The organism is Streptomyces sp. NPDC004610, from assembly GCF_040609715.1.
In the GTDB taxonomy this organism is placed as follows: Bacteria; Actinomycetota; Actinomycetes; order Streptomycetales; family Streptomycetaceae; genus Streptomyces.
In genome coordinates this window covers 57,672-173,014 of sequence record NZ_JBEXLA010000015.1, presented here as the reverse complement: position 1 = coordinate 173,014, position 115,343 = coordinate 57,672, and the positions used below count along the sequence as shown (strand labels likewise).

At 73.3% G+C, this 115,343-nt stretch carries 93 protein-coding genes and 1 pseudogene (2 of these 94 cut by a window edge); 45 read left to right on the top strand and 49 right to left on the bottom strand.

Features of this window, described 5'->3' with window-relative positions; all coding sequences use genetic code 11:
• On the top strand, positions 1–324 hold the end of the coding sequence (locus tag ABZX40_RS19110; RefSeq protein WP_355739812.1) for a hypothetical protein. 495 nt of this gene lie to the left of the window's left edge; 324 of the gene's 819 nt are visible here — the last part of the coding sequence; its start codon lies beyond the left edge, outside the window; it ends in the stop codon at positions 322–324.
• Positions 325–354: 30 nt separating this feature from the next.
• On the opposite strand, the gene ABZX40_RS19105 is transcribed toward ABZX40_RS19110, so the two are convergent.
• Complete coding sequence (locus tag ABZX40_RS19105; protein ID WP_355739815.1) at positions 355–1,161, bottom strand: GntR family transcriptional regulator; 807 nt, start codon at positions 1,159–1,161, stop codon at positions 355–357.
• 155 nt (positions 1,162–1,316) lie between these two features.
• Between ABZX40_RS19105 and ABZX40_RS19100 the strand changes: the two genes are divergently transcribed.
• The gene (locus tag ABZX40_RS19100; protein WP_355739817.1) at positions 1,317–2,156 is read left to right on the top strand and encodes a (2Fe-2S)-binding protein; all 840 of its coding nucleotides are present in this window, start codon (positions 1,317–1,319) and stop codon (positions 2,154–2,156) included.
• A gap of 329 nt (positions 2,157–2,485) precedes the next feature.
• The gene (locus ABZX40_RS19095) at positions 2,486–3,535 is read left to right on the top strand and encodes a DUF2637 domain-containing protein (protein ID WP_355739820.1); all 1,050 of its coding nucleotides are present in this window, start codon (positions 2,486–2,488) and stop codon (positions 3,533–3,535) included.
• 115 nt (positions 3,536–3,650) lie between these two features.
• Here ABZX40_RS19095 and ABZX40_RS19090 read toward each other — a convergent pair whose 3' ends face one another.
• Entirely contained in the window at positions 3,651–4,127 is a 477-nt protein-coding gene (locus ABZX40_RS19090) for an ATP-binding protein (protein ID WP_355739823.1), read from the bottom strand.
• A gap of 512 nt (positions 4,128–4,639) precedes the next feature.
• Positions 4,640–5,272, bottom strand: a complete 633-nt coding sequence (locus ABZX40_RS19085; RefSeq protein WP_355739826.1) for a hypothetical protein — start codon at positions 5,270–5,272, stop codon at positions 4,640–4,642.
• 283 nt (positions 5,273–5,555) lie between these two features.
• Here ABZX40_RS19085 and ABZX40_RS19080 point away from each other — a divergent pair, with 283 nt between their 5' ends.
• On the top strand, positions 5,556–6,887 hold the full coding sequence (locus ABZX40_RS19080; protein WP_355739828.1) for a helix-turn-helix transcriptional regulator: 1,332 nt from the start codon (positions 5,556–5,558) through the stop codon (positions 6,885–6,887).
• 15 nt (positions 6,888–6,902) lie between these two features.
• Here ABZX40_RS19080 and ABZX40_RS19075 read toward each other — a convergent pair whose 3' ends face one another.
• A complete protein-coding gene (locus ABZX40_RS19075) occupies positions 6,903–8,645 on the bottom strand; it encodes a pyruvate dehydrogenase (RefSeq protein WP_355739831.1) in 1,743 nt (580 codons plus the stop codon).
• A 126-nt stretch (positions 8,646–8,771) separates the two neighbouring features.
• A complete protein-coding gene (locus ABZX40_RS19070; protein ID WP_355739833.1) occupies positions 8,772–10,874 on the bottom strand; it encodes a protein phosphatase 2C domain-containing protein in 2,103 nt (700 codons plus the stop codon).
• A 326-nt stretch (positions 10,875–11,200) separates the two neighbouring features.
• Between ABZX40_RS19070 and ABZX40_RS19065 the strand changes: the two genes are divergently transcribed.
• Together ABZX40_RS19065 and ABZX40_RS19060 are read left to right on the top strand one after the other, a co-directional pair.
• Complete coding sequence (locus tag ABZX40_RS19065; RefSeq protein ID WP_355739835.1) at positions 11,201–12,184, top strand: helix-turn-helix transcriptional regulator; 984 nt, start codon at positions 11,201–11,203, stop codon at positions 12,182–12,184.
• Positions 12,185–12,253: 69 nt separating this feature from the next.
• Complete coding sequence (locus ABZX40_RS19060) at positions 12,254–12,736, top strand: DUF456 domain-containing protein (protein ID WP_355739838.1); 483 nt, start codon at positions 12,254–12,256, stop codon at positions 12,734–12,736.
• An 18-nt stretch (positions 12,737–12,754) separates the two neighbouring features.
• Here the strand turns inward: ABZX40_RS19060 and ABZX40_RS19055 are convergent, their stop codons facing one another.
• The 6 genes from ABZX40_RS19055 to ABZX40_RS19030 all read right to left on the bottom strand — a co-directional run bounded on the left by ABZX40_RS19055 (position 12,755) and on the right by ABZX40_RS19030 (position 20,373).
• A complete protein-coding gene (locus tag ABZX40_RS19055; protein WP_355739840.1) occupies positions 12,755–13,282 on the bottom strand; it encodes a methylated-DNA--[protein]-cysteine S-methyltransferase in 528 nt (175 codons plus the stop codon).
• A 2-nt stretch (positions 13,283–13,284) separates the two neighbouring features.
• On the bottom strand, positions 13,285–14,664 hold the full coding sequence (locus ABZX40_RS19050) for an AlkA N-terminal domain-containing protein (protein ID WP_355739843.1): 1,380 nt from the start codon (positions 14,662–14,664) through the stop codon (positions 13,285–13,287).
• Between the two features lie 576 nt (positions 14,665–15,240).
• On the bottom strand, positions 15,241–16,356 hold the full coding sequence (gene rsgA, locus ABZX40_RS19045) for a ribosome small subunit-dependent GTPase A (RefSeq protein WP_355739846.1): 1,116 nt from the start codon (positions 16,354–16,356) through the stop codon (positions 15,241–15,243).
• A gap of 296 nt (positions 16,357–16,652) precedes the next feature.
• A complete protein-coding gene (locus tag ABZX40_RS19040; RefSeq protein ID WP_355739849.1) occupies positions 16,653–18,212 on the bottom strand; it encodes a cellulose-binding domain-containing protein in 1,560 nt (519 codons plus the stop codon).
• Positions 18,213–18,377: 165 nt separating this feature from the next.
• The gene (locus ABZX40_RS19035; RefSeq protein WP_355739851.1) at positions 18,378–18,986 is read right to left on the bottom strand and encodes a hypothetical protein; all 609 of its coding nucleotides are present in this window, start codon (positions 18,984–18,986) and stop codon (positions 18,378–18,380) included.
• Positions 18,987–19,053: 67 nt separating this feature from the next.
• A complete protein-coding gene (locus ABZX40_RS19030; protein ID WP_355739854.1) occupies positions 19,054–20,373 on the bottom strand; it encodes a radical SAM protein in 1,320 nt (439 codons plus the stop codon).
• A 121-nt stretch (positions 20,374–20,494) separates the two neighbouring features.
• Between ABZX40_RS19030 and ABZX40_RS19025 the strand changes: the two genes are divergently transcribed.
• The 4 genes from ABZX40_RS19025 to ABZX40_RS19010 all read left to right on the top strand — a co-directional run bounded on the left by ABZX40_RS19025 (position 20,495) and on the right by ABZX40_RS19010 (position 26,875).
• On the top strand, positions 20,495–21,025 hold the full coding sequence (locus tag ABZX40_RS19025) for a TetR/AcrR family transcriptional regulator (protein ID WP_355739857.1): 531 nt from the start codon (positions 20,495–20,497) through the stop codon (positions 21,023–21,025).
• A gap of 236 nt (positions 21,026–21,261) precedes the next feature.
• Positions 21,262–22,521 carry an FAD-binding protein gene (locus ABZX40_RS19020; protein WP_355739860.1) on the top strand — a complete coding sequence of 420 codons (1,260 nt, stop codon included), beginning with the start codon at positions 21,262–21,264 and terminating at the stop codon, positions 22,519–22,521.
• A gap of 412 nt (positions 22,522–22,933) precedes the next feature.
• A complete protein-coding gene (locus tag ABZX40_RS19015) occupies positions 22,934–25,813 on the top strand; it encodes a glycoside hydrolase family 2 TIM barrel-domain containing protein (RefSeq protein WP_355739862.1) in 2,880 nt (959 codons plus the stop codon).
• A 243-nt stretch (positions 25,814–26,056) separates the two neighbouring features.
• On the top strand, positions 26,057–26,875 hold the full coding sequence (locus ABZX40_RS19010) for a helix-turn-helix transcriptional regulator (protein WP_355739865.1): 819 nt from the start codon (positions 26,057–26,059) through the stop codon (positions 26,873–26,875).
• 9 nt (positions 26,876–26,884) lie between these two features.
• Here ABZX40_RS19010 and ABZX40_RS19005 read toward each other — a convergent pair whose 3' ends face one another.
• Positions 26,885–27,400, bottom strand: a complete 516-nt coding sequence (locus ABZX40_RS19005) for a hypothetical protein (protein ID WP_355740090.1) — start codon at positions 27,398–27,400, stop codon at positions 26,885–26,887.
• A gap of 5 nt (positions 27,401–27,405) precedes the next feature.
• Entirely contained in the window at positions 27,406–29,133 is a 1,728-nt protein-coding gene (locus ABZX40_RS19000; protein WP_355739868.1) for a PHP domain-containing protein, read from the bottom strand.
• A gap of 278 nt (positions 29,134–29,411) precedes the next feature.
• Here ABZX40_RS19000 and mmuM point away from each other — a divergent pair, with 278 nt between their 5' ends.
• On the top strand, positions 29,412–30,344 hold the full coding sequence (gene mmuM, locus ABZX40_RS18995) for a homocysteine S-methyltransferase (RefSeq protein WP_355739871.1): 933 nt from the start codon (positions 29,412–29,414) through the stop codon (positions 30,342–30,344).
• Here the strand turns inward: mmuM and ABZX40_RS18990 are convergent.
• The gene (locus tag ABZX40_RS18990) at positions 30,328–31,968 is read right to left on the bottom strand and encodes a carboxylesterase family protein (RefSeq protein WP_355739874.1); all 1,641 of its coding nucleotides are present in this window, start codon (positions 31,966–31,968) and stop codon (positions 30,328–30,330) included. The genes mmuM and ABZX40_RS18990 overlap by 17 nt on opposite strands.
• A 382-nt stretch (positions 31,969–32,350) precedes the next feature.
• On the opposite strand from ABZX40_RS18990, the gene ABZX40_RS18985 reads away from it, so the two are divergent.
• Positions 32,351–33,166 carry an SAM-dependent methyltransferase gene (locus ABZX40_RS18985; RefSeq protein WP_355739876.1) on the top strand — a complete coding sequence of 272 codons (816 nt, stop codon included), beginning with the start codon at positions 32,351–32,353 and terminating at the stop codon, positions 33,164–33,166.
• A gap of 24 nt (positions 33,167–33,190) precedes the next feature.
• Here the strand turns inward: ABZX40_RS18985 and ABZX40_RS18980 are convergent, their stop codons facing one another.
• The 5 genes from ABZX40_RS18980 to ABZX40_RS18960 all read right to left on the bottom strand — a co-directional run bounded on the left by ABZX40_RS18980 (position 33,191) and on the right by ABZX40_RS18960 (position 42,127).
• A complete protein-coding gene (locus tag ABZX40_RS18980; protein ID WP_355739879.1) occupies positions 33,191–34,645 on the bottom strand; it encodes an adenylosuccinate lyase family protein in 1,455 nt (484 codons plus the stop codon).
• Positions 34,642–36,750: an FAD/NAD(P)-binding protein gene (locus tag ABZX40_RS18975; RefSeq protein WP_355739882.1), complete on the bottom strand. Its 2,109-nt coding sequence runs from the start codon at positions 36,748–36,750 to the stop codon at positions 34,642–34,644. The genes ABZX40_RS18980 and ABZX40_RS18975 overlap by 4 nt, the downstream gene beginning before the upstream one ends.
• 296 nt (positions 36,751–37,046) lie before the next feature.
• Complete coding sequence (locus tag ABZX40_RS18970) at positions 37,047–38,087, bottom strand: methyltransferase (protein WP_355739885.1); 1,041 nt, start codon at positions 38,085–38,087, stop codon at positions 37,047–37,049.
• A 127-nt stretch (positions 38,088–38,214) separates the two neighbouring features.
• On the bottom strand, positions 38,215–41,205 hold the full coding sequence (locus tag ABZX40_RS18965) for an AAA family ATPase (protein WP_355739888.1): 2,991 nt from the start codon (positions 41,203–41,205) through the stop codon (positions 38,215–38,217).
• Between the two features lie 181 nt (positions 41,206–41,386).
• Positions 41,387–42,127 (bottom strand): 3-oxoacyl-ACP reductase family protein, encoded by a 741-nt coding sequence (locus tag ABZX40_RS18960; protein WP_355739891.1) that lies wholly within the window; start codon positions 42,125–42,127, stop codon positions 41,387–41,389.
• Between the two features lie 110 nt (positions 42,128–42,237).
• Here ABZX40_RS18960 and ABZX40_RS18955 point away from each other — a divergent pair, with 110 nt between their 5' ends.
• Positions 42,238–42,861, top strand: coding sequence for a TetR/AcrR family transcriptional regulator (locus ABZX40_RS18955; RefSeq protein WP_355739894.1), 624 nt, complete (start codon positions 42,238–42,240; stop codon positions 42,859–42,861).
• Positions 42,862–42,868: 7 nt separating this feature from the next.
• On the opposite strand, the gene ABZX40_RS18950 is transcribed toward ABZX40_RS18955, so the two are convergent.
• Entirely contained in the window at positions 42,869–43,606 is a 738-nt protein-coding gene (locus ABZX40_RS18950; protein ID WP_355739896.1) for a class I SAM-dependent methyltransferase, read from the bottom strand.
• A gap of 183 nt (positions 43,607–43,789) precedes the next feature.
• Here ABZX40_RS18950 and ABZX40_RS18945 point away from each other — a divergent pair, with 183 nt between their 5' ends.
• Positions 43,790–44,212: a VOC family protein gene (locus ABZX40_RS18945; protein WP_355739899.1), complete on the top strand. Its 423-nt coding sequence runs from the start codon at positions 43,790–43,792 to the stop codon at positions 44,210–44,212.
• Here ABZX40_RS18945 and ABZX40_RS18940 read toward each other — a convergent pair.
• Both ABZX40_RS18940 and ABZX40_RS18935 read right to left on the bottom strand, forming a co-directional pair.
• Positions 44,209–44,895 (bottom strand): helix-turn-helix transcriptional regulator, encoded by a 687-nt coding sequence (locus ABZX40_RS18940; RefSeq protein WP_355739901.1) that lies wholly within the window; start codon positions 44,893–44,895, stop codon positions 44,209–44,211. The genes ABZX40_RS18945 and ABZX40_RS18940 overlap by 4 nt on opposite strands.
• 10 nt (positions 44,896–44,905) lie before the next feature.
• Positions 44,906–45,841 (bottom strand): AraC family transcriptional regulator, encoded by a 936-nt coding sequence (locus tag ABZX40_RS18935; RefSeq protein WP_355739903.1) that lies wholly within the window; start codon positions 45,839–45,841, stop codon positions 44,906–44,908.
• An 82-nt stretch (positions 45,842–45,923) separates the two neighbouring features.
• Between ABZX40_RS18935 and ABZX40_RS18930 the strand changes: the two genes are divergently transcribed.
• Positions 45,924–46,811: an NmrA family transcriptional regulator gene (locus ABZX40_RS18930; RefSeq protein ID WP_355739906.1), complete on the top strand. Its 888-nt coding sequence runs from the start codon at positions 45,924–45,926 to the stop codon at positions 46,809–46,811.
• Positions 46,812–46,824: 13 nt separating this feature from the next.
• On the opposite strand, the gene ABZX40_RS18925 is transcribed toward ABZX40_RS18930, so the two are convergent.
• Entirely contained in the window at positions 46,825–48,060 is a 1,236-nt protein-coding gene (locus ABZX40_RS18925) for a YihY/virulence factor BrkB family protein (protein WP_355740092.1), read from the bottom strand.
• Positions 48,061–48,245: 185 nt separating this feature from the next.
• Between ABZX40_RS18925 and ABZX40_RS18920 the strand changes: the two genes are divergently transcribed.
• From ABZX40_RS18920 to ABZX40_RS18850, 15 genes are all read left to right on the top strand, one after another.
• A complete protein-coding gene (locus ABZX40_RS18920; RefSeq protein ID WP_355739908.1) occupies positions 48,246–49,889 on the top strand; it encodes an acyl-CoA dehydrogenase family protein in 1,644 nt (547 codons plus the stop codon).
• Between the two features lie 347 nt (positions 49,890–50,236).
• Positions 50,237–51,541 carry a GAF domain-containing protein gene (locus ABZX40_RS18915; protein WP_355739911.1) on the top strand — a complete coding sequence of 435 codons (1,305 nt, stop codon included), beginning with the start codon at positions 50,237–50,239 and terminating at the stop codon, positions 51,539–51,541.
• 85 nt (positions 51,542–51,626) lie between these two features.
• Entirely contained in the window at positions 51,627–52,907 is a 1,281-nt protein-coding gene (locus ABZX40_RS18910) for a hypothetical protein (RefSeq protein ID WP_355739913.1), read from the top strand.
• Positions 52,908–52,973: 66 nt separating this feature from the next.
• On the top strand, positions 52,974–53,546 hold the full coding sequence (locus ABZX40_RS18905) for a GNAT family N-acetyltransferase (protein ID WP_355739915.1): 573 nt from the start codon (positions 52,974–52,976) through the stop codon (positions 53,544–53,546).
• Positions 53,547–53,673: 127 nt separating this feature from the next.
• Complete coding sequence (locus tag ABZX40_RS18900; RefSeq protein ID WP_309500612.1) at positions 53,674–53,757, top strand: putative leader peptide; 84 nt, start codon at positions 53,674–53,676, stop codon at positions 53,755–53,757.
• Positions 53,758–53,884: 127 nt separating this feature from the next.
• On the top strand, positions 53,885–55,582 hold the full coding sequence (locus ABZX40_RS18895; protein WP_355739918.1) for a nitrite/sulfite reductase: 1,698 nt from the start codon (positions 53,885–53,887) through the stop codon (positions 55,580–55,582).
• A gap of 85 nt (positions 55,583–55,667) precedes the next feature.
• On the top strand, positions 55,668–55,847 hold the full coding sequence (locus ABZX40_RS18890) for a hypothetical protein (RefSeq protein ID WP_355739920.1): 180 nt from the start codon (positions 55,668–55,670) through the stop codon (positions 55,845–55,847).
• A complete protein-coding gene (locus ABZX40_RS18885) occupies positions 55,844–56,554 on the top strand; it encodes a phosphoadenylyl-sulfate reductase (protein WP_355739923.1) in 711 nt (236 codons plus the stop codon). Before ABZX40_RS18890 ends, ABZX40_RS18885 begins: the two co-directional genes overlap by 4 nt.
• 53 nt (positions 56,555–56,607) lie before the next feature.
• Complete coding sequence (gene cysC / locus ABZX40_RS18880; RefSeq protein WP_355739925.1) at positions 56,608–57,144, top strand: adenylyl-sulfate kinase; 537 nt, start codon at positions 56,608–56,610, stop codon at positions 57,142–57,144.
• Positions 57,141–58,076, top strand: coding sequence for a sulfate adenylyltransferase subunit CysD (cysD, locus tag ABZX40_RS18875; protein ID WP_355739928.1), 936 nt, complete (start codon positions 57,141–57,143; stop codon positions 58,074–58,076). The genes cysC and cysD overlap by 4 nt, the downstream gene beginning before the upstream one ends.
• Positions 58,077–58,078: 2 nt before the next feature.
• On the top strand, positions 58,079–59,425 hold the full coding sequence (locus ABZX40_RS18870; RefSeq protein ID WP_355739931.1) for a GTP-binding protein: 1,347 nt from the start codon (positions 58,079–58,081) through the stop codon (positions 59,423–59,425).
• Positions 59,426–59,718: 293 nt separating this feature from the next.
• Positions 59,719–60,825, top strand: coding sequence for an aliphatic sulfonate ABC transporter substrate-binding protein (locus ABZX40_RS18865; RefSeq protein ID WP_355739934.1), 1,107 nt, complete (start codon positions 59,719–59,721; stop codon positions 60,823–60,825).
• Positions 60,826–60,855: 30 nt separating this feature from the next.
• Entirely contained in the window at positions 60,856–61,647 is a 792-nt protein-coding gene (locus ABZX40_RS18860) for an ABC transporter ATP-binding protein (protein WP_355739937.1), read from the top strand.
• On the top strand, positions 61,634–62,536 hold the full coding sequence (locus ABZX40_RS18855) for an ABC transporter permease (RefSeq protein WP_355739940.1): 903 nt from the start codon (positions 61,634–61,636) through the stop codon (positions 62,534–62,536). Before ABZX40_RS18860 ends, ABZX40_RS18855 begins: the two co-directional genes overlap by 14 nt.
• Before the next feature lie 5 nt (positions 62,537–62,541).
• A complete protein-coding gene (locus tag ABZX40_RS18850) occupies positions 62,542–63,303 on the top strand; it encodes a sirohydrochlorin chelatase (RefSeq protein ID WP_355739943.1) in 762 nt (253 codons plus the stop codon).
• Positions 63,304–63,393: 90 nt separating this feature from the next.
• Here ABZX40_RS18850 and ABZX40_RS18845 read toward each other — a convergent pair whose 3' ends face one another.
• Positions 63,394–63,954 carry a DUF1697 domain-containing protein gene (locus tag ABZX40_RS18845; protein WP_355739946.1) on the bottom strand — a complete coding sequence of 187 codons (561 nt, stop codon included), beginning with the start codon at positions 63,952–63,954 and terminating at the stop codon, positions 63,394–63,396.
• A gap of 371 nt (positions 63,955–64,325) precedes the next feature.
• Between ABZX40_RS18845 and ABZX40_RS18840 the strand changes: the two genes are divergently transcribed.
• Positions 64,326–66,575 (top strand): MMPL family transporter, encoded by a 2,250-nt coding sequence (locus tag ABZX40_RS18840; protein WP_355739949.1) that lies wholly within the window; start codon positions 64,326–64,328, stop codon positions 66,573–66,575.
• 249 nt (positions 66,576–66,824) lie between these two features.
• Here the strand turns inward: ABZX40_RS18840 and mgt are convergent.
• The 5 genes and pseudogenes from mgt to ABZX40_RS18815 all read right to left on the bottom strand — a co-directional run bounded on the left by mgt (position 66,825) and on the right by ABZX40_RS18815 (position 72,708).
• Positions 66,825–68,088 (bottom strand): annotated as a pseudogene (gene mgt, locus ABZX40_RS18835) (macrolide-inactivating glycosyltransferase).
• A 93-nt stretch (positions 68,089–68,181) separates the two neighbouring features.
• Entirely contained in the window at positions 68,182–68,964 is a 783-nt protein-coding gene (gene erm, locus ABZX40_RS18830; protein WP_355739952.1) for an ErmE/ErmH/ErmO/ErmR family 23S rRNA (adenine(2058)-N(6))-methyltransferase, read from the bottom strand.
• Positions 68,965–69,620: 656 nt separating this feature from the next.
• Positions 69,621–70,931: an extracellular solute-binding protein gene (locus ABZX40_RS18825; protein WP_355739955.1), complete on the bottom strand. Its 1,311-nt coding sequence runs from the start codon at positions 70,929–70,931 to the stop codon at positions 69,621–69,623.
• A complete protein-coding gene (locus ABZX40_RS18820; RefSeq protein WP_355739958.1) occupies positions 70,931–71,776 on the bottom strand; it encodes a carbohydrate ABC transporter permease in 846 nt (281 codons plus the stop codon). Before ABZX40_RS18820 ends, ABZX40_RS18825 begins: the two co-directional genes overlap by 1 nt.
• Complete coding sequence (locus tag ABZX40_RS18815; RefSeq protein WP_355739961.1) at positions 71,773–72,708, bottom strand: sugar ABC transporter permease; 936 nt, start codon at positions 72,706–72,708, stop codon at positions 71,773–71,775. The genes ABZX40_RS18820 and ABZX40_RS18815 overlap by 4 nt, the downstream gene beginning before the upstream one ends.
• A 188-nt stretch (positions 72,709–72,896) precedes the next feature.
• Between ABZX40_RS18815 and ABZX40_RS18810 the strand changes: the two genes are divergently transcribed.
• Complete coding sequence (locus tag ABZX40_RS18810; protein WP_355739964.1) at positions 72,897–73,760, top strand: aminoglycoside phosphotransferase family protein; 864 nt, start codon at positions 72,897–72,899, stop codon at positions 73,758–73,760.
• Positions 73,761–73,852: 92 nt separating this feature from the next.
• On the opposite strand, the gene ABZX40_RS18805 is transcribed toward ABZX40_RS18810, so the two are convergent.
• The 5 genes from ABZX40_RS18805 to ABZX40_RS18785 all read right to left on the bottom strand — a co-directional run bounded on the left by ABZX40_RS18805 (position 73,853) and on the right by ABZX40_RS18785 (position 78,984).
• Positions 73,853–74,215, bottom strand: a complete 363-nt coding sequence (locus tag ABZX40_RS18805) for a hypothetical protein (RefSeq protein WP_355739967.1) — start codon at positions 74,213–74,215, stop codon at positions 73,853–73,855.
• A 236-nt stretch (positions 74,216–74,451) separates the two neighbouring features.
• A complete protein-coding gene (locus ABZX40_RS18800) occupies positions 74,452–75,174 on the bottom strand; it encodes a 3'-5' exonuclease (protein ID WP_355739969.1) in 723 nt (240 codons plus the stop codon).
• A 156-nt stretch (positions 75,175–75,330) separates the two neighbouring features.
• Positions 75,331–76,578 (bottom strand): SAV2148 family HEPN domain-containing protein, encoded by a 1,248-nt coding sequence (locus ABZX40_RS18795; RefSeq protein WP_355740094.1) that lies wholly within the window; start codon positions 76,576–76,578, stop codon positions 75,331–75,333.
• 103 nt (positions 76,579–76,681) lie between these two features.
• A complete protein-coding gene (locus tag ABZX40_RS18790; RefSeq protein ID WP_355739971.1) occupies positions 76,682–77,992 on the bottom strand; it encodes a copper amine oxidase in 1,311 nt (436 codons plus the stop codon).
• A gap of 125 nt (positions 77,993–78,117) precedes the next feature.
• Entirely contained in the window at positions 78,118–78,984 is an 867-nt protein-coding gene (locus ABZX40_RS18785) for a Tat pathway signal sequence domain protein (RefSeq protein WP_355739973.1), read from the bottom strand.
• 228 nt (positions 78,985–79,212) lie between these two features.
• Here ABZX40_RS18785 and glgX point away from each other — a divergent pair, with 228 nt between their 5' ends.
• Complete coding sequence (glgX, locus tag ABZX40_RS18780; RefSeq protein ID WP_355739975.1) at positions 79,213–81,327, top strand: glycogen debranching protein GlgX; 2,115 nt, start codon at positions 79,213–79,215, stop codon at positions 81,325–81,327.
• A gap of 256 nt (positions 81,328–81,583) precedes the next feature.
• Here the strand turns inward: glgX and ABZX40_RS18775 are convergent, their stop codons facing one another.
• Both ABZX40_RS18775 and ABZX40_RS18770 read right to left on the bottom strand, forming a co-directional pair.
• Entirely contained in the window at positions 81,584–82,783 is a 1,200-nt protein-coding gene (locus ABZX40_RS18775; RefSeq protein WP_355739977.1) for a HAMP domain-containing sensor histidine kinase, read from the bottom strand.
• Positions 82,764–83,417, bottom strand: coding sequence for a response regulator transcription factor (locus ABZX40_RS18770; protein WP_355739979.1), 654 nt, complete (start codon positions 83,415–83,417; stop codon positions 82,764–82,766). Before ABZX40_RS18770 ends, ABZX40_RS18775 begins: the two co-directional genes overlap by 20 nt.
• A gap of 122 nt (positions 83,418–83,539) precedes the next feature.
• On the opposite strand from ABZX40_RS18770, the gene ABZX40_RS18765 reads away from it, so the two are divergent.
• From ABZX40_RS18765 to ABZX40_RS18750, 4 genes are read left to right on the top strand one after another with little or no spacing between them, the layout of a single operon-like run.
• Positions 83,540–84,142: a hypothetical protein gene (locus ABZX40_RS18765; protein WP_355739981.1), complete on the top strand. Its 603-nt coding sequence runs from the start codon at positions 83,540–83,542 to the stop codon at positions 84,140–84,142.
• Complete coding sequence (locus ABZX40_RS18760) at positions 84,139–85,272, top strand: peptidoglycan-binding domain-containing protein (protein WP_355739983.1); 1,134 nt, start codon at positions 84,139–84,141, stop codon at positions 85,270–85,272. The genes ABZX40_RS18765 and ABZX40_RS18760 overlap by 4 nt, the downstream gene beginning before the upstream one ends.
• Positions 85,269–86,039: an ABC transporter ATP-binding protein gene (locus ABZX40_RS18755; RefSeq protein ID WP_355739985.1), complete on the top strand. Its 771-nt coding sequence runs from the start codon at positions 85,269–85,271 to the stop codon at positions 86,037–86,039. Before ABZX40_RS18760 ends, ABZX40_RS18755 begins: the two co-directional genes overlap by 4 nt.
• On the top strand, positions 86,036–87,265 hold the full coding sequence (locus ABZX40_RS18750; protein WP_355739987.1) for an ABC transporter permease: 1,230 nt from the start codon (positions 86,036–86,038) through the stop codon (positions 87,263–87,265). The genes ABZX40_RS18755 and ABZX40_RS18750 overlap by 4 nt, the downstream gene beginning before the upstream one ends.
• Before the next feature lie 207 nt (positions 87,266–87,472).
• On the opposite strand, the gene ABZX40_RS18745 is transcribed toward ABZX40_RS18750, so the two are convergent.
• Positions 87,473–88,540 carry a ParB N-terminal domain-containing protein gene (locus ABZX40_RS18745; protein WP_355739989.1) on the bottom strand — a complete coding sequence of 356 codons (1,068 nt, stop codon included), beginning with the start codon at positions 88,538–88,540 and terminating at the stop codon, positions 87,473–87,475.
• Between the two features lie 798 nt (positions 88,541–89,338).
• Between ABZX40_RS18745 and treY the strand changes: the two genes are divergently transcribed.
• Both treY and ABZX40_RS18735 read left to right on the top strand, forming a co-directional pair.
• On the top strand, positions 89,339–91,690 hold the full coding sequence (treY, locus tag ABZX40_RS18740) for a malto-oligosyltrehalose synthase (protein ID WP_355739991.1): 2,352 nt from the start codon (positions 89,339–89,341) through the stop codon (positions 91,688–91,690).
• Between the two features lie 157 nt (positions 91,691–91,847).
• Positions 91,848–93,098, top strand: a complete 1,251-nt coding sequence (locus ABZX40_RS18735) for a M14 family zinc carboxypeptidase (RefSeq protein WP_355739993.1) — start codon at positions 91,848–91,850, stop codon at positions 93,096–93,098.
• 34 nt (positions 93,099–93,132) lie between these two features.
• Here ABZX40_RS18735 and ABZX40_RS18730 read toward each other — a convergent pair whose 3' ends face one another.
• From ABZX40_RS18730 to ABZX40_RS18720, 3 genes are all read right to left on the bottom strand, one after another.
• Positions 93,133–93,570, bottom strand: coding sequence for an SSI family serine proteinase inhibitor (locus ABZX40_RS18730; protein ID WP_355739994.1), 438 nt, complete (start codon positions 93,568–93,570; stop codon positions 93,133–93,135).
• Positions 93,567–94,937 carry a M14 family zinc carboxypeptidase gene (locus tag ABZX40_RS18725; protein WP_355739995.1) on the bottom strand — a complete coding sequence of 457 codons (1,371 nt, stop codon included), beginning with the start codon at positions 94,935–94,937 and terminating at the stop codon, positions 93,567–93,569. Before ABZX40_RS18725 ends, ABZX40_RS18730 begins: the two co-directional genes overlap by 4 nt.
• Before the next feature lie 398 nt (positions 94,938–95,335).
• Positions 95,336–95,887 (bottom strand): FHA domain-containing protein, encoded by a 552-nt coding sequence (locus ABZX40_RS18720; RefSeq protein ID WP_355739996.1) that lies wholly within the window; start codon positions 95,885–95,887, stop codon positions 95,336–95,338.
• A 196-nt stretch (positions 95,888–96,083) separates the two neighbouring features.
• Here ABZX40_RS18720 and treZ point away from each other — a divergent pair, with 196 nt between their 5' ends.
• Positions 96,084–97,829 carry a malto-oligosyltrehalose trehalohydrolase gene (gene treZ / locus ABZX40_RS18715; RefSeq protein WP_355739998.1) on the top strand — a complete coding sequence of 582 codons (1,746 nt, stop codon included), beginning with the start codon at positions 96,084–96,086 and terminating at the stop codon, positions 97,827–97,829.
• Positions 97,830–97,899: 70 nt separating this feature from the next.
• Here the strand turns inward: treZ and ABZX40_RS18710 are convergent, their stop codons facing one another.
• The 3 genes from ABZX40_RS18710 to ABZX40_RS18700 form a co-directional block, all read right to left on the bottom strand.
• Entirely contained in the window at positions 97,900–98,841 is a 942-nt protein-coding gene (locus ABZX40_RS18710; protein ID WP_355740000.1) for an aminoglycoside phosphotransferase family protein, read from the bottom strand.
• 36 nt (positions 98,842–98,877) lie between these two features.
• Entirely contained in the window at positions 98,878–100,005 is a 1,128-nt protein-coding gene (locus ABZX40_RS18705; protein WP_355740002.1) for an aminopeptidase P family protein, read from the bottom strand.
• Between the two features lie 1,319 nt (positions 100,006–101,324).
• Complete coding sequence (locus ABZX40_RS18700; RefSeq protein WP_355740004.1) at positions 101,325–101,897, bottom strand: PDZ domain-containing protein; 573 nt, start codon at positions 101,895–101,897, stop codon at positions 101,325–101,327.
• Positions 101,898–102,286: 389 nt separating this feature from the next.
• On the opposite strand from ABZX40_RS18700, the gene ABZX40_RS18695 reads away from it, so the two are divergent.
• Positions 102,287–103,870: a hypothetical protein gene (locus tag ABZX40_RS18695; protein ID WP_355740005.1), complete on the top strand. Its 1,584-nt coding sequence runs from the start codon at positions 102,287–102,289 to the stop codon at positions 103,868–103,870.
• On the opposite strand, the gene cyc2 is transcribed toward ABZX40_RS18695, so the two are convergent.
• Positions 103,863–106,124 carry a germacradienol/geosmin synthase Cyc2 gene (cyc2, locus tag ABZX40_RS18690; protein ID WP_355740007.1) on the bottom strand — a complete coding sequence of 754 codons (2,262 nt, stop codon included), beginning with the start codon at positions 106,122–106,124 and terminating at the stop codon, positions 103,863–103,865. The two genes, ABZX40_RS18695 and cyc2, sit on opposite strands and share 8 nt — an antisense overlap.
• 206 nt (positions 106,125–106,330) lie before the next feature.
• Positions 106,331–107,287 (bottom strand): ABC transporter substrate-binding protein, encoded by a 957-nt coding sequence (locus ABZX40_RS18685; protein WP_355740009.1) that lies wholly within the window; start codon positions 107,285–107,287, stop codon positions 106,331–106,333.
• 488 nt (positions 107,288–107,775) lie between these two features.
• Here ABZX40_RS18685 and ABZX40_RS18680 point away from each other — a divergent pair, with 488 nt between their 5' ends.
• From ABZX40_RS18680 to ABZX40_RS18665, 4 genes are all read left to right on the top strand, one after another.
• A complete protein-coding gene (locus ABZX40_RS18680; RefSeq protein ID WP_355740011.1) occupies positions 107,776–110,349 on the top strand; it encodes an ATP-binding protein in 2,574 nt (857 codons plus the stop codon).
• Positions 110,346–110,822 carry a roadblock/LC7 domain-containing protein gene (locus ABZX40_RS18675; protein ID WP_355740013.1) on the top strand — a complete coding sequence of 159 codons (477 nt, stop codon included), beginning with the start codon at positions 110,346–110,348 and terminating at the stop codon, positions 110,820–110,822. Before ABZX40_RS18680 ends, ABZX40_RS18675 begins: the two co-directional genes overlap by 4 nt.
• 68 nt (positions 110,823–110,890) lie before the next feature.
• On the top strand, positions 110,891–111,313 hold the full coding sequence (locus ABZX40_RS18670) for a DUF742 domain-containing protein (RefSeq protein ID WP_355740015.1): 423 nt from the start codon (positions 110,891–110,893) through the stop codon (positions 111,311–111,313).
• A complete protein-coding gene (locus tag ABZX40_RS18665) occupies positions 111,300–111,899 on the top strand; it encodes an ATP/GTP-binding protein (protein ID WP_355740017.1) in 600 nt (199 codons plus the stop codon). Before ABZX40_RS18670 ends, ABZX40_RS18665 begins: the two co-directional genes overlap by 14 nt.
• 58 nt (positions 111,900–111,957) lie before the next feature.
• Here the strand turns inward: ABZX40_RS18665 and ABZX40_RS18660 are convergent, their stop codons facing one another.
• The 4 genes from ABZX40_RS18660 to ABZX40_RS18645 all read right to left on the bottom strand — a co-directional run.
• Positions 111,958–112,632 carry an ABC transporter permease gene (locus ABZX40_RS18660; RefSeq protein WP_355740019.1) on the bottom strand — a complete coding sequence of 225 codons (675 nt, stop codon included), beginning with the start codon at positions 112,630–112,632 and terminating at the stop codon, positions 111,958–111,960.
• Positions 112,629–113,333 (bottom strand): ABC transporter permease subunit, encoded by a 705-nt coding sequence (locus ABZX40_RS18655; RefSeq protein WP_355740021.1) that lies wholly within the window; start codon positions 113,331–113,333, stop codon positions 112,629–112,631. Before ABZX40_RS18655 ends, ABZX40_RS18660 begins: the two co-directional genes overlap by 4 nt.
• On the bottom strand, positions 113,330–114,481 hold the full coding sequence (locus ABZX40_RS18650; RefSeq protein ID WP_355740023.1) for an ABC transporter ATP-binding protein: 1,152 nt from the start codon (positions 114,479–114,481) through the stop codon (positions 113,330–113,332). Before ABZX40_RS18650 ends, ABZX40_RS18655 begins: the two co-directional genes overlap by 4 nt.
• A gap of 217 nt (positions 114,482–114,698) precedes the next feature.
• A protein-coding gene (locus ABZX40_RS18645; RefSeq protein WP_355740025.1) for an FAD:protein FMN transferase crosses the window boundary here: on the bottom strand, positions 114,699–115,343 show its 3' portion. Its footprint extends 78 nt past the window's final position; the window shows 645 of its 723 coding nt (coding positions 79–723); its start codon lies off the right edge, out of view; the stop codon is at positions 114,699–114,701.

Here is a 115,343-nt window from a genome sequence, read left to right as displayed (position 1 = left end):
GCGGCGTACCGGCGGGCCCACGGGGGCGCGTCCGCGCGGTCGGACGCGCTGCTGCTGTCGTTCACCTGGCGGCATCTGGCCGGGCTGGCCCTGCGGGACGGGGAACTGGCGGAGGCGCGGCACGGGTTCGCGGAGTCGCTGCGGATCCGGGAGGAGCTGGGGTATCTGGTCGGGACCGCGCCGGCGCTGGCATCGCTGGCGGACACGGAGACCGAGCCGGAGGCGTCCCGGCTGCGGGAGGAGGCCCGGCGGTTGTTCCGGTTGCTGGGGGGTGTGCCGACCTGGTTGGCGGCGAGGCTCGCGCCTCCGGCGGCTTCGGCGTGAGCACACACCTCGGCGCCCACCCATACTCCGCTAAAACGTCCTGAAATGTTCCGTGATGAGTAAATTGACGGAGTCCAGGTCGCCGGCGATCAGTGCGTCCAGGAGGGAGGTGTGGTGGGAGGCGTCGGCCATGAGGTCGGTGCGGGCGCGGGGGAGGTGGGGGCCGGGGCGGGGGGCCTGGGTGCGGCGGTGGAGGTCCTCCGCTATGTTCACCAGCTGTTCATTGCCGGCCAGGCCCAGCATCGCGCCGTGGAAGGCGCGGTCCGCCTCGGCGTAGGAGGCGGCGCAGCCGGTGGCCGCGGCGCGGATCGTGGCCTCGGCGGCGGGGCGCAGGTCGGCCCAGGCGTCGGCGGGGACGGTGTGCGCCAGCCGCATCAGCACCGGCACCTCGATCAGGGCGCGGACCTCGCCGAGTTCGGCCAGTTCCCGCGCGTCGCGCTGGACCACCCGGAAGCCCCGGTTGGGGACGACCTCGACGGCGCCCTCCTGGGCGAGCCGCTGCATCGCCTCGCGCACCGGGGTGGCCGAGACGCCGAACCGGTCCCCGAGGGCCGGGGCCGAGTACACCTCGCCGGGAAGCAGCTCACCGGCGAGCAGGGCGGTGCGCAGCGCGTCGAGGATCTGGCCGCGCACGGAGGAGCGCTGGACGACCGGGCGGGGGCGCGGGATGGGTGTCTCGCTGTGGGTGTGCTCACCACGGGCGGAGCCGGAGGCGGTCCCCCGCTCGCGTACGGTGTCGTCCTCGGCCCGTGCCTGCTGGGGCACCCGGACCGCCGGTGCGGCGGCGGGACCCGGCGGTGTTCCGGCCCCGGCGATGCCCTGCACACCCTGCTTCACGGGTCCTCCTCCGGGCTTGTCAGTGCTTGGGGTCATTACGGCGGGTTGTTACTCGTCCGTCAAGCACCTTAGGCCCAGAACCGGGCAGTTCAAATTTCGAACAAGAACGGTAAGGTAAGGCTTACCTGTAGTCGCTCGGGAATCGGTGGTCAGGCATGCCCCTCCCCTCGTCGCCCGTCGCGGAGTCGTTCGCCCGTCTCGCCGAGGTCTACCCCTGGCTCACGATCGATGAGCTGACCGGTGCCGACCCGACCCCCGAGGGCGAGGGCTGGGTCACCGCCGCCGCGCTCGCCGAGGGCGAGGCCGCGCTGGACACCTTCCTCGCCTGGGACGACGCCCAGATCCGCCGGGACTACGGGGAGCCCGGCCGCCCGGACGTGGTCGCCAGCTTCGGACTGCACCGGTACGCCTGGACCGCCTGTCTGCTGATCACCGTGCCCTGGTTCGTGCACCGCCGGGTGCCCCGCTTCCCCGTGACGCACGTCTCCTACGACCGGGACCGCGACCGGATGGCCGTCCGCCCCGGCGCGTTCGCCTGTCTGCCCGGCGATCCGGCCGCCGCGCTGCCCGGGGCCCGGGTGGTCGCCGACGAGGAGGCGCTGCGCGACGAGGTGCGCGAGGCGGTGGCCGAGCACCTTGAACCGGTGTTCGGGGCGTTCGGGCCCCGGATGCGGCGGCGCGGCCGGGCGCTGTGGGGCATGGCGACGGACGAGGTCGTGGAGGGGCTGTCGTACATCGCGGAGCTGCTCGGCGAGGGCGAGAAGGACCGGGCCACGCGCGAGCTGGAGCTGCTGCTGCCGGGCACGGTCAAGCCGTACGCCGGGTCGGCCGCCTTCCGGACGCTCGTCGGGCCGGGCGGCGAGGAGCTGCCCACCCGGGACCGGGTGACCTGCTGCATGTACTACACCCTGCGCCCGGACGACCTGTGCGCCACCTGCCCGCGCGCCTGCGACGCCGAACGGGTCGTCAAACTGATGGCCCAGGCCGCTGGTTGAGCCGTCGGTCGAGCCGTCTTTCGGGCCCACCCCGGTGCGCGAGAGGTGCCCGGGGGCGCTAGGATCTTGCCCGAACGGGACCCCGGTATGGTTTCGGGATTTTCACAGCTTCCTCACGAGTCACGGGAAGTTCCCCTGGAACCACCCGCACGGGTAGTCTTATTCGAACTCAACTCCCGCCCCTCAAGCGGCAGTTCGAGCAGAACGCCGTCCTGGGCTACCCTCTTGCATTCCTTGGCGGCCTCTTGCCCCGAAACCCCCTGAGGGCCGCTGGGTTTGGGCCACTATGGCGGGCGTTACGCCCTATCCCAATGCGAGGGACCCCCAGAATGAGACTGACCGACATATCGCTGAACTGGCTGCTACCCGGCGTCATACTGCTCCTGGGCATGCTGGCGGCGGTGGCGGTGATGGCGCGCGGCAAGCGGGCCACGGGGAAGGACGCGAAGGCGGACGACTCGTGGGAGCGCAACGAGGAACGGCGCAGGCGCAAGGAAGCCATATACGGCACCGTCTCCTACATCATGCTGTTCTGCTGTGCCGCGGTGGCCGCCGCGCTCTCCTTCCAGGGCCTGGTCGGCTTCGGTGAGCAGAACCTCGGACTGAGCGGCGGCTGGCAGTACCTGGTGCCGTTCGGGCTGGACGGCGCGGCGATGTTCTGCTCCGTCCTCGCGGTCCGCGAGGCCAGCCACGGCGACGCCGCCCTCGGTTCCCGGATACTCGTGTGGACCTTCGCCTTCGCCGCCGCCTGGTTCAACTGGGTGCACGCGCCGAGGGGCGCCGGGCACGCCGGTGCGCCGCACTTCTTCGCGGGTATGTCCCTGTCCGCCGCGGTGCTGTTCGACCGGGCACTGAAGCAGACCCGCCGGGCGGCGCTGCGGGAACAGGGCCTGGTGCCCCGTCCGCTGCCGCAGATCCGTATCGTCCGCTGGCTGCGCGCCCCCCGCGAGACCTACAGGGCGTGGTCGCTGATGCTGCTGGAGAACGTCCGCAGCCTCGACGAGGCCGTCGAGGAGGTCCGCGAGGACAACAAGATCAAGGAGCAGGAGCGGATGCGCCGGCGCGAGGCCGAGCGGCTGGAGCGGGCCCAGCTCAAGGCGATCAGCCGGGGACACCGCGGGATCGTGGGCCGGGGCCACGGACGGCAGGTGGAACTGCCCTCCGGGGAGCAGCAGGGCTCCGATCGAGTCTCCGCGGAGCCTGCCATAGTGCCCCCGGAGCAATTGCCCCCCGTCCCGCAGCGGCCCTCTCTCCAGCCCGTCCGTACCGGCCCTGAGCCGGTCACCGTCGATCTGACCGCGGAGGACGACACCATGGCGCTGCCGCGCCTGGACTCCCTGGAGCGCAAGCTCAAGGATCTGGAGCAGCAGTTCGGCTAGAGCGGGACCGGACCGGGTCCGGCGACCGCCGTACGAGCGGTCCTCACGGGACGGGGCGCGACCGGAGACGGTTCGCGCCCCGTCCCGTTGTCCGTTCCGTGTTCCGCTGCGGGTGTCAGGCCGCCTCGGCGCCCAGTTCGAACCAGACCGACTTGCCCACGCCGTGGGAGTGGACGCCCCAGGAGTCCGCGAGGGACTCCACCAGGGCCAGGCCCCGGCCGTGGGTGGCCTCGTGGGAGACCGCGGGGCGGGGCCGGGGCCGCTGCGCCACGAAGTCCCGTACCTCCACCCGCACCCCGTGCGGGCCCACCTCGGCGGTCAGTACCGCGTCCCGGTCGGTGTGCACCAGGGCGTTGGTGACCAGTTCGCTGGTGAGCAGTTCCGCTATCTGCGACTGTTCGGACCGTTCCCAGGTGTGCAGCAGCTCGCGCACCGCCCGGCGTGCCTCGGGTACCGCCCGCAGATCGGCGCGGCCCAGCCGGCGTCTCAGTCTCGGCCGCCGCTGCCCTTCCTCCGCCGCTCCTGCCCCCGTCGACTGCGCCGGACCGGACCCGACGACTCTGGGACCGCCCCCGCGTACTTGCCTTTTCATGACCCCCGCCCGCGTGCCGATCTCGGTTCCCCTCCTGTCGAACACGTTCACGGGGATCCTTGCCCAATGGGTCACCGGGCACTCATGGCCCGGAGCTCAGCCCGGGGTGTTCGGCCAACCTCGCCGGGCGGGGCGGCGGCCCGGACCCGGGCGGGACAGCGGGAGTTCGGCACCCGGACCACAGGAGTTCAGCCGGTCGGCCGGTTCCGCACCGTGCATCGGGGCGTGCGGGTGCACAAGCAGGCGTGGGGCGTTTCGGACAGCCTGATTCCTGGGGTCTCGTGGCGCACCGTCACGTGCACGTGAATCTGGCTTGAATGGGGTGGGTGCTCGACGGGCCCCACCCGGCGTTCCCGACGGCCCACCCGGCATTGCGGACGGGCCCACCCGGCGTTCCCGACGGGCCCGCACAGCGCGACGGGGCCGTCCCACCGACCCCCGTTGGCGGCAGGACGACCCCGTTGCTCGTGCACCGTCCCCCCGGCGGGCACGGGTCAGGTGGGTCGGGTCGCTCAGTAGAGCTTGTTGACGGCCGTGGTGGTCGTCTTCTTGAACGCCTTCACCGGGGCGTCGGAGAAGTCGCCCAGCTGGGCCCAGTCCACGACCGTGACCGTGCGGCCGTCCCGGCCCACCGACATCAGCCGGATGTCGGTGGCCCCCCAGGACGCCTCGGTGTGCAGACCGTGCACCCGGGCGCCCTCCTCCACCGGCAGCGAGCCATAGCTCCGGTAGGTCGCCTCGGTCTCCGGGTCGCCCGCCTCGATGCTCCGGGCGCAGCCGCGGATCTCCTTGTTCATCCGGTCGGCCAGCGCCTTGGCCTTGGCGGCGGTACCGGTGACGATGGTCAGCTGGCGGGCGCTGGTGTCCAGGTCGGTGCGGAAGGGGCGGTAGCGGGAGTCGTAGCCCGGGAACACCTCGTCCAGGCAGAGCCGCAGCTCGTCGGGGACGCCGTCGGTGACCTTGCCGGCCGTCCAGGACGAGAAGGGGTGCGGCGGCAGCTGGGACGCCGACAGGAAGGCGGGCCCGCGGGGCGCGGCCCCGGCCGGCGCGGAGAGGACCGTGGCGGCGGTGGCACTCGCGACGGTGAGCGCGATGAGCGCGGTGGTCAGACGGACCTGGGTGCGGGCCTGGATACGGATGGACATGAAAAGAACTCCCCGTGGTGAAGTCGCGCTGCCGTGCGGAGGAGGCGCGTGGATCGCTGGTGGACGAGGTCGCCCGCGTCCGGCTGGTCGGGCCGGCCGCACCCCCCGCATGGGGTGTCCCCCGGGCGACACCAAGAGCATCGGCAATCCCGGCGGGCGGCTGCAACAATCTGCCGGGATGGAACCATCCCAGCCCCTCTGACGTGCAGGTACATGAGGTGCCTGGGATGCCCTCCCGGGACATTCGTCCCGGTCCACCCGCTCACAGGAACCCGGGAGAACGGTGTCGGCACAGCACGACGACGACGTCGAGCGGTTCGCGGCCCAGCTGCGGCGGCTGAAGGAACGCACGGACCGCAGCTATGGGTCGCTCGCCCGGCGCCTCGGGATGAACACCTCCACGCTGCACCGCTACTGCGCCGGGGACGCGGTGCCGGTGGACTTCGCGCCGGTGGAGCGGTTCGCCGCGCTGTGCGGGGCCTCGGCGGAGGAACGGCACGAACTGCACCGGCTGTGGCTGCTGGCGGTGGCGGCCCGGCAGCGGAGCCGTACGGCGGTCGCGGCGCAGGTGGAAGAAGTCCCGGAAGCGGCGGCGGAGGAAACGGCGGCCCTTGCGGACGGTGTGCCGGAGGAGCCGGTGACCGTCGTCGCCGGGCCGGGCCGGGTCGCCCCCTGGTACCGCAGGCGGCGTACCGTCGTCGCGGCTGCCGTGTCCGCCGCGCTGCTGGCGACGCTCGGGACGCTGTCCGCGCTGCCCGCCGGGAACGGGCCCGGGGTGGCCGGGGCACCGGCCCGGAGCGGGGCGGCGACCGGGCCGCAGGAGCGGGCCACCGGCACGCCCTCGCCCGGCGTTTCGAGCGCCTCGCCCTCCCCCTCGGCGTCCGGTGCGTCCCCGGCGTCCTCGCGGGAGCCGAAGGCCAAGGGCGGCCCGTCCGGTTCGCCGCTGCCGAAGAAGAGCGCCCCGGCGTCCGGCGGCGCCGGTGCCCCCGCCGCCGCCCTCCCCCTCACCTGGTCCTCCGACTCGCACGCCTGGGCGCTGGGCTGCGGGCACGACTATGTGATCGACCGGCCGCCCGCCCAGGTGCCGCCGCCCCCGGCCGCGCAGGACGCCCGCGCCTGGGCGTCGGCGCAGGGCGCGGTGCACGGCAAGGACACCAACGTCCGGATCACCGTGCAGGGGACGTCGGAGACGGCGGTGGTGCTGGAGGCGCTGCGGGTGCGGGTGGTGGGGCGCGCGGAGCCGGTGCGGGGGACCTCGTACGCCATGGATCAGGGGTGCGGGGGGTCGATCACGCCGCGCTACTTCGATGTGGATCTGGATCAGGACCGGCCGATCGCCCGCTCGGTGCCGGGCAGTGACGAGGGGACGGAGATCCCCGCCGTGAAGCTGCCCTACCGGGTGTCCAGTACGGATCCGGAGGTGCTGGAGGTGACGGCCCGGACCGCGGGGTGCGCCTGCGACTGGTATCTGGAGCTGGACTGGTCCTCGCAGGGCCGCACCGGCACGGTCCGGATCGACGACGGGGGGCGGCCGTTCCGCACCAGCGCGGTCAAGGGGCTGGACCGGTACGTGTACGACACCATCGAACGGCGCTGGATCCCGTACGCGTACTGATCCGCCGTCCGGCGGTCAGGGCCTGGGGACGTTGCGCAGGTTGGAGCGGGCCATCTGGACCATGCGGCCGACCCCGCCGTCCAGCACGATCTTCGATGCGGAGAGGGCGAAGCCGGTGACCATCTCGGCGCTGATCTTCGGCGGGATGGACAGCGCGTTGGGGTCGGTGACGACATCGACCAGCGCCGGGCCCTTGTGCTTGAACGCGGCCTTGAGGGCGCCCGCGAGGTCCTTGGGCTTCTCGACCCGCACCCCGTAGGCCCCGCAGGCGCGGGCGACGGCGGCGAAGTCGGGGTTCTTGTTGGTGGTGCCGTAGGAGGGGAGTCCGGCGACCAGCATCTCCAGTTCGACCATGCCGAGCGAGGAGTTGTTGAAGAGGACGACCTTCACGGGCAGGTCGTACTGGACCAGGGTGAGGAAATCGCCCATCAGCATGGAGAAGCCGCCGTCGCCCGACATCGACACGACCTGCCGGTCGCGGTCGGTGAACTGGGCGCCGATCGCCATGGGCAGCGCGTTGGCCATCGAGCCGTGGGAGAACGAGCCGATGATGCGGCGGCGGCCGTTGGGCGAGATGTAGCGGGCGGCCCAGACATTGCACATTCCGGTGTCGACGGTGAAGACGGCGTCATCGGCGGCGACCTCGTCCAGGACCGAGGCCACGTACTCCGGGTGGATCGGGATGTGCTTGTCGACCTTGCGGGTGTACGCCTTGATGACGCCTTCCAGGGCGTCCGCGTGCTTCTTCAGCATCTTGTCGAGGAAGCGGCGGTTGTTCTTGGCCTTCACCCGCGGAGTGAGACACCGCAGGGTCTCCTTCACATCGCCCCACACCGCCAGATCCAGCTTGGAGCGGCGGCCGAGGCGCTCGGGGCGGACATCGACCTGCGCGATCGTCACATCGTCCGGGAGGAAGGCGTTGTACGGGAAGTCCGTGCCGAGCAGGATCAGCAGATCGCACTCATGGGTGGCCTCGTAGGCGGCGCCGTAGCCGAGCAGCCCGCTCATCCCGACGTCGTACGGATTGTCGTACTGGATCCACTCCTTGCCGCGCAGGGCGTGGCCGACCGGGGACTTGACCTTCTCGGCGAACTCCATCACCTCGGCGTGCGCCCCGGCGGTGCCGCTGCCGCAGAACAGGGTGACCTTCTCGGCGCGGTCGATCAGATCGACCAGCCGGTCGATCTCGGCGTCGCCGGGGCGGATGGAGGGGCGGGAGGTGACGAGGGCGGTCTCCAGGGGCTTGTCGGGGGCCTGGTGGTCGGCGATGTCACCGGGGAGCGTGATCACGCTGACGCCGCTCTGGCCCACCGCGTGCTGGATCGCGCTCTGGAGCACCCTCGGCATCTGCTGCGGGTTGGAGATCATCTCGCTGTAGTGGCTGCACTCCTGGAACAGCCGGTCCGGATGGGTCTCCTGGAAGTAGCCGAGGCCGATCTCGCCGGACGGGATGTGCGAGGCGAGGGCGAGGACCGGGGCCATCGAACGGTGGGCGTCGTACAGACCGTTGATGAGGTGGAGGTTGCCGGGGCCGCAGGAGCCGGCGCAGGCGGTGAGCCGGCCGGTGATCTGGGCCTCGGCACCGGCCGCGAAGGCGGCGGTCTCCTCGTGCCGGACATGCACCCAGTCGATGGCGGAGTTGCGGCGGACGGCGTCGACGACGGGGTTGAGACTGTCGCCGACCACGCCGTAGAGCCGCTTGACCCCGGCGCGGGCGAGGATGTCGACGAACTGCTCGGCGACGTTCTGCTTGGCCATGACGGAGGTGCCCCTTCGGTCTCCATGGATTCCTGGATCCCCGCCCCGTGTCCCGATGTCCTGACGGTTCCACTGACGGTTCCATGAATGCACATCGAACGTGGTTTCGCCTCCCACGCTACGCGATCACGCCTCCCAGACGGCTGCGGCGGTGCGGTCGTCCGCGTAGCCCTTGACCCTGACCTGGATGTCGGCGAGGTAGGCGGCGAGGCCGGGCGGGGCGGCGCCGGACCAGCGGCCGGTCAGATGGGCGCTCAGTTCCGGCTCGCCGCGCAGGGGTTCGGCCAGCCCATGGGTGCACATCAGGAGGGTGTCGCCGGGGCGGGCCACCGAGGCGCGGAAGCGGAAGGGTTCCCGGGGCGGTCCGGGGGCGGGTTCATAGGGGCTCGGGGGTGTGGGGATGCCCAGGTCCATGGTGAGGCGGTCGCCCTCGGGGGTCTCGGCGGGCGGGGAGCCGAAGCTCATCAGGGGTTCGCCGGGGGCGTCGGTGAGCTGCGGTTCGATGTCCTGCCAGACGCCGTCGCGGAGCCGGAACAGGCCGCCCGCGCCGGCCCCGAAGAAGACCCGGGTCCGGCAGTCGGGGTCGGCGGTCAGCAGCAGACAGCGCAGCGTGGCCGCGTACGCCTCCGGCGTGAGGCCGCGGTCGGCGGCGCCCGCGCGGAGTTTGCCGAGGGAGCGGTCGGTGAGCCGGTGCAGCCCGGACTTCAGATCGCCGCGCCGCCCGGCCCGTATGTCCTCCGCCAGGCGGGCGTGGCTGCGGCCGACGGCCCGCGCGATCCACTGGCACGCCTCGGCCGCCGCGCGGTGCGCCCCCGGGGTGGCGCGGGCGCCGCTCGCCATCGCGACCAGCACGAGGGCGCCGGGGCCGGAGCCGAAACGGGCGGTGAGCAGGGCGTCCCGGCGGGGCTCGCCCCGGTAGCGGGCGGAGTCACCGCGCACCGAGACCGCGCGCAGGGTGCTGACACCGTAACGGGCCCCGTCCAGCACGGTGTCCGGCACCAGATCGGCGAGATCGTCCGGGTCGGCGACGGGGAGGGCGGTGGGCTCGGGGTCGTAGGTGGGGGGGCCGGAGCCGACGTGGGCGGCGGGGGTGTCCTGGCCGGGGGGATCGGCCGGGGGTGAGGAAGGGGGAGGGGGAGGGGGAGGGGGAGGGGGCGGCGGGGGTGGTGGGAAGGTCGACGGGCCTGTGGGGGTGGGGAGGGGGGGTTCCCAGGGGGCGCGTTGACGGATTAGGCCGGTGCGGTGGGGGGGTGTGGGGGGTGGGGAGGGTGGAGATAGCGGGGGTGGTGGGGGTGGCAAGGGTGCCTGGGGTGACGGGGGTGCCTGGGATACCTGGGGCGTCCGAGGTTGTGGGGGCGGAGGGGGTGCTTGGGGGGTTGGGGGTGGCGGGGACGCCGGGGACGCCGGGGGTGACTGCGGCGGCCGGGGTTGCGGGGACGCCGGGGTTGCTTGGGGGGTTACGGGTAGCGGGGACGCCGGGGGCGACTGCGGCGGCCGGGGTTGCGGGGACGCCGGGGACGCCGGGGGTGACTGCGGCGGCCGGGGTGGCAGGGACGCCGGGGTTGCTTGGGGGGTTACTGGTAGCGGGGACGCCGGAGGTGACTGGGGGGCCAGGGGTGGCGGAGACACCGGAGGCCGCTGGGGGGCTACGGGTGGCGGAGACGCCGGAGGCGCCTGCGGTGGCCGGGGCGCCTGGGGTGGCGTGGGCGCCTGATCCGTCCCGGACGGTGGGGACGGCGGGGACGCCGGAGGCGCCTGGGGCGTCCGGGGTGCGGACGGCTCGGGGGGAGCGGAGCGCGGGGGCGGTGGGGCGGTCGGCCGGGTCTGCCAGTCCCGGCCAGGATCCGGCTGTCCATCCAGGACGAGGCCCGGCTGCCCCTCCCTGCCGGAATCCAGCTGCCCGTCCCGGACGAGGCCCGGCTGCCTCTCGTGGCCAGGATCCGGCTGCCCCTCCCGGACGGGATCCGGCTGCCCGCGCCGGACCGAACTCGGCTGCCCCTCCCGGACGGGACCCCGCTGCCCCTCCCGGACGGGACCCCGCTGTCCCTCCCCCGCCGGGCCCGGCGTGCTCGTGCCGCCGTTCGTGGTCACCGCGTCGGATGCCGAGGCGAAACGGTCGTCCAAGGAGTCGGCGGCCGGTGCGGGGCCGGTGTCCTCGGTGGAGTCGTCGTACAACTGTCCCCACCAGTCGTCCTCGTGACCGGTGGGGCTTGCCCCCTGTTGGCTCATGCCCCTAATTGTCCACCGATGGGGCGCCGGGAAAACGGGGCATGCGGAAATCGGCCGCACTCGTGCACGTCGAACGGCGTGTCGGGTGAGGGCCGTCGGGCGGCTCCACCCCCCACGGGAGAACCGCCCGACGACAGTCATGGGCGTACCGTGCGCCGACACGTCGATTCGGCCGAAAAGGACCGCTTGACGACGCGCGGTGACGTATGTCGCCGTGGCTCACCTTGGCATGGTGACCGCGGGTACGGCGATGATGTGCCGAGGCGGGTTTGCGCCGTGGCCGGTTTCCGCCATGGCCGGGAGGGATCGAGAAGGGGGGCCGGCCGATGCTGGCGGCGATAGGGCTGGACGACACCCATGAGTCGGCGTACCGGACGCTGGTGGCCGTGGGGGCGGCCGATGTACCGGATCTGGCGCGGCGGCTGACGCTGGGCGAGCGGGAGACCGAGCAGGCGCTGCGGCTGCTGGAGGCGCGGGGACTCGCGGCGCAGTCCCCGGCGCGGCCGGGCCGCTGGGTGGCGGCGCCGCCCGGGGTCGCGCTGGGCGCGCTGCTCACCCAGCAGCGGCATGAACTGGAGCAGGCGGAGCTGACCGCGGCGCTGCTGGCGGAGGAGTACCGGGCGGCGTCGGCCCAGCCCGCGGTGCACGATCTGGTCGAGGTGGTGAGCGGCGCGGCGGCGGTCGCGCAGCGCTTCCTCCAGCTCCAGTTGGGCGCGAGCGACGAGGTGTGCGCGCTGGTGACCGGGAATCCGGTGGCGGTGACCGGGCGGGAGAACGAGGCGGAGGCGCAGGCGGCGGGGCGCGGGGTGCGCTACCGGGTGGTGGTGGAGCGGGCGGTGCTGGATCTGCCGGACGGGGTCACCGAGCTGACGGCGGCGCTGCGCCGGGACGAACGGGTACGGGTGGTGGACCGGGTGCCGACGAAGCTGGTGGTGGCCGATCGTTCGCTGGCCCTGGTGCCGCTGACCTCGCCGAGCGCGGAACCCGCCGCGCTGGTGGTCCACGCCAGCGGGCTGCTGGAGCTGCTGTCCGGGCTGTTCGAGTCGGTGTGGCGGGACGCGCTGCCGCTGCGGCTGGGGGCGGACGGGGTGAGCGAGCGGGCGCCGGACGCGCCGGACGCCACCGATCTGGAGATCCTCTCGCTGCTGCTGGCGGGGCTGACGGATGTGAGCGTGGCCAAACAGCTGGAGCTGGGGCTGCGCACGGTCCAGCGCCGGGTGAAGGGGCTGATGGAGCTGACGGGGGTGTCGACCCGGCTCCAGCTGGGCTGGCACGCGTATGAACGGGGGTGGGTGGCCCGGGAGCGGTGAGGCGGGTCTCCTCCTCCTGGGCCGGTTCGCTGACCTGCGTCCGGGGCCCGGCTCCGGCACTCTGGGCAGATGGGAGTCTGGGACCTCCTGCTGGTCGGCGTCGTGCTGCTGCTCGGCCTGTGCGGAGTGCTGGTGCCCGGGGTACCGGGGTCGTGGCTGGTGTGGGCCGGGATCCTGTGGTGGGCGCTGAAAGTGGCGACGCCGGTGGCCTGGGGGGTGCTGGTCGGGGCGTCGGTGGCGCTGCTGGTGGCCCAGGTGGTGCGCTGGGCGCTGCCGCCGCGGCGGCTGATCGAGTCGGGGGCGACCCCGAGGATGGCGGTGTTCGCGGGGGCCGGGGCCTTTCTGGGCTTTGTGCTGATCCCGGTGGTGGGGGCGGTCCCGGGGTTTCTGGGCGGGATCTATCTCTGCGAGCGGCTGCGGCTGGGGCGGCACGGGGAGGCGATGGCCGCCCTGCGCACGGCGATGCGCTCGGGCGGTTCCAGTGTGCTGACGGAGTTGTTCACCTGCCAGCTGATCTTCGCCGCGTGGCTGGGCGCGGTCATCTGGGGCTGACGCGCCCCGGGCGGGGTCTCAGCGGGCGCCCTCCAGCTCCAGCAGGCGCAGCTTGCGGTCCAGGCCGCCCGCGTAGCCGGTGAGGGAGCCGTCCGCGCCGATCACCCGGTGGCAGGCGCGCAGCACCAGCAGCGGGTTGGCGCCGACCGCCCCGCCGACGGCCCGTACGGCGATCCGGGACGCCCCGATCCGGGCGGCGATCTCGCCGTAGGTGGTGGTCGCCCCGTAGGGGACCGCGTCCAGGGCCTGCCAGACCCGCTCGCGGAACGGGGTGCCGGGCGCGCGCAGCGGCAGCGCGAACTCCTTCAGCTCCCCGGCGAAGTAGGCGGTGAGCTGCTCCTCGGCGGCCCGGAACAGCGCGGGATCGTGGATCCAGCCGTCCCGCACGGTCCGCCCGCCGCGCTGGCCGGGCACGGACAGCGAGGTGAGGGCGGCGTCGGGTCCGGCGGTCAGCAGCAGCTCACCGAGCGGACTGCCGAGACGGGTGTAGTGGACGGGGACGCTCCCCGCCGGACCGGCGGCGTCCGGCGCGGCACTCTTCCTCATGATCACTCCCACTCCCCCGCGGTCCGCAGGTGTCGTACGGCGTATGAGCGCCAGGGGCGCCAGGTGTCGGGCAGGTCGGTGCCGGGCGGGGCCACGTCGGGATCGCCCAGGGCGCGGGTCCGGACGGCGGCGACGACGGCCGCGTCCACCCCGGGCAGTGCCCGCAGCGCCGCCTCCGAACCGTCCCGGTCGGCACCGGGATCCAGGCGTACGGTGCCGTCGGCGAGGGCGGTGGTGAGGGCGCCCAGGGGGGTGCCGGGGCGGGCGGCGGCGAGGGCGGCGGACTCGGGGAAGAGATGGGTCAGGGTGCCGTCGGGCGCGTCGAGGGCCTTGCCGTGCCGCTGGACCAATTCAGCCGCGTCCGCCGGGCCGACGAGGGCCCGGACCGCGAGTTCCTCGGGGTCGGTGGCGCCGGGTGAGCGCAGCCCGGGGCGGGCGGCGACCAGCCGGGCGAGCCGGGGGTCGGCGCCGAGCCGGGCGTCGACGGCGTAGGGGTCGGCGTCCAGGTCGAACAGTCGGCGCAGCCGCTGGACGGCGGTGGTGAGATCGCGCTGGTCGGTGAGGTGCAGTACGGCTTCCAGCCAGCCGCCGGGGTGGGTGGCGGTGCCGGAGCTGCCGGTGCGCTCGGCGACGGCGGCGATCCCGGTGCCGTAGGGCAGGCGCAGGGTGCGGCGGTAGGTGCGGGCGCCGGGCGGGCCGGTGACCTCCTCGACGCCGGGGACGGCCTCGGCGGCGAGCAGATCGAGGACGGAGGCGGCGTGGTAGGGGCCGCGGTGGGCCAGGCGGAGCGGGATGCCCGTGGCGCCGGGGGGCTGGCGGCGGGGTGCGGGGGCGGCGGAGCGCAGGGCGCTCGGGGTGAGCGCGTACACCTCGCGGATGGTGTCGTTGAACTGGCGCACACTGGCGAACCCGGCCGCGAAGGCGATCTCGGTGATCGGCAGCGGGGTGGTCTGGAGCAGGACCCGGGCGGTGTGGGCGCGCTGGGCGCGGGCCAGGGCGACGGGTCCGGCGCCCAGCTCGGCGGTGAGCTGGCGCTGCACCTGCCGGGCGCTGTAGCCGAGCCGGGTGGCGAGTCCGGCGACGCCCTCGCGGTCCACGACCCCGTCCCGGATGAGCCGTACGGCCCGGCCCACGACATCGGCGCGGACATCCCAGTCGGCCGAGCCGGGCACGGCGTCCGGGCGGCAGCGGCGGCAGGCCCGGAAGCCCGAGCACTGGGCCGCGGCGGCGGTCGGGAAGAAGCGGACGTTGCGGCGCTTGGGGGTGACGGCCGGGCAGCTGGGGCGGCAGTAGATACCGGTGGTCTCGACGGCGAAGAAGAACGCCCCGTCGAACCGGGCGTCCCTGCTGCGGACGGCTTCGTAGCGGGTGTCCTCATCCATCACGCGTTCCAGTCTCCGCCGTCCGGGGGGATGCCGCTGGCGGAAATCGGACGTGGGGGTGGGACGGGCTCCGCCTCTGGGTGGGGGCGCGGAAGGTGGGGGCGGCCCTAAGGGGTGGGGGCGCGGAAGCCGGGGGCGGCCCCGAGGCGCGGGGCGCGGAAGCCGGGGGCGGCCCCGAGGCGCGGGGCGCGGAAGGCGGAGGGGCTCCAAGGCGCGGGGGCGCGGAAGGTCGGCGCGGCCCCAAGGCGCGGGGCGCGGAAGGCGCGGGCGGCCCCAAGGCGCGGGACGCGGAAGCCGGGGGCGGCCCCGAGGCACGGGGCGCGGAAGGCCGGGGGGCGCGGAAGGCGGGGGGGGCTCCAAGGCGTGGGGGCGCGGAAGGCGGGGGCGACCCCAAGGCGCGGGGCGCGGAAGGCGGGCGCGACCCCAAGGCGCGGGGCGCGGAAGCCGGGAGGCGCCCGAAGGCACGGGTGGCGCTATGGCGCAGGGTGCTCGGAGAGCACAGGCCCCCGACGGCACCGGCCGCGGTGAGGGTGCGGGGCGGCCCGAGGCGTGGGCCGCCCTACCCCTCCCCCGCGCCTACCTCACGCGCCCCCGCTTCGCCTCCATCGCCGCGCGGCCCTCCGCGCCCTTGCGCTTCCAGTCCTTGCGGATCTCCGCGCGGACCCGGGCGTCGGTCTTGGCGACGATCCGCTGGTTCTCCCGGAGCAGCTTGCGGTAGCTGTCCAGGCGGCGCGGCGGCAGTTCACCGGCGTCGATGGCGGCCAGCACCGCGCAGCCCGGCTCGGACTCATGGGCGCAGTCGTGGAAGCGGCAGTCGCGGGCCAGTTCCTCGATCTCGGAGAAGACCTGGCCGACGCCGGTCTCCGCGTCCCAGAGGCCGACCCCGCGCAGACCGGGCGTGTCGATCAGCACACCGCCGCCTGGCAGGACCAGCAGATTGCGGGTCGTGGTGGTGTGCCGGCCCTTGCCGTCGGCGTCCCGGGTGGCCTGGACGTCCATGACGTCCTCGCCGAGCAGCGCGTTGGCCAGCGTCGACTTTCCGGCGCCGGACTGGCCGAGCAGGACCGATGTGCCGCCGGCGACGACGGCCGCGAGGACATCGAGCCCGTCCCCGCCGACGGAGCTGACCGGCAGCACCGGCACCCCGGGGGCGCTGGTCTCGACGTCCTGCACCAGATGCCCCAGCGTCACCGCGTCCGGCACCAGGTCGGCCTTGGTCAGGACGACCACCGGCTGCGCCCCGGACTCCCAGGCGAGGGCGAGGAAGCGTTCGACCCGGCCGAGGTCCAGCTCGACGGCGAGCGAGACGGCGACGATGGCGTGGTCGACATTGGCGGCGAGGATCTGCCCCTCGGACCGCTTGGACGAGGTGGAGCGGACGAAGGCGGTACGGCGCGGCAGATACGTCCGTACATAGCGCGGGTTGCCGCCGGGCTCCACGGCGACCCAGTCACCGGTGCACACCACGCGCAGCGGGTCGTGCGGGGTGACGAACGCGGTGTCGGCGCGCAGCGGCCCGTCGGCGGTCAGTACGTCGCACTGGCCGCGGTCGACCCGGACCACCCGGCCGGCCAGCAGCCCTTCGGTGGCGTAGGGGGCGAACTCGGCGGCCCAGGCGTCGTCCCAGCCGTAGGGGACGAGGGGGGAGAAGTCATCGGAGGGAGCGGGAGAAGAAGTGCGGAGGGAAGTCAACGGGGACCCTTCGACGTGCGGTCCCGGCGCGCGAGCGTGTCGCGGAGAAGAGGTGTCGGATCAGCCGGTGACCGCGGAGGTGGACAGGATGGGGGTCGGGATGCGGGCAGCGCCCAGCGCGGTGACAGCCATCGGTCAGCACCTCCTCTTCGGTCTCGTCAGCTCGGCACGGTGTTCACCGGGGGTGGTGATCACGCGGTCGTGGTCGTGGTCGACATCCGGACTCTAGCCCGGCCCCCTGGAGCCGGGTCAACACCTTTTCCGGGGTCGCGGTCCCCGGTGCCGGGCGCCCGCGCTCATCGCAGTACGCACGGCTTCCCGTTGAGCGTGATGTCCGCCGGGGCCCGGTTCCCGTCGTTCAGCAGGCCGATGAAGCCGAAGGTCAGCGATGCCCCGGCGGGCACCGCCCGGTTGTAGCGGGCGGCCTCGACCGTGACCCGGGAGCCCCGCTGCTCGGGGTGGGCGTCCCACATCTGGGAGATGCGCTGGCCGTCGCGGAAGTCCCAGGCGAGGGTCCAGTCGTCCAGGGTGCGTTCGGTGGTGACCTTGATGACCGCCTCGAAGCCGGTGGACCACTCGCTGGTCACCTCGTAGTCGGCCCGGCAGGTGGGGTCCTGGGTCTGGGGTGGGGTGGGGTCCGCAGTGGCGGCGTCCGGGGTGGCGTCGGCGCCGGGAGGCGCCGCTCCGGGCGCTCCGGTCGCTCCAGTGGTCTCGTCCGCTCCGGTTCCTCCGGTCGCCGTGGACGTGCCCTGCGGTTCCGGTTCCGGCGCGTGGTGGGACGGGGAGGGCGTCGGGGAGGGCGGCGGCGTTCCGGAGGGTTCGGGTGCCGGGCTCCGGGCGGTGATCTCGGCGGCGGGGTCGGGTTCGGCGGTCTCGGGGTCGGCGGCCGGTGCCCGGTCGGCGCCCTCGCCGCGGGCGGCGGCATCGCTCTTGGCGCCGCCGAACGGCATCAGGGAGACGCCGAGCGCGATCAGGGAGACCAGGACCGCCCCGGCGACCAGCCCGCCGCGCAGCAGCCGGACGCGGCGCGGACGCGATGCCGTACGGGAGCCGGTGCACGCGGCCCGACCGGCGGCGAGGCGGACCTCGGCGGCGCGGCGGCGGCGTTCGAGGTAGGCGAGGCCGCCCCAGCCGAGGATGCCACCGGCGAGGGCCGCGGGCAGTCCGCCGCCGTGCACCCGGAGACAGGCGGCGGCCTCGGCGCAGTGCGGGCAGCGGGCGAGGTGGTGGGAGAGGTCCTCGGGGGTGTCGGCGACGGCGGTACGGGTGACGGCGTCGAGCATCCGGGCGTAGCCGCGGCACTGGGCGTCCATCGGGCGGTCGAGATGGTTGCGCAGGCAGCGGTCCCGGAACAGGGCCCGTACCTCGGCGCGCTCCTCGGTGATCCCGGCCGGGTCGAGTTCCAGCCGGGCGGCGACGACGGGCAGCGGCAGCGACTCGACCTCGGTGAGCCAGAGCAGCGCGGCGTCGGGGCGCTGCATGTCCTGGAGGCCGCGCAGGGCGAGCGGGAGCTGCGGGGGCGGGCCGGAGAAGCGGTCGGCCTGCGCGGAGGTGAGCCACAGCCGCAGCTCGGGGTCGAGCCGGTGGCCCTGGCCGCGGCGCTCCCAGTCGGCGGCGGTGTCCCGGACCGCGCCGAGCAGCAGCGGGAGCCGGGGCAGGGCGGCCGGGCGGCGACCGGCGCCGCGGCCCGCGCCGGTACGGGTCTCCCGGATGCCGTGCGCGAACGCCTCGGTGGCCAGTTCCGCGGCGGCGTCGGAGCCTGCCGTGCACAGGTCGGCGTAGGAGAGGACGGTGTCCCAGCTCTCGTCGAACTCGGCTGCCTCGGTGGAGTTTTGGGGGGTCGGCAGGTCTGCCATCGGTCTCCTGCGTCCGGGGCGAGATCAACTCACCCTTTGGATACGGGAGTTGTGGGGAACCTCGCGGGCGGTGCCGAGCGTTTCACGTATTCACCACAACTGACAAGCTAGGCATCCGATTAGACGCCTCATCAGTATCAGCGACGAACAGGCGCATCCTGTTTCTCACCGGGTCCCCGGGCGGCCCGGCGTTCCCCGATCGAGCAGCAGTGCGACCAGGTCGGTGGCGGAGTCCGGGTCCCCGTCCGCCGCGTCCGACGCGTCCGACGCGGCGCATCGCGCGTCGAACTGCGCGTCCCTGGCGCGGGCCAGGGCCGCCGCGTCCCGGTCCGGGTCGAGGAAGTCGGAGGCGCCGGGGGCGAGCCGCAGATGGGCGGTGGTGTCGTCCCAGTCGGTGGTGACGGTGACGAGGCCGCCCTCGCCGTCGGCCAGGAAGCGGGTGAGGCCGCGCGGCACGGCGCAGGCCCAGATCAGCCCGGGGAGCCGGGCGTCGACGCGGGTGTCGAGATCGAGGACGAGGGAGCCGGTGTCCGGGTCGTGGGCGGCGCTGAGGCCGCCGTCCTCGGCGAGGTCGCGCAGCAGTCCGGCGTAGTCGCCGGTGAGCCAGTCGTCGCAGACGGCGACGGCGGCGGAGAGTTCCTCGCCGGGGCCGCCGAGCCCCGCCCAGTCGGCCGGGGACCAGGCGGAGGCGGGCACGACGGGTGCCCGGAGATACTCCGTGAGCCGCGCCCGACCGATGATCAGCGCCGCGGTCACCGTCACATACTGTCCCACTGTCCCGCTCCGTCCTCCCCGTGCCGGTCGCTGTCGCCGGTCCGGGGCGGACGGTAGCAGTGGCGGGTTACGCGTCCGCGGGCTCGTGGGCCGGGAGGCTGTCCATGAAGGAGCTGACGGAGAAGACCGCGCGGCCGGGGCCGGGCTCGCCGTAGCCGGGGGGCGAGGAGAGACCGAACTCGTCCATGGTGGCGCGGTACGCCTCCAGCAGCCGGATGTGGTACTCCAGCGGGGCGCCCTGCGGATTGGCCTTGCCCAGCGGAGTGGTCGGCTCGGGGCACCAGGTGGTGAAGCGGGGCGTGATCCCCTGGGACATGAAGAAGCGCAGGCCCTCGGTGGTGGAGGCGATGGCCTCGTCGACCGTCTTGAAGCCGAACGGCTCGGCCATCTCCACGCCCGCGACGAAGTTCGGGATCACATTGCGGGCGCCGAAGACCTCCGCCGACTCCAGGATCCGCTTGTGCCACACGTCCCGGCCGACGTACCGCTCCTTGCCGGGGCAGTACATCTTGAACAGGTACTCGTCCCACACCTCGTAGTTGGGGTGGTAGATCTGCACGCCGTAGTCCTTGAAGCGCTGGACGTCGTCGCGGGGCAGGGCCTGGGCGACGACCTTGCCGATCCAGCGGCCCGGGAAGCGCTCCTCGATGGCCTTGGCGTAGTGGCCGTAGAAGTCGGCCTCGTCGCGGCCCGAGACGGTCTTGGTGATCGCGCCGCCGGTGAGGGTGTAGGCGGTGGACGCCTTCTGGGTGTCGTACCGGTCGATGATCTCCAGGGCTTCGAGGACCTCCTCGACGTCCTTGACCCCGGTGTACGGGCGCCCGGCCGCCTTGTGCTGGCGCCAGTTGTGGTTGATGTCGCAGTACTGGCACTCCTCCTTGGCGCCGAAGTACTGGCAGACCCGGAAGACCGTGAGATAGATCAGATAGCCCCACTGGATGGTGGGGGCCACCTCCATCACGGACTTCCCGTTGGAGAGGGTGTGCTTGTAGTACTCGGGCATCGGCGGGACGCCCACGTCGGCGATGCGGCTGCCGTCGAGGTAGAGGCCGAGGATCCCGGCGTCGTCGGCGGCGACCCGGTACGGCGAGGCCGGGTTCACCCGGACCGAGACCACCGTGCGCCGCAGATCGTAGGGGCCGCCGGTGAGGATGATCTCCTCCGGCGGGCGGCGCAGCGCGGCCTCGCCCAGCTCCGGCAGGGTGCCGTGGTCGAAGGAGAAGATGAAGTACGACTTCGGTTTGACCTCACCGCCCTCGTTGTCACTGAGCGCGGACGGGTCGAAGGCGACTCCGCCGCGCAGCAGGTCCTCCTTGAAGACGGCCTCCCGCGGCACATGCGGGAACCGCTCCATCAGATCCTCGACGAGCGCGGTACGGCTGCCCATCCCCTGTCTCCTCCCTGCGGCGGTGTTCCACTCCTCACGGTATGCCCCCGGCCCCGACGGGCGGGCAGCCGGGTCCACCGGAGCGTTGACGCTCCTGACAGTTTTCGTCAGAGTCGTCCGTATGAGCAAACGGGACGACATCGCGGCGGCGGCCGTCGCCGTCTTCGCCCGCCATGGCTTCGCCCACACCTCGATGGACCTGGTGGCGCAGGCCGCCGGGGTGTCGCGTCCCGCGCTCTACCAGTACTTCCGCAACAAGCACGATGTCTTCGCGGCCGTCGCCGAGAGCGTCACCGGCCGGATCGTCGCCGCGGCCGAGCGCGCCCGCGACACCGAGGGCCCGCTCGCCGACCGGGTCCACGGGGTGCTCCGCGTGAAGCTGGACTCGTCCGGGGCGACCGGCCCGACCGGCGCCGGGTTCCCGCGGGAGCTGGTCGCGCAGGCCACGGCGATGGGGCTGACCCCGGCCGACGACCGGCTCGTCTATCTGCTGGCGCAACTGCTCGCCGACACCCCCGAGCCGGTGGAGACCGCCGCCGCGCTGCTCGCCGCCACGGCCGGGATCGCCCGGTCGGAGGGCGGCCCGGAGGTGCAGCAGCGGAGGCTGCGGCGGCTGACGGATCTGGTGATGGCGGGGTTGGGGGTGGGGTGAGGGGAGTGGTTGGCGGGGGGGGTGGCGGTGGGGTGAGGGGAGTGGCTACGGGGGGACGGCGGTGCTGTGAGGGGACTGGTTAGCGCCGGGGGGCGGTGCGGTGAGGGGACTGGTCAGCGCGGGGTTGGCGGTGCGGTGAGGGACCCGGCTACGGGGGGCGGCGGTGCGCCCCGCGAGCCGCTGATGGACCCGGGTGATGTGATGATCCCGACACATCCGCCGGGGAGGGCAGCGATATGCCGGGAAACACCGCATCCATCACCAATTGGGCCGGAAACATCACCTACCGCGCCGCCGAGGTCGCCCGCCCCGCCACCCCGGAGGCGCTGCAGGACGTGGTGGCCTCCGCCGCCCGGGTCCGGGTGCTGGGCAGCGGGCACTCCTTCAACACCGCCGCCGACCCGGGCCCCGGCGGGGTGCTGCTCTCCCTGGACGCCCTGCCGCCCGCCCTCGACATCGACACGACGGCCCGGACCGTACGGGCCTGCGGCGGCGTCCGCTACGCCGAGCTGGCCCGCGCGGTGCACGCCCGGGGCCTCGCCCTGCCCAATCTGGCCTCGCTGCCGCATATCTCCGTGGCCGGTTCCGTGGCCACCGGCACCCATGGCTCGGGGGCGGGCAACGGGCCCCTCTCCGACGCCGTACGGGAGGTCGAGCTGCTCACGGCGGACGGTACGGCGGTGCGGATCGGCCGGGACGACCCCCGGTTCGGCGGAGCCGTCACCGCGCTGGGCACCCTCGGGGTGGTCACCGCGCTCACCCTGGACCTGGTGCCCGCCTTCGAGGTGGAGCAGTGGCTGTTCACCGAGCTGCCGCTGACCGGGCTGGACTTCGAGGCGGTGATGACGGCGGCGTACAGCGTCAGTCTGTTCACCGACTGGCGGGCGCCGGGGTTCCGGCAACTGTGGGTCAAGCGGCGCACCGATGAGCCGCTGCCGGAGATCGGCTGGGGGACGCCCGCGACCGGGCCGCTGCATCCGGTGCCGGGGATGCCCGCCGTCAACTGCACGGAGCAGGGCGGGGTGCCCGGCCCGTGGCACGAGCGGCTGCCGCATTTCCGGGCCGAGTTCACGCCGAGCAGCGGGGACGAGCTCCAGTCCGAGTATCTGCTGCCCCGCGCCCACGCCCTGGACGCCCTGGGCGTCCTCGACGCGCTGCGGTCCGAACTGGCGCCGGTCACCCAGACCTGCGAGGTGCGCACGGTCGCCGCCGACAGGCAGTGGCTGAGCCCGAGCCACGGCCGGGACACCGTCGCCCTGCACTTCACCTGGATCGCGGACACGGCGGCCGTGCTGCCCGTGGTGCGGCGGGTCGAGACCGCGCTCGACGGTTTCGCGGCCCGGCCGCACTGGGGGAAGGTGTTCGCGATGCCGGGGGAGGTGGTGCGGGGCCGGTATCCGCGGCTGGCCGACTTCCAGGCGCTGCGGCGGGCCCTGGACCCGGACGGCACCTTCACCAATGACTTCGTGGACGGCTTCCTGGGGCCGGTCTCCTGACGGCAGGTCACACACCGGGCGGGACTTTCCCCACCTCCGTTCCGCACCCCTTGCCCGGCCGCCCGGCGCCTGACCGGCCTGAAACTGCTCGGCGCGGCGGAGATCCGGAACGGTCGCCCGCGCCGCCAACCGGGACCGGCGGGCGGTCCCGCCGCGGGCGCCGCTCGCCGGGCGCCTGCGGCACTCCCTCGCGCTGGAGGGCGGGCCGACGGGCACGCTGGAGGGAGCGCGCCGAGACGGCCGACCGGCGTGGGGCCCTACGCCCGTGTCCCGACCGGTGGGCCCGGTGACACGCGCCGCCGGTGAGCCGTTGCGGTGACCGTGTCGCGTCGTACGGCGTGCGTCCCCGGATCGGCGGGGGCTTCCTGGGATGCCCAGGGGGAAGCCTCCGGACCTCGTGAGGAGAGAGACCATGTCCTTCCGTCCCACCACCGCCCCCGCCTATGTCGAGGATGTCTCGCCCGGGAGCGGGACGCTGCCGCCCCGGGCGCGGGCCAGGTCCTCCGACGCGGCGGCGCTCTCCCTCGGCGGCACCTGGCGCTTCCGGTTGTCCCCCGGCGCGGGCGGCGCCGACGCGTCCTTCGCCCGGCCCGGGTTCGACGCCGGGGACTGGGCCGGGATCGAGGTGCCGGGCCACTGGGTGCTCCAGGGCGGCGGCGCGTACGGCGCCCCGATCTACACCAACCACATCTACCCCTTCCCGGTCGACCCGCCCCGCGTGCCCACCGAGAACCCCACCGGCGACCATCTGCGCCTCTTCGACCTGCCCGGCGACTGGCCGGCCGGCGGTGACGCGGTGCTGCGGTTCGACGGGGTGGAGTCCTGCGCCCGGGTCTGGCTCAACGGCACCGCGCTGGGCGAGTTCAAGGGCTCGCGGCTGCCGCACGAGTTCGCGGTGGGCGCGCTGCTGAAGCCGTCCGGCAATGTGCTGGCCGTACGGGTCCACCAGTGGTCGTCGGGGTCGTATCTGGAGGACCAGGACCAGTGGTGGCTGCCCGGGATCTTCCGGGACGTGACGCTGCTGCACCGGCCGCCGGGCGCGGTCCGGGACTTCTTCGTGCACGCCGGCTACGACCACGCCACCGGCGAGGGCACCCTGCGGGTCGACTCCGAGGTGCCCGGCCGGGTCACCGTCCCGGAGCTGGGCCTGGACCTGGCGACCGGGGAGAGCGGGAGGGCGGCGGTGGCGCCCTGGACGGCGGAGACGCCCCGGCTGTACGACGCCGTCCTGGCCACCGCGGGCGAACGGGTGGCCCTGCGGGTCGGGTTCCGGACCGTGGCCCTCGCGGACGGGCTGCTCAAGGTGAACGGGCGGCCCGTCCTCCTCAAGGGCGTCAACCGGCACGAGTGGCACCCCCGCACGGGCCGGGCGCTGGACGTGGAGACCCTGCGCGAGGACGTGCTGCTGATGAAGCGGCACAACATCAACGCGGTCCGCACCGCGCACTATCCGCCGCACCCGGCGTTCCTGGACCTGTGCGACGAGTACGGGCTGTGGGTGATCGACGAATGCGATCTGGAGACCCATGGCTTCACCGCGCAGGACTGGCGGGACAACCCGGTCGACGACGACCGCTGGCGCCCGGCGCTGCTGGACCGGGCGGCGCGGATGGTGGAGCGGGACAAGAACCATCCGTCGGTGATCGTCTGGTCGCTGGGCAACGAGGCGGGCACCGGGCGCGGGCTGACCGCGATGGCCCGCTGGATCCGCGCGCGGGACTCCTCCCGGCTGCTGCACTACGAGGGCGACCACGACTGCCGCGACACCGATCTGTACTCCCGGATGTACCTACCGCACGCCGAGACCGAACGGATCGGCCGCGGCCTGGACGGCGGCCCCCGCAGGCGCCGGAGGCTGCCGTTCATCCTGTGCGAGTACGCCCACGCGATGGGCAACGGGCCGGGCGGACTGGCCGAGTACCAGCGGCTGTTCGAGACCCACGACCGGCTCCAGGGCGGCTTCGTCTGGGAGTGGATCGACCATGGGATCGAGGACGCCCGGTACGGGTTCGCCTACGGCGGGGACTTCGGGGAGGAGGTGCACGACGGGAACTTCGTCTGCGACGGGCTGCTGTTCCCGGACCGCACCCCCTCCCCCGGGCTGCTGGAGCTGAAGAAGGTCATCGAGCCGGTCCGGATCGAGGGCGACGGCACCGGCGCCGGCGGCACGGTCCGGGTGACGAACCGGCAGGACTTCGCGGATCTGTCAGCCCTGGCCTTCGAATGGGCGTACGAGGTGGAGGGGCTGGTCGCCGCCGAGGGGACCCTCACGGTGGGGCCGCTGGCGGCGGGCGAGTCGGCCGAGCTGAAGCTGCCGCAGCCGCCGGACGGGCATGACGGCGAGGCCCTGTGGACGCTGCGGGCGGTGCTGGCCCGGGACACCGGCTGGGCGGAGCGCGGTCACGAGGTGGCGTGGGTGCAACTGCCCGCCGTGGCCCGCCGGGTGCCGTCGGTGGCGGCGGGCGTCCGCCCGGTGGAGTCACCTCGGGAGGGCCGGATCACGCTCGGCCCGGGGGTCTTCGACGCGGCGACGGGCGCGCTGCTGGCGGTCGGTGAGGTGCCGGTGAGCGGGCTGCGGCTGGATGTGTGGCGGGCGCCCACCGACAACGACGACGGGGCCGCCTGGCAGCCCGACCCCCGCCTCGGCCCGCTCTGGCGCCGACTGGGCCTCAACCGACTGCGGCACCGGCTGGACGGCGTCGACCCCGGCCCGGACGCGCTGACGGTACGCACCCGGGTGGCAGCCGCCGGACGGGAGGAGGGCCTGCGCGCGGTCTACCGCTGGACCGGCGACGGCACCCGGCTGCGACTGGCGGTCTCCGTGACCCCCGAGGGCGACTGGACCATCCCGCTGCCCCGGCTCGGGGTGCGCTTCGGGCTGACGGCGGCGGACCGGGTGACCTGGTACGGCGGCGGCCCCGGCGAGGGCTACCCGGACACCCGGGCCGCCTGCCGCACCGGGCTGTTCCGGTCGACGGTCGACGCGCTCCAGACGCCGTACGTCCGCCCGCAGGAGAACGGGGCCCGGCCCGGGGTGCGCCGGGCGGAGCTGGGCGGGCTGCGGATCGAGGGCGACCCGGAGTTCTGGTTCACCGCCCGCCGCTGGACCACGGAGCAGCTCGACGCGGCGGAGCATCCGAGCGACCTGGTGCCCGGCGGCACGGTCTGGGTCAACCTGGACCACGGCCAGCAGGGCATCGGCTCCCAGTCCTGCGGACCGGGCGTCCTGCCGCCGTATGTACTGACGGCACAACCGGCGGAGTTCGCGTTCGTGTTCACGGGGGCGGGCTGAGCGCGGACGTCCCGCGAGCCGGTATCTCCCCACCCCCGTGAGGGAGGTACCGGACCGGACCCCGGGGACGCCCGCGCTCGGCGGTGGGCCGCCGCGTACCGATCGCCGCGGCGTGTTCCCGCGCCTCCCGTCGGTGCCGGTCGCCCGCCTGTGCTCATGGTGACCCGGGGCGGGGCGTGGTCCCAGGCCTGCTCTGTCCCTGGGTCCGGCAGACCCACCCAGGGCGGTGGGGACAATGAACGTATGGCGGAGGCACGGGAGCTGGGTGAGTTTCTGCGGTCGCGGCGGGGCCGGATACGGCCGGAGGACGTGGGGTTCGCGTCCGGGTCGGGGCCGCGTCGGGTGCCGGGGCTGCGGCGGGAGGAGGTGGCGCATCTGGCCGGGGTGAGCGTCGACTACTACGTCCGGCTGGAGCAGGGCCGCAACCGGGGTGTCTCGGACGCCGTGCTCGGCGCGGTCGCCGAGGCGCTGCGGCTGGAGCCGGACGAGCGGGACCATCTGACCCGGCTGGCCCGCCCGGACCGTACCGCCGGTCCGCCCGGGGAGCGCAAGACACGGGCGGGCATCCAGCAGTTGCTGGACTGGATCGCGGCCCCGGCGCTGGTGATGGGGCACCGGATGGACGTCGTCGCCTGGAACCGGCCGGTGTGCGCGCTGATCACCCAGTTCGCGGCGCTGCCGGCCGCGAGGCGCAATCTGGCCCGGCTGCATCTGCTGGACGAGGAGATCGGCGCCCGCTACCCGGACCGGGACTTCATCGCGAAGGAGGCGGTGGGGCATCTGCGGATCGCCGCCGGGCTGCATCCCCGGGACCGGGAGCTGCGGCGGCTGATCGCCGAACTCGTCGCCGGGTCGCCGGAGTTCCGCCACCACTGGGAGCGGCACGCGGTGCGGGTCAAGTCGTCCGGGCACAAGCGGCTGGTGCATCCGGAGGCGGGCCCGCTGACCCTGGCGTACGAGATCACGCGGTTTCCGCAGGAGCCGGAGCTGAGTCTGCTGGTGTACACGGCCGCCCCGGGCAGTCCCGAGGCGGCCGTGCTGCGCGGGCTGGCCGAGCGGTGAGGCGGGTCCTCAGTGGTCGGCGCAGCAGGGGGTGGGGTCCGGGTGCTCGAACGGCACCAGGACCCCGCCCGCGGCCGGCTGGGCGATGAGCACCAGCCGCCCGTCCTGCCACTGCGGGCGCACATGGCCCCGGGTGTCGAGCCGGGTGTCCGGGGCGGGTGCGTCCGGGGTGCCGAGGACGGTCACGGCGTCGATCGCGGAGCCGGAGAGGAGTTCCGCGACGGTGAGCGTGCCGGTGAGGGCCGTGGCGCCCGGGTAGAGGACCGCCCTGCCCCGGTCGTCGGGGGCGCCGTCGACGGCCCGGTGGCCGTGGGCGGCGAGCCGGTCGCGGGCGGTGTCCCTGGCCGCCTCCGACGCCAGGGCGAAGGAGAGGGCGACGCGTGGCGGGCCGTCGTCCCGGACCAGGTGGGTGCAGCCGAACGCGTCCTCGGGGAGGGCGAGTCGGGCGGCGAGGTCCCGGAGCAGATGGTCGGCGTCGGCGAGGTCCCTGACGCCCGGGTCGACGGTGAGGAGGTGGCGGGTCACCGGCGTCACGAGGGCAGGACCCACACCGGGTTGGAGTAGAACCACAGGTCCGTCCACGGGTCGGCGTCGCCGACGACGTCCAGCACCGGCCCGTTCGGGTCGACGGCGGCGCCGTTCGGGCCGACGGCGGTGCGCCTGCCGTCGGTGCCGCGCAGCCGGACGTAGACCGGGCGGTCGACCTTGCCCAGGTCGTAGGAGAGCCGGACCGTGCCGGTGGACTTGTCGACCTCGTACGACTTGACGACCCGGGCGGACGGGGCGGTGAAGGTGTCCTTGTCCTGGGCCGTGCCGGTGACATCGCCCTGGATGACGTCGACGCGGGCCAGCGACGGGGTGAACCCGGCCCAGTTGGCGCCGCCGGCGAGGGCGACCTCGACGGAGAGGGTGACGCGGGTGCCCTTCTTGGTGTGCAGGGCGCCGCCCAGGGTGGCCCAGCGGCTGCCGCCCGAGACCCGGACGTCCAGGGCGCTGATCAGCTGGCCGTGGTCGACCCAGATCCGGCCGGCGCGGATGCCGTCCATGACGGCGGCGTAGGAGAAGCCGTCGGAGCCGACGTGGGTGCGGCTGTAGTGGCCGGGCCAGTAGTCGCCCTGGGAGATGTCGATCCGGCCGTGGTAGACGGGGTCGTCGTAGCGGCCGTTGGCGGCGAAGTCGCCGCCGCCGCGGCCCGCGGTGTCGGCGTAGATCTGGTGGGAGTCGGAGTTGGCGGTGATCCACCAGGGCTTGCCCTCGGCGATCAGGCTGTCCCAGAGGCCGCCGACGGTGGCGGTCATCCAGTCGAAGCCGCCCCAGGTGCGGTAGCTCTCCGGCGGGTACCCGGCGAAGGAGTCGGCGCCGGGGTTGTTGTCGTAGATGCCGCGGGCGCGGCCGGGGCCGAGCGGGGCGGGCAGACCGGCGGCCTGGTGGCCGGGGGCGCCCTCGAAGCCGACGGCGATCTGGTGACCGGCGGGGCTGGCGTCGCGCCAGCCGCGGATCTCGTGCGGGGAGTCGACACCGCGCCGCGCCGGGTGGTTGGCGAGCATCAGCGCGTCCTGCACCTTGCGCTTCTCGACCTGCTCGGAGAGGAAGGCGATCCCGGCGATGGCGAGGGCCTCGTTGGCGGGGGTGTTGCCGGTGGCGCCCCTGACGCTGCCGTCGTAGTCGTTCTCGAACTGCTTGAGGACGGACACCTCGTTCCGGCCGGGGTGGACGAAGACGGTGCCGTGCTCGGCGGCCGGGATGTTCCACTCCAGGCCCTGGAAGACCAGGGTGTCCTCGTAGGCGGAGCGGGCCTGCCTGATGTCGGGGTTGACCTTCTCCACGCCGATCCTGGCGTGGGTGGTGGAGCCGTGGTCGGTGATGACCAGCCAGTCCATACCGTGCTTGGCGCCCTGGCGGACCTGGTCGACGACCCGGTACTTGCCGTCGCTGGAGTACTGGGTGTGGATGTGGTGGTCACCGGCCAGCCAGAGGAAGCCGTTCCTGCGACCGGCGGCCGACACCGGCTGCGCGGTGGCCGCGGCGGCGGTGCCCGGGGCGAGCACACTTCCGGCGGCCAGTCCGGCGCCGAGCAGTCCGGCGCGGCGCAGCAGCGAACGGCGGGAGCGCTGGGCGGGGCTCAGCTCGCTGTCCGGCACGGAGGTGTCGAACGCGGCGGGCAGGGCGCCCTGTTCGTGCGTCCGGCCATGACCGTGGTCGTCGCCGTGGTCGTGCGGGTGGTGGTGATGGTGGCCGGGTCCGTGGCTGTGCCCCATGAGTGCGCCTCCTGTTGCCGCCGCCGTTCTGCGCGGCGGCTGCCGTTCGCGGTGCTGGTGCGCCGCGTGAGGAGAATCGAGGGGGCACATGAACTCTTCACGACCATCGGATGAGCACCGGGCGACCCCCGCACGGCCGCTCTCGTGAGCGCTCACAGTCCGCCGACGGGAGTTCCGCTTTGGACCGGTTAGATGCGACCTGAGGCTCTGCACATCATGTGCAACTGCCACTGACCTGCGTACTTCGCCGGGCCGGGCGGGAGCGTTAGCGTCGGAGCATGAGTTCCGTACCCGGTCGCCCCTCGCTCGCCGCCGCTCTCGCCGCCCGGACGCTCGTCCTCGACGGCGGGCTGTCGAACCAGTTGGAGGCGGCCGGGTACGGCCTGGGGGACGCGCTCTGGTCGGCGCGGCTGCTCCAGGAGGCGCCGGAGGCGATCGTGGCCGCGCACCGGGCGTACTTCGCGGCCGGGGCCGAGGTGGCGATCACGGCCAGTTACCAGGCGACCTTCGAGGGGTTCGCGCGGCGCGGGGTGGGGCGGGCTCGGGCCGGTGAGCTGATCGCGTCGAGCGTGGCTCTGGCCCGGGAGGCGGCCCGGCGGGCGGGGGCGGCGCGTCCGCTGTGGGTGGCCGGTTCCGTGGGGCCGTACGGGGCGATGCTGGCGGACGGGTCCGAGTACCGGGGGCGGTACGGGCTGAGCGTGGCCGAGCTGGAGCGGTTCCACCGGCCCCGGGTGGAGGCGCTGGCCGGGGCGGGGCCGGATGTGCTGGCGCTGGAGACGGTGCCGGACGCCGATGAGGCGGTGGCGCTGCTGCGGGCGGTGCGCGGGACGGGGGTGCCGGTGTGGCTGTCGTACACCGTGGACGGGGGGCGCACCCGGGCCGGGCAGTCGCTGGAGGAGGCGTTCGGGGTGGCGGCGGGGGTGGATCAGGTGATCGCCGTGGGGGTGAACTGCTGTGCGCCGGGGGAGGTCGCCGGGGCGGTGGCCGTGGCGGCACGGGTGACCGGCAAGCCGGTCGTCGCCTATCCCAACAGCGGGGAGTCGTGGGGCGCCGGGGGCTGGGACGGGCGGGTCACGTTCGACGCGGGGCGGATGCGGGAGTGGCGGGACGCGGGGGCGCGGCTGATCGGGGGGTGCTGCCGGGTGGGGCCGGGGGTGATCGGGGAGGTGGCGGAGGTGCTGGGGCCGGGACCGGCTAGGCGCTCCCCATAGTGTCCGTGGTGTCCGTGGTGTCGGTGCGATTCACGCTGCCCGGCAGGCGCAGACGGCGGACCACGGAGCGCAGTTCGGTCATCCGGGCCGGGAGGTCGGCCGGTGGGGCGGGGGGCGCGGGGGCGGGTGGGGGTGCCGTGGACCAGAGGGAGAGTTCGGCGTCGCGGGGGCCCTTGACGGTGTGGGAGGGGCCGTCGCCGAAGAGGTGGACGGGGTGGGTGGCGTCCCAGTGCGGCCAGCCGGGGTCGCCGTCGGTGGCGAAGCGGACCCAGGCGCGGTGCATCTCGTCGGCCAGCGACCGGGGCGCTCCGGCGCCCGCCAGTTTGGCGGACTCGGGGACCTCGCCGGTGTCGAAGACGAACCCGAGTTCCAGGGCGTGGCAGGCGCCGAGGTCGGGGACCAGGGACGGCCAGGCGAACTCGTAGAGGTACGAGGTGGTGGGGCGGGCGTCGGCCAGTTGGTGCAGGGGGATGCGCAGGAGGTGGTCGGTGACGAGCTGGCCGACGATCTCGGCGGTACCGGCCTCGGGGCGCAGGGTGCGGTAGCCGCGCGGTACCTCGTGGCCGCAGCGGCAGCGGGCCATGGCACCGGCCAGGGCGACCGGGCCGAGGCGGTCGACGCGCTCCAGCAGACCGCCGGGGACCAGCCAGAGCCGGTACTCGTCGCGGGTCCAGCCCGACATCAGGTCGACGCCGGGGGCCGCGCCGCCCTCGGTGAGGGCCTGAAGCGGGTCCCGGGGGACGACATCGCCGTCCACGACGATCCCGAACGCCGGGCCGCCCAGGACGGGGCTGCTGAGGCGGCCGACCTCGGCCTGGGTGCGCAGCAGCTGTTCGCGGTCGGCGGCGGCGAAGGCGGCGGCGGTGGCCGGGATCCTCAGCCGCCCGGCCATCCGGCGCACCATCCGCCGTACCTTGTCGCGGTCGGCGGCCTCGGGTGCCCCGCTCTGGAGGATCGCCCGGTGCACCAGCCCCTGGGTCTGCGGGGCGGCGAGGAGCGCGCCGATGCTGATGGCGCCCGCCGACTGGCCGAACAGGGTGATCCGCGCCGGGTCGCCGCCGAATGCCTCGATGGACTCGTGCACCCAGGTCAGGGCGGCGATCTGGTCGCGCAGTCCGGCGTTGGCGGGGGCGTCGGGGAACAGTCCGTAGCCTTCGACGCCCAGCCGGTAGTTGATCGAGACCAGGACCACGCCGTCGCGGGCGAAGGGGCCGCCGTCGTAGACCGGGACGGCGGAGGAACCCCTGGTCAGGGCGCCGCCATGGAGCCAGACCAGGACCGGGAGGCGGGCACCGGGGCCGGGCTCGGGGGTCCAGACGTTGAGGTTGAGGCAGTCGTCGCCGGGGATCACCGGGTCGGAGAGGTACTGGGCGAAGGCGTCGGAGTACGGGGGTTTCGGCGGGGTCGGGCCGAAGGCTCCGGCGTCGCGGACGCCGTCCCAGGGCGTGGGCGGCACGGGCGGGCGGAAGCGGAGCGGGCCGAAGGGCGGGGCGGCGTAGGGGATGCCCCGGAACACGGCGACACCGTTCTCCCAGCGGCCCCGGACCCGGCCGTGGGGGGTGGCCGCGACGGGCCGTGGCCCGGCCGCCGGATGTGTGGGGTCCGCCCGCTCTGTTGTCGTCATCCGCCCACCAGTCCTTCCGCGACCGCACGGCATGGAGTTCCGGTTCAGATCAGAGCACCACACTCCGGGCGTCTATTCCGGCGCAGCGGGGGTTGGCCGGGACTGATCGGGTGACGCGTGCCAGCAGTGCTTGTGCTCCCCCGGGCGATATCGCCGTGCATCAATTCATTCGCAGGTCATACCGCTTGATCACCTTCGATTCCCGGAAGGCTGTGCTTCCCCGGCCTGGTCATGGCATCGTGTACTGGCCACCCCTCGAAGGTTGGCCAGAACCTCACTGTGCGCACGCGGCACAAGGTCACCCCCGCCGTGGCGCCGGTCCGGGGTTCGCCTACCTTGTTGCTGCCCTGATCAGCCCATATCGTCCGCAGGAGGCACTGCCGTGTCGGAGTCCAACCCCCAGATCGTCGCGTCTGCGGAGATTCGCGCTCGGATCGACACCACCAAGCCGCACTCCGCCCGTTTCTGGAACTACTTCGTCGGGGGCAAGGACAACTACGAGGTCGACCGGGAGATCGGGGACCAGATCAAGGAGATCTTCCCGGGTCTCGTCGATGTCGCGGTGAGCAGCCGCCAGTTCCTGGGCCGGGCCGTGCGGTATCTGGCCGTGGAGCAGGGCGTCCGGCAGTTCCTGGACATCGGCACCGGGCTGCCGACCGCCGACAACACCCATGAGGTGGCCCAGCGGGTCGCGCCCGACTCCCGGATCGTCTACGTCGACAACGACCCGATCGTCCTCACCCACGCCAACGCCCTGCTCACCAGCACCCCCGAGGGCAGGACCGCGTATCTGGACGCCGACCTCTACGACCCGGACGCGGTGCTGGAGACCGCCGCAGGCACCCTGGACTTCGCCCAGCCGATCGCCCTGATCATCCTCAACACGCTGGGGCATGTCGCGGAGTACGAGCAGGCGCGCACCCTGGTGCGGCGGCTGATGGCCGGACTGCCCTCGGGCAGCTATCTGGTGATCAGCGACTCCACCTCGACCAGCGAGGGCATGATCGCCGCCTCCGACGCCTACAACGCGAGCGGCGCGGTGCCGTACTACGTGCGGAGCGTGGAGGAGATCGGCGGGTTCTTCGACGGTCTGGAACTGGTGGAGCCGGGCGTGGCGCAGGTGACCCGCTGGCGCCCGGACGGCGAGGCGTCGGACGTGGCCGTGGACGCGTACGGGGCGGTGGGGCGCAAGTCCTGATACGGGGTCACCCCGCCGGGCCTTCTACGGGCCCTCACCGTGGGCCGCGTGGCGGGTCAGGACCCGGTCCACCAGGAGGCCCGACGCCCCCAGGTATCCCGCCGGTTCGAGGAGTTCCCTGAGCGCCTCGGCGCCGTCGGGGCCGGTGAAACGGCCGTTCGTCTCCGGGGCCGCGGCGAGGCGCTCGGCGAAGGAGAGGGCGCTGCCCGGTTCCTGAGGGGCGGTCAGCCGGGCCAGGAGCCGTTTCGCCGCCCTCTTCCCGAGGACCGGCGCGAGGGCGACGCCCAGCCGTTCCGCGTGCAGCGCGCCGCCGCTCAGCTCCAGGTTGGCCCGCATCCGCGCCGGGAACACCGTGAGCCCGGCGGTGAGTTCGGCCGCGTTGTCCGCCGCGCCCGCGGTGAGTCGCAGGGCCTCGCGCAGCGGCTGCCACTCGGCGTGCCAGGCGCCCGGCGCCCGCTCGTCCTCGGCGATCAGGCTCTGGGTGAGGACCAGCGCCAGCGGCGGCACCTGGCGGGCGGCCGAGGCGATCAACGTGGCCAGCACCGGGTTGCGCTTCTGCGGCATCGCCGAGGAGGCGCCCCGGCCCTCCCCGGCGGGTTCGGCGACCTCGCCGACCTCGGTCCGGGCCATCCCCTGCACATCGAGGGCGAGTTTGCCGAGCGCGCCGCAGGTGAAGGCGAGGGCGGCACCGAGGTCGGCGACCGGGGTGCGCAGCGCGTGCCAGGGCACCGGCGGCGCGGCCAGCCCGAGGCGCGCGGCCAGCGGCGCCGCCAGCTCGGTGCCGAGGCCGGGCAGCTCACCGCCGCTGCCCGCGGCCGGGGTGCCGCGGGCGACGGCGCTGTACGCCGCGAGGGTGCCGGCCGCGCCACCGAGCTGGACGGGCAGCCCGGGGGTGAGCGGACCGCGGACCCGGTCGGAGGCGTCGAGGACCAGCGTGAGCCAGCCCGCGGCCTTGAGGCCGAAGGTCACCGGCACGGCGTGCTGGGTGAGGGTGCGCCCGGCGACCGGGGTGTCCCGGTGGCGGGCGGCCAGTACCGCGAGAGCGTCCGCGGTGCGGGTCAGCGCGGTGTCGATGTGCCGCAGGACCCGGGTGGCGACCAGCATCGTGGCGGTGTCCAGGATGTCCTGGCTGGTGCTGCCGTGGTGGACGTGTTCGGCGGCCCGGGGGTCCAGCGCGGCGACCTCGGCGGTCAGCGCGGCGACCAGACCGACGACGGGGTTCGCCGCCTCACGCGCCCCGCGCGCGAGGGCCACCGGGTCGATCCGGCCCGACCGGGCGGCCTCGGTGATCGGCCCGACGGAGGCGGCCGGGATGATGCCCAGCTCCGCCTGGGTCTCGGCGAGCGCGATCTCCGTCTCCAGCATGGCGCGCAGATACGCCTCGTCCCCGAGCAGTTCCTCGGCGCCGGAGCCCGCCCGGACCGGCGAGAGCAGCCCGAGATCGGCGGGGGACGCGGTGCCGGTGCTGATGCTGGTCATGACGCGCTCCCCCCGGTGGTGGCGAGCAGTGGCCGTCCGCTGCTGGGGAGCCAGGCCAGCGGGACATGGCGGTGCAGATACGGCGTCCGGCGGGCCCGTGCCGCCGCGATCCGGGCGTCGGCCGCGCTGAGGCAGGTGTGGGCGATGGCGTCGCTGTCGCCGACGATGACCGAGTTGACGCCGGGCCGGATACCGGCCGCCGTCACCCAGTGGACGCCCTCGGTGGGCACCCCGAAGGCCAGTCGGCGCGGATGCGGACGGAGGTCCCGGTCGAGGACGTGGTAGGGGCGGGCGGTGACGGCGAGGCCGCCCGTCTCGTAGGGCTCGGCGGTGCCGTCGGGGATGCGGTAGGGGGCGCAGCGGCCGGTGCGCAGCAGCTGGTTGAGGAGCGGGTCGGTGGTGGTGCGGAGGTCGAACTCGGGGAGCCGCGCGTCGATCAGGGCGGTGACCAGGGTGTCGGGGCCGGGCACCCGGGTGGAGCGCAGGGCGAATCCGCGGCCGAGCGGGTCGGGCGCGACCCGGATGCCGGGGCCGTGGACCTCGACCACTCCCGCCTCGATCAGCGCGATCAGCTCCTCGATCCGGCGGGCGGGCGGGCCGATGGAGAGATAGGCGTTGAGGGGGGTGTACCAGCCGCTGAGTTCATCGCGGTACGAGGCGCCGCCGAGACCGGCGTGGTCGACCACGAGACGGATCTCGTTGCGCAGATCGCGCAGGACGTCCAGGGCGGCCTTGAGGGGGCTGGAGACATTGCCCTTGCGGGCCTCGGCGAGGTCCTCGCGCAGATGGGCGAGGAGCCAGCGGCGGTAGTCGCCGGAGCCGGTGAAGTCGCGGTCGCTGTAGGGGTGTTCGATGTGCTTCCAGTCCCAGAAGCGGGCGCGGGGGACGCCGTACCCGAGCAGCAGGGCGTGCTCCGCGGGGCCGTCGTCGGCGCCCTGGGCGACGTACTCGTCGAGGAAGGTGTCGGCGGTGGCGCGGTCGTTCTGTTCGGTGAGGAGGGCGTGGTAGTAGACCGCGCGCACCTCGCGGGAGATCAGCGGCCAGACGTCCGCGCGGAAGGACAGCGGTCCGGCGGTGCGGTGGCGGTGGCGCAGCGCCTCGATGGCGGCGGGGGTGAGGAACAGCGGGTCGTGGCGGCCGGAGACGCCCTTCTCGTTCTCGCCCCGGGCGTGGTAGGGGATGCCGCGCCGTGAGCCGAGGTGGAGGACGGGCTCCTGCCCGGAGGGCCGGTAGACGAGGTGGCCGTCGATCCGCCGGTAGCTTCCGCCGCGCCCGGTGGTGAGGAGGGCGACGAGGTCGAAGCAGGTGAGGCCCATACCGAGCAGGGCGACCCGCTCACCGGGGGCGATGGCAGCGTAGTCGGCGTCGGCGGGGTTGCCCGGCGGGCGGTAGACCAGGCCGTGCCGCTCGGCGTACGCGGTCAGTTCGCGTTCCCGGGAGCCGGGCGCGATGGGCGCGTGGCCCTGGGCGAGCACCACCGAGTCCAGCTCGGTCAGCACGGTCCCGTCGTCCAGGACGACGGTCTGGGTGCGGTCGCCGCCGGGGCCGTCGTGCAGGGCGACGGCGAGGGCCGGGTGGGTCTCCACCACCAGGTTGGCGGGCGCGGTGCTCAGCAGCCGGTCCAGCACCCACACCAGGTAGTGGCCGTACAGACGGCGGGTGGGGTAGCTGTCGGGGCCGAGGTCGCGGGCCTCGCGCCGGGTGCGTTCGGGCAGCTCGCGCGGGGAGCCGAGTTCGTCCAGGAGGGTGGCCCACTGGTGCAGGCTCGGCCCGGGGACGACCGGGCCCTCGCACTCGACGCTGTCGTCGCTGAACAGGGTGATCTGTGAGGCGACGGTGTTCATCAGCAGCTCGGCGTCCTGGCCGGGCCGCCACACCTGGCCGCCGGCGCCCCGGGGGTCCACCAGATGCACCTGGATGGTCCGCCCCCGCCAGCGGGGCAGCCGGGCCTGCGCGGCGAGCCGTTCCAGTACGCACAGTCCGCGCGGACCGGCCCCGATCACACAGATCCGGGACACCTCGGCGTCCGCCGCGAGAGCCGTCGTGAAGGGTGCTGTGCTTCCGGACGTCATGAGGTACTCCGGGTCAGTCCTGTCAATCGCCATGCACCGGAGGCTAGAGGCGCGTTCGGGAAGGGCGCATCACGCGGATACGGGATTCTGGATTTCGGCAATTCGACGCCCGTGACCGACCTGACAAACAATTCCCGATAAACTTGACAAGGCGCCGGGAAGGGCGGGGGGAAACAATTCCCCGGACCGGGCCGGGAATTCTCCCGAAGAAACCTCCCGCCGACGAAGCGATCGCCGTCACCGGCATCCGTCCGCACCCGGAAAGGCCGAGGGCCCGCCGCGCGGGGGTTCGCGGCGGGCCGGACCGGAGGGCGAGGGAGGACACCCGCTCAGACGGGTACGGCCACCACCAGGCTCGTGGGTGACCGGGTCGGCAGGGTCTCCAGGTGCCGGAAGCCCGCCTTCTCGAACAGCGTGGCGAACTGCGCCTCGGTACGCACCTGCCCGGTGAGCAGCGACAGCATCACGATGTCCTCGAACTTGCCGAAGTGCGGGGTGTCCCCCTCCGGCAGCACCTCGTCGATGACGATCAGCCGGCCGGAGTCGCCGAGGGCGCGGCGGATGTTGCGCAGGATGGTGACGGCGTCCTCGTCGTCCCAGTCGTGCAGGGTCCAGGACAGCACATAGGTGTCCGCGCCCTCCGGCACCGACAGCAGGAAGTCCCCGCCGACGCACTCGGCCCGCTCGGCGACCCCCAGCTCCGCGAGCACGGTCCGGGCCTCGGGCACCACCCGGGGCAGGTCGTAGACGACGCCCGTGAGCTGCGGATAGCGCTGGAGCAGCGCGCCGACGAGCTGCCCGTGGCCGCCGCCGACATCCACGAGCCGACGGGCGTCGGAGAGGTCATAGATGTCCAGGACGCTGGAGTTGACCATGACGGACATGCTGGCCATGGCCCGGTTGAACAGGTCGCCCCGCTCGGGGTGGGCGGCGATGTAGGTCCAGAAGTCGCTGCCGTGCACATGGTCGAAGGACGGCCTGCCGGTGCGCAGGGAGTGCGCGAGCGCGCCGAACGACTGCTGCCGCTCCGGCAGTCCGACATACCGGGCGAGGTCCCGCATGGAGCCGGGGACATCGCTGCGCAGGGTCGCGGCGAGCGGGGTGAGACCGAAGGTCTCCGGCTCCACCTCGGTGAACACCCCGACGCTGGCCAGCGCCCGCAACCCCCGGTAGAGGGCGGCGGGGTGGGTGCCGGTGCGCTCGGCGATGTCGTCGACATGCCGCACCTCGTCGCCGATGGCGTCGGCGACACCGAGTTCGGCGACGGCGAGGATCAGCTGGCTCACCAGGGAGCTGTAGAGCATCTCGTACATCCGGACCGGCGCGGGTACCTCGTGCGCGGATTCGGGTGCGGTGGGGTGGACGGTCATGTGTGCGCTCCTTCTCCCGCCGGTCCGGCCGGGGCGGTGTGCGTGGTCGGCGTGCGGCCAGTCTCCGGGCGGGCGGTGGGGTCCGGCATCACGTGTTCTGGTGAACCCGGCGCGGGAGGACGGCCCGTCAGCCGGTGCCGTCCAGGGGCAGCTCGTCCTCGCGCTCATGGGCCAGTACCCGGCGGGTCAGTTCGACCCGGCCGGTCACCCCGAGTTTGGTGAAGCTGTGCCGCAGATGGCTGTCCACGGTGTGCCGGGAGAGGAAGAGCCGTCCGGCGACCTCCCGGTTGGTCAGCCCCTGCGCCACCAGCCGGACGACCCGCAGTTCGGAGGGGGTGAGCCGGTCCCAGCGGGCCTGGTCACCGGGCGGGCCCGCTTCCCGGTCACCGGGCGCCGGATTCCGGTCACCGGCGGCCGCATTCTGGTCACTGGCCGCCGGGTTCCGGTCCGGGTACGGGTTCCGGTTCCGGTCCGGGTTCCGGTTCCGGTCCGAGCTTCGGTCCGGGTTCCGCTCCAGGTTCCGGTTCCGGTCCGCGTACCGGTCCAGGTTTCGGTCCGGATTCCGGTTCCGTTCCCGGCCGCTGCGTCCACCTCGGCCGCCGCTGACGCCGCTGACGCCGCTGACACCTCGGCCGCCTCCGACGCCCCCGACGCCCCCGACGCCCCCGACGCCTCGGATGCCCCCGATGCCTCGACCGCCTCGGACGCCGAGCGAGTGGAGGGTCTCGCGGACGCGCACGGCGTCGCCGTCGGCGCCGAGGCCCTGGTAGCGGCCCAGCGCCTCCTTGAGGAGACCGAGGGCGGCAGGCCGTCCGCCGTGCGCCTCCTCGGCGCGGGCGAGGTCCTCCGCGGCGGCGGCCAGCGCCAGCGGCCGGGGCCCGGCGCGGTAGTGCGCCACGGCGGTGCGCAGCCGCCCGACGTCGTCGCGCAGGACGCCCTCGGTGTGCGCGGCGGCGGCGAGGGCCGAGGTCACGGTGGGGTTGCGGGCGGCGACCAGCCGGGCTGCCCCGGCGACGGCGGCGGCCCGCCGGGTGTCCCCGGCGTCGAGCGCGGCCCGCACCAGACCGGCGCCCGCGTGGGGCTCCTTGGTCAGCAGCAGGGGGCGGGTCGGCAGCGCCGCGTAGACCGGGGAGAGGGTGTCGGAGGCGGTGGCCGGACCGTCCGTCGCGCGGTGCAGCAGGGCGGTGACCCAGGCCAGGTCCTCCAGCGCGGCACCGGCCGCGCCCGCCGCCAGGGGCCCGGCGAGGGTCAGATGGTGCCGGGCCGGCTCCAGGTCGCCGGTGTGCAGGGCGACCCGGGCCCGCAGTGCCAGCGGCCCCACGGCGAGCGCCGGTACGGCCAGCCGCTCGGCGGTGCGTACGGCCTCGGCGGCCCCGGCGTCGGCCTCGGCGAGGCGGCCCGCGGCGAGGTCGAGTTCGGCCCGGTGGAAGTGCCACATCGGCGCCACCCAGTGCAGTGCCGGGTCGTCGCAGGGGTCGCGGTCCCCGGCGAGGACGGCCGCCGCCCGGTCGAACTCGTCGCGGGCGGTGAGGGCGACGGCCAGCCACAGCCGGTGGTGACCGGCGGCCGGATCGTCGTCGTGGGCGGCGCGCAGGGCCTCGCGGGCATGGGCGGCCACCTGGTCGTGCAGGCCCTGCGCCCGCGCGGCGGAGTACCACATGGTCGTGCGGTGCACCGGTTCGGTGGGGCGGCCCGGCCGAGGGTCCTTGACGAGGTGGGGACGGGGCGCGGGTACGCCGGTCACGGCGGGAGGGGTGCGGGCGGGGGCGGGGGTGCCGCTCATCAAGTGGGCTGCGTCGGCCATGAGTTCGGCCAGGAGGGGCCTGCCGGGGTCGTCGGCCCAGGTGTCCGGCGGGGCGGTCCGGGCGGCGCGGCGGGCGGCGAGCGGGTCGGCGGGGCGGGGGTCGGGGAGCGGAGGGCCGGGGGCCGGGGAGCCGGGGGCCAAGGAGTCAAGGGCCTGGGAGTCGCGGGCCAGGGAGCCGCGGGCCGGGCAGCCGGGGATCAGGGGGGCGTCGGTGTCCCCGCCGCCGAGCGCGAGGTGTTCGATGAACTCCGCGGCGGGCCCGCCCTCGCGCCGGACGACCGAGGCGGCCTCCCGGTGCAGGGCGGTCCGTACGGGCTCGGGGAGCCGGTCGTAGAGGGCCTCGCGGACGAGTTCGTGGCGGAAGACGACCGCCGGGCCGTCGGCGGCGAGGACCGAGGCGTCGATCAGCTCGCGGATCTGCGGCAGGAGTTCCACGGGGGTGCGGCCGAGGAGACCGGCGGCCTCATGGACCGAGAAGCGCGGGCCGAGCACGGCGAGGGCGTCGAGGGTCCGGCGGCTCTCGCCGGACAGATCGCGCACCTGGTGCTCGACGGCCCGCCGGAAGTCCGGGGCGGGCGTGTGGTCCAGCAGGGTGGCGGTGCCTTCGCCGTCCCGGACCCGTACCCGTCCGTCGGCGAGGGAGGTGGCCAGGAGTTCCCTGAGGAGGTACGGGTTGCCGCCGCAGCGCGCCGCGAGGGCGAGGACGGTGCCGTCGGGGCGGGCGCCGAGCACCTCGGCGCAGAGCGCGGCGACGGCGTCGGGGGGCAGGGGCTCCAGGGTGTGGCGGGTGGCGCCGTCCTGGAGGAGCGGGTCGAGCGGGTCGCGCGGGTGGCCGGGTCCCCGGGCGAGCAGCCACAGCACGGGCAGCGCGGAGGAGGCGCGGATGAGGCGGCGCAGGGCCAGGACGGAGCGGTCGTCCGCGTGGTGGGCGTCGTCCAGGGCGACCAGGAGGGGGGTGACGCGGGTGGCGCGGCCGAGGAACTCGGCGGTCAGGTCGAGCTGTTCCAGCGGGTCGTGCCCGGGGCTCGCGGTGAGCGGGGCGAGCAGTACCGGCGGCACGCTGTGCCGCAGCAGGGCGCGCAGGGTGCCGTAGGGGACGCCGTGGTCCAGGGGGGTGGCCTCAGCGGAGGCGACGGCGAGGTCCCGGGCGCGGGCGCTCTCGGCGGCGGCCCGCAGGAGCGCGGATTTCCCGGTGCCGGCCGGGCCTTCGACGATCAGGCAATGGCCGCCGCCCGTCAGGGTGTCGTCGATGGCCTGGCGTATCGCGTACAGAATGGTTTCGCGGCCCGGTAGCGCGGGCCCGGCGGATCGCATTTCGTCCCCCGTCCGACGGAAGTCCCTAGGGTTCGTGTCCGGCGTGGTGCGGCGTGGTGCGAACTCATCATGCAGGAAAACAGATGCGCGCGGACATCACCCACGGAGCCGTTCCGCTGGCGGAATTCCGTCGATGGGGAAATGGGTCTGGCGGCCGGGGTCGTATTTCCCCGGGGGTGTTTCAGGCGGTGTAGCCACCGTCGACCGCGAGGGAGGTGCCGGTGATCCAGCGGGCGTCGGGGCCCGCCAGGAAGGCGACGGCGGCGGCGGTGTCGGACCCGGCGCCGAGCACCCCGACGGCGGTCCGCAGCCGCTCCTCCTCGGCCTCCTCGGTGCCGTCGGGGTTCATATCGGTGACGGTGGGGCCGGGGTCGACCACATTGACGGTGATGCCGCGCGGGCCGACCTCGCGGGCGAGGGCCTTGGTGAAGCCGATGAGGGCCGACTTGCTGAGGGCGTAGAGCGTCACATCCGCCACGGGCACCCGGGTGGCCCAGCAGCTGCCGACGCTGATGACCCGCCCGCCCCGGCCCAGATGGCGCAGGGCGGCCTGGGTGGCGAGGAAGACGGCCTTGACGTGCACATCGAGGGTGCGGTCCAGCTCGTCCGGGCCCACCTCGCCGATCGGTCCGTAGGGGAAGATCCCGGCGTTGTTGACCAGGATGTCGAGCCGCCCGAACTCGGCCGCGACCCGGTCGACCGACGCCACGACCGCCGCCGGGTCGGCGCTGTCGGCCCGGACCGCGAGCGCCCGGCGTCCCATCGCCTCGACGGCCTCGGTGACCTCCTTGGCCCGGTCGTCGGCGCTGACGTAGCTGAAGGCGACGTCGGCGCCCTCGCGGGCCAGCCGGAGGACCGTCGCGGCGCCGATCCCCCGGCTTCCACCGGTCACCAGTGCCACCTTGCCGTCGAGCTGAGGCATGCCGCTCCCCTTCGCAGAGATACTCTTGATTTTTAGAGTAAACGATCTAAAAAGAACTAACAGACCGACTACCCTGGGTCAAGCGACACTTGAGACGACCGGGAGGCACGATGGCGGCACGGGGACGACCCCGCGCCTTCGACCGCGCGACGGCGCTGCGGCGCGCGATGGAGACGTTCTGGGAGTTCGGCTACGAGGGCACCCGGCTGACCGACCTCACCGACGCGATGCGGATCAACGCGGCCAGCCTCTACAACACCTTCGGCTCGAAGGAGCGGCTGTTCCACGAGGCGGTCGCGCTCTACGACGACACCACCGGCTCGGCCACCGCCCGCGCCCTGCGCGAGGCACCGACGGCCCGGGAGGCGGTCGAGGCCATGCTCGCCGGGAACCTCGCGACCTTCGCCGACCCGGAGACACCCAGCGGCTGCATGATCGTGCTCGCGGCGACGAACTGCGGCGAGGGAAACCGAGAGGTCGCCGACGGGCTGGCCCACCGGCGCCGACGGACGGTCGCGGATCTCGAAGCCCGCCTGGAACGCGCCGTGACGGACGGCGAGCTACCGGGGACGGCCCCCGTCCGGGACATGGCCGCCTTCTACGCCACGGTCCTGCACGGCCTGTCGATCGAGTCCCGCGACGGGGTCCCGCCGGAGCGGCTGCGCACCACGGTCGACTCGGCGATGGCGATGTGGGACGTGCTGGTGGGCGGACAGCGGCACGGCAGCGGCTGACGGGCGATCAGCGCCCGGCGTCCGGTCGCCGCGCCACGAACACGAACTCCCGGCCCGGCCGGTCGGCGGCGCCCCGCACCTCCTCCGGAGAAAAGCCGTACTCCGTCAGGTCGGCCGCCACCTCGTCGCGTTCCCGGAACCGCAGGGTGGAGTGCGAGTACAGCGTCTCCCCGGACGCCCGGAAGAGATACGAGCCCCGGAAGGTCACCAACTGGCCGTCGACGCCGATCAGATCGATCCAGTTCTCGACCGTGCCGGTGCCGGGGACGTCCGTCACCGTGTGGGTGTGCTCCCGGTCCCACTCCTCCCACGCCCGGCGGGCCGGGTCACGGGTCTCGAACACCAGCCGCCCGCCCGGCCGCAGCGCCTCGAACGCACCGCGCAGGGTCCGCCCCCAGTCCGCCGGGTCGAGCACCGCCTGGGCCGCGTTGCCCGTCATCACGGCGAGATCGGCCGCGAGCGGCGGCACCGCGCCCGCGTCCCCGTGGATCCACCGCACCCGCTCCGCACCGGGCTTGGCCCGCGCCACCTCCAGCGAGGCGAGCGCCGGATCGACCCCGGTCACCTCCAGCCCCCGCCCGGCCAGCAGCAGCGCCAGCACGCCCGTGCCGCACCCGATGTCCAGCACCCGCCGCGCCCCGAACTCCCCCGCCATCGCGAGATAGGGCTCCAGATCGGGCCGCCCCCCTTCGAGCACGTCGTAGAGCGGGGCGAGCCGGGGATCGGAGAACAGCGCGTCGGGCATGGAAGCGACGGTAGGAAGGGGAGGGGGGTCGGGCAAGGGGTTTTCTGGCGGGGGCGGGCGCCCGGCGGGTTCCACCGCACTCCGGCGCCCGCCCCCCCTCGGCGGGTTCGAACGCCCCGAACGCCCCCCTCCTGTCCGATTCCTTCAAGACCCCCGCCCCGCCCCCCGCCTAACGTGGCCCCCATGACCCCCAAGACTCCACGCTTCGACGCCATCGGCCTGATCGTCTCCGACATGGCCGCCGCGGTCGCCTTCTACCGGCGGCTCGGCTTCGCCTTCCCGGACGGTTCGGAGACCGCTCCCCACGCGGAGGCCCCGCTGCCCGGCGGGCTGCGCCTGCTGCTGGACACGGAGGACGGCGTCCGCTCCTTCCACCCCGGCTTCGAGCCGCCCACCGGCTCCCGGCACTCCCTCGCCCTGCTCTGCGACAGCCCGGCCGAGGTGGACCGGGTCTACGAGGAGCTGGTCCAGGCCGGTCACCAGGGCGAGCTGAAGCCCTGGGACGCCCCCTGGGGCCAGCGGTACGCGGTGGTGCACGACCCGGACGGCCACGGCGTGGACCTGTTCGCCCCGCTGGCCCCCGGCACGGACCGACCGCCCCGCTAGCCCGCGAGCAACTCCCCCAGCCGCAGCCCCGTCAGCTCCTTCACCTCCCGCGACAGATGCGCCTGGTCCGCGTACCCCGCGCGGGACGCCGTCTCGGCGTACGGGACGCCCGCCCGGGCCAGGGCCAGGGCCCGCTGGAGGCGCAGGACGCGGGCGAGGGTCTTCGGGCCGTAGCCGAACGCGGCCAGCGAGCGGCGGTGCAGCTGGCGGGCGCCGACGCCGAGCCGGTCGGCGGTGGCGGCGACCGGGGCGCCCGCGTCGAGCGCGGCGACGATCTCCCGCAGCGCCGGATCGGGCGGCGCCCCCCGCGCGGCCCGCTCCAGCGCCAGGTCCTCCAGCGCGGCACCCGGGTCGGGGGCGGCGGCGAGCCGCGCGGAGGCCCGGCGCACCTCGGCGGCGGGCCACAGGTCGGCGAGGGCCACCCGGCGGTCGCGCAGTTCGTGCGCGGGCACCCCGAGCAGGGCGGGCGCGGTGCCGGGGTAGAAGCGCAGGCCGGTCCAGGGGGCGTCGGCGGGGCCGGTGGGGTGGGCCCGGGTGTCGGGGCCCGCGACCAGGAGTTCCCCGGCGTGCCAGAGCAGGTCCATGCAGCCGTCGGGCAGGACCCGGCCGGTGCCGGGGCGGCCGGACGGGGTGTTCGTCCAGAGCACCGCGCCGGTCAGCCGGGAGGTCCGTTCCTGGTACACGTACGCCAGGCTACGCCGCGCGGGAGCGGTGTTCCTGAGGGCTGATCCCGTACACCCGCTTGAAGGCGCTGGACAGGGCGAAGGCGCTGCCGTAGCCGACCTGGCGGGCGATGGCCTCCAGGGTGTCGGCGCTGTCGCGGAGCCGGTCGGCGGCGAGGGCGAGGCGCCAGCCGGTGAGGTAGGTCATCACCGGTTCGCCGACGAGATCGGTGAAGCGGCGGGCGAGGGCGGCGCGGGAGACCCCGGCCTTGGCCGCGAGGGTGGCGACCGTCCAGGGGTGGGCGGGGTCGTCCTGGAGCAGCCGCAGCACCCGGCCGACGACCGGGTCGGACATCGCCCGGTACCAGGCGGGCGCGGCGGCCTCGGGGCGGGAGAACCAGGCGCGCACGGTGTTGATGACCAGCAGGTCGAGGGTCCGGTCGAGGACCACCTCCTGGCCGGGTTCGTCGCGGACGATCTCGTCCATCAGGAACGGGGTGAGCGGGCAGTCGCAGAGGTCGGGGCCGACGGTGAGCAGCGGGGGCAGGGCGTCCAGGAGCCGGGCGCTGACCTCGCCGGGCCAGGGGTAGGTGCCGATCAGCATGACGGTCTCGCCGTCGAGGCCGCTGCCCCAGGTGCGGACGCCGAGGTCCATGGAGCCGTTGAGGGAGGCGCCGTCGGGGTACTGGCACTCGCCGCCGGGCAGGATCCGCACCTGCGGGGCGGTGTCGAGGGCGTCGGAGCAGATGTAGGGGTCGGGGCCGCGGGCGACGGCCACATCGCCGGCGCGCAGCCGTACGGGGTCGCCGCTGTCGGGCCGTACCCAGGCCTCGCCGCGCACCATCAGCATCAGGGTGAGGGGGGCGCGGTCCTCGACCCGGATCGCCCAGGGCGGGTCGAAACAGGCCCGGATCATGAAGGCACCCCGGGCACGGGGGCCTTCCAGCAGACCGGCGAGAGCGTCCATGGCGCCCAGCGTAGACGGACGCTTATGGGAATGAGCCGTTCAGCGATGGGCGGCCGGGCCGCACCGGCGTTGACTGGTTCCCATGACGCAGAACACGCAGAACACACAGAAGACGCAAAGCGCGCGGAAGGCACAGAACGCGCGGAACACGGGGATCGAGACCGTCGTCGTCACCGGGGCGTCCGGCCGCAGCGGGCGCCGGGTCGCGGACGCGGCGCGGGCGGCGGGTCTGACCGTCCGGCCCGCGTCCCGGGCCCAGGGCTTCGACTGGTACGACCGGACGACCTGGGCGGACACCCTGCGGGGCGCGGACGCCGCGTATCTGGTGCACCCGGCGGACGTGGGGGCGCCGGACGCGACCCGCGCGGTCGGACTGCTCGCCCATGAGGCGGTGGCGCTGGGCGTACGGCGGCTGGTGCTGCTGTCGGGGCGGGGTGAGGTGCAGGCCCGGCCGACCGAGGAGGCGCTGCGCGAGTCGGGCGCGGACTGGACGGTGGTCCGGGGCGCGTGGTTCATGCAGAACTTCAGCGAGGGGCAGCTCGCGGACGAGCTGCGGCGCGGGGAGCTGGTCTTCCCGGCGGGCGAGGTGCGCGAGCCGTTCGTGGATCTGCGGGATGTGGCGGAGGTGGTGGTGACGGCGCTGACCTCGGGCGACAGCTATGTCGGGCGGGCGGTCGACCTCTCCGGGGGCCGGCTGCTGTCGTTCGGCGAGGCGGTCGCGGAGATCGCCGCGGCCACCGGCCGGCCGCTGACGTTCCGCTCGGTCCCGGCCCCGGCGTACCAGGAGGCGCTGACCGGTTTCGGTCTTCCGGAGGAGGAGGCCGCGTTCCTGGTGGAGGTGTTCGAGGGGCTCCTGGACGGCCGTAACGCGTATCTCTCGGAGGGGGTGGGGGAGGTTCTGGGCCGTGCGCCGCGCACCTTCGAGGACTTCGTCCGGGAGTCTGCGGCGGAGGGCGTCTGGAAGGGGTGACGGCGGCGGCCCGTCAGTGGTCCCCGTAGTCCCGGTGGTCCCCGTGGTCCCGGTAGTCCCGGTAGCCCCGGTGATCCCAGCGGTCCGGCTGGTCCCCGTCGCCCTGCCGCTGCCCCCCGTGACCCCCGTGCTCTCCGTGCCCCCCATGCCCGCCGTGCTCGCCCTGCTTCCCCGGCGTCCTGGTGGCATGGGTGCGGAAGCGGGACGAGACGTCCTCGGGGGGCAGGAAGCGGGACCAGCGTTCGGGGAACTCCGAGGGCATGTCCGGGTCGTCGGGGTCGTCGGGGTGGGCCGCGCGGGCGGCCTTGGCGCGGGCCACGTACTCCTCGACCTGCGCCTCGCGCAGCCGTTCGTTGGCGGCGCGGGCGGCGGCGGTGGCGGCGGCGGGCCAGACCCGGTCGATGGCCGCGTTCATGGCGGCGCCGACCAGCACGGCGAAGGCGGACACGCCGATCCACAGGAGCACGGCGACGGCGGCGGCCAGGGAGCCGTAGATGGTGGCGCCCTCGACGGTGTTCGCCAGATAGATGCGGAGCAGGAAGCTGCCGAGCACCCACATGCCGAGCGCGACCAGGGCGCCGGGGACGTCCTCGATCCAAGGGGAACGGACCGGGACGGAGACGTGGTAGAGCGTGGTGAGGAAGGCGATCGACAGCAGGATGACCACCGGCCAGTACAGGACCTGGACCAGCGTCGTCGACCAGGGCAGCACCCGCAGGACGGCGTCCGGCCCGGCCACCATCAGCGGCAGCGCGACCGAGCCGACCAGCAGGGCGACCAGGAACAGCAGGAAGGACACCAGCCGGGTCTTGACGATGCCGCGCACCCCGTCGAGGCCGTACATCACGGTGATGGTGTCGATGAAGACGTTCACCGCGCGCGAGCCCGACCAGAGGGCGAACAGGAAGCCTATGGAGATGACGTCGGGGCGTCCGCCGCGCATCACATCGTCCAGGATCGGTTTGGCGATCTCGGTGACGCCCTTGTCGGACAGGACCGTGCGGGACGCCTCCAGCAGATTGGTCTCCAGGCTGGAGATGGTGTCGGTGCCGGTCCAGTCGTCGACGTAGCCGAGCAGGCCGATCATGCTCAGCAGCAGCGGGGGCACGGACAGCAGGGTGAAGAACGCGGCCTCCGCGGCGAGCCCGAGGATGCGGTACTCGATACAGGAGTTGACGGTGTCCTTGACCAGCAGCCACGCGGTCCGGCGCTTGGAGACGTTCCGGTACAGGACACGCGCGCGATGCAGACGGCCGGAGGACGCCGCGGGGGTCGTGGGAGACGTGGGGCCCGGCGTCTGCGTGGGGTCACTTGCTGGCTGCACGACCCAAAGGTATCCGTCTGGCCAGGCATCACTCACCCAGGTGGGGGGCCGGAAGCGGAAGCCGTGTCCCGGGACCGGGCGAATCCCTACCCCACGGTAAGTTCCGGGCCATGCCACGCACCACACACACCGTCGTCAACCAGCCACCTCCGCTCACCGGGTACGACGTCTACTCGGCCGACCGGGCGCTGGTCGAAGCGGTCGAACGCCATCTCGAACATCTTGAACCGGAGTCGCTCGCCGGGATCCGTACCGAGCTGACCACCCTGGGCCGGACCGCCGGATCCGCGCAGGCACAGGAGTGGGGCGCGCAGGCCAACGAGTTCCCGCCGCGGCTGCGCACCCATGACCGCTACGGCCATCGGATCGACGAGGTGGAGTTCCATCCGGCGTGGCACCGGCTGCTGGGCAAGGGCGTCTCCGCGGGCCTGACCTCGTCCTGGACCCGGCCCGGCGGGCACGTCCGGCGGGCGGCGGCGTTCCTGGTGTGGACGCAGGTCGAGGCGGGCCACACCTGCCCGCTGTCGATGACCCACGCGGCGGTGTCCGCGCTGCGCGCCGACGGGGAACTGGCCGCCGAGTGGGAGCCGCGGCTGACCTCGGAGGTGTACGACCGGGGGCTGCGCCCGGCGCGGGAGAAGGCCGGGGTGCTGGTCGGGATGTGTCTGACGGAGAAGCAGGGCGGCACCGATGTGCGCGGGAACACCACCCGGGCGCGTCCGATGGACGGGGCCGGGACCTATGAGCTGACCGGGCACAAGTGGTTCTGCTCGGCGCCGATGTCGGACGCCTTCCTGGTGCTGGCGCAGGCGCCCGAGGGGCCGACGTGCTTTCTGGTGCCGAGGGTGCTGGAGGGCGGGACCCGGAACGTGTTCCTGCTCCAGCGGCTCAAGGACAAGCTGGGCAACCGGTCCAACGCCTCCGCCGAGGTCGAGTTCGACGGCACCTGGGCCCGCCGGGTCGGCCCGGAGGGGCGCGGGGTGGCGACGATGATGCGGATGGTGACGGGGACCCGGCTGGACTGCGCGCTGGGCTCGGCGGCGCAGATGCGGCAGGCGGTGGCGCAGGCGGTGCACCACAGCGCGCACCGCTGGGCGTTCGGCGGGCCGCTGCTGGACCGGCCGCTGATGCGCAATGTGCTGGCGGATCTGGCGCTGGAGTCGGAGGCGGCGACCACGCTGACCCTGCGGCTGGCGGCGGCCTGCGACGACGGGGGCGAGCAGGCGCGGGCGCTGCTGCGTCTGGCGGTGCCGATCGCCAAGTACTGGGTGACCAAGCGGTGTCCGCCATTGGTGGTGGAGGCCGCCGAATGCTTGGGAGGAAACGGTTATGTGGAGGAGTCGGGGCTGCCGCTGCTGGTGCGCGAGTCACCGCTGAACTCGGTGTGGGACGGGGCCGGGAACGTCCAGGCGCTGGATGTGTTGCGGGCGCTGCGCCGGGAACCGGCCGTGCTGGACGCCTATCTGCGCGAGGTGGGCCTCGCGCGGGGCGCGGATCACCGGCTGGACCGGGCGGTGAGGGATCTGCTGGGCGACCTGGCCGATCTGGAGGGCATGGAGGCGCGGGCGCGGCGGCTGACCGAGCGGCTGGCGCTGGTGCTCCAGGGGGCGCTGCTGGTGCGGTTCGCCCCGCCGGCGGTCGCCGACGCGTTTTGCGCCGCGCGGCTGGGCGGTGACGGCGGCTCGTCGTTCGGCACCCTGCCGCACAGTCTGCCGCTGAGGGAGCTGGTGGAGCGGGCGCTGCCGCACTCCTGAGAGACCGGCCCGGCACCCCGGCGGACGGCGCCCGCCTGGGGTTCGCCGGAGATCCGGTCGTAGCGGAGGTGGTGCTGCGCCGACACGGCACCACCCCCGCGACGGTGGCCCGATCAACGGGCCCACGTACGCCCGCAGGGGCGACGTGGCTCAAGTTTCAGCCACCGTGCGGTGGTTCACCAGGGTTGCAGAGGGTTGCAACTTTGAACGCGTGTGTGCGCGGACTGTGCCCGTCCGTTACCGGCGGACGGGCAGTATGGACGGACCGGGGGAACGCGACCGGAAAGCGCGGGTGCCGGCGCTTGACATCCGATGACGGACAGGGCTCTGCGGGGAGGAAACCAGTGGTGAAGGCGCGGGCGCAGGTGAGGCAACTCGCCGCCGTGGACGCGGCGCGCGCGGCCCGGATACTCAGCGAGACGCGCGACGCGCGGCTGGCCGGGCAGCGCTCCCGGGTCGCGGCCCGCCCGGTGATCGAGCAGTCCTGGGGGCGGGTGCTGCGCAGCGGCGTCGACCCCGACCAGCCGGTCCGCGCCGGGCTGCTGAGCGGGGACGAGGTGCTGCGGCGCCGGGAGTCCTCACCGCTGCGCGAGGTGCTGCCGGTGCTGCGCCAGGGTCTGCTGTCGGTCGCGGACGCCGCCCGGCACATCATGGTGGTGGCCGACGAGGAGGGCCGGGTGCTGTGGCGGGAGGGCAGTGCGCCGGTGCTGCGCAGCGCCGATGTGATCGGCTTCGAGCCGGGCGCCGACTGGCGCGAGGACGTGGTGGGCACCAACGGGGTCGGCACGGTGGCGGTGGTCCGGCGCCCGGTGCAGGTCTTCGCCTCCGAGCACTTCGTCGCCACCCACGCCGAGTGGACCTGCGCCGGGGCGCCGATCACCGACCCGCGCGACGGGCGGCTGCTCGGTGTGGTCGACATCAGCGGCCCCCTGGAGACCATGCACCCGGCGACGCTCGCCTGGGTCGACTCGGTGGCCAAGCTGGCGGAGGCCCGGCTGCGCGAGCGGCACTCGGGCGACCTGGACCGGCTGCGGGCGGTGGCGGCGCCGGTGCTGGCCCGGATCGGCGGCCGGGCGGTGGCGGTGGACCGGGACGGCTGGACGGCGGCGGTCACCGGGTTGCCGTACCCCGGCCGGGTCGCGCTGCCCAAGGGGTGCGGTCCGGGGCGGCGGGCCGTGCCGGGGCTCGGGGTGTGCGAGGTGGAGCCGCTGGGCGGCGGCTGGCTGCTGCGGATCGCCGACGAGCCGTCCCTCCAGGACGGTGCCCGGGTGGTGCTGGACCTCAGCCGGACCCGCCGCTGGACGGTCGAGGTGTCCGGCGGCGCGGGCACCTGGCGCCGGGAGCTGAGCCCGCGCCACGCCGAGCTGCTCTACCTTCTGGCGACGCACCGGTCCGGCCGCAGCGCGGCGGGGCTCGCCGAGGAGATGTTCGGCGATCCGGCACGCACGGTGACCGTCCGCGCGGAGGTCTCGCGCGTGCGGCGCTACCTCGGCGGCCTGCTGGAACATCGGCCGTATCGTTTCTGCGAAAGTGCCGAGGTGGAGCTGCTGCTGCCCGCCGACCCCCGCGATCTGCTGCCCGCCTCCACCGCCCCCGCGGTGATCGGCGCACGGCGTTTTACGGCGTCTTCCTCCGCGGACACCGTCACCTGACGTAGCATCCCTACGGGCCACCCCATCTGCTCCTCAGTCAACGTACGGATCATCAGGCGCAGTTGGCCCGGCCTCGGGAGGATCCATGAAGCAACGCGGCAGACACCGTCGGCGCAAGCGGGGCAGGGCACTGCGCGCCACCCTGGCCGGAACCGCGCTGGCGCTCACCGCCACCGCCACCCTGATCAGCGCCTCCCAGGCCACCGGCGGTGACGACCCGGGCCCGCTCAAGCCGCTCGCCGCGCACGCCACCGCCTCCCTGGGCCTCACCGAGGACCCGGTGCCCGGCGCCGCCCTGGACCGGCTCTCCGCCGGACTGGGCGACCCCGTCGGGGTGAGCACCGTCCTGGCCGAACCCGAGGGCGAGCTGCGGGACGCCGAGCGATGTCCGTCCGCCGACCGGGCCGCGCTGCCCGTCGCCCCGGCCGCCACCCGCGCCTACTGCTGGGACCCGGCCGACATCCGGGGCTGGACGCCCGGCGCGGTCACCACCTCCGGCGACGCCGACGACGACGGCCGCTGGGGGCGCCACAAGGTGATCCTCTCCGGCTGGTCCGGCCAGGGCACCGGCCCCACCGCCGATCTCGCCCGGGTCGCCTTCGTCGACGCCGACGCCGAGACCCACCCCGCCTACTCCTGGGCCCTGCTGGTCGTCCCGGTCGACGGGGGCCACGACTACCGGGGCCTGTTCTCCGGAATGACCGGCATGGTCTGGTACGGCGACAAGCTGATGGTCACCACCACCGAGGGCGACGCCGACGCGCTGTACGTCTTCGATCTGGACCGCATCCACCGCACCACGGTCGCCGCGGCGGAGGTCGGCCGGGTCGCCGACGGCTGGTCGGCCGCCGGACAGCGGTTCGTCCTGCCCGCGGTCGCCACCTACCGGGCCACCGGCGGCGGGGTCCAGCCCGACGCCCTCTCGCTGGACCGCAGCACCGCCCCGGACACCCTGGTCGCCGGGGAGTGGGTGCCGACCGGCGCCGAGCGCGGCAGCAGGCTCTGGCGCTATCCGCTGACCCCCGAGGACTCCTTCACGGGCCCGCTGGCCACCGGCGCGGGCGGGCTGGCCGCGCCGGCGGAGGCGTACCGGACCGAGGCCACCGATGTGCGCGGGGTGCTGTCCCACGGGTCGGACTGGTATCTCACCCGCCCCGCCGACGACACCGGCGACAACGGCAGCCTCTGGCGCCAGGACGACGAGGGCGCCAGGGCCGCCGAGTGCGGCGCGGAGGAGCTGCGCGACTGCTGGAGCGGACCGGCGGCACCGCTGTCGTACTGGGAGGAGACGGGCGAGCTGTGGTCCCAGTCGGGCCGTACCCTCTACGCCCTCCCGCTGGCCTCGGTGGACGGCGCGCTGGGCTGACCCGGCCCCGGTCGCGAAAGAGCCGGTGGATGACAGACCCGCCCGCCGGATGATTCCCTGACCGGCATGAGCAACATCGCCGTGACCACCTGGTCCCTGGAGCAGACCGACCGCTCCGACCTGCTGCCCGCCGCCGCGCCCGAGGGTGACGTCCGGATCGTCCGCGCCGAGGTCCCCTCCCCCGAGTTCAGCCGCTACCTCTACGCCTCCGTCGGCCAGGACATCCGCTGGACGGACCGGCTCGGCTGGACGTACGAGCAGTGGCGCGAGCGGCTGGCACGGCCGGGCACGGAGACCTGGGTGGCCTACGACCGGGGGACACCGGCCGGCTATGTGGAACTGGCCGCCGGGGACGACGGGGTCGTGGAGATCGAGTACTTCGGCCTGATCCCGGCCTTCCGGGGCCGCCGGATCGGCGGTCAGCTGCTGTCGTACGGGGCCGCCCGCGCCTGGGACCTGGCCGAGCGGTGGCCGGGAATGGCCGTGACCAAGCGGGTGTGGCTGCATACGTGCAGCAAGGACGGCGAGCACGCGATGGACAACTATCTGCGCCGGGGCTTCACCCTGTTCGACACCAGGGTCGAGGAGGAGCGGGAGGTGGCGACACCCGGCCCCTGGCCTGGTGCGTACCCTGCCTGACCTGCGTCGACAAGCCCCGCCGCGGACCATGTGACCGATCACACCCTTGTCTCACCCTTCGGGACAAGGGTGTCCGCATCGTGGATAATGCTGGACTGTGTCCAGAACGCCGTGCCACGCTTCCGTCATGTCTGGAACTGGAATCGCCTTGGTGAGCCGACGGCACGTCGACCTCGGCCGTATGTCCAGCGCCATCTGTCCGGCGGGCTGACCGCATCAGCACCGCCGCATCCCCGCGTCACCCCTTCCTTTGCGCAAAGTCGCGCAAGCCTGCCGCCATGCGCCCGTAACGCGCAGGTCAGAGCTGCTTTCCGCCGGTCCCGAAGGACGTATTCACCATGGCCGCCACCCCCGAGAAGCCCGCCGCCTCCGCGCCCCGCCGCAAGGTGAGCCGTCACCGCGGCGAGGGCCAGTGGGCCGTCGGACATCACACCCCGCTCAATGGGAACGAGCAGTTCAAGAAGGACGACGACGGTCTCAATGTACGGACACGCATTGAGACGATCTATTCCAAGCGCGGCTTCGACTCCATCGACCCCAACGATCTGCGCGGCCGGATGCGCTGGTGGGGCCTCTACACCCAGCGCAAGCCCGGGATCGACGGCGGCAAGACCGCGATCCTGGAGCCGGAGGAGCTGGACGACGAGTACTTCATGCTGCGGGTCCGGATCGACGGCGGCCGGCTGACCACCCGCCAGCTGCGGGTCATCGGCGAGATCTCGCAGGAGTTCGCGCGCGGCACCGCGGACCTCACCGACCGGCAGAATGTGCAGTACCACTGGATCCGGATCGAGGACGTGCCCGAGATCTGGAACCGGCTGGAGGCCGTGGGCCTGTCCACCACCGAGGCGTGCGGCGACACCCCCCGGGTGATCCTGGGCTCCCCGGTCGCGGGCATCGCCGCCGACGAGATCATCGACGGCACCCCGGCGATCGAGGAGATCCAGCGCCGGGTCATCGGCAACAAGGAATTCTCCAACCTGCCCCGCAAGTTCAAGTCCGCGATCTCCGGCTCCCCGCTGCTGGACGTGGCGCACGAGATCAACGACATCGCCTTCGTCGGGGTCAACCACCCCGAGCACGGCCCCGGTTTCGACCTCTGGGTCGGCGGCGGCCTCTCCACCAACCCCAAGATCGGCGTCCGCCTCGGCGCCTGGGTCCCGCTGGCCGATGTCCCCGAGGTCTACGAGGGCGTCATCTCCATCTTCCGGGACTACGGCTACCGGCGGCTGCGCACCCGCGCCCGGCTGAAGTTCCTGGTCGCCGACTGGGGCCCGGAGAAGTTCCGCCAGGTCCTCCAGGACGAGTACCTGGGGCGCCCCCTGGCCGACGGCCCCGCCCCCGCCCAGCCCGTCGAGCGCTGGCGCGACCATGTCGGCGCCCACCGGCAGAACGACGGCCGCTACTACGTCGGTTTCGCGCCGCGCGTCGGCCGGGTCGACGGCGCCACCCTCACCAAGATCGCCGAACTGGCCGAGGCGCACGGCTCGGGCCGGGTGCGGACCACCGCCGAGCAGAAGATGGTCGTGCTGGACATCGAGGAGGACCAGGTCGCCTCGCTGAGCGAGGCACTGGAGGCGCTGGACCTCACGGTCACCCCCTCCCCGTTCCGGCGCGGCACGATGGCCTGCACCGGCATCGAGTTCTGCAAGCTGGCCATCGTCGAGACCAAGGCGCGCGGCGCCTCGCTGATCGACGAACTGGAGCGGCGGATGCCGGAGTTCGCCGAGCCGGTCACCATCAACATCAACGGCTGCCCCAACGCCTGCGCCCGTATCCAGGTGGCGGACATCGGTCTCAAGGGCCAGCTGATGCTGAACGAGGCGGGCGAGCAGGTCGAGGGCTACCAGGTGCACCTGGGCGGCGCGCTCGGTCTGGAGGCCGGTTTCGGCCGCAAGGTGCGCGGACTGAAGGTCACCTCCGACGAACTGCCCGACTATGTCGAGCGGGTGCTGAAGCGGTTCGAGGCCGAGCGCGAGAACGGCGAGCGCTTCGCGACCTGGGCGGCGCGGGCCTCCGAGGAGGCGCTGTCATGAGCGGCACGCACCGCGGGGGAGGCGCTGTCATGACCCGCGCCGCGAGCCTTTGGGAAGACACCGCGACCACGGCCGGGGGTGTCCGGTGAGCGAGCGTGCCGCGCCCTTCTACTGCCCCTACTGCGGCGACGAAGACCTACGACCCAGCGAGGAAGGTCATGGCGCCTGGGAATGCGCGGCGTGCAGCCGCGCATTCCAGCTGAAGTTCCTCGGACTGCTGTCCCGGGGACTTCGGACCGACACCACGGGAGGGGACGGGATATGACCGCCCTGACACAAGCCCCCACGACCGACGATCTCAAAGCGCTCGCCGAGCGGGCGGGCCGCGATCTGGAGGACGCCTCCGCACTGGAGATCCTCCAGTGGGCGGCCGGTACCTTCGGCAGGCGCTTCTGTGTGACCTCCTCCATGGAGGACGCGGTGGTCGCCCACCTCGCCTCCCGCGCGATGCCCGGGGTGGACGTCGTCTTCCTCGACACCGGCTACCACTTCGAGGAGACCATCGGCACCCGGGACGCCGTGGAGGCCGTGATGGACGTCAAGGTCATCACCCTCACCCCCCGGCAGACGGTCGCCGAGCAGGACGCCGAGTACGGCCCCCGGCTCCATGACCGCGACCCCGATCTGTGCTGCAAGCTCCGCAAGGTGCGCCCGCTGGAAGAGGGGCTGAAGGGCTATCAGGCGTGGGCCACCGGGCTGCGCCGCGACGAGTCCCCGACCCGGGCGAACACCCCGGTCGTCGGCTGGGACGACAAGCGCCAGAAGGTGAAGGTCTCCCCCATCGCCCGCTGGACCCAGGACGATGTGGACGCCTATGTCGCCGAGCACGGCGTGCTGACCAACCCGCTGCTGATGGACGGCTACGCCTCGGTCGGCTGCGCCCCCTGCACCCGCCGGGTACTGGCCGGCGAGGACGCGCGGGCCGGCCGCTGGGCGGGCCGCGGCAAGACCGAGTGCGGACTGCACGGCTGACCATGGCCACGCCTTCACCACCCGCCACGCTTCCGACGAACCAGGAGACCCCCGTGACGACCGGAGCCACCGTATGGCTCACAGGTCTGCCGAGCGCCGGCAAGACCACCATCGCGTACGAGCTGGCCGGGCGGCTGCGCGCCGACGGCCACCGGGTCGAGGTGCTCGACGGCGACGAGATCCGTGAGTTCATCTCCGCGGGCCTCGGCTTCTCCCGCGAGGACCGGCACACCAACGTCCGGCGCATCGGCTACCTGGCCGAACTGCTCGCCCGTAACGGGGTGCTGGCCCTGGTCCCCGTGATCGCGCCCTACGCCGACAGCCGGGAGGCGGTCCGGGGGCGCCACCAGAAGAGCGGGGCCGCCTACATCGAGGTGCATGTGGCGACGCCGGTGGAGGTGTGCAGCGAGCGGGATGTGAAGGGGCTGTACGCCAAGCAGGCCGCCGGTGAACTGACCGGGCTGACCGGGGTGGACGACCCCTACGAGGCGCCCGAGTCGCCGGATCTCCGGATCGAGTCGCAGCACCAGAGTGTCGAGGAGTCCGCGGCATCGGTCTCCGCGCTGCTCAGTGAGAGGGGACTGGTATGACGACCGTGGTCAACCTCACCGAGGAGACCGGCAGTCCGTACGCGCTGTCGCATCTGGACGCGCTGGAGTCCGAGGCGGTGCACATCTTCCGCGAGGTGGCGGGCGAGTTCGAACGGCCGGTGATCCTCTTCTCCGGCGGCAAGGACTCCATCGTCATGCTGCATCTGGCCCTGAAGGCATTCGCCCCGGCCACCGTCCCGTTCTCGTTGTTGCACGTCGACACCGGGCACAACTTCCCCGAGGTCCTGGACTACCGGGACCGGGCGGTCGAGCAGCACGGCCTGCGGCTGCATGTGGCCTCCGTGCAGGACTACATCGACCGGGGCGTCCTGCGCGAGCGCCCCGACGGCACCCGCAACCCGCTCCAGACCGTCCCTCTCACCGAGAAGATCCAGAGCGAGAAGTTCGACGCGGTCTTCGGGGGCGGACGCCGGGACGAGGAGAAGGCACGGGCGAAGGAGCGGGTGTTCTCGCTGCGCGATGAGTTCTCCCAGTGGGATCCGCGTCGGCAGCGCCCCGAGCTGTGGAATCTGTACAACGGCCGTCACGCCCCCGGCGAGCACGTCCGTGTCTTCCCCCTCTCCAACTGGACCGAGCTGGATGTGTGGCAGTACATCGCCCGGGAGGGCATCGAGCTGCCGGAGATCTACTTCGCGCATGAGCGGGAGGTGTTCCGGCGGGCGGGCATGTGGCTGACCGCCGGGGAGTGGGGCGGGCCCAAGGACGGCGAGACCGTCGAGAAGCGGCTCATCCGCTACCGCACGGTCGGTGACATGTCCTGCACGGGCGCGGTCGACTCCGACGCGACCACGCTGGACGCCGTGATCGCGGAGATCACCGCCTCCCGGCTGACCGAGCGGGGCGCGACCCGCGCCGACGACAAGCTGTCCGAGGCCGCGATGGAAGACCGCAAGCGCGAGGGGTACTTCTAGCCATGACCACCACCACATCGGCCCTGTCCGCCGAGGAACTGGCGGCCACCACCCTGCTGCGGTTCGCCACCGCCGGTTCCGTGGACGACGGCAAGTCGACGCTCGTCGGACGGCTGCTGCACGACTCCAAGTCGATCCTCACCGATCAGCTGGAGGCGGTCGAACGGGTCTCCGCGAGCCGGGGCCAGGAGGGGCCCGATCTGGCGCTGCTGACCGACGGGCTGCGCGCCGAGCGCGAGCAGGGCATCACCATCGATGTCGCCTACCGCTACTTCGCCACCCCTCGCCGCCGCTTCATCCTCGCCGACACCCCCGGCCATGTGCAGTACACCCGCAACATGGTCACCGGCGCCTCCACCGCCGAACTGACCGTCGTCCTGGTCGACGCCCGCAACGGAGTGGTCGAGCAGACCCGCCGGCACGCGGCCATCGCCGCCCTCCTCCGGGTCCCGCACGTGGTCCTCGCGGTCAACAAGATGGACCTGGTGCGCTACGAGGAGAAGGTGTTCGCGGCCATCGCGGAGGAGTTCACCGCGTACGCCACCGAGCTGGGGGTCCCCGAGGTCACCGCGATCCCGATCTCCGCGCTGGACGGCGACAACGTGGTGGAGCCGTCCGCGCACATGGACTGGTACGGCGGCCCGACCGTGCTGGAGCATCTGGAGACCGTGCCGGTCAGCCATGATCTGGCGCACTGCCACGCCCGGCTGCCCGTGCAGTACGTGATCCGGCCGCAGACCGCCGAGCACCCCGACTACCGGGGCTACGCCGGGCAGATCGCCGCCGGTTCGTTCCGGGTCGGCGACCCGGTCACCGTGCTGCCGTCCGGGCGGACCACCACGGTCAGCGGTATCGATCTGCTCGGTGAGCCGGTCCGGGTGGCCTGGACCCCGCAGTCGGTGACACTGCTGCTGGCCGACGACATCGACATCTCGCGCGGCGATCTGCTCGTGCCCAGCTCCGATGTCCCCGCCATCAGCCAGGATGTGGAGGCTACCGTCTGCCATGTCGCCGACCAGCCGCTGACCGTCGGGCACCGGGTGCTGCTCAAGCACGGCACCCGGACGGTCAAGGCGATCGTCAAGGACATCCCGTCCCGGCTGACGCTGGACGATCTGTCGCTGCACCCGCACCCGGGGCGGCTCGTCGCCAATGACATCGGCCGGGTCAAGATCCGTACCGCCGAGCCGCTGCCCGCCGACTCCTACGCGGACTCGCGGCGCACCGGCTCCTTCATCCTGATCGACCCCGCCGACGGCACCACGCTCACCGCGGGCATGGTCGGCGAATCGTTCGCCTCCCCCGAGCCGGTGCGGGACGCCGCCGAGGACGACGGGTGGGACTTCTGACATGAGCGGGACCCGAAAAGACCGGATCGAGACGGGCGGGGGCGGCAGCTGAGATGACGTCGACCGATTTCTTCTCCACGTTCGCGAAAGAGGGTGGCCGCGTCGGCAGCGGCACCCTCGGCAGCGGACAGGGCGGAGTGGCGCGATGTGCGTGAACCGCGTGACCTCCGCGATGCCCTGTCCGACGACCACCGCACTGCGCCACGCGCCTCGCGCACGGCGAAAACCAGCCGACCTCCCGGCCACGCCCTGACAGGGCCGTGACCGCCGGGCCACCGAGAGGAACACCTCCCGTGCCTGCCAGAATCTCCCTCCGCCGCTCCCTCGCGGCGATAGCCGCGCTTCCCCTGCTCACCCTCGCCGCCTGCGGCTATGGCTCCGAGTCCACGGACAATGACACCACCGAGGTCGCGGCCGGGGCGGAGAAGATCGACGGTCTGGACTCGGTCCGGATCGGGTACTTCGGCAATCTGACCCACGCGACCGCGCTCGTCGGCCGCGAACAGGGCATCTTCCAGGACGAACTGGGCGCCACCAAGCCCGAGTACGCCACCTTCAACGCGGGCCCCTCGGAGATCGAGGCGCTGAACTCGGGCTCCATCGACATCGGCTGGATCGGCCCCTCCCCCGCCATCAACGGCTACACCCAGTCCGGCGGAAAGAACCTGCGGATCATCAGCGGTTCGGCGTCCGGCGGGGTGAAGCTGGTGGTCAACCCGGACAAGATCAAGACCCTGGACGACATCAAGGGCAAGAAGATCGCCACCCCGCAGCTCGGCAACACCCAGGACATCGCCTTCCTCAACTGGATCAAGGAACAGGGCTGGAAGGTCGACGCGGAGTCCGGCAAGGGCGATGTCTCGGTGGTCCGCACCGAGAACAGCGTGGCCCCCGACGCCTACAAGTCCGGTTCCATCGACGGTGCCTGGGTGCCGGAGCCGACCGCGTCGAAGCTGGTCGCCGAGGGCGCGAAGGTGCTGCTGGACGAGGCGAGCCTGTGGCCGGACGAGAAGTTCGTGATCACCAACATCATCGTGTCGCAGAAGTTCCTCACCGAGCACCCGGCGGCGGTGGAGGCCGTGCTGCGGGCCGCGGTGAAGACCAACACCTGGATCAACGCCAACCCGGACAAGGCGAAGGCGTCCGCGAACGCGCAGCTGGAGGCCGACACCGGCAAGCCGCTGCCCGCCGAGGTGCTCGACCCGGCGTGGGAGTCCATCCAGATCACCAATGACCCGCTGGCCAGCACCCTGAACACCCAGGCGGACCACGCGGTCCAGGCCGGTCTGCTGGAGGAGCCCGACCTGGTCGGGATCTACGACCTCACGCTGCTGAACAAGGTCCTCGCCGCGGAGGGCGAGGCCACGGTGGAGGACGCCGGGCTCGGCGTCTCTTCGTAAGCCCCGATGACATCCCAGGAGGTGACGACCATGGTGACGACGACCCTTGCCAAGGCCGCCGATGCCGGCACGGCGGCGGAGCACGCCGCCCGTATCGATCATGTCTCGAAGTCCTTCGCAGGCCCCGCCGGGCAGCAGCTCGTCCTGGACGACATCACGCTCGATGTCGCCCCGGGTGAGTTCGTCACCCTCCTGGGAGCCTCGGGCTGCGGCAAGTCCACCCTGCTGAACCTGGTGGCGGGCCTGGACCGGCCCAGCGCCGGGGCCATCAGCACGGACGGCCGGCCGGCGCTGATGTTCCAGGAGCACGCGCTGTTCCCCTGGCTGACAGCCGGCAAGAACATCGAACTGGCGCTGAAGCTCGGCGGGGTGGCCAAGCCGCTGCGCCGCGAGCGCGCCGAGCAACTGCTGGAGCTGGTCCGGCTCCAGGGGGCGTACGGCAAGCGGGTGCACGAGCTGTCCGGCGGGATGCGCCAGCGGGTGGCCCTGGCCCGCTCGCTCGCCCAGGACAGCAGGCTGCTGCTGATGGACGAGCCGTTCGCCGCGCTCGACGCCATCACCCGGGACGTGCTGCACGACGAGCTGACCCGGATCTGGAGCGAGACGGGTGTCTCGGTGCTGTTCGTGACGCACAACGTGCGCGAGGCGGTGCGGCTCGCCCAGCGGGTGGTGCTGCTGTCGTCGCGGCCGGGCCGGATCGCCCGCGAATGGACCGTGGACATTCCGCAGCCGCGCCGCATCGAGGACGCGGATGTCGCGGAGCTGTCCCGGGAGATCACCGAAGAACTGCGTGGGGAGATCCGCCGTCATGGCCAGCACTGACACCTCCGTCGCCAAGGACGGCCAGGAACGCCAGGATCTGGCCAGTGTCGAGGCGGGGCTCGACGCCCTCGACACGGTCCAGACGGGCCGCACCCCGTGGCGCACCACGCTGGTGCAGAAGGTGCTGCCGCCGATCATCGCCATCGTGCTGGTGGTGGCGGTGTGGCAGGCGCTGATCACCTTCGACGTGGTCGACGACCCGAGCAAGCTGCCCTCGCCCGGGTCGGTGTGGAGCGAGGTCGAGAGCGCCTGGCTCAAGGGCGATCTCATCGGCTACATCTGGACGAGTGTCTCGCGCGGTCTGCTCGGCTTCCTGCTGGCGCTCGCCATCGGCACCCCGCTCGGGCTGCTGGTGGCGCGGGTCCGGTTCGTGCGCGCCGCGATCGGCCCGATCCTGTCCGGCCTCCAGTCCCTGCCGTCGGTGGCCTGGGTCCCGCCGGCCGTGATCTGGCTGGGCCTGAACAACCAGATGATGTACGCGGTCATCCTGCTCGGCGCGGTGCCGTCCATCGCCAACGGGCTGGTGTCGGGCGTGAACCAGGTGCCGCCGCTGTTCCTGCGGGCCGGGCGCACGATGGGCGCGACCGGGCTGAAGGGCACCTGGCACATCGTGATGCCGGCCGCGCTGCCGGGCTATCTGGCCGGTCTGAAGCAGGGCTGGGCGTTCTCCTGGCGGTCGCTGATGGCCGCCGAGATCATCGCGTCCTCGCCGGATCTCGGCGTCGGACTCGGCCAGTTGCTGGAGAACGGGCGCAACACCAGCTCCATGTCCATGGTGTTCCTGGCGATCCTGCTGATCCTGACCGTCGGTATCGCCATCGATCTGCTGATCTTCAGTCCGCTGGAGCGGCGGGTGCTGCGCAGTCGCGGGCTGCTGGTGAAGAGCTGACCGCGATGTTCCACCGGAGCCAGGAGCCCGTTCTCGTCGTCGTCGCCCACGGCAGCCGTGACCCACGGCACGCCGCGACCGTGCACGCCCTGGTGGCGCGCGTCCGGTCGCTGCGGCCGGGGCTGCGGGTGGAGACCGGGTTCCTGGACTTCAACCTCCCCTCCGTCCCGGCGGTGCTGGCCTCCCTGGCGGCGGAGGGCGTGGACGATGTCATCGCCCTGCCGCTGCTGCTGACCCGGGCGTTCCACGCCAAGGCGGACATCCCGGCGGTGCTGCGGGAGGCTCCGCCGGGGATGCGGGTACGGCAGGCGGCGGTCCTGGGCCCGTCCCCGCTGCTGGTCGCGGGCCTGGAACGACGGCTGTACGAGGCCGGGTTGACCGACGGCGACCGGTCCTCGACGGGGGTGGTGCTGGCGTCGGCGGGGTCGACGGATCCCGAGGCCATCGCGGTGATCGGGCGGCTGGCGCGGGAGTGGCGGCGACGTGGGGGGTGGCGGGCGGTGACGCCCGCGTACGCGTCGGCGCGGCTGCCTCGGACCGAGGACGCGGTGCGGGAGTTGTTCTCGGCGGGGTGCGAGCGGGTGGTGGTGGCGCCGTATGTGCTGGCGCCGGGGTTCTTGCCGGACCGGATCGCCCGGGGGGCGGGGGTCGCGGGGGCGGATGTGGTGGGTGAGGTGTTGGGGGATGGGGTGGAGGTGGCTCGGGTGGTGCTTCAGCGGTTCGAGGAGGCTCGGGCTTCTGTGGGGGCGGTGGCGGTGGGGGCGTGACGGTGGTGGGGCCGGTGCGGGTGAGTGGGGGCTGAGCGCGCAGTTCTCCCCCAGAGGGGGTACCCCCAGCGCCCCTGAAAGCCTCACCGGTCAGGGCGTTGCTGTCAGTTCGACGAGTTTGACGACCGTGTTCCAGTTGCGCGTTGTTGCCGTCAGGCCCTTGGTGTGGCGGGGTTTGGACAAGGTCTCGGCGAGTTTGGAGCGGCCCAGGCCCTCGGGGGCGTAGAGGTAGAGCGCGCGGTCGCCGAGGGTGAACTCCTCGGGGAGGAACGCCGTCCGGTCGACGCCGGTGAAGCGGGAGTCGTCCACCGGGGCCGAGAAATAGGTGACATGGAGCTGCCGGGGCTCCAGTTCGGCGGCCGGGTAGGGGCAGGCGTCGGCGACGGCCTGGAGGTAGGTGTGGTCGCGGACCAGCAGGTCGACCCGGAATCCGAAGCGCTGCTCCACCGCCTCGGCGAGTTCGGCCGCGAGGGTGTCCTCGTCCCCGTGGGACGCGGTGAAGACGGCCTGGCCGCTCTGGAGATAGGTGCGGACCCCGAGATGGCCGAGGCCCTCCATCAGGGTGCGCAGTTCGGCCATCGGGAGCTTGCGGCTGCCGCCGACGTTGATGCCGCGCAGCAGGGCCGCGTAGGTCGTCGTCCGGGTCGTCATCGGGTCACTGTATGCGGCCGTCGTGCCCCGTGGGGGTGGGCACGACGGCCGCTGTGTACGGCGAAACTCTCGCCGAAGGACGGGCGTCGGATCAACCTCTGCGGCCGGCTGTGACTTGTTCAACAAGCCTGGGTAATGGCATTTGTAAGGACATCGGGGGCGTTCGGACCCTGAGCGGTGTCCCGGAGAAGGGGCGATAGGTGTAAGGGGCCGATGTCCTCCCGGGAGGGGACGGAACGGGGGCCGAGGGGATGATCCCGGCCGGTTTCCTTTCACCGGACAGTACGACGAGATGGTTTTATCCCGCCCATACCTTCGATGCGGAGGGTGGTTGCAGCAGGCGGCCACCGTGCGCGAGGGGGCGGCCCGTCATGGGGAACGGACACAGAAGAGTGCGGGGCATCGCCGCGCGGGCCGGCGGCTGGAGTGCCCGGCACCGATGGGCGGCCGTCGGGATCTGGGTGCTGTTCGTGGCGCTGGCGCTGGGGCTCGGCCGTGCGGCCGGCACGGTCGAGGTGAAGGACAGCGAGCAGCTCAAGGGGGAGACGCAGACCGCGGCGAGGATCATCGAGGACGCCGGGATCGAGGAGCCGGCCGGTGAGTCGGTGCTGATCCAGTCGCGGGACGGCTCGCTGAAGGCCACCGACGAGGCGTTCCGCGCGGCGGTCGACGCGGTGACCGCCGCGGTCGACGCGACCGGCGAGGTCACCGGGATCTCCTCCCCCTACGACACCGGGACCGTCTCCGAGGACGGGCGCAGCGCGCTGGTGCAGTTCGATATGCGCGGCGATTCCGACACCGCGGGCGAGCGGGTGCAGCCGGTGCTGGACGCGGTCGGGAAGGTCCAGTCGGAGCATGGGTCGCTGCGGATCGAGGAGATCGGCGGCGCCAGCATGATGAAGACGTTCGACGACGCGTTCGGCGACGACTTCAAGCAGGCCGAGTACTCGGCGGTGCCGGTGGCGCTCGGCATTCTGCTGATCGCGTTCGGCGCGCTGGTCGCGGCCCTGGTGCCGGTGCTGCTGGCGATCACCGCGATCATGGCGACGATGGGCCTGATGGGGCTCGTCAGCCATCTGATGCCGATGAGCGACACCGCCAACTCCGTGATGCTGCTGGTCGGTCTGGCGGTCGGGGTCGACTACTGCCTGTTCTATCTGCGCCGGGAGCGCGAGGAGCGGCAGGCCGGGCGGGATGCTCGGCGGGCGCTGGAGATCGCCGCCGCGACCAGTGGCCGGGCGATCGTGGTGTCCGGGGTGACGGTGTGTGTGGCGATGGCGGGGATGCTGTTCACCGGGATCGCCGAGTTCGAGGCGATGGGGCTGGCCTCGCTGATCGTGGTGGCGGTCGCGATGGTCGGTTCGGTGACCGTGCTGCCCGCGGTGCTGTCGCTGCTGGGCGAGCGGGTGGAGAAGGGGCGGGTGCCGTTCCTGCGGCGCCGCAGCACGGCGGGCAACAGCGGCAGCCGGTTCTGGAGCGCGGTCCTCAAGGGCGTCCTGGCCCGGCCGGTGGTGTCGGTGGTGGTGGCGGTGGGCGCGCTGCTGGCGGTGGCGGCGCCCGCGGTGGGGATGAAGACCCAGGAACTCACCCTGGACCAGGAGTTCGGCGACTCACTGCCGATCGTCCAGACCTACGAGCGGGTCAACGAAGCCTTCCCGGGCGGGTCCGAGCCCGCCGAGGTGGTCGTCAGGGCCGCCGACATCAACGCCCCCGAGGTGCGGTCGGCACTCGCCGAGTTCCGGGAGCGGGCGGTGAGTTCGGGTGCCTCGCGCGGCCCGGTCGAGATCAAGGTGCACGACGAACACAACATCGCCTTCGTCTATGTCCCGCTGGTCGGCGGCTCCGATCTGGACGAGGCGGGCGCCAGCCTGGACATCCTGCGCGACGAGGTACGGCCCGCGACGCTCGGCCAGGTCGACGGGGTCGAGGCGCCGGTCACCGGTCAGGTCGCCGGGTCGAAGGACTTCAGTGAGCAGTTGCTCGGGTCGGTTGTTCCGGTGTTCGTCTTCGTGATCGTGTTCGCGTTCGTCCTGATGCTGCTCTCGTTCCGCTCCCTGACCGTCGCGCTCACCTCGATCGTGCTGAACCTGCTGTCGGTGGGTGCCGCCTACGGCATCCTGGTCGCCGTCTTCCAGCACGGCTGGGGCGCGTCCCTGGTGGGCGCGGAGGGGGTCGGCGCGATCGTCAGCTGGCTGCCGCTGTTCCTGTTCGTGATCCTGTTCGGGCTGTCGATGGACTATCACGTGTTCGTGGTGTCCCGGATCCGCGAGGCACGGCTGCGGGGGCGGACGACCAAGGACGCGATCACCCATGGGGTCGTCACCACGGCCGGGGTGGTGACCAGCGCCGCGGTCATCATGGTCGCCGTGTTCGCCATCTTCGGCACGCTGTCCATGCAGTCGATGAAGCAGATGGGCGTGGGCCTGGCGGCGGCGGTCCTGATCGACGCGACCGTCATCCGGGGTGTCCTGCTCCCGGCGGTGATGGCCCTGCTCGGCGAGCGCAACTGGTACTTCCCGAAGTGGCTGCGCCGCCTCCCGGACCTCACCCATGACGAGACCCCGGAGGAGCCGGCGGGCGACCACCCGGCACGCGAGGAGGGCCAGCCGGTCGGGGTGTAGCGACGCGGGTAGGGGGCCCGGGTACGGGGGCCCAGGCACGGGGCCGGGTACGGGGCCCCGGGGGGGACGGCCTGGGGTGCGGACGAGGGCCCGTCGGTTCACGGGGGAACCGACGGGCCTTCGTCATGCCCTGGTCACGATGGTCCGGCCACGGGCAGTCGGGCCACAGGCTGTGCGGCCACAGGCAGTCCGGCCACAGACTGTGTGGCCACGCGCTGTCCCGTCAGGCGCTGCCCGGTCAGGCGCTGTCTAGTCACGCGCTCCGGGGAGGGCCGCCTCGATGAGGTCGGCGGCCTGGCGGGTGCCGCCCTCGTCGGCCATGTCGGCCTGGATCTCCTTGAGCCGGGCGGCGACCTGAGGGTCGTCGAGCAGCTCGGCGGCGGCCGAACGCAGTCCCTCCGCCATGGCCTCCTCCGTGGCGTCCTCCGTCTGGAGGACCTTGGCGACGCCCAGCGACTGGAGCATCTCCGCGTTGCCGAACTGGTCGACGGCCTGGGGGACGGCGATCATCGGGGTGGCCGTGGCCAGGCCCTCCTGGCTGCCGCCGGCGCCCGCGTGGGTGATGAACAGATCGGCCCGGCGCAGGATCGCCAGCTGCGGCACCCAGGAGTGGACCTCCGCGTTCGCCGGGATCTCGCCCAGCTCGGCCGGGTCGACATGCCGCCCGATCTGGAGGACCAGCCGGACGCCCGGCCGCCCGCCGAAGGCGGCCAGACACGCCCGGTAGAAGTCGGGGCGCCTGGTGAACGCCGAGCCCAGGGAGACCAGGACGACGGTCTCCGCGTCGGTCGGCCGCCGCCAGTCGCCCTGGGCCGCGCGGTCGCCCTGGCAGGCGCCGACGAAGGTGTGGACGGTGGTGTCGACCCGGTCGGCGTTCGGCTGGAGCGCCTTCGGGATCAGGACGATCGAACGGTCGGGACGGCCCCCGAAGTCGTCCGGGTGGATGTCCATGCCGTTCTCGCGCAGCCAGCCGGAGAACCGGGCGTAGTACGCCTTGCCCCGCTCGGTCCGCTTCGGCTCCGCCCACATCGGTTCGGCGACCTCCTGCTCGTAGCCCTCCCAGGCGACGAGGTTCGGGGAGAGGGAGATCGCGGGGACGCCCCAGCGGTGGGCGAGCATCCGGGCCGGGTAGGCGGCGATGTCCTGGAGGACCAGATCGGGTTCGTCGCCCTCGTAGGCGTCGAGGAGTTGCGGCAGGGCCTGGATCGCGTCGTTCAGAAAGGGCTCCACGTTGTCGAGCAGGGTCGAACCCCACGCCGACGGGTCCGCGTCGGGGCCCGGCAGCGTGGAGTTCCATGGCTTCACCTCGGCGCCGGTCTCGGCGACCTTGTCCGCGAAGGACGGCGGGATCGCGTACGTCACCCGGTGGCCACGGGCCACCAGCTCGCGGATGACCTCCAGGCTGGGGTTCACGTGGCCATGGGCGGCGATCGAGAACATGGCGATGTGGGCGGGGCGTACGGCGGGTGTCGTCATACCCAGGAGCTTAAACGAGACGAGACGTCTCGTGCAACTCCGTTCCGTACGCCTGCCCGGCGCGGTCGGCGGACTCTGCAACTCCGTTCCGTACGCCCGCGCCGTCGCCTCGACTCCGTTTCCGTACGCCCTACGCGGTCAGCGCCTCGTGCAGTCGTAGCCAGCGGGGCGGCGGGACCTCCCCCACCAGGGCGCCCGGGTCGATCCGGGCCGCCCGGAACGCCGCGTCCACCCGGCGCCTCGGGTACGCCCGCCGCAGGGAGGCGTGCAGACTGCCGCCGACCCCGGTGAAGCCCAGTTCCACCAGCTCCCGCCAGCGCGGCAGGGCGTCGGCGGGGAGCAGCGGGGTGGGGCGGCGGTCGATGCGGATGATCCCGGCGTCCACCCTGGGCACCGGGCGGAAGCTGTACCGGCCGACCCGGGCGAGCAGCCGCCATTCGTGCCCCGGCCAGCTGCGGACGGTCAGCAGGGTCCAGCTGCCGTAGTCGCCGGTGCGTTTGCGGGCGTATTCGAGCTGGGTGAGCAGGGTCGCGCCGGTGAGCGCGGGGGCGCGCAGACACCAGTCGACGACGTCGGCGGTGCGGGAGAAGGGCACGTTCCCGGCGACCGCGAAGGGGGTGCTGGGCGGGTGCGCGGTGAGGAAGTCGCCCGCGACGACCCGTACCTGCGGGGTGTCGGTGAAGCGGGCGCGGAGTGCGGGGATCAGTCGCCGGTCGATCTCGTAGACGCGGACCTCCGCGCAACGGGGGGCCAGCTGGTGGGTCAGCGCGCCTTTTCCGGCGCCGACTTCGAGGACGAGGGGGGCGGGGCCGTCACCGGACGGGACGGCGAGACGGGCGAGCCGTTCGGCGGCGGCTCGGTCGGTGAGGAAGTTCTGCGAGAGCGCACGGGAGGTGCGCGAAGGGCGGGCCATGCCAGCGGGTCCTTGTCTTCCGTGGAAATCCGCGAAAAAGCCGCGAAAAGGGGAAAAGGGCAGCCGAAGGCCCTGACCGGAAGACAGAAAGAGAGAAAAGGGTGGCGAAGAAAGGCCCGCGTCGGGTTCTACCGACCCTGGATCAGCGGGTGTCGCGCCCCGGCCCGGTCAGGGCTTCGGGGCAACCACGTACTCGCGTGTAGTACGTGCAGCCCCGGCCGTAACCGGAGTCGAAAATCGCGTTGCAACCTGCCACGGGGCGCACGCTAGGTGGGGGTGAGGGTGGGCGGCAAATGATTTTTGACGGGGGCGGGGGCGGGGGCGGGGATGGGGGCGGGGGGGGGACAGGCGGCGGCGTGTCGGGGCGGGGGCCCTGTCGGGGCGGGGCGGCGGCCCTGTCAGGTCGGGGCGTTGGCCGGGGCGGCGGCCCTGTGACAGCGGCCCCGTCGGCGGAGCGTCAGCCGGAGCTGCGGCCCGTCGCAGCGAGGCACCAGCCAGGACGCCAGCCCCTCGCAGCGAAGCTCAAGCCGACGCGGCACCCTGTCGGCGCCGGTCCCGGAACCCCCGCCCATACCCCCCACTCCCCTCACCACCCCACCCCACTCCCCCCCACCACCACCCCACCCCACTCCCCCCCCACCACCACCCCACCCCCGTCATCTCTGATACCGCGCCAGCACCAGATTGCCGTCCCGCTCCAGCCGTCGTTCCAGTTCGTCCGCGTCGATCGCGCCGCTGTAGTACTCCTGGAACGCCGGGGTCGCCACCTTGTCCTTCCACTCCGGGTAGCCCCGGACGGACTGGGCCGGGGCCGGGCGGAGCCGGGCGGCGAGGGCGGTGCCGGTGGCCCAGTCGTGCTCGGTGGTGCGCAGGGCCGGGTCGGCGAGGGCGGCCGTCCCCGTGGGGAGCATCCAGTCGCCGAGGGCGAGCCGGACCATGTTCGGCGGCTGGAGGAGGAAGTCGAGGAACGCGACGGCCTGCTCCTTGTACGGGCTGTCCTCGGCGATGGACAGGGTCTGGGGGCTGACCCCCTGGGTGAGTCCCTCGGCCCCGGCCGGTGCGGGCAGCACCTGCCACTCGAAGCCCTCCGGCGCCTGCTGCACGATCTGCTGCCGGTAGGAGAAGCCGAGCGGCACCATCGCGTACCGGCCGCCGAAGAAGCCGGGCAGGGTGTCGGAGCCGCCGCTGCCCAGGGTGGTCGGGGAGGCGCTGGCGTCGGGGCCGGTCTGGGCGTGGATGGTGTCCGGGACGACCGCGTCGCCGGGCTCGTAGCGGATGGTGACCTTGCCGTCGGTGCCGCGGTGGAAGAGCTGGCCGCCCGTGGAGAGGGAGAGGTTGAGGGTGGCGGAGACCGGGTCCTTCAGCGGCCAGGCGACCCCGTATCCGCCGTCGCCGGAGAGGGTCTTGGCGACCTCCCGGAACTCCGCCCAGCTCCAGGGCCGCTCCGGCGTCGGGATCCGGACCCCGGATTCGCGCAGTCGGCGGGAGTTGGCGATCAGGACCCGGGGTTCCTGGAGGAACGGGACGCCGTAGATCCCGTCCCCGAAGGTGGTGGTGCGCCAGCTGTGCGCGGGGATGTCGGAGCGGAGCCGGGCGGGGAGCAGATCGGTCAGATCGGCGAGATGGCCGCCGTAGGCGAAGTCGGCCAGGTCGTCGGAGGCGTCATGGATGATGTCGGGTGCCTCGCCGCCCTCGAAGGAGGTGAGGAGCTGGTCGTGCACGCTGTCCCAGCTGCCCTGGACGTACTCGACCCGGATATCGGGATGCGTGGCGTTCCACTCCGCGACCAGGTCTTTGGTCGCGGTGACCGACTCCTCCTGCCAGGCCAGGGACTGGAAGCGCAGGGTGATCCGCCCGTCGGCGTCCGCCTCCCGGCCGCCGCCGGTGCATCCGGCCAGCAGCAGGACGAGAGCGGCCACCAGGACCAGGAACGCGCGCGGGTGCGTGGTACGGCGGTGGCGGCGCATCAGCTCTTCACCGCCCCGGCGACCATGCCGCCGGTGATCCGGCGCTGGATCACCGCGAAGACGATCAGCGAGGGCAGGGTGGCGAGCACGGCCGCGGCGGCGAGGGGACCGAGGTCGGCGACACCCTCCGCGCCGATGAAGCGGGTCAGGATCACCGGCAGGGTCTGTTTCTCCGGGGTCTTGAGCAGCACCAGCGCGAAGAAGAACTCGTTCCACGCCGTGATGAACGCGAACAGGGCCGTCGCCACGATGCCCGGCGCGAGCAGCGGCGCGGTCACCGACACCAGGGTCCGCAGCCGTCCCGCCCCGTCGACGGCCGCCGCCTCCTCCAGTTCCACCGGCACCGCCCGGACGTACCCGGTGAGCATCCACAGCGCGAACGGCAGCGCCCACACCACGTACACCAGCACCAGCCCCGCCACGGAGTCGATCAGCCGCAGATTCCTCAGCACCAGGAACAGCGGGATGATCACCAGCACGAAGGGGAACGCCTGGCTGACCACCACCCAGCCGCTCACCGCCCGCGTGAGCCGGGTGCGCTGCCGGGCCATCACATAGGCCAGGGGGGTGGCCACCAGGACGGCGATCAGGGCGGCGCCCACCGCGGCGAGCAGGGAGTTGAGCCCGGCCCGCAGCAGGGGCTGTTCGTCGAACGCCTGGCGGAAGTTGTCCAGCGTGGGCTGGTCCGGGATCCAGGTGGGGTGCAGGCTGCCCAGTTCGCGCGGGGGTTTGAAGGCGGTGGAGAGCAGCCAGAGGAAGGGGAAGCCGAGGAAGAGGAGGTAGCAGCACAGGGCCGCGTACTGGCCCGCGCGGGCCGCACCGAAACGCCTGGTTCGTGTTCTCATGACTCCTCGCCTCCCCTGAGCCGGCCGGCCAGGAAGACGGCGAGCACGATCGAGATCAGGGCGACCATCACACAGCCCATGGCCGCCGCGTAGCCGAACTGGCCGTAGCGGAACGCCTCTTCGTAGGCGAAGAGCATCGGCAGCCGGGTGCGTCCGCCGGGCCCGCCACTGGTCAGCACATAGACCAGGGCGAAGGCGTTGAAGTTCCAGATCAGATTGAGCGCGGTGATGGCGAGGGCGATCGGGCGCAGCGCGGGCCAGGTCACCGTGCGGAAGCGGCGCCAGGCTCCGGCGCCGTCCAGGGCGGCGGCCTCGTGGAGTTCGCGCGGGGTGTTCTGGAGCCCGGCGAGCAGGGCGACCGTGGTCTGCGGCATCCCGGCCCAGATGCCGACGAGGATCACCGCGGGCAGGGCGGTGCCGAGCGAGCTGAGCCAGTCGCGGCCCCCGCCCAGGCCCAGATCGCGCAGGGTCTCGTTCAGGACACCGGCGTCCGGGTGGTAGACCAGCCGCCACATCACGCCGACCACCACCTCGGGCATCGCCCACGGGACGATCGCCAGGGCGCGGGCCAGCCAGCGCAGCCGCAGCCGCTCGTTCAGCAGCAGGGCGAGACCGAGGGCCAGCAGGAACTGCGGCACGGTCACCCCGGCCGCCCACACCAGTCCGATCCGGAACGACTCCCAGAACAAGGTGTCCTTGAGCAAGTCCTGGAAGTTGAGGGTGCCGATCCACCGGGTGGGTTCGGTACGGCCCGACTGTGCGTCCGTGAACGCCAGCAGGATCCCGTACAGCAGGGGTCCGGCGCTCAGCAGCAGGATGGGGATCAGCGCGGGCAGGACCAGGAACCAGGCGCCGTGGTCCGTGGCCCGCCGCCGCGGCCGGGGGGTGGGCGCGCGGCGTGCCGGGCGTTCGGCCTCGGTCGCCAGTGTCACGTCAGCGGCTCCTTCGCACGGTTCGTGACGCTCGGGACCCGGTGGGCCCCCGTCATGGTCGTGAACGTGACAGGGGCCGTCAAGGCACCGCGCGCCGATCGCGATCTGTGCGAATGCGACACTGGCCGGTGCGTGGCGGGAACCCGACCCCGGCCGCGGCGAGCGAGCGGTGATCACGGAGGCGGACGATGGACGAGGCACGGGCGCGGGACGTACTGGACCGGGCGGGGGTGCTGCCCGGACCGGCGCGGGAGGCGCGGCTGCTCGCGCTGGGCGAGAACGCCGTGTTCGCGGCCGGTGATCTGGTGGTGAAGGTCGGGCGGGACGCCGAACTGCTGGAGCGGGCCCGTCGGGAACTGGCCGTAGCGCTGTGGCTGGCGGACGCGGGCGTACCGGCGGTGCGGGCGGCTCAGCCGCAGGCGCGGTCGGTGGACGGGCATCCGGTGACGGTGTGGCATCGGATGCCGGACGCGGTACGGCCCGCCGGCCCGGCCGATCTGGCCGAACTGCTGCGCCTGGTCCACACCCTCCCCGCTCCGCCCTTCCCGCTCCCGGCGCGGGAGCTGCTGGGCGGGGTGGAGCGCTGGCTGCGGCTGGCGGGGGACGCGATCGACCCGGCGGACGCGGCGTATCTGCGGGAGCGGCGGGACGGTTTCGCGGCGGCGGCGGCCGGACTGACGCCCCATCTGCCGCCGGGGCCGATCCATGGCGACGCGCTCCCCCGCAATGTCCACATCGGTCCGGACGGCCCGGTCCTGGTCGACCTGGAGACCTTCTCCTCGGATCTGCGGGAACACGATCTGGTGGTCATGGCCCTGTCCCGGGACCGGTACGGGATGGGAGCGGAGGCGTACGACACCTTCGCCACCGCGTACGGGTGGGATGTACGGGAGTGGGCGGGCTGCGGGGTGCTCCGCGGCGCCCGGGAGACGGCGAGCTGCGCATGGGTGGCCCAGCACGCCCCGGCGAATCCGAAGGCCCTGGCGGAGTTCCGGCGCCGGGTGACGTCCCTCCGGGACGGGGACGCGTCGGTCCGCTGGTATCCGTTCTGACCCGGGGCCGGGTTCGGCGCGGCTCGTAGACATGGAGCAGGGGGGATGCGGCCTTGGGCCAGACCGCATCCCCCCTGGCTGATGACCTGCCGTCAGCAGGGCCGGTAGGACGAGATCTTGTCGTTGATCCACCAGGGCACCTGGGCCCACCACTCGCCGGCGCCGATTCTGAACTCCAGGCCGCCGAAGTTCCCGTGCTCGTAGAAACACATGCCGTGGTCCGCGCTGCTGCCCACGGAGGAGATGGAGTCCTGCGCCGGGCCGGACAGGTTCGCGACCCACACCGGGGCGCCCGAGGGGTACACCGGGATCGAGTAGTTGTAGTGGGCGTATACGAAGACGTTGCCCTGCGCGGCGGCCGGGGTGGCGGTGGCCACGACACCCGCCGTCGCCGCCATGGCACTGACCGCGCCGATCAGCGCGAGACGACGCTTGCTGTTCGTCAGAAACGACATCTGTTCTTCCTTCTCTTCGGGGAGCACACGGCCGGGGAGCGACTGTTCGGGGGTCGATTTCAAGCCGTGCCGAGATGCTATGAAAGAACTTTCTGCAAGCGATAGAAAGAGTTTTCAGGGTTGCCCGAAAGGGCAACGCCTCTGCACTGATGGGCAGTTCGCGCCGCATTGTGTTTCGTCCGTGTTACGGACTCATGGGGTGAGGGACCCCGGGCCCCGGTGGAACCACCCGCGCCCTACACCCGCTCCCCCGCCACCTCCCGGATGGGCCACACCCCGTCCACCACAGCGGCGGCGTCCCCCTTGTCCCTCAGGAACCGCTGGAAATCCGCCGCCCACTCCGCGTACCACCCCACCTGTCTGCGGTGCAGCTCCCCGGCACCGAGACCCCCCACCTTGGGATGCCGGACGGCGATCGCGCGGGCGAGCCGCGCCGCCGCCGCCGCGTCCGCCGTCGCGTTGTGCGCGGCGTCCAGCACCACCCCGTACTCCGCGCAGACCGCCTCAAGATTCCGCTTGCCGCGCCGGTAGCGGTCGGCCCAGCGGTCGATGGTGTACGGGTCGATGACCGGCCCGGGTTCCGCGCCGCCGAGGCGCTCCCGCAGGGTCGGCAGCCCGTGCCTGAGCAGTTCCGCGCTGAGCAGGGTCAGATCGAAGGCCGCGTTGTAGGCGACGACCGGCACGCCCGCCGCCCAGTACCCCGTCAGCGCGCCCGCCAGCGCGTCGGCCACCTGGTCGGCCGGACGGCCCTCCGCCACCGCGCGCTCGGTACTGATGCCGTGCACCGCCACCGCGCCCGGCGGTATCGGCACCCCGGGGTCGGCCAGCCACTCCCGGTGGCCCAGGACCGCTCCGGCGCGGACCTCGACCACGGCGCCCGTGACGATCCGCGCCTCCTGCGGGTCCGTCCCCGTCGTCTCCAGGTCGAAGCCGATCAGCAGCTCCCGGTGCCAGGCCATGGCAGGTCCCCTCTTCTTGGTGGTGCTCTCCCCCAGTGCGCTTCACCCTCCCACGCGCCACTGACAATCGGAGGATCGCATTCCGCTCAGCCGCGTCCGGCGGCCTGCCCACCCTCAGACCTGAACCCGGAACAAACCCGGCACAACCACCGCACCTCACGACACCGGTCGTGAATCCGCCCAGGACAGTTCGAATTCCTCGCGGTACGTCGGGAACAGCCCGCCCTCGTCCACCGGGTCCGGCCGGACCACCCGGCCCCCGCCCCCGCCCCCGCGCAGCACCAGGACCGGCGCCTCCATGCCCCGGATGCGCCGCATATAGGACTGGACGACGGCGATGCCGTCGCTGCCGTCGCCGTCGACGAGGTACGCGGTGAAGCGCGGGGTCTCGTCGTAGACCTGGATCTCGAAGGCGCCGGGGTCGCGCAGCCGGGCGCGGACCCGGCGCATATGGAGGATGTTCATCTCGACCGCGCGGCTCAGCTCACCGCGCTTGAGGCCGAGTTCGCGCTCACGGCGCTTGACCGCGCTGGAGGCGGGGTTGAGGAAGAGCAGCCGGACCCGGCAGCCGGCCTCGGCGAGACGGACCAGGCGGCGGCCGGAGAAGTTCTGCACCAGCAGATTGAGGCCGATACCGATGGCGTCCAGCCGCCGGGCGGCGCCGAAGATGTCCTCGGCCGGGAACTGCCGCAGCAGCCGTACCCGGTCGGAGTGGACGGCCACCAGGTCCCCGTAGCGGTCGCCGACCAGGTCCTCCACCGCGTCCACCGGGAGACGGCGGCCGGAGGGGACGTCACCGCCCGCGCCGAGCATCTCCAGCAGCCGGGCCGAGGCGCGCTCGGCCTGGTTCAGGACGGCCTCGGACAGGGCCCGGTTGCGGGAGACCACATTGCGGGTGACCTCCAGTTCGTCGAGGGCCAGCTCGACATCCCGGCGGCCGTCGACATACGGCTCGAAGCACGGCCAGTGCTGGATCATCAGCTCGCGGAGCTGGGGCAGGGTCAGAAAGCTGAGGACATTGTCGTCCGCCGGATCGAGGAGGTACCCCTTGCGGCGGCTGACCTCGCGGACGGCGACCGCGCGCTGCACCCACTCCTGGCCCGCCGGTCCGGCGGCGGCGACCACCCAGTCGTCGCCGTGGACGGGTTCGTAGATCGGGCGGACCAGGGCGGAGACGACCGCGCGCAGCCGCTGTTCGACCAGGTTGAGCCAGATGTAGGCACGGCCCGCCCGCTGGGCGCGGGTGCGTACTTCCCGCCAGGCTTCGGCGTCCCAGTCCAGCTCGGACCCCAGGGACCCGGTCTCCATCGGCCGGGCCAGGGACACCGCGCCGGGCTGGACCTCCGCCGTGTTGCCCTCGTGACCCTCGTCACCAGGGGGCAACTCCAGCCCACCCGAGCCCACCCGCGCACCGCCTTCCGCTCCCCCGAGCACTCCCCGTGTCAACGATCAAGGAAGGGTACTCCGGGAGCGGTCGGCGGTGCAGCCGGATGGACAGGACCGTTTCTCAACGGCCGTCCCGCACATGCCCGTTCTGATCGGCGAGTTCCTTGGGAGTGAGCGGATTCATAGCGGTGACGTCCCGCGGGACCAGGGAGAAGCCCTGCCAGTGCACCGGCATGGGCTGCTGGTCCTCGTCGCGGGCGATGTGGTGGAAGCCCACATTGACCCACACCAGCGGATTGGTCAGGGTCTGACCGTTGACCCATTTGTCGACATTCTTGGGGTGCCCGGCACCGCAGTTGAGCGGGTTGTTGCTGGCGTACTGCTCGCACTTGTTGTACTGGGTGAAGTACACGTCGTGCTTCGTGAAACTGCGGCCCGGGTACTTGCTGGTCGGGCCCTGGGCGATCTCGTAGGAGCGGGCGTGGCCGTCCTTGTTCTTGCCGGTGTTGCTGACCACGCGCCACCAGCGCATGTTCTTGCTGTCGCCGGCCAGCTCCTTGGTGATCTTGGTGCGGGTGGTCTTGTTGGTGGGGGTCCGGCCGTTCGGGGACGGGGTCACCTTGGAGTCGTACTGCTCGATACGGGCCTTGGAGGAGCCGTCCAGGCCGAAGTTGAGCCGCCAGAAGACATTGTGGCTGTGGCTGGTGGCGTACGCCTTGGCGCCCTTGCCTATGGGCCAGCCCCGGCCGTCACCGGCGTCGTAGTCCTCGGGGGCGAGGGAGCCGGTGGCGCCGACGTTCATGTTGATGGTGCCGTCGTCCTGGAAGCGCCACTCGCTGATGTACTCGTACCAGCCGACCTTGTTGACCGTGTAGACGAGGAGGTCGGCGCCCTGCTTCTGGTAGACCTTGCCCGGCGTGTCGCCCTGGAGGCGGTAGGCGTGGCCCCGCGCGCGGGTGGTGGTGCACAGGCCCTTGACGTTGGGGTTCTGCGGGTCCCACGCCTCGGGGACCTTGACCGTGCGAATGGTGCCGCCGGGGCACTCGCCGGGGGCCAGCGGCATCAGGCCCGCGCCGAAGAAGTAGCTGGTGAGGTCGTCGAACTCGTTCTTGCCGTCGTCGTAGGGCACATGGATCTGGCCGAGCTTGGCGCTGGTGAGGACCTTGATGGGCTTGGCCTCGCCGGGCGGCTGGTAGGAGACGTCCTCCAGGATCAGGCCCGCCTTGGCCTCGTAGCGCCAGCACATCCGCCAGGTGGTGCCATTGGCGAGCTTCTGCTCGATGCGGTACGCGGCGCTGCACGCCGGGGCGGGGGCGGCGGCGCGGGGCTGGGCGGTTGCGGGTCCGGCACCGGCCGTGAGCCCTCCGGCGAGGGAGGCCAGGGCGACGGCCCCCACTGCGGTCCGGGCACGGCTGATTCTGTTCACGCGCATCAAAGGAACTGCTCCCTTGGAGGAGAGGAGGGGAGGAGGGGAGAAGAGGGCCCCCTGCGGAGAACCCCTTCGGGGAACCCTTTTGGGGAACCCCGTGGAGGAGGTGAGGGGAACCGGCGGGCCCGTCAGGGCGTCAGCGTGCCGACCTTGCGGGTGCTCAGGTCGATCACAAAGGCGCGGGCGTCGATCCAGGGTCCGTTGACGACCTTCGGGAACAGCCGCGCGCAGCGGTGCTCCCCGCACTTGTCGAGGACGGCGTCCTGGGCGCCGGGCGCGGCCCGGTAGACCATGCTGGTCAGCTTCAGCTGATCGGTGGAGGTCAGCGCCTTGCCGGTGGCGTCCTTGTAGTCCGCCTTGAGGCCCGCGCCGAGCGGGTCGGCGAGCAGCAGCTCGGCCGCCTCCAGGGTCTCCGCGTGGGTGAGCGGGGGCTGGACGCCCCGCTGGGTGCCGGTCTTCTCGACCTTGCCGGTGTCGAGGTTGACGGTCTTGGTGACCACCGTGTCGGTCTTGTAGTCGTAGTACGTGACGTCCGCGCGGCGGGGCGCGTCCGGCTTGTCCAGGTCGGCCGCGTCGGGTTCGGCGAGGTCGGTGCCGATCCGCTCGGGGCCGCGCTCGCCGTCCACGCTCTCGGCGGAGCGCAGCGACTGCTGCTGACCGCCGCCGAGGGCGATCTCCTCGACGCGGCGCAGTTCGTCGTCGGTGAGCGGGTCGCGGCCCTTGCCTCGCTCGCCCTGGGCCGGCGCCTCCTGGACCACGCCGGGCGCCACCGCGCCCTGCTGACCGCCCTCGCCGTCCCCGCCGTCATCGCCGTCCTTGCCGGTCGACGGCGCTCCGGCGGCGGCCGGCTGCCCGCCCGTGGCCCCCGTCGGCGGATTGTCGTCGGCGCCCGCCGTGCCCGGCAGGGTGACGGCCACCATCGCCGCCGTACCGGCCACGGCGATGCCCGCACCGGCCACCACCTTGCCCAGGTGGCGGCGCACTATCTCGCGCACATTTCCCCCTACTCCCCCTTCGGATCCCGGGAGTACGTGTTGCCCCATCACATTCGGCACCCCGCGTAGGCGCTGGTCCGCCGCGCGCTGGTCCGCGCGGCACGCTGATCACGGCATGCCCGGTCGCCCGGTAAGAGGGGGCCAAGTCGCAGGAGGTTCCGTCACTTTCGGGGAGACTCGAACGCAAGGCGGCCCCGGGCGGGCGCCACACCTGGAAGAGTCGTGTCCATGCAGGTCTGGCCAGGAGAGGCGTATCCCCTCGGTGCCACGTACGACGGCGCCGGTACCAATTTCGCGGTCTTCACGGAGGCCGCGCACCGAGTCGAGCTGTGTCTGCTGCACGACGACGGCTCCGAGACGGCGGTGGAACTGCGGGAGACCGACGCGTTCGTCCGGCACGCGTATCTGCCCGGTGTGATGCCGGGTCAGCGCTACGGCTTCCGGGTGCACGGCCCGTACGCGCCGGAGCGCGGGCTGCGCTGCAACGCGGCGAAGCTGCTGCTCGATCCGTACGCGCGCGCGGTCGCCGGGGAGATCCGGTGGGGCGAGGAGGTGTACGGCTACCACTTCGACGCGCCCGACCGGCGCAACGATCTGGACTCGGCGCCGCACACCATGAGCGCGGTGGTCGTGAACCCGTACTTCGACTGGGGCGACGACCGCCGCCCGCGTACCGAGTACCACCACACCGTGATCTACGAGGCCCATGTCAAGGGTCTGACGATGCGCCACCCGGGGCTGCCGGAGGAGCTGCGCGGCACCTACGCGGGGCTCGCCCACCCGGCGATCATCGAGCATCTGACCGATCTCGGGGTGACGGCCCTGGAGCTGATGCCGGTGCATCAGTTCGTCAACGACCACCGGCTGGTGGACATGGGCCTGAACAATTACTGGGGCTACAACACCATCGGCTACTTCGCCCCGCACAACGCGTACGCCTCCTGGGGCGACCGGGGGCAGCAGGTGCTGGAGTTCAAGTCGGCGGTGAAGGCGCTGCACGAGGCGGGGATCGAGGTGATCCTCGATGTGGTCTACAACCACACCGCAGAGGGGAACCATATGGGCCCCACCCTGTCCTTCCGGGGCCTGGACAACCCGTCCTACTACCGGCTCACCGCCGACCGCCGCTACTACATGGACACCACCGGCACCGGCAACAGCCTGCTGATGCGCTCCCCGCACGTACTCCAGCTCATCATGGACTCGCTGCGGTACTGGGTGACCGAGATGCATGTCGACGGGTTCCGCTTCGATCTGGCGGCCACCCTGGCCCGGCAGTTCCACGAGGTGGACCGGCTGTCGTCGTTCTTCGACCTGGTGCAGCAGGACCCGGTGGTCTCCCAGGTGAAGCTGATCGCCGAGCCCTGGGACGTCGGCGAGGGCGGCTACCAGGTGGGCAACTTCCCCCCGCTGTGGACCGAGTGGAACGGCAAATACCGCGACACCGTACGGGATCTGTGGCGGGGCGAGCCGCGCGCCCTCGCCGAGTTCGCGTCCCGGCTCACCGGCTCCTCCGACCTCTACCAGGACGACGGCCGCCGCCCGCTGGCCTCGATCAACTTCGTCACCTGCCACGACGGTTTCACCCTCAACGACCTGGTGTCCTACGACGAGAAGCACAACGAGGCCAACGGCGAGGGCAACCGGGACGGCGAGAGCCACAACCGGTCCTGGAACTGCGGTGTCGAGGGGGACACCGACGACCCGGACGTCCGCGCGCTGCGGGCCCGGCAGATGCGGAACTTCGTGGCCACCCTGATGCTGTCCCAGGGCGTGCCGATGATCAGCCACGGCGACGAGTTCGCCCGCACCCAGCACGGCAACAACAACGCCTACTGCCAGGACAGCGAGCTGGCCTGGGTGGACTGGCCGGGGGCGGACGACGACAGCGGGCTGGCGGCCTTCACCCGGGCCATGGTGTGGCTGCGCCGGGACCATCCGGTGTTCCGGCGGCGGCGCTTCTTCCACGGGCGGCCGGTGCAGGGCACCCACGACGAGCTGTCCGACATCGCCTGGTTCACCCCGGAGGGCAAGGCGATGACCCAGCGGGACTGGGACTCGGCGCCCGCCTCCGCGCTGGCCGTCTTCCTCAACGGCAACTCGATCTCGGAGCCGGGCCCGCGCGGGGAGCCGATCACCGACGACTCGTTCTTCCTGATGTTCAACGCGTCGCCGCGTCCGCTGGAGTTCGAGGTGCCGGCCGATCACGGGCAGCAGTGGCAGGTGGTCGTGGACACCGCCCGCCCGGAGGGCGTCCCCCCGGGAACCGGCCCCAAGGTCCGGGCTGGCGAACGCCTCACCCTGGTGGACCGCAGCCTTACGGTGCTTCAGCGGCCGGCGTGAGGGGGGATTGGGGTAGGAGGTCGGGGGTCGGGATCAAGGTCGGGGTCGGGTGCGGCGTTACGGCGCTACGGCGCCGGGCCTGAACGGGCCCCCAGGTCGGGCGCGGCCCTACGAGGGTCCGGTGCCGGGCATGAGCGGGCCCAGGGTGTGCCGCGGCCCCTACGGCGCCCCGGTGCCCGGCATGAGCAGCCCCAGGGGTGAGCCGCAGCCCTACGACACTCCGGCGTCCAGCGTGGGCGGGGCCCCCGCGCGGGCCCTACGACACTCCGGCGTCCGGCGTGGGCGGGCCCTCCGCGCGCGGGAAGGTCACGGTGATGTCCAGGCCGCCCTCCGGGCCCGGCTCGGTGGTGATGCGGGCCCGGTGGGCGTCGGCGACGGCGGCGACGATGGACAGGCCGAGGCCATGGCCCCGGGCCCGTGCCGCGCGGGGGCCCAGCCGCTGGAAGGGCTGGTAGAGCAGGGGGATGGCGTCGCCGGGCACCACGGGGCCGCTGTTGACGACCCGTACCCGCGCGCAGCCGTCGTCCAGCGCGGTGGTCACCCGGATCCAGCCCCCGGGGTCGGTGTAGCGCTGGGCGTTGCCGACCAGATTGCCCACCAGCCGCTCCACCAGACTGGTGTTGCCCTCGGCGACGGCGGGGGCGAGGGCGGTGTCCAGGGTGACATCGGTACGCCCGGCGGGCGCCAGCTCCCCGAGGACGTCCTCGACGACCTCGGCGAGGTCCAGCGGCTCGGTCCGGAAGACCCCGCCCTGGCTGCTCGCCAGCGTCAGCAGGGCCTCGATCAGCCGCTCCTGGTCCTCGCCGATGGCCAGCGCCCGTTCGCACACCGCGCGCAGCGCCCGCGTGTCCGGGTCGGGGGTGTTGAGGGCGACCTCGATCACCGTGCGCTGGAGGGTGAGCGGGGTGCGCAGTTCGTGGGAGGCGTTGGCGACGAAGCGGCGCTGGGCGTCGAAGGCCGCGTCGAGGCGGGCGAGCAGGCCGTCGAAGGTGTCGCCGAGGTTCTTCAGCTCGTCGTCCGGCGGACCGGGCATGGCGAGCCGTTCGTGCAGATTGTGCGCGGAGATCCGCCGGGCGCGCTCGGTCATCACCCGCACCGGCCGCAGCACCCGCCCGGCGACCACCCAGCCGAGCCCGCCGGAGACGCCGGTCATGATGCCGAGGGCGATACCGGAACGGGTCAGCAGGGTGCGCTGGGCCTTGCGCCGGGTCTCGTCGGCGACGAAGGAGATGTCCGAGCGCAGCCGCTGCCGGGTGGGGTCGTCGGAGACGTTGCGGGTGACGAGCTGGGTGCCCTTGGACGCCGGGCTCTGCACCACCAGCACATAGGTGACCGCCAGCAGCGTGGCGCCGGAGACCAGGAACAGGGTGCCGTAGAGCAGGGTCAGGCGCAGCCGGGCGGACCAGCGGATCCGGAACCGGCCGCCGCCGCCCGGCTCAGATGCGGTAGCCGACATGGGGGACCGTCTCGATCACGGGCGGGTCGCCGAGCTTGCGGCGCAGTCGGCTGATGGTCACCTTCACGGTGTGGGTGAAGGGGTCGGTGGCGTCGTCCCAGGCCCGTTCGAGGAGTTCCTCGGCGGAGACCACCGCGCCGCGCGCGGCCAGCAGCAGTTCCAGTACGGCCATCTCCTTCGGGGACAGCTCCAGCCGCCGCCCGCCGCGCCGGACGGTGTGCTCGGCGGGCGACAGCGACAGATCGCCATGGGTGAGCACGGGCGGTACGGCGGGGTGGGCGCGGCGGGCCAGGGCGCGGACCCGGGCGACGAGTTCGGCGAAGGCGAACGGTTTCGTCAGATAGTCGTCGGCGCCCAGGCTGAGGCCGTCGACCCGGTCGGCGATGGTGGAGGACGCGGTGAGCATGAGGATGCGGGCCCGGCAGCCCTGCTCGATCAGCGCCCGGCACACCTCGTCGCCGTGCACCAGCGGCAGATCCCGGTCCAGCACGATCACGTGGTAGTCGTAGACGGTCGCCTGGTCCAGCGCCTGACGGCCGTCCAGGGCCAGATCGATGGCCATGCCCTCCTGGCGCAGTCCGGCGGCGATCGTCTCGGCGAGTTCGAGATGGTCGTCGACAATGAGCACTCTCATGACGGTCAGCATGTCCTGACGGCGATAACAGCGGGGTAACGCGGCTCGGGGGAGGATGCGACCGACGAAGCCGGGGCCGGCTGTTCCCCGGCTGTAACCGGCTGCCGCGTAGAAATCCTCGCATGTTCTCCCTTCTTCGCCGCGCCCCTGGCGGGCGCGCACTTCTTCCCGTATCCGTGCTGCTCACCGGCGTGTTGCTGAGCGGCTGCTCCGACGAATCCAGCGCCGCGGGCGACGGCCCCGAGTCGTCCTCGGGCACGTCGTCGGGCACGTCGTCGGGCTCCTCGGGGTCCTCCTCCGGGGCCGGTGGCCAGTTCGAACAGGCGCTGGAATTCTCGGCGTGCATGCGCGCCAACGGTGTGCCCGACTTCCCCGACCCGCAGCAGTCCGACGGCGGGGTCCGGATGGACGCCGGTGGGGTCGACACCGAGTCCCCCGAGTTCCAGGCCGCCATGGAGGCGTGCCGCGACCAGGCGCCCCAGGCGCAGGGCCAGGAGGGCGGCGAGCCCCTGGACCCGACGAAGGTCGCCGCGTGGGCGGAGTGCATCCGTGCCAACGGCGTACCCGAGTTCCCCGACCCGGAGATCAACGGCGGCCAGATGACCCTGGACTTCGGCGGTACCGGGCTGAGCATGGCCGACGCGGCGTTCCAGCAGGCGCGGGCCGCGTGCCAGGACAAGTGGCCCGGCGGCGGCATGATGATCCAGGGCGGCGGGGGCCAGTGAGTACGGGCGAGGGGACGGAGGCTCCCGCGCGCGGGGGCCGCGGGCGCCGCCGTACGGCGCTGATCGTGGTGGTGGCGACGGCGGTGGCCGTCGCGGCGGGGCTGGCCGCGAGTGGGGTCTTCAGCGGTGACGGGACCGCCGCCGCGTCGACCGCGCAGGACGGGCCCACGGCCACCACCGAGGTCCGGCGGCTGACGCTGACCAGCACCGAGACCGTGGACGGCACCCTGGGCCACGGCGATCCGACACCGGTGACCCACGCGGCCTCCTCCGGCGGCGAGTTCATCACCTGGGTGCCCGGCGAGGGCGACACGCTCACCCGGGGGGACACCGTGTACCGGGTCAATGAGCGCGAGGTGCCGCTGCTGTACGGGGCGGTCCCCCTCTACCGGGCCCTGGAGCCCGGGGCGGAGGGCAAGGACGTACGGCTGCTGGAGCGGAACCTGTCCGAGCTGGGCTACTCGGGGTTCGAGGCGGACGACACCTACACCTCCGGCACCGCCGACGCGGTCCGGGAGTGGCAGGACGACCTCGGTGCGGCGCGGACCGGCACCGTACGGCCGGGGGACGCGGTGGTCGCGTCCGGTGCCCGGCGGGTCGCGGAGCCGGCGACCTCGCCCGGAGCGGTCGCCGGGGGCGAGGTCCTCACCTGGACCGGCACCGAGCGGATCGTCTCCGTGGACCTGGACCCGCGCCACGAGGACCTGGTCGAGGAGGGCTCGCAGGCCACCGTACGGCTGCCCGACGGTGGCACGGTCGCCGGTGAGATCAGCGCGATCGGCACGGCGGGCTCCCCGGCGACGGGGCCGTCCGGGGCCGGCGGTGAGGGCCAGGGCGCGGACGAGGCGACCCTGCCGGTCGAGCTGCGCATCGAGGACCAGAAGCGGCTGGGCCGCTATCAGGCCGCCTCGGTGGACGTGATCCTGGAGGCCGACAGCCGCCGGGACGTCCTCGCGGTGCCGGTGAACGCGCTGATGGCACGGCAGGGCGGCGGCTACGCCCTGGAGGTGCCGACGAGCGGCGGCGGCAGCGAGCTGGTCCCGGTCGAGCTGGGCATGTTCGCGGACGGTCTGGTCGAGGTGAAGGGCTCCGGCATCGAGGAGGGTCTGGCCGTGGGGGTGCCGGAGTGACGCCGTACGTGGTCGAGTTGCGGCAGGTTTCCCAGCGGTACGGGGAGGTCGTCGCGCTGGCCGATACGAGTCTGGCGATCGGGCGGGGGGAACTGGTGGCGATCGTCGGTCCGTCGGGGTCGGGCAAGTCGACCCTGCTCAACATCATGGGCACGCTCAGCCGGCCCACCTCGGGTGAGGTACGGGTGGACGGTCACCCGGTGTCCGGGCTGACCGACCGCGAGTTGTCGGCGCTGCGGGCCGGGACGATCGGCTTCGTCTTCCAGCAGTTCCATCTCACCGCGGGCATCCCGGTGCTGGACAGCGTGGCCGACGGGCTGCTCTACAGCGGCACCCCGCGTGCCGGGCGGCGACGGCTCGCGGAGGCCGCGCTGCGCCGGGTGGGTCTCGGGCACCGGCTCCACCATGAGCCGCACCGGCTCTCCGGCGGCGAGAAGCAGCGGGTCGCCATCGCCCGCGCGGTCCTCGGCGACCCCCCGCTCCTCCTGGCCGACGAGCCGACCGGCGCGCTGGACACCCGCTCCGGGGCGACGGTCCTGGACCTGCTGCGCGAGCTGAACGAGGCCGGGACGACGGTGGTCGTCATCACCCATGACCGGGAGGTGGCGGGGTCGCTGCCTCGGGAGGTGGGGTTGCGGGACGGGCGGGTTGTGTCGGATTCGGGGGGACCACGCCCAGGGGGGCCTTCCCCGGAGGAACCCCCCGCGCTCGGCGGTGAGGGCTCCGCCCTCCCGGTCGGGGGCGGCGCTCCGGGGGGTGGGCGATGAGCGGCGGTGCGCGCCGGGACGCGCGCGGGGGCGGCCCGCCCAGGCCCGCCCGGATGAGCCCCGCCGATGTGCTGCGGACCGGCGCGTACGGGCTGCGGGCCCGGCCGATGCGGGTGTTCCTGTCGGCGCTGGGCATCGCCATCGGGATCGCGGCGATGGTGGGTGTCGTCGGTATCTCCACCTCCAGCGCCGAGGATCTCGACCGGCGGCTGTCGGCGCTCGGCACCAATCTGCTGACCGTCACCCCGGGCCCCTCGCTCAGCGGCGACGCCTCCCGGCTGCCCACCGAGTCGGTGCGGATGGTGGGGAACGTCCCGGATGTGGAGTCGGTGAGCGCGCTCGGCAAGGTCGATGCCAAGGTCTACCGCAACGACCACATCCCGGAGGCCGAGACCAGCGGGATCGCCGTCTACGCGGCGCGGAACAACCTGCCCGGGACCACCGGCGCCGAACTGACCCACGGGCGCTGGCTGAACGCGGCCAACGACCGGTACCCGTCGGTCGTCCTGGGGCCGCGCGCCGCCGCGCAACTCGGGGTGCACCGGGCCGGGGCCGATGTGCGGGTGTGGCTCGGTGAGCGCTGGTTCACCGTGATCGGGCTGCTGGCGCCCAACGCGCTCACCCCCGAACTCGACACCCAGGCCCTGATCGGCTGGCCGTACGCGCGCGAGCACCTCGGCTTCGACGGCTACCCGACCGTGCTCCATGTCCGGGCCGTCGAGGCGCGGGTCCCCGAGGTGCAGAGCGTGCTCGGGGCCACCGCGAACCCGGAGAAGCCGGACGAGGTGGCGGTGTCCCGACCGTCCGACGTGCTCGCCGCGAAACAGGCCACGGACGACACCCTGAGCGGGCTGCTGCTGGGCCTGGGCGCGGTGGCGCTGCTGGTGGGCGGGGTCGGGGTGGCCAACACCATGGTCATCTCGGTGCTGGAGCGCCGCTCGGAGATCGGGCTGCGCCGGTCGCTGGGGGCCACCCGGGGGCAGATCCGCCATCAGTTCCTGTGCGAGTCGCAGCTGCTGTCCGCGCTGGGCGGGCTCGGCGGGGTGGCGCTGGGGGTCGGGGTGACCCTCGGGTACGCGGCCTATCAGGGGTGGCCCTCGGTGGTCCCGGTGTGGGCGATGGGCGGCGGGCTGGGCGCCACCCTGGTCATCGGGGCGCTGGCCGGTTTCTACCCGGCGGTTCGCGCGGCCCGGCTGCCGCCGACGGAGGCGCTGGCGGCGCCGTGACCGTCCGGGTGCCGGGGCAGGCACGGCGTTTCGGCCCGCCGGTCGGCTGAGTGCCGCCGACGGGCCGAAACGGTTCCCCGCATGTGATGGAGGGCGTGGCGGAGGGCAGCACGGCGTGTCCAACCTCATGAATCAGCCAGTTGGACACGATGGCCGACGGGCCACCCCCGTTTAGCCCCTCGCTCCTCGCCCTTCCCTCTTCCCTCCTCACATGGTCGGTATGGCCCGGGGGTCGGCCGGGGCGGCGGTCGGTGCTCCCGGTCCGGCCGAGGTGTGGGTCGTGGCCGGGGTGTGGGTCCTGGCCGGGGGCAGGGGATGCGGGGCCGGTGCCGTGTGGGGCGGATGGCCGGGGTACGGCATGCCCGGTGGCCGGGGCGGTGGCGGTGGCGCGTCATGGCCCTGCGCGGTGTTCCGCTCGACCCGGGACGCGACCTCCTCCCAGATGTGCGCGCACTCCCGGGCCAGATGGGCCACCGTCCCGCCCCAGTAGGGCGGCACCGTGCCGATGATGCCCTCCCACTCGTCCGCCGGGAGCATATGGACGCTGAGCAGCCGCAGCAGTTGCCGGCCGGTCTCGTTGAGCCGCAGCGCCGGGTCCGCCTTGAGCCGGTTGACCGCCGAGAGGTCCTCCGCGAACGGGGACGCCGCCGCCGGATCGTGCCGGGCGGCCTGCTCGGCGCACGCCGTCTGCGGCACGACCTTCAGCAGGTCGTCGCGGGGTTCCGCGCGGACGGCCCGGGGCCGTGGGGGCAGTAACGGTTCCTCTCCCCGGCTCAGCCGGTTGCGCACATCGCGCGCGGTCTCCGGGGAGATCCCGGCGGCCCGCGCTATCTGGCGCAGCGACAGATCGGGGTTGGCGCTGATCAGCTCGCCCGCGCGGCGGCGCCGCTCGGCCATGTCGACCGGCCGTACCCGCCCGTCCCGGCCGACCCGGGGGACGTTCACTGCCTCGGAGCCGGCCTCGGCGGCGCGGCGCAGATCGCCGACCGTGCCGGGCGAGGTGCCGGTCACCGAGGCGATCTTCCGGTCGGACCACTGCGGATGCGTGGCGATGATCCGGGTGGCGGCGCGTTTCCGGTCCGGCAGCGACATCGGCAGTCCGTGCCGCACATTGGACTCCACGGCGAGTACGAAAGCGTCCTCTTCCGTACCGTCGTAGAAGGTCACCGCGATGGTGGTCCGGCCGCGCAGTTGGGCGGCGCGCAGCCGGTGCATTCCGTCGATCACGCGCATCGAGGCGCGGTGCACAATGATCGGCGGCAGTGGAACATCCAATTCCGCGAGTGTCGCCACATGGTCCGGATCTTCGCCCGCGTTTCTCGGTGATCCCTCCGCCGATAATGATCGGATATCGACGTCGACGATCCTGTCATCCGTACTCCCCCGTCGCACCCACATCTCCGTTCGCTCGGCTCAACGCCTTCCTCGTGCGTCACAGCTGGGATGACGCACATCGGCACACACCGATTCCGCTCACCGCCGCGGTGGTGGGGCCGATTTCCTGGGTCACTTCGGTTCGTAGACTGTGGAGTCCGCTCACTGCGAGGAGCCGAACCGGGGGCGCACTCGCACTATCGAACGAGGCTCCAGGCGAACAAGATTCCCTTTTTCCCTGACACTTCACTCTAACAGCAACCCCACAGTCCAGACGGTGCCTCACTCGCGCCTTCCCGCAGGTGAAATGAACCGCCAATTCCGCTCGAACGACCGGCGCACAGAGTGAGATCGAAGCCGGAATAAGTCATTCTCCTTTGACTCCCGGTTATTCATCGCCCGACCTCTCAGCGCCCGACCGCCCGACCTCCGGCCTCCCACCGCTCGACCCCTCACCGTCCGACCGCCCGACCGTCTGACCGCTCGGTCGGCACAACGGCCTTCCCCGCGCCGATGTCCGGTGGCGCGGCCCCCCGCGCGCGGGCCCGCGCCCGCACCACCTGAGGCACTTCCCCGCGCGCGTCGGCCCTGCACGCCCCCCGCGCGCCCCCGGGTCGGGACAGGGGCACCGGGGGCGCCCTCGTCCCAGTGGGCGGGCGCGATGACAGGAAATCCGGCGCCGGGGGTACGTAGGTACGCATGACCTCTGCGCGCCCCGCCCCCTTGGTGCCCACCGCCACCTACCGCCTCCAGTTGCAGCCCGGATTCCCGTTCGAGGGCGCCGCGCGGGCGGTGCCCTATCTGGCCTCGCTCGGCGTGTCGCATCTGCATCTGTCGCCGGTGCTGGAGGCCGTCCCGGGGTCGGCGCACGGCTACGACGTCGTCGACCCCACCCGCGTCCGGGCCGAACTGGGCGGTGAGGAGGGGCTGCGGGCGCTGGCGGACACCGCGCACGCGCACGGGCTCGGGCTGGTCGCGGACATCGTGCCGAACCACATGGCGATGGCGCCGCGCCACAGCCCGGCCCTGTGGGAGGTGCTGCGCGAGGGCCCGGAATCGCCGTACGCGCGCTGGTTCGACATCGACTGGGAGGCGGGCGGCGGGCAGGTGCTGCTGCCGGTGCTGGGCGGCCCCCTGGGGACCGAGTCGGAGCGGCTGGTGGTGGACGGGGACGTCCTGCGCTACCACGACCACGCCTTCCCGCTGCGGGAGGGCACCGCCGCTCTGCCGCTGCCGCAGTTGCTGGACGCCCAGTGGTACCGCCCGGTGTGGTGGCGGCTGGCCCGCACCGAGCTGAACTACCGGCGGTTCTTCAGCATCTCGGAGCTGATCGGGGTGCGGGTCGAGGACCCCGGGGTGTTCGAGGCGACCCACGCGAAGATCCTCGCCCTGCTGCACGAGGGCGTGCTCGACGGGCTGCGCGTCGACCATCCGGACGGGCTCGCCGACCCGGACGGCTATCTGCGGCGGCTGCACGAGGCGACCGGCGGGCGCTGGACGGTGGTGGAGAAGATCCTCGCGGACGGCGAGCGGCTGCCGGCCTCCTGGCCCGTCGCGGGCACCACCGGCTACGACGCCCTGCGCCGGATCGACGGCCTGTTCACCGACCCGGCGGGCGCGGGGGAACTCCTGGGCCGCTACCGGCGCTTCGCGGCCCCGCAGACGGACCGGGGCGGGGTGTGGGAGGCGACGGTGCGGCGGGCGGCGTACCGGGTGCTGGGGCATGAGCTGGCGGCCGAGATGGACCGGCTGACGCGCGCGGCGAGCCGGGTGTGCGACCGGGCCCCGGAACCGGCGCTGCGGGACCGGGCCCCCTGGGCGCTGCACACCGCGCTGCGCGAACTGCTGGTCCGGCTTGAGGTCTACCGGCCCTACACCTCGACCGACGCGGCCCGGGTGCTGACCGAGGAGGCGGCCCGGGACGCGAAGTCGGCCTTCCTGGTCCCGGAGGAGGCGGGCGCCGTGGACGTCGTACGGGATCTGCTGCTGGGGCGGTACGGGGACGGGACCGGGGTCGGGGAGTTGCGGGCGCGGTTCGCGCAGACGGCGTCGGCGCTGCGGGCCAAGTCGGTGGAGGACACGGCGTTCTACCGGTATGTGCCGCTGCTGTCGGCGACCGAGGTGGGCGGCGATCCGGGGGCGCCGGACGTGTCGCCGGAGGACTTCCACGCGTACTGCGCGCGGATCCAGCGAGACTGGCCGGCGACGGGGACGGTGGTGTCCACGCACGACACCAAGCGCAGCGCCGATGTCCGGGCCGCCCTGGCGGTGCTGACCGAGTGTCCGGGGCGGTGGGCGGACCTGCTGGCGGAGGTCACGGGCGAGGACGCGGGGGCGATGCCGGACGCGCAACTGGCGTGGGCGGCCTGGCAGACGGTGTTCGGGCTGGGCCCGGCCGATCCGGAGCGGGTGCGGGGGGCGCTGCTGAAGCATGTGCGCGAGGCGGGGCTCTACACCAGCTGGACGGAACAGGAGCCGCCGTACGAGGAGGCGGTGGAGGCGTTCGTGGCGGCGGGTCCCTGCGGGCCGCCCGGCGCGCGGGTGGCGGCCCTGCGGGCGTCCCTGGAGCCGTATGTGCGGGCCAATGTGCTCGGCGCGGCGCTGGTCCACCTCACCATGCCCGGGGTACCGGATGTCTATCAAGGCACGGAGGGCGAGTACCGGGCGCTGGTGGACCCGGACAACCGGGGTGTCGCCGCCTTCCCGCCGCCGGAACCGGGCGCCAAGGACGCGGTGACGGCGGCGGCGCTGCGGCTGCGGGCCCGCCGTCCGGAGGTGTTCGGCGAGAGCGCCTCGTACGCGCCGCTCGCGGCCGAGGGGCCCGCCGCGGGCCACTGCCTGGCCTTCGTCCGCTCCGGGCGGGTGATCACCGCGGTCACCCGGCTGTCCCTGCGCCTGGCGGAGGCGGGCGGCTGGTCCGGCACCCGTCTCCCGCTGCCCCCGGGCCGCTGGGCGGACGTCCTGGACCCGGCCCGGGAGTTCACGGGCGAGACCGGCCTCGCGGACCTCCTGGGGGCGTCGCCCGTGGCGCTGCTGGAGCGGGTCGGCTAGGACGTGGCCCGGGAGCGGCGGCGGCCGTCCGCTCTCCCGCCGCTTCCGGACGCCCCCGATGCCCCCTTGCGCCGGCCCCGCCATGTCCTTGACAGCCGGGGCCGGTCGTGGGGTACTGCGGAGGCGAGGCAAGGCGGACTCGGCGACAGGTCGGGGGGTGAGTCTGCTGCCGCAGCTGCGCTATCCCACGGTCACCGAACTGGTGTGGTCCGCGCGGGCCCTGGCCGCCGACCATCCCGGACTGTGCGGCCTGCGGCAGGTGGGCCTCTCGCGCGCGGGGCGCCCGTTGCATCTGCTGTCGGTCGGCCGGGGCAGCCGGTCCGTGCTGGTCGTGGCGGGCGCGCACGCCAATGAGCCCACCGGCGGGTGCACCCTGCTGGCGCTGGCCCGGCGGGTGCTGGACGAGCGGTCCCTGCGCGACGGGCTGTCCTGGCACTTCCTGCTGTGCGCCGACCCCGACGGGGCGAGTCTGCACAGCACCCCGGCACCGCACAGCCTGCTGGACTACCACCTGGGCTTCTACCGGCCGCCCGCGCCCGAGCAGCCCGAGTGGTCCCCGGCCGCGCTGCCCCCGGACCGGCTGCCGCCCGAGACCCGCGCCCTGACCGGGGTGATCGACGAACTGCGGCCCTACCTCCAGGTGACCCTGCACGGCACCGATCTGGGCGGCAGCTGGGTGCAGCTGACCAAGGACATCCCGGGGCTCGCCGAGCCGTTCGCGCGATCGGCGGCGGAGCTGCGGATCCCGGTGGAGACGGGTGCCTCGGACGCGGCGGGCTGGCCGTCCGCCGGACCGGGGGTGCATGTGATGCCCCCGCCGGACGCCGACGCGGCGTACCCGAGCATGCCGGACGACGCGCGCAACAGCACCTGGTACCACGCGCACCGCTACGGCGGGCTGACGGCGGTGGTGGAGGTGCCGATGTGGGCGAGCGACCTGGTGACCGATCCGGCGCCGCACCCGGCCCCGGCGGCGGCGCTGCGCCGGCTGGCCCAGCGGCTGCTGCGCGACACGCTGGAGGTGGAAGGGGTGCTGGCCGAGGCGCTGCCCCGGCTGAACGGGGCGGGCGGTCCGCTGCTGCGGGCCGCGCAGTGGGGCCTGGACCTGGTGCCGGGCCTGGCGGCCGACTGGGTGCAGACCGCGCCGGCCGGTTCCACGATGGCCTACGTCGGCAGTGTGGACGCCTTCGCCCGGCGGCTGCCGCTGCGGGCGGCGGCGATGCTGCTGCGGGTCCTCCAGGAGACCGACGACCGGGCGGCCCCCCGTCTGGAGCGGCTGGTCGCCGCCTGGAGCGCCTCCTTCGCGGACCGCTTCCGGGCCCGCTGGGTGCCCCTGGAGGACCAGACGGAGCATCAGAGCCGTACGGTCCTCGCGGCGGCGCTGCACGCCCGGGAGCGGGCGTCCTGAGCGTCCGGGAGGGACCGCCTCGGCTCAGGCGTCGTCACGCGTCGAGCGTGAACACCTCCCCGGTGCTGCCGCGCAGCTCGCAGTCGTTGGAGTAGGTCTGCCGGAACTCGACCGTCCGGCCGCTCCACTGCCCGCGCGCGTGGGCCGTGACCGGGGCGTAGAGCATGGGGCACAGCGTGTCGTCGGCGGGGATGTTCCCGATGTCCCCGTCGGCGGAGGACAGCTGCTCGCAGGCCGCGGTGGCGTGGGTGTGGCCCTGGGGCGGGTTGCACATCAGCAGCGTGCCGCGCGTGTCGCTGGACTGGGTGTCACCGCGGGTGACGGTCAGATAGAACCAGTTGCCCGGCAGCGCGGGCTGGACGGCGGGCTGCACGGTCGCCTGGGCCGGGAGCGCGGCGGCGGCCAGCAGCAGAACCGCGAGAAGCGAGCCGCGCGCGGCTCTGCGGGGGTACGGGGATGTCGTGTGCGTCATTCCCGATGCATCGGCACGGCGGTGCCCGAACCCCAGTCCGACTCACCCGAACGGGAGGGTCGCGGCGCCCGGCGCCGGGCCAGGTCGAAGGCGTGCAGCACGATCTGCGCCTGGTAGGCGACCTGCCGTTCGACGGGGATCCAGCGGGCCCCGCAGCCGTCGTGGAAGTCGGCGCACCACAGGTCGAGGAGGCGGTCCAGCTCGGGCAGCACCACGGCCGGGTCGGTCCCGGTGGAGCGGACGAGCTGGTGCAGCAGCCCGGCGGTGCGCAGCGCGATCCGGCGCCCGGCCAGCCGCAGCGCGGTGAGGTGGGCGGCGGTGAGCGGCGGCAGCCCGTGCGCGGTGTGCCGGTCGCGGGTGTCGGGGTCCCAGGCGTCGGCGAGGCCGGGGCAGACCAGGAGGTAGTCGTCGACGGGCGCGAGCAGCGGGGCGGCGTCGGGCGCGGCGGCCAGCTGCGGGCGGCAGCGGGCGAGGAGCGCCTCCAGAAGCCGCATGTCGTGCCGCAGGACGCCGCTGACGGCCCGCAGCGCGCTGTCGGGGTCCGGGGGCACGGAACCGTCCTGGACGGCCGCCACGCCCCACATGGGCGCCTCCACGACGGCGGTCACCGTGCCGTGCCGGTAGGGGTGGAACCAGGTCGAGTCGACGGCGGCCTCGGTGATGGCGGCGGCCAGGTCGCCGTGCCGGGGGTGCGGGATGCGGTAGACGGAGGGGCCGAGGGCGGGCCAGTACAGGGTGTCGTAGGGGCCGAGTTCGCGCGGTACGGCGTGCCGGGCGGCGGTGCGGGCGAGGCGGCGGGCGATGCCGGGCAGGTCGTGGGTGAGCTCGACGAAGCCGCCGCCGACGTCGACGCCGTGCAGCGAGCACTGGAGGAACGGTTTCAGCTCGTCCTGGAGGGCGAGCAGGGCGCGGGTCTCGGGCAGGGCGGCGGCGCCGGGGCCGTCGGGGAGCCATTCGGGCTGTTCGCGAAAGCCGGGGCGGAAGAAGTTCCGGAAGTAGCTGCCGAGGGTGTAGGGGCCGGTCAGCCAGCGCTCGTTGCGGCGCAGTCCGTCGGGGTCGACGCAGAGCAGCAGGTCCCAGGTGACATCGGTGCCGTCGCGCAGGGCCGGGTCGGCGAGGACGCGTTCGGCGAGATGCAGGGCGGTGGCGCCGCCGCACGGCTCATTGGCGTGCGGTCCGGCGACGACCAGGACGTGCCGGGCGCCGTGGCCCACGGACAGCAGCCACAGGGGGGTGCCCGCGCGGGAGGTGCCGGCCCGGCGGAGCCGGGCGTGCCGGGGGCTGCGGGCGACGAGGGCGGCGGCGCGGGAGGCGAGTTCATCGACGGTGGGATAGCGCTGGAGGGGCGGCAGAGCACACCTCCACATCGCACCGTCGCTTCACCTGCTGTGCAGACACAGACACAGTCAGTCACTCATCGGGGCGGGCGTCAACACCGCGTCGGGCAAAGGGTTTCCCGTCCCGGGGGGGGGAGGCTTGGCGGGATCGGGGCTCGGGGTTCTTCGTGGTTCCTCGGGGCTCATCGCTGGGGGGCCGGATCAGGACCCGAGGGATCCGCACGCGAGGGGCCGGACCAGGCCCAGGCGCTTCCCGCCGCGAGGGCCCGACCGGGCCCAGGGGATGCGCCCCGCGAGGGACCTGACCAGACCCCGGGGATACGCCCCGCGAGGGGGTCGGACCGGACCCCGGGGATACGCCCCGCGAAGGGCCGGACCAGACCCCGGGCCCAGGGCCCTGGGCTTGGCTTCTTCCCGCGAGGGCCGGGTCAGCCCGCGGCCAGCCGGAAGGCCATCGTGCCGAACGACACCTGGTCGCCCTCGCAGACCACCACCGCGCCGATGACCCGGCGGCCGTTGACCGTGGTGCCGTTGGTGGAGCCGAGGTCGCGGAGCACCCACATGCCGCCCTGGCGGGTGAGTTCGGCGTGCACGCGCGAGACCGTCTCGTGGTGGAGGCGCAGTCCGCTGGCGGGATCGCGCCCTATGCGCAGGGCGTGCCCCGAGGCGGGGTGCGGAAGCAGCAGCTTGGGCAGCCGCTCGGCCTGCCAGGCGCGGCGCAGCCGGACGGTGAAGCCGGAGACCGCCTCGACCGTGCCGAACACCGCGCGCGAGAGGCGGCTCTCGGTGGGGAGGTCGGCGGTGAGCAGCGCGAGTTCGTCGGAGCGCCGGGCGGCCAGCGCCAGTTCCATGCGGCGCACGAACGTGTCGTGGGAGAGGCGGCCCATGGCGACGCCGTCACGCAACACCTTCAGCGCCTTGTCGCGCTCCGCGTCCGACAGCCTCGCGGGGTACGTGGGGAACTCGAAAGACGACGTCACAGTGGTGATTGTCGGTCAGCGCGGCCCCCAGTGTCCAGGAATCGGCGAAAGGGCGCCCCCGCGCGCGTACCCCGGGGCGAAGGGGGCGCCCGGGAGAGGGGGTGGCCGCAAATGGGGGTATGCACCAGCGGACCCGGTGCGCGTCGCACACGATGGACGCGCTACATCACGGTGAACAGACGAAGGGGAACCGTCCGTGCAGTTCGAGGTGTGGGCACCGCGGGCCGACCGCGTGACGCTGGAGTGCGGGGGCGACTCGCACACGATGGAAGGTGATCCGGGCCGGGCGGGGTGGTGGACCGGGCACGCGGAGGCGGCGGACGGCACCCGCTACGGCTTCGCGCTGGACGGCGGCCCGGTACGCCCCGACCCGCGCTCCCGGCGCCAGCCGGACGGCCCCGACGGGCCCAGCGCGGTCGTCGACCACTCCCGGCACACCTGGCAGACGCCCTGGCCGGGACGCCCGCTCCAGGGGGCCGTCCTGTACGAGCTGCATGTGGGCACGTTCACCCGGGACGGCACCCTGGACGCCGCCGCCGAGCGCCTCGGCCATCTGGCGGAACTCGGGGTCACCCATGTGGAATTGATGCCCCTGTGCCCCTTCCCGGGGCGGCACGGCTGGGGCTACGAGGGCGTCTCCCTGTGGGCGGTCCACGAGCCGTACGGCGGCCCCGGTGCCCTGAAGCGGTTCGTGGACCGGGCGCACGGCCTGGGGCTCGGCGTGGTCCTGGACGTCGTCCACAACCATCTGGGGCCGTCCGGGAACTACCTCCCCGAGTTCGGCCCGTACTTCACCGACACCCATCACACCCCCTGGGGGTCGGCGGTGAACCTGGACGCGCCCGGGTCGGACGAGGTGCGGGCCTTCCTGCTGGGCAGCGCGCTGGCCTGGCTGCGGGACTACCGCCTGGACGGGCTGCGCCTGGACGCCGTGCACGCGCTCGCGGACACGCGCGCGTATCCCTTCCTTGAGGAGCTGTCCGCGGCGGTGGACGCGCTGGCCGCCGAGGAGGACCGGCCGCTGTTCCTGATCGCCGAGTCCGACCTCAACGACCCCCGGCTGATCACCCCCCGCCCCGCGGGCGGGCTCGGACTGCACGCCCAGTGGAGCGACGACTTCCACCACGCCCTGCACACCGCCCTCACCGGCGAGTCGCAGGGCTACTACGCCGATTTCGCCCGCGCCCCCCTGGACGCCGTCGCCAAGACCCTCACGGGCGGCTTCTTCCACGACGGGACGTACTCGTCCTTCCGTGACCGGCATCACGGCCGCCCCCTGGACCGGACACGGGTGGCCGCGCACCGGCTGCTCGGCTACAGCCAGACCCACGACCAGATCGGCAACCGGGCCCAGGGCGACCGGCTGTCCGCGAGCCTCTCCCCCGGCCTGCTGGCCTGCGCGGCGACCCTGACGCTGGCCGGCCCGTTCACCCCGATGCTGTTCATGGGCGAGGAGTGGGCGGCGGGCACCCCGTGGCAGTTCTTCACCGACCACACCGACCCCGCCCTCGCGGAGGCGGTACGACGGGGCAGACGGCGGGAGTTCGCCGCGCACGGGTGGGCCGAGGAGGACGTCCCCGACCCGCAGGACCCGGCGACCCGGGACCGCTCCTGCCTGGACTGGTCCGAGCCGCGCGAGGAGCCCCACGCGCGCGTACTGGCCTGGTACCGCCGCCTGATCGCCCTGCGCCACGACCGCCCCGACCTCACCAACCCCGATCTGTCCGACCTCAAGGTCGCCCACGACCCCGGGGCCCGCTGGCTGGCGTTCCGCCGGGGCGACCTCTGTGTGGCCGTCAACCTCGCCGCCGCGCCCGCCGCGATCCCCCTGGGCACCCGCCGCGCGGAGATCCTCGCGGCCTGGGAGCCGGTCCCCACGCCCGGCGCGGACGGGGTGCTGCGGCTGCCCGGGGAGTCGGGGGTGGTGCTGGTCCAGCCGTGAGGCCGCGTGGGCCTTCTGGGGCCGCGTGGGGCCTCCTGGACCGGCCCTCGGCGGGGCCGGGCCCGGGGGCTCACACCCCGTCGTCCACGGCGTCCGCCCTGAGGTCCGTCACGCGTTCCAGGAGGATCGACTCCCAGGCGCGGTGCAGACGCTCCCGGAGCGGGGGCAGCGGGGCGTGGGTGCCGAGGGCCGCGGCCAGGCGCAGTACGGCGTCGCAGCGGGCCAGCCACAGGCCGCGCAGACAGGGGCGGGCGCCGTACCCGGCCAGGGTGGCGGCGCGGACGGCGGCCGGGGAGCCGACGGCGGCGGCCAGCCCCGCGATGTCCTCGGCGGGGTCGCCGAGGACGGCCTCGTCCCAGCCGAGGACGCCCCGGACCCGGCCGTCGCCGCTGACGACGAGGTGCTCCGCGGTCAGCGCGTGCTGGACCAGGACGGCGGGGGCCGTCTGGACGCCGAGCTGGGCGGCGGCGGCCGGGGTGAGCTGGTGCACGCGCGCGGGATCGAACTCGTCGGCCGCGGCGAGCCGTTCGGCGGCCCGCTCGGCGGCGCGGCGCAGCGTCTCCAGGGAGCGGGGCGCCCGGCGCGGCACACCGAGTGTCTCGGCCTGCCGTACCGGCACCTCGCGCAGCCCGGTGAGCACGGCGGCGAGGTCGGCCTCGCCCACCGCGGACACGTCATGGCGGTCGGCGGAGCCGCCGGGCACCACGGTGTCGAGGGTGTAGCCGAGACCGGGCGCCCACTCGCCGTGCGCCACGCTGGCCGGTACGGCGACCGGGAGGTACGGGCGCACCAGGTCGCGGACGCGCAGTTCGCGGCGGCGTCCGGTGCCCGTCTCGGGGCCGGGGGCGAGGCGCAGCACATGGCGGGCGCCGACCCACCAGGTGGCGCCGCCCGGGGAGGCGGGGCGGATCTCGGGGCCGCCGGGGCCGTCCGGGTCGTCCTTGAGCAGGCCGCGGACGATCCGGCGGACGGTGTCCTCGGTGGGTGCGGATGATGCTGATGCCTGGGTCATGGTCGCGCGCCGTCGCTCGGGGCTCCTGGGGGCGGGTCAGTCCACGACGACCAGTTCGCGGGTGGTGTCGTTGAGGCGCCGCCCGCCGTCCTCGGTGACGGTGACGATGTCCTCGATCCGGACGCCGAACCGGCCGGGCAGATAGACGCCGGGTTCGACGGAGAAACACATACCGGGCACCAGGGGCTGTTCCTCGCCCTCGATCATGTAGGGCGGTTCATGGGTGGTGACGCCGATGCCGTGGCCGGTGCGGTGGATGAAGCGGGCGCCGTAGCCGGCCTCGTCGATGACCGCGCGGGCGGCCCGGTCGACCTCCTGGCAGGCGACGCCGGGCCGGACGGCCTCGTATCCGGCCTGCTGGGCGGCGCGCACCAGGTCGTGGACCCGGCGCTCCTCGTCGGTGGGCTCGCCGACGTGGACCGTGCGGGAGGTGTCGGAGCCGTAGCCGTCCCGGAGGCCGCCGAAGTCGAGGACGACCATGTCGCCGCGCTCGATGACCCGGTCGCCCGCCTCGTGGTGCGGGTCGGCGCCGTTGGGGCCGGAGGCGACGATGGTGAAGTCGACCTGCTCGTGGCCGTGCCGGCGCAGCAGCGCGGCCAGGTCGGCGGCGACCTCGGACTCGCGGCGCCCGCCGAACGGCACCGCGCGGATCTCCTCGAAGGCCGCGTCGGCGGCGGCGCCTGCGGCGGCCATCAGCTCCAGCTCGGCGGCGTCCTTGACGGCGCGGAGCATGGGCAGGGTGTCCGAGAGGGCGGCGTAGGAGCTGTCCGGCAGGGCTCTCTGGAGCCCCAGCAGATGCAGCGCCCAGGTGTTGTCGCTGACGCCGAACCGCCCGGAGGCGGCGAGCAGGGCGGCGGTCGCGGCGTAGGGGTCCTTGCCGTCGGTCCAGTCGCGCAGGGTGATCGCGGGCGCCCCGGTGGCCTTGGCGGCGTCCGGGGCCTCCAGGGTGGGCACGACGAGCGCCGGGTCCTGGCCGGGGACCAGGACCAGCAGGGTGAGCCGTTCGGTGGCCGCGGGCGGGGCGTAGCCGGTGAGCCAGACGAGATCGGGCCCCGGGGCGACGAGCAGCCCGGCGAGCCCGGCGGCCTCGGCGTCCCGCACGGCACGCGCCATACGGGCCCGGTAGTCGTCGGCGGTGAAGACCACACGCGTGCTGGCGGTCATCGGGTACCTCCCTGGCGGCTGGCTGACAGGGCCTGTCCGCAGCATCCTGCCCGCCCGAGGGGTGGGGCGCGAGCGCTCTGCATGGGTTTGTCTTGGGGCGGGGGGTGGGGTGGGGGTGGTTGGGGTGTGGGGGGGTGGTGTGTCGGGGGGCGGGGCGGGGCGGGGTGGTCGGGTGCGGGGCAGTCGGAGGATTTCGGCGCCGGTGAGGGGGGGGCTGGGGCGTGGGGGCGGTGTGTGGAGTCGTGGCCGGGGGAGGTGTCGGGCCCTGCGGGGAGGGGCGCGATCTTCCTGCTCAGCCCGTACTTGCAGGGCGTGTCGGGCCCCGCGCGCAGGGGAGGGCGCTCTCTACGCCGCCCCGAACCAGGGCCCCGCGCGCGGGGCCGGTGCTGCATGGACGCGGCCGGTGCGGCGGGAGCGGTGTCCAGGGGCCGTTGCTCAGGGGAGGCCGGGGCGGAGAGCCTGCGCCGGGGGCGGCGCTCACGCGCGGGGCCGCTCACGCGGACGGAGGGTCGGCGAGGCGACCGGTCCGAGTGAGGCGCCGGGTAACGAGCCCCTCGCCGGGGCGTATGTCACGCTCGCCAAGCGGCCCGGCCGCGCGGACGCGATGCCGCACTGACGCCGCCAGCGCGGCGGGAACGGCCTCCCGGGGCCCTTGCCTAAGAGACGCCAGGGTGCAGGAGGCCAGGTGCCAGCGGCACCGCTCCCCGCGCGGGGCCGCTCACGCGGAGGGTTGGCGAGGCGAGGCGACCGGGGAGAGGCGCCGGGGAACGGCCCCCGGGCGGGGGCCGTCACCGCCCTGGCAACACAGCCCCACGCGGACGGAGGCTCGGCATGGACACCCGACCCGCGCGAGATGCCCGGGAACAGGCCGAACAAGCCGCCTGGCGGGGTGCCGTGGCTACACCGCCCCCTCCCGGAACGGAGCCCCCCGCACGCGACGACCGTGCCGCACGGACGCGGCCGGTGCGGCGTACCGGCTGCCACAGCCCGCTGGAAGTCGGGGCCGAGACCCGGCCGGAGGTAGCGCCGGGAACGGTGGCACACGCGGAGCGGTACGGAGCGACCAGCAGAAGCGCCCCACGCCCACACCCGAAGCTGGTCACCCTCCACCGCCCCACGCCCACACCCGAGGCCGGTCACCCTCCACCAGCACGTGATCCGGCGCATGGCCGACCCACGCCCCCACGCGAGGCGGGTCCCCCGGGCCGGGCCTCGTGGCCGACGCCCCCCGGGGACGCAGTCCCCGCGCAACCGGACCGCACCCGTACCGCACCCGAACACCCGGACACCCTGACCGCACCCCAACACCCAGCCCCCCGTCACGTCACCAGCGCCGGTGTCACGGACAGCTGCTGATAGCCCCCGCTCTCGTGGCGGACCGTGATCGTGACCGGCTTGCCGGGGGCGCTGGTGTCGACGGCGCGGACGAGGTCGGCGGCGGTGTCGACGCGGGTTCCGGCGAAGGTGAGCAGGATGTCGCCGCGGACCAGGCCCGCGGTGTGGCCGGGGCCCGGCACATGGACGCCGACCAGCAGGGCGCCCGCCTTCTCGGCGTCCACGGCCTCCACGCCGAGGGCGGCGGTCGGCGGGGCGGGGAGCACGGGGCCGGGGGCGCCGCGGGCGACGGTGGCGGTGGTCCGGGGTTCCGGCGCGGCCTCCGTCCGCCGCTGGAGCTCGGCGAGCCGGCTCATGCCGATCACGGTGGCGCCGACGGTGCCGAGGCCGACCCCGGAGAGCACCAGCACCGTGCCCGCCAGCAGACCGAGCAGCAGGGTCCGCAGCCGCCGCCGCGTCCGGCGCCGGGCGGCATGGGGTCGTCGGCCGGGCGCGGCCCTGGCCCTGCCGGACTCCCGGCCGGGCATCGGTTTGGGACGCAACGCAGTCTGTTCCATCGGATCGCCTCCGGCTGGTGCCCTACCCGGCGCACCGGCACCCGACGAGCCACGAAAGAGTGAGACTGAACAACGGGTTTGACCCGGCGGGCGCCGCTTGGCCTCCGCCGTCCCCGCTGCCCCCGGGCCACCCGAACGGCGGCCGGGAGCCGTCCGTCGCCGACCCGGCGGCGAGGTCGCTCCGCCGACGGACCACGACCGCCCGGCGCGCGAAACCGCGCCCCTGCCCCCGCCTCACCACCCCCTCACCACCGCTCGCCGCCCCCTCGCCCCCCTCACCACGCCTTCACCACCGCGCCACTGCCGCCTCTCCGCCAACTCCCGCCGTCCAGATGGACGGCCGGTTCATTCGGCCCGGATTGTCAGTGCTCACTGTTACGTTCTGTGACATGACGGATAGCGCGCTCCAGCTGCTGCGGCAGCACCCGCGGCTGGCCGGGCTGGCCGCGTTCCCCTTCGCCTTCGATCTGGACCGGGCCGCGCAGGACCCCGGGGGCCCGGTGCGGCTCGCGTCCGGTGCGCCGCTGGAGGCCATCGCGGGCGACGACTCGGGCGGTACGTACTTCCGCTGCGCGGACGGCTCGGTGCTGTACGCGTCGGCGGACGGCACGGCCGGGGTCATCGGCTCGTCGGTGAGCGAGGCGCTGGAGGTGGTGGTCGGCCTGCCGGGCTGGGCGGCGTACGGCGATCCCGGGCCCGGGGCCGACGCGGCGGAGGTGCTGGACGCGAGGGCGCCGACCGGGACCGGGAGCCGGGCCCACGAAGCGCTGGACGAAACGCGGAGCGAGCACGCGCTGGACGCGGCCCGGAGCGAGCACGCGTTGGACGCGGCGCGGAGCGAGCTGCGCGCCGGGCTGGGGATGCCCGCGCGCTCCCCGGCCGAGCTGCTGGCGCTGCTGCACACGGCGCTGGGGCGCACGGAGCCCGATTTCCTGCTGCTGGACGACGCGGACGGCCACGCCTACGCCCCGCTGCACGGCCGCGCGCGCCCCCCGCTGTGGGAGCCGGTCCTCGCGCGCGGGCGGGCCGACCTGGCGCTGCTGCGCGCCGGGGACGGGGAGACGGCGGCGGCGATGCGGCAGGACGCGGTACGGCGGCGGGTGGTGCTGCGGGCGGCGCAGTTCGACCGGGGCGAGGAGGATCTCGGGCTGCTGCGGCGGCTGCTGCGGCTGGCGGCGGGCGCGTCGACGACCGATGAACTGCGGCTGGCGGCCGTACTGGTGGGCCGCTTCGGCCGGGCGGCGGATCTGCCGCTGCTCAACGAGGTGCGGGAGACGGACTTCGACACCGCCTGCGGGCTGAGCGAGCTGCCCGGACTGGACGCGAGCGGTACGGAGCTGGCGCGCTGGGCCCAGTGGCTGGACGAGTCGATGTTCGGCACGGACCCGGCGGGCGAACCGCTGCTGACCTGGACGGGCCTGGCGCTGGACCAGGGGCTGACCGAGCACGCCCGGGTGGCGCTGATCCATGAGCTCGACGCGCTCACGCTGGACCAGGGCAGGCTCAGACGGCCGGACGACCCCTCCCGGCTGAACCCGGAGCCGCTGGGCGCGCTGGCCCGGGAGTTCGAGCGGCTGGGCGATCTGCGGCAGGCGCTGCGCGCCCAGCGGCTGTACGCGGCGCTCCAGGAGACGGCGTGGGACCGGGTGTCGGCGCGGCTGACCCAGGCCCGGCTGGAGCGCGAGGCGGGGCGGGCGGTGCAGGCGGCGGGGACGCTGACCGCCGTCCGGGCGGTGCTGGCCGATCCGGGGGACGGCTCGCTGGCGTACTGGCGGCGGGTGAACCTGGGCCGGTTCATCGCCGAGGAGCACTACGCGCTGGCCAACGCCCTGGCCGACGCGCGGCTGCCGCGGCAGGCGCGGGCGGTGCTGGCGGCCGGGGACGCGATACTCGGCGAGCTGTCGGACACGGCCGCGAAGGGCGTCCGGCAGCTCGCCGAGGAGACCGCCACCTGGGTGTGGGGCGTCAGCTGACCGCTTCCAGGGACGGCGCCTGTACGGACAGGCCCCGTCCGGAGGGGAAGGGCAGGGAGAGCCGTGGCGGCGGGAGCGGGGCCGGTGCCCGGTCCGGCAGGAAGCCATGGGTGCGTCTCGCCAGGTAGTCGGCCCGGTAGCGGTCGACGGTGCGGTGCCAGTGGAGGATGCCGGACATCCAGTTCTCCAGATCGGTCACATAGTCGCGCATGATCCGCCGCCCCTCGGCGGACAGCTCGAAGTCGTCGTAGACGACGGGCAGTTCATGGGCGACGACATGCTCGAACTGCTTCATCCGCTGGGTCATCAGATCGTGGACGATGCCGACCGCGGTCGGGTAGTCGCAGCCGAAGAAGTTCTGCACCACGAGGATCGAGTTGTGGATCTCGCCCTCGTACTCGATCTCCTTCTGGTAGGAGAAGACATCGTTGAGGAGGCAGGCGTAGTCGGCGGCGGCGTTCTCCAGGGAGCGGACGGGGCCGGTGCGGTAGATCTCGTCGGGGACGGCGGGGCCGTGGCCCATCCGGCAGAGGCCGAGGGTGAGATCGGAGCCGAAGGTGTCGCGGCGCATCTCCAGATAGTCGACGGGGTCGGGGACGCGGTGCTGGACCTGGTTGACCAGCTCCCACATCCAGGACGCGGTCATCCGGTCGACGGCGCCCTTGAGGCGTTCGCGGTGGGCGGTGCTCATCCCGGCGGTGGTGCGGGCCCACAGGTCGATCAGACCGCGTTCCATGGCGTTGACCGGGACGGGGACGGGCTCGCCGTGCACGGGCATGCAGTCGGAGAGCCGGGCGGTGGTGAGCCGGGCGGCGGCGAGATCGCGGCGGTTGCCGTAGACCAGGGGGTAGTAGTCGTCGCCGTAGGTGCCCCAGGCGAGCCAGCCGGCGCTGAGGTCGAGGGCCTCCTCGGTGCCGTCGGGGTCGATCCCGGCGGAGCAGAGGGCGAGATCGCAGGCGCGGAGCTTGTCCTCGTCCCAGACGCCTTCCTGGAGGAAGCCGATACGGCGGGAGTAGTCCAGGAGCCGGGCGCGGGTGGCGTCCAGATGGGGGCTGAGCCGGGATTCGAAGGGCATGTAGAGGTCGGGGACGAGGGACGGGCCGACCTTCGGGTACGGCACATGGGTGTGGGGGCGCAGCCGTCCGGCGCGGCCGAAGTAGGTGGGGGCCGAGGCCGATCCGCCGGTCTGGGCGAGCAGCTGGGCGAGTGCGGCGGCCGAGGTGCCGGGGCCGGTCGGGGTGGTCCAGGGGGTGGTGGTGGGGCGGGCGTTCTCGTTCATGTAGCGGCTGGAGCGCAGATGCCACTCATGGCCGCCGGACTGCCAGTCCTGGAGCCCCTTGGTGTAGGCGGCGACGGCGGTCACCTCGCCGGGGGTGAGGCCGTGTTCGAGGGCGAGGGCGGGGACCTCGGTGAGGGCGGTGTGCTCGAACTGGTGGAGGCGGGAGGTGAGGATGTCGTTGACATGCTCGGCGGCCTCCTGGGTGGGGCAGCCGAAGAAGGTCTCCAGGACCAGCACACCGTTGCTGAGTTCGCCCTCGTCCTCGACCTCGCGCTGGTAGGAGAAGAGGTCGTTGCGCAGATGGACGCCGTCGGAGAACGTCTCCATCAGCACCCGCAGCGGGCGGGACCCGGCGACGGCGGCCGGTACCTCGGCGGTCGCGTACTCCACCAGCCCCGCCGACCAGGGGGCGCCGCCGACCTTGCGGCGCATCTCGATGTACTCGACGGGGTTGGCGATCCGCCCCTCGTTGATGTTGGACAGCTCCCACAGGGACTCGTTGAGCAGATGCTCGGTCGCGGTGGCGAAACGCTTCCTCCACTGCGGGGACATGGACGGGACGGTACGGGCCCACAGATCGGCGAGCCCGGCCTCGACCGGGTTCTGCGGCTCGGGCACGGGGGTGGCGAGGTCGAGCGGCATGAACTGCGGCAGCCGGTCGAGATACGCCTTGCCGCCCGCGCGGTCCTGGGAGCGCTTGAAGGTCTCCAGGAAGTGGTCGTCGAAGAAGAACACCCACACGTACCAGTCGGTGATCAGGGAGAGGGCGGGTCCGTCGCAGTCGGGATGGGTGTAGGCGCACAGGAGCCCGTAGTCGTGCGCCTCCAGATCGGACTGGTCCCAGATCCCGGACCCTTCCAGCATGCCCATCTGCCGCGCCCATGCGGTGGAGTGGCTCCGGGCCTCGTCCAGATGCGGATTCAGGCGGGCCGGATACGGCATGTAGAAGTGCGGGAGTTCGAACGGCTGCGTCATGGCCCCGGGCTACCCGGGTCCCTCCGGACCCATCCGCTCAAAGGCAGATGATCACACCATCGCGTGAATCGAGGACGAATCCGGAAGTTCCCGGGCCGCCGTATGGCTCCCGCCGTGCCGCTCCCGCTGAGCGACGACGGCGGCGGCGACGGTCGACGGGGTGGGTGAGACAACCGGTCGGCTCACCCACCCCGTGCGACAACCGCTCAGCTCAGGCCCGCCGTCTTCAGCCACTCCTGGGCCACGTCCAGCGGGTCCTTGTTCTCCAGCTGCACCTGGGCATCCAGTTCGAGCAGGGTCGCGGTGTCCAGCTCGGCGGAGACCGCGTTGAGGGCGTCCACACCTTCCTGGGACAGCCCGGACTTGTGGACCAGCGGGGTCACATTGGCGAACCCGAAGAGGTTCTTCGGGTCCTTGAGGACCACGAAACCCTCCTTCTTGATGGTCGGGTCCGTGGTGAAGATGTCCGCCGCCTGCACGGTGTTGTCCGTCAGCGCCGCCTGGGTGAGCGGGCCACCGGCGTCCAGCGCCTTGAAGGACTTGAACTTCAGGCCGTACTCCTGCTCAAGACCGGGCAGGCCCTGCTGGCGGGTCTGGAACTCCGGGGAGCCGCCGATGACCATCTCGGGCGCGATGTCCTTGAGGTCGTCGAGGGTCGACTCCGCGGTGAGGCCGTACTTCTCGGCCGTCTCGGCGTTGACCGACACCGAGTCCTTGTTCTCGGCCGGGGAGGACTCCAGCAGGGTCAGCTCGCTGTTGAGGCCCGCCTTGACGGCCTCGTTGACCCCGTCCGCCGACTCCTGCTCGGCATCGGCGTCGAGGTAGGACAGCAGGGCGCCGTTGTACTCGGGCAGCACCGTGATGGTGCCGTTCTCCAGCAGCCCGTAGGTGGTCTCCCGGCTGCCGATGTTGGGCCGGTACTCGACGTCGATGCCCTTGGCCTTGAGCGCCTCGCCGTAGATGTCGGCGAGCAGGATGCTCTCGGCGAAGTTGTTCGAGCCGACGACGACCTTGCCGCCCTCCGCCTGCTCCCCCGCGAGCGGGTCGGAGGTGTCGTCGGACGAGCCGCACCCCGCGACGAGGGCCGCCACGACGGCGAGCGCGGCGGCGGCCACGCCGGGGTGTCTCGTACGGGTCCAGCTGCTCTTCGCGGTAGAAGTCACGATGTCCGTTCCGGGCTCGGAGATGGGATGAACTGTCGATGGACGACTCGTTGGGGGCCGAGCCGGTGGATGACTCGGTGGAGTCAATGGAACCGTTGGAACCGCCGATGACGCATGGCGTTTTCTGATCCAATCCAGCAGCTTCTGGCGCAGTCAAGTGCTCCTCGGTGACCAAGCGGTTTCGGACCGTAATCATGTGCGAAGGACGCGCGGACAACCCGCCACCGAGCCGCAGCAGGTTGTAACGGATTCTTGACTTCTGGCCGCCAAGCGATCACCGCAAGAGAAGGTAGTCTCCCCGGAGTTGGCGGACGTCACACGGGTATACGGAGGTCGCACTCGTGTCGCCCCCCGCACCTGTCGTCACCCGTCGTCAGCCGGCCTCGACCGGTCGGAATCGGTCTCCGATCGTTCTGCGACAGTCATGTGAAATCTTGGCGCGACACCCTGGAGGAGGCCCGGTGGCCACTGGCGGAGGCCCGGAGTCCATGAGCGCACCGGACGACGCGCCGACCCCTGACGGGTCCTCGGCCCTTCGCGCCCTGCCCGTGCCGCGCCGGCTGCGGAACCTCGTCGTCCGCTGGCCCTTCCGGCGGAAGCTGAACGTCCTGGTCGGTGTGCCGCTCGCCGGACTGGCCCTGCTGCTCTCCTATCTGATCGCCGGACAGGTCGGGCAGGCCCGGGACGCGGCCGAGGCCGCCCAGCTCGTCCGGGACAGCACCCAGGTCGCGGAGCTGGTGGACCGGGTGCAGACCGAGCACCAGCAGGCGATCCTGCTCTCGGTGCGGTTCGAGGCGCTCAACGCCGATCAGTCCGCCGCCGCCTACCGGGTGGCCCAGTCCTCGGTGGACGACCAGGTGACGCGGGTACGGGACGCCTTCGGCGACCGGATGCCGGGGACCGCCGCCCGTGCCCTGCGCGAGATCGACAGCCTCGTCGCGCTGCGGGACACCATCGAGCAGGGCTTTCTGCCCGCCGACAACGTCGACCTCGCGTACACCAAGGTCGCCGAGGCCCTGATCGACGGACTCGCGCTGGACCGCAACCCCGTCCTCTCGGCCACCTTCATCGGCGATCTGCTGGACTCGCTGCTGCGCGCCGACGCGGCCCACGCCGTCTTCGAGACCTCCGTGCTGTCGGCGAGCACGGGCGACCCGAACACACAGGTCGAGTTCATCAACGCGGCCGGGGCCCAGGAGCTGTACGTCCACCAGGCGGAACGATTCGGCCGGTTCGCCACCGAGGAGCAGGTGGAGGAGCTGTCCGGGATCGTGTACAGCGTCCCGCAGGCCACCATCGAGGAGGAGTACGCGAAGCAGCAGATCGACCCCGGCGGCCTCCAGTTCGAGACGCCGGAGGAGACCCGCGCCTCGCTCGCCGAGGCCCTCGCCGCCTTCCCCACCTACCGGGAACAGGCCGAGGTGCGGCTGGAGATCACCGAATCCCTCATCAACCAGATCGCCGACCGCGCCGAGGCCACCTCCAACGAGGCATGGCGGAACGCGGCCTGGCTGCTGAGCGCCGCGGTGCTCGGCTACGGGCTGTGGCTCGGTCTGTCGGTGGCGGTGCGCCGCTCGGTGGTGCGCCCGGTGCTGGAGCTGACCGGCGCCGCGCAGGAGGTCGCCGACGCCGCCGCGCGCGAGCTGGCCCGGGTCGCCGACGACGACACCGAGGACGAGGGGCCGCCGCTGCTGCGGGACATGCCGGTCACCGCCCGCGACGAGATCGGCGAGCTGGCCGACGCCTTCAACCAGGTGCAGACCACCGCCGTCGCCCTGCTGGAGCGCCAGGTGCTCAGCCGCCGCAATGTCGCCGAGATGTTCGGCAACGTCGGCCGCCGGGTGAGCAACCTCACCACCCGCCAGCTCGCGCTGATCGACGCCGTCGAGCGCGGCGAGACCGACCCGGAGCTGCTGGAGCGGCTCTACCGCATCGACCACATCGCGGTCCGGCTGCGCCGCAACGCCGACAGCCTGATGCTGCTGGCCGGGCTGCGCGAGACGGTCCTCGCCGCCGGGCCGACCGCGCTCACCAATGTCGTCCGGGCCGCGCTCGGCCAGATCGAGGGCTATCAGCAGGTCGAGCTGCACGCCGGTACCGAGGTGATGGTCGAGCCCGACATCATCGGCGACCTGACCCTGATGGTGGCCGAGCTGCTGGAGAACGCGGTGGCGTTCTCCCCGGCCGGCAGCCCCGTCGAGGTCACCGTCGGCACCGGCGAGGCGGGCGGCGCCGTCATCACCGTCGCCGACCACGGTCTCGGGATGAGCGCCGAACGGCTCGCCGAGGAGAACGCCCGGCTGGTGCGCCGCGAGCGTCTGGACCTGGTCCCGACCAAGGTGCTCGGGCTGTTCGTGGTCGGTACGCTCGCCCGCCGCTGGGAGATCGGCATCACGCTGGCCGGCACCCCGGGCGGCGGTGTCACCGCCGGCATCGACATCCCGGCCTCCCTGCTGCTGGCGATGAGCGCGGTGGAGGGCGGGAAGCCGCAGGTCCCGTCCCTGAACAACGGCACGGCCCCCCGGCCGGTCGCCACCGCCACCGGCTCCGACTCCGGTCCGCGGCCCGCCGCCGCGCTGCCCGCCGGGCCCGACGCCGAGGCGCCGCTGCCCCGCCGGGTCCCCCGCCGCGACCCCGCCGACGACGACCGGGCCGCCACCGCCCTGATCCCCAAGGCCCGGACCGCCGAAGCGCCGTCCGAGCCCGGCCGGGGCGACGCCGCCGCCCGCCCGCTGCGGCGCCGGGTGCGGGGCGCGACCCTGCGCACCACCGCCGCCGACACCGGCCACCGCCCCGCCACCACGGCCCCCGCCGACGCCGACGCCGTACGCGACGCGCTGGACGAGTTCGAGGCGGCGATCGAGCGGGCACACCGAGACAGTGCGAACGGCTCCGCCGACAGCCCCACCGGACCCCGCACCAACGCCCCGGCTCTCCCCACGTCCCCCACGTCCCCCACGTCCCCCACGCCCCTCACGCCCCCCACTCCCCCGACTCCCCCCACGCCCACCCCACCCACCGCACAGCACGAGAAGCACCTCCCGGAAGGAGCGGAGCAGTGAGTACGTCGACAGGTGGCACTCCGGCGCAGGGCGCCACGCCGGACGAACTGCGGGCCGCAGCAGCCGACTTCACCTGGCTGCTCAATCGCTTCGCGACGGAGACGGCGGGTGTCGTGGACGCCATCGCCGTCTCCTCCGACGGGCTGCTGATCGCCGTGGCCCAACTGCGCGAACGCGCGCACTCGGAGCGGCTCGCGGCGATCGTCTCGGGTCTGACCAGCCTGGCCGCCGGTGCCTCCGGCAACTACGGCCTGGGCGCGCTGAACAAGGTCATCATCGATCTGGAGGGCGGCCATGTGCTGGTCTCCGCGATCGGCAACGGGGCCGTCCTCGGTGTGGTCGCCGACAAGGAGGCCAAGCTCGGCAACATCGCCTATGAGATGACGCTGTTCGCCAACCGGGCCGGCGCCGCGCTCAGTCCGCAGCTGGTGCTGGAGCTGAAGAACACGGTCGGCGCCACCTCGGCCGGCTGACCGGCCGGCCCGGCAGCGGTCACCGTTCGCGGCAGCGTTCGCGCAAGAAGAGGAAGAAGAGACCAGTCATGGCGGACGGCCGCAGCTCCGGTGCGCCGGGTCCGGACCCGGGGGAACCGGTCGCCGCGGTACGGCCGTTCCTGGTCACCGCGGGCCGGGTGGCGGGTACGGCCACCGGCCGGACGATGCCCGTGGAGACCCAGGTGATCGCCACCGCCGGGGGAATCGGCGCGCTCGGCCGGCTCTCCTTCGAGAACCATGACATCGTCGCCGCGTGCGCGGTGCCGCAGTCGATCGCCGAGCTGTCGTCCCGGCTCAAGCTGCATCTGAACGTGGTCCGGGTCCTCGCCGAGGATCTGCGGGCCGACGGGCTGCTGGCGGTGCACGTGCCCGACGCCGCCGCCACCCATGACGCATCCGTGCTGCGCAGGGTCATCGACGGCCTGCGGGCGATTCCCGACTCCCGAGGGGTACTCCGTGACACCGACTGACCGTCTCGCCGTCGGCACGGCCGGGCAGACCGCCGTACGCCCGCCGCTGCCGGTCAAACTGGTGATCGCGGGCGGGTTCGGGGTGGGCAAGACCACCACGGTCGGCGCGATCTCCGAGATCGAGCCGCTCACCACCGAGGCCGCGATCACCGAGGTCGCGGCGGGCGTGGACGATCTGAGCCACACCCCGCGCAAGACCACCACCACCGTCGCCATGGACTTCGGGTGCCTCACCATCGACCCGACGCTCAAGCTGTATCTGTTCGGGACGCCCGGCCAGGAGCGGTTCGGGTTCATGTGGGACGACATCGTGGAGGGCGCGGTCGGCGCGCTGGTCATCGTGGACACCCGTCGGCTGGACGACTGCTATGCCGCGGTCGACTACTTCGAGCACCGGCGGATTCCGTTCGCGGTCGCGGTGAACGCGTTCGACGGGTCGGTGGAGCACGCCATGGACGAGGTGCGGTGGGCGCTGGATGTCGCCGAACGGGTTCCGGTGGTGGTGTTCGACGCGCGGGAGCGGGGGTCTGTGCGGGACGCGTTGCTGGTGGTGCTGCAGTTGGCGTTGGAGCGGGCGGAAGGGTAGGGCGGGGGGGAAGCGGGTGCGGTCGGTGGGGGCTGGTCGCGCCCCTGACAAGCGCCCCCTACGGGGCGCTGTGCCTTCTCACTCCCCTGGACACCGTCAGGCGTGCCGCCAGCCAGAACACCCCCAGCGTCACCAGCGCCAGCACCGCCACCAGCGTCGCGCCGCCCACGACCTTCTCGTAGTCGCGCTGGTAGAGGCCGTCCACGATGTAGCGGCCCAGGCCGCCGAAGCTGACGTAGGCGGCGATGGTGGCCGTGGAGACGATCTGGATGGCCGCCGAGCGCAGACCGCTGAGGATCAGCGGGAGGGCGACCGGGATCTCCACCCGGAAGAGGATCGCGGGTTCGGCCATGCCCATGCCCCGGGCCGCGTCCACGGGGGCCGGGTCGACGGAGCGGACGGCCTCGTAGGTGGTGACCAGGATCGGGGGGATCGCGAGGACCACCAGGGGGATCATCACGGGCGCCAGGCCCAGGCCCAGCAGCACGAACATCAGGACCATCAGACCGAAGCTGGGCAGTGCGCGGGCGGCCGTGGCGATCAGGGCGAGGGTGTTGCCGCCCCGGCCGGTGTGCCCGGTGATCAGGCCGACCGGCAGGCCCACGGCGGCGGCGATGCCGAGGGCGAGCAGCGTGTACCGGAGGTGCTCGGCGAGCCGGGTGGGGATGCCGTCGTAGCCCTGCCACCGGGCGCTGTCGCTGAAGAAGGCGTCGATGAAGCTCAGGATGTTCATGGGGTGGACTTCTCCAGGGCGGCGCCGGTACGGGAGGAGGAGCCGCCGCCGGTCGCGCGCGAGCCGCGGGGCATCCAGGGGGTGACCAGCAGCCGCAGACCGATCAGCAGGGCGTCCACCGCGACGGCGAGCACGGCCGTGCCGATGACGGACAGCCAGATCAGCCGGGGCTGGTTGTAGATCATGCCGCTGTTGAGGAGGTTGCCCAGCGCGCCCTGGTTGCCGATCAGCATGCCGACGCTGACCAGGGAGATGCTGGAGACGGACGCGACCCGCAGACCGGCGATGATGGCGGGCGCGGCGATCGGCAGCTGCACCTGGAGGTAGCGGCGGATCGGGCCGATGCCCATGGCGGTGGCGGCGTCCAGGGTCTCGCGCGGCACCGAGCGCACCCCGTCGACGATCGCGGGGACGAACACCACCAGGCTGTAGACGGCCAGCGGGATCATCACGGTGGTCTCGCTGAGCCCGGTGTAGTCGATGAGGACGACGAAGAAGGCGAGCGACGGGATGGCGTAGAGGATCGTCGTCACCCACAGGACCGGCGGGTAGAGCCAGCGCACCCGGACGCAGAGCTGGGCGATGGGCAGCGCGACCAGCAGCCCGATCAGCACCGGCACGAGCGCGTTGCGCAGATGCAGGCCGATCAGTCCCCAGTAGGTGTTCTGGAGGTCGCTCGGCATGTCGAACAGGCCGTTCACGGGGCGACCTTCTCGGTCCGGTGGCCGCGCTGGGCGCCCAGGCCGCTCTTGGCGTGCTCCCCGCGGATGGTGTCGCCGATGGTGGCCTGGGAGACCACCCCGGTGGCCCGGCCCTCGGCGTCCACGGCGACGGCCCAGCCGGTCGGCGAGAGCACGGCGGCGTCCAGGGCGGCCCGCAGGGAGTCCTCGGCGGGGTGGAAGGGGTGGCCGTAGGGCAGCAGCCGTTCGGGGTGGATGTCACCGGCGGTGAGTTCGCCCCGGACGCCCCAGCCGAGCGGGCGGCCGTCGAGGCCGGTGACCAGGAGGTAGGGCACGTCCTCGCCGTCGCGGGCGGCGAGCTGCTCGGCGGTGGCGTCGACGGCGACGATCGGCGTGGTGAGCAGCGGCAGTCCGGCGGACGGGAAGAAGGAGAGACGGCGGACGCCCCGGTCGGCGCCGAGGAAGTCCTCGACGAAGTCGTCGGCAGGGTGCGAGAGCAGTTCGGCGGGCGGCGCGAACTGGGCGAGCCTTCCCCCGGTGCGCAGCACGGCGACCATGGTGCCGATCTTGACGGCCTCGTCGATGTCATGGGTGACGAAGACGATGGTCTTGCCCAGCTCGGCCTGGAGGCGCAGCAGTTCGTCCTGGAGGCCCTTGCGGACGATCGGGTCGACGGCGGAGAACGGCTCGTCCATCAGCAGGACGGGCGGGTCGGCGGCGAGGGCGCGGGCCACGCCGACGCGCTGCTGCTGGCCGCCGGAGAGCTGGTAGGGGAAGCGCTGGGCGAGGGCGGCGTCGAGGCCGACGCGCTCCATCAGCTCGCGGGCCCGGGAGCGGGCCTTGTCCTTGCTCCAGCCGAGCAGGCGGGGGACGGTGGCGATGTTGTCGACGATGGTGCGGTGCTGGAAGAGGCCCGCGTTCTGGATGACGTATCCCATGGAGCGGCGCAGGGTGTTGACCGGTTGCTGGGTGACGTCGACGCCGTCGATCAGGATGGTGCCCTCGCTGGGCTCGACCATCCGGTTGATCATGCGCAGGGTGGTGGTCTTGCCGCAGCCCGAGGGTCCGACGAAAACGGTGATGGAGCGGTCCGGTATGTCCAGGGAGAGCCGGTCGACCGCCACCGTGCCGTCCGGGTAGCGCTTGGTGACTGAATCTATCCGTATCAAGGTGCCGGATACCCTTCGGGGTTGGCAGATGCTGAGCGCGTTCACACACCGTTGTGCGCGGTCTCGGCCGGTCGCGGACCGAGTCTAGACCGGTAGTGTTGCGGAAACTTGGCGTACGCACACCGTTTCCCGACCGTAATGGTCGGATTCCCGATCGGCCGCACGGATTCCCCGGCCGGGGCGGGGATTCGCGCTGCGACCCGCCCCGTGCGCGAACTCACGCCGCGACCGGCAGCCCCGCGCTCCTGCGCACCCGGCGCTCCCCGTCCACCGCGAACACCTCGCACCCCGCGCGTCCGGCGGCCCAGGCGATGCCGTCGGCGCCCAGCGCGAACGCGGCGGTGGCCGTGACGTCCGCCTCCGTCAGGGTGGGCGCCACCACCGTCAGGCTCAGCAGGCCGGTCGCGGGCCGCCCGGTGCGGCCGTCGAGGATGTGGTCGCCGCGCTCGTAGCGTGCCGAGGTGGCCACCGCGCCCTCCTCGATCTCCAGCACCACACACACCTGGTCCGCGATCTCGGGGTGGCGCACCCCCACCCGCCACGGTCCCCCGGCGGCGACCACATCGCCCCCGGCGTTCAGACAGAACCTGCGCACCCCGGCCTCGCGCAGCAGCCCCGCCGCCCGCTGCACGGACCAGCCCTTCACCACCGCACAGGGATCGAGCCCGCGCCCCGGCAGCCGTACGTCGAACGCGCCGCCGGTCTCGGCCCGGTACCGCTCGGACAGGAACAGCACCTCGGCGAGGTCGGCGCTGATGTCGTCCGGCCCCAGCTCACCCCGGTCGAGCCGGCAGACCTCGCTGTCCGGGCGGAACGGGCTGAACCGCCGGTCGACCTCGCGCAGCCAGCCGAACACCGCGTC

Coding starts and splice junctions, on each gene's coding strand:
- ABZX40_RS18705 (WP_355740002.1), bottom strand. CDS start 100,005: ATGACCGCCAGCACGCGTGTGGTCTTCACCGCCGACGACTACCGGGCC.
- ABZX40_RS19050 (WP_355739843.1), bottom strand. CDS start 14,664: ATGGATGAGGACACCCGCTACGAAGCCGTCCGCAGCAGGGACGCCCGG.
- ABZX40_RS19085 (WP_355739826.1), bottom strand. CDS start 5,272: ATGTCCATCCGTATCCAGGCCCGCACCCAGGTCCGTCTGACCACCGCG.
- ABZX40_RS18945 (WP_355739899.1), top strand. CDS start 43,790: ATGACCCCCAAGACTCCACGCTTCGACGCCATCGGCCTGATCGTCTCC.
- ABZX40_RS19025 (WP_355739857.1), top strand. CDS start 20,495: ATGAGCAAACGGGACGACATCGCGGCGGCGGCCGTCGCCGTCTTCGCC.
- ABZX40_RS18850 (WP_355739943.1), top strand. CDS start 62,542: ATGTTCCACCGGAGCCAGGAGCCCGTTCTCGTCGTCGTCGCCCACGGC.
- ABZX40_RS18910 (WP_355739913.1), top strand. CDS start 51,627: ATGAAGCAACGCGGCAGACACCGTCGGCGCAAGCGGGGCAGGGCACTG.
- ABZX40_RS18895 (WP_355739918.1), top strand. CDS start 53,885: ATGGCCGCCACCCCCGAGAAGCCCGCCGCCTCCGCGCCCCGCCGCAAG.
- ABZX40_RS18955 (WP_355739894.1), top strand. CDS start 42,238: ATGGCGGCACGGGGACGACCCCGCGCCTTCGACCGCGCGACGGCGCTG.
- ABZX40_RS19030 (WP_355739854.1), bottom strand. CDS start 20,373: ATGGGCAGCCGTACCGCGCTCGTCGAGGATCTGATGGAGCGGTTCCCG.
- ABZX40_RS18970 (WP_355739885.1), bottom strand. CDS start 38,087: ATGACCGTCCACCCCACCGCACCCGAATCCGCGCACGAGGTACCCGCG.
- ABZX40_RS19090 (WP_355739823.1), bottom strand. CDS start 4,127: ATGAAAAGGCAAGTACGCGGGGGCGGTCCCAGAGTCGTCGGGTCCGGT.
- ABZX40_RS18700 (WP_355740004.1), bottom strand. CDS start 101,897: ATGGAACAGACTGCGTTGCGTCCCAAACCGATGCCCGGCCGGGAGTCC.
- ABZX40_RS19070 (WP_355739833.1), bottom strand. CDS start 10,874: ATGAGCCAACAGGGGGCAAGCCCCACCGGTCACGAGGACGACTGGTGG.
- ABZX40_RS18845 (WP_355739946.1), bottom strand. CDS start 63,954: ATGACGACCCGGACGACGACCTACGCGGCCCTGCTGCGCGGCATCAAC.
- ABZX40_RS18935 (WP_355739903.1), bottom strand. CDS start 45,841: ATGGACGCTCTCGCCGGTCTGCTGGAAGGCCCCCGTGCCCGGGGTGCC.
- ABZX40_RS18900 (WP_309500612.1), top strand. CDS start 53,674: ATGTCTGGAACTGGAATCGCCTTGGTGAGCCGACGGCACGTCGACCTC.
- mmuM (WP_355739871.1), top strand. CDS start 29,412: ATGAGTTCCGTACCCGGTCGCCCCTCGCTCGCCGCCGCTCTCGCCGCC.
- ABZX40_RS18810 (WP_355739964.1), top strand. CDS start 72,897: ATGGACGAGGCACGGGCGCGGGACGTACTGGACCGGGCGGGGGTGCTG.
- ABZX40_RS19075 (WP_355739831.1), bottom strand. CDS start 8,645: ATGGCCAAGCAGAACGTCGCCGAGCAGTTCGTCGACATCCTCGCCCGC.
- glgX (WP_355739975.1), top strand. CDS start 79,213: ATGCAGGTCTGGCCAGGAGAGGCGTATCCCCTCGGTGCCACGTACGAC.
- ABZX40_RS19015 (WP_355739862.1), top strand. CDS start 22,934: ATGTCCTTCCGTCCCACCACCGCCCCCGCCTATGTCGAGGATGTCTCG.
- ABZX40_RS18990 (WP_355739874.1), bottom strand. CDS start 31,968: ATGACGACAACAGAGCGGGCGGACCCCACACATCCGGCGGCCGGGCCA.
- cyc2 (WP_355740007.1), bottom strand. CDS start 106,124: ATGACGCAGCCGTTCGAACTCCCGCACTTCTACATGCCGTATCCGGCC.
- ABZX40_RS18820 (WP_355739958.1), bottom strand. CDS start 71,776: ATGAGAACACGAACCAGGCGTTTCGGTGCGGCCCGCGCGGGCCAGTAC.
- ABZX40_RS18855 (WP_355739940.1), top strand. CDS start 61,634: ATGGCCAGCACTGACACCTCCGTCGCCAAGGACGGCCAGGAACGCCAG.
- ABZX40_RS18670 (WP_355740015.1), top strand. CDS start 110,891: ATGGCGGACGGCCGCAGCTCCGGTGCGCCGGGTCCGGACCCGGGGGAA.
- ABZX40_RS18730 (WP_355739994.1), bottom strand. CDS start 93,570: ATGACGCACACGACATCCCCGTACCCCCGCAGAGCCGCGCGCGGCTCG.
- ABZX40_RS18885 (WP_355739923.1), top strand. CDS start 55,844: ATGACCGCCCTGACACAAGCCCCCACGACCGACGATCTCAAAGCGCTC.
- ABZX40_RS18920 (WP_355739908.1), top strand. CDS start 48,246: ATGCCACGCACCACACACACCGTCGTCAACCAGCCACCTCCGCTCACC.
- ABZX40_RS19040 (WP_355739849.1), bottom strand. CDS start 18,212: ATGGCAGACCTGCCGACCCCCCAAAACTCCACCGAGGCAGCCGAGTTC.
- ABZX40_RS19020 (WP_355739860.1), top strand. CDS start 21,262: ATGCCGGGAAACACCGCATCCATCACCAATTGGGCCGGAAACATCACC.
- ABZX40_RS18710 (WP_355740000.1), bottom strand. CDS start 98,841: ATGACCCAGGCATCAGCATCATCCGCACCCACCGAGGACACCGTCCGC.
- ABZX40_RS18695 (WP_355740005.1), top strand. CDS start 102,287: ATGACGGATAGCGCGCTCCAGCTGCTGCGGCAGCACCCGCGGCTGGCC.
- ABZX40_RS19100 (WP_355739817.1), top strand. CDS start 1,317: ATGCCCCTCCCCTCGTCGCCCGTCGCGGAGTCGTTCGCCCGTCTCGCC.
- treY (WP_355739991.1), top strand. CDS start 89,339: ATGACCTCTGCGCGCCCCGCCCCCTTGGTGCCCACCGCCACCTACCGC.
- ABZX40_RS19095 (WP_355739820.1), top strand. CDS start 2,486: ATGAGACTGACCGACATATCGCTGAACTGGCTGCTACCCGGCGTCATA.
- ABZX40_RS18805 (WP_355739967.1), bottom strand. CDS start 74,215: ATGTCGTTTCTGACGAACAGCAAGCGTCGTCTCGCGCTGATCGGCGCG.
- ABZX40_RS18770 (WP_355739979.1), bottom strand. CDS start 83,417: ATGAGAGTGCTCATTGTCGACGACCATCTCGAACTCGCCGAGACGATC.
- ABZX40_RS18800 (WP_355739969.1), bottom strand. CDS start 75,174: ATGGCCTGGCACCGGGAGCTGCTGATCGGCTTCGACCTGGAGACGACG.
- cysD (WP_355739928.1), top strand. CDS start 57,141: ATGACGACCGTGGTCAACCTCACCGAGGAGACCGGCAGTCCGTACGCG.
- ABZX40_RS18765 (WP_355739981.1), top strand. CDS start 83,540: ATGTTCTCCCTTCTTCGCCGCGCCCCTGGCGGGCGCGCACTTCTTCCC.
- ABZX40_RS18680 (WP_355740011.1), top strand. CDS start 107,776: ATGAGCGCACCGGACGACGCGCCGACCCCTGACGGGTCCTCGGCCCTT.
- ABZX40_RS18965 (WP_355739888.1), bottom strand. CDS start 41,205: ATGCGATCCGCCGGGCCCGCGCTACCGGGCCGCGAAACCATTCTGTAC.
- ABZX40_RS18790 (WP_355739971.1), bottom strand. CDS start 77,992: ATGCGCGTGAACAGAATCAGCCGTGCCCGGACCGCAGTGGGGGCCGTC.
- ABZX40_RS18725 (WP_355739995.1), bottom strand. CDS start 94,937: ATGTGGAGGTGTGCTCTGCCGCCCCTCCAGCGCTATCCCACCGTCGAT.
- ABZX40_RS18930 (WP_355739906.1), top strand. CDS start 45,924: ATGACGCAGAACACGCAGAACACACAGAAGACGCAAAGCGCGCGGAAG.
- ABZX40_RS18840 (WP_355739949.1), top strand. CDS start 64,326: ATGGGGAACGGACACAGAAGAGTGCGGGGCATCGCCGCGCGGGCCGGC.
- ABZX40_RS18750 (WP_355739987.1), top strand. CDS start 86,036: ATGAGCGGCGGTGCGCGCCGGGACGCGCGCGGGGGCGGCCCGCCCAGG.
- ABZX40_RS19010 (WP_355739865.1), top strand. CDS start 26,057: ATGGCGGAGGCACGGGAGCTGGGTGAGTTTCTGCGGTCGCGGCGGGGC.
- ABZX40_RS19065 (WP_355739835.1), top strand. CDS start 11,201: ATGCTGGCGGCGATAGGGCTGGACGACACCCATGAGTCGGCGTACCGG.
- ABZX40_RS19055 (WP_355739840.1), bottom strand. CDS start 13,282: ATGAGGAAGAGTGCCGCGCCGGACGCCGCCGGTCCGGCGGGGAGCGTC.
- ABZX40_RS18775 (WP_355739977.1), bottom strand. CDS start 82,783: ATGTCGGCTACCGCATCTGAGCCGGGCGGCGGCGGCCGGTTCCGGATC.
- ABZX40_RS18660 (WP_355740019.1), bottom strand. CDS start 112,632: ATGAACATCCTGAGCTTCATCGACGCCTTCTTCAGCGACAGCGCCCGG.
- ABZX40_RS18870 (WP_355739931.1), top strand. CDS start 58,079: ATGACCACCACCACATCGGCCCTGTCCGCCGAGGAACTGGCGGCCACC.
- ABZX40_RS18905 (WP_355739915.1), top strand. CDS start 52,974: ATGAGCAACATCGCCGTGACCACCTGGTCCCTGGAGCAGACCGACCGC.
- erm (WP_355739952.1), bottom strand. CDS start 68,964: ATGGCCCGCCCTTCGCGCACCTCCCGTGCGCTCTCGCAGAACTTCCTC.
- ABZX40_RS18960 (WP_355739891.1), bottom strand. CDS start 42,127: ATGCCTCAGCTCGACGGCAAGGTGGCACTGGTGACCGGTGGAAGCCGG.
- ABZX40_RS18825 (WP_355739955.1), bottom strand. CDS start 70,931: ATGCGCCGCCACCGCCGTACCACGCACCCGCGCGCGTTCCTGGTCCTG.
- ABZX40_RS18980 (WP_355739879.1), bottom strand. CDS start 34,645: ATGACCAGCATCAGCACCGGCACCGCGTCCCCCGCCGATCTCGGGCTG.
- ABZX40_RS19060 (WP_355739838.1), top strand. CDS start 12,254: ATGGGAGTCTGGGACCTCCTGCTGGTCGGCGTCGTGCTGCTGCTCGGC.
- ABZX40_RS18975 (WP_355739882.1), bottom strand. CDS start 36,750: ATGGCGATTGACAGGACTGACCCGGAGTACCTCATGACGTCCGGAAGC.
- ABZX40_RS18950 (WP_355739896.1), bottom strand. CDS start 43,606: ATGCCCGACGCGCTGTTCTCCGATCCCCGGCTCGCCCCGCTCTACGAC.
- ABZX40_RS18860 (WP_355739937.1), top strand. CDS start 60,856: ATGGTGACGACGACCCTTGCCAAGGCCGCCGATGCCGGCACGGCGGCG.
- ABZX40_RS19000 (WP_355739868.1), bottom strand. CDS start 29,133: ATGGGGCACAGCCACGGACCCGGCCACCATCACCACCACCCGCACGAC.